We start from the raw sequence: 115,343 nt of genomic DNA on the forward strand, positions 1-115,343 counted from the left end.
CGACCGAATCGAAAATATTCAAGAAAGATAAAGGCCCAATCGGTAGTTGATTTCATCTATAGAGTAACATAAATCTCAAAAAATAGGGTGAAAAACCTTTATTTGTCATGCAAAAAATAGAAGATACGATAGAGAATCACTTTGATGATCTCAATCACACCTCCTATTCAAGTGGTTAGATCACTAACTTAATGACATTGGGTGATAGACTCGTCCTTTTTTAAGCTATCTATGGTATAATAGGAGTTAGATTTACTAATTGGAGTAAGAAAGATTTTATGATTAAACTAGTAGCAACAGAAATCGGAATAAGGAAATTGATACAATAGAATATAAAGAAAGCATTGGAAAAAGTTGTTTTAAGGATTTTTACTGTCTATAGATAGAAGGAAATGGGTATCAGAAATACTTTGATTCTATGGACACACCCTTGATTTGTTAAACGTTAAATTGTATGTTTCCAAAGTCAATCATCTTTAGACAGTATAAACGTATGTTATAAAATGCTATAATCATTCATAATATTTAATTTTAAATTACTGTATGCGAGGAATGGAATATGCCAAAATCATTTGATGAATTTTACTTTTACACTGCGGATAAGAAAGAAGATATTCAGATTTTAAATGATTATTTTGTAAAATATAAAAATCTAGGAATTTATCAAGATAATATGTTCTGCCCAGAGTGTAGACAAGCAGAGTTATCTTACGTCCCTAAGACTTCACAAAGGAGAGCACATTTAAAAAGAAAGACTAGTTCTAAACACACTAATTGGTGCTCTTATCAATTTGATTATGCTAGCAAAGAGTATATAGAGGAATATTTTAAAAATCTTCGTGATGACCAAATTAAAGATAAGCTTGATGCCATGATGAGAAGTCTTTTTTTAAAAAAAGAATATTTGCCTCAAACACCGATAGCTCTAGGAGATTCTAATGATGAAAATCCTGTAGTTCTGACAAGAATGGTTGAAAGACAAGTACATCATAAATCTTTAAGAAGAAAAAGTTTTGAAAAATGGCTAGATAAAGAACTTGAAGATGAACTTCATCTTTTCTATGGTAAAGTACGTTTAAGCATTTCAGAATGGCATAATGAACAAGGATATACTCTTTATTTTTTGAATATTTTTTGTAAGGACTCGAATAGGGAATGGAAAAAGAAAGCAAGCATATACCTCGGTAATAAAGTCTTGCTTAAAGTTGAAGAAGATGCAGATTATTATTTAGTTGCAATAGGCTATTTAGATTTTTCAAAAGGATTCCCTCCAAAACTGAAGTTGGCTAGTAGACAAGCTCTATCTATTGAGAAAGTTGTATGATAAGCAGAGGTGTAAAATGGCTTGGTTCGAATATTTAACTGATAGTTTAAAGAGAATTTTCTTAAAAAAGTCTATATCTGATTTTGAAAACGAAACAGAGAATGGAGAGGAAGGATATGATTCTAGATTTAATGATTCTACTTCAGAAGAACGAGGGATCAAGATTAAAACGTATTATGAAAATTGGGATAACCAGACATTTGAATCTCTATTACAAGAGCATGGCTGTGTAGAATTAAAATTGCTGATTAATAATAATGAAATTTCTGAGAGTTTTAGTTTTTGTAATATTGGTATAAACTATAGTATTACCAAAACTGCAGATTTTAATTTCAGGTATAGAAGTATTAGTGTGCTACCTAAGTATAGAGAAAGAGGTGTATGTAGCTACTTGCTATTAAAATCAATTATTGTAGTTTTAGAAACACTAGAAAACAAAAATGTAGAATTTTCTTTAGTAAATACAGTGAAAATTGAAGACAGATTTTCAATTTACGATTCTATTTTAACGGAAAAAATACCAAGTGAAAATAGGCAATATAGAGTATTCTTAGCTGAAAATAGAGATACTGATTTAGCACAGTTAAGGGAAATGTACAACAGCAAACTAGAAAAAATAACTGCTAATTTAAAATTTGCTTAGTATGAAAGTATCGATCTAGTCATCATTTAATCAATATTTCATCTGGAAGAAATTATTTAGTTCACATAAAGTGTGTTGTTCTGCTTGAAAAATTGAGAGACTTTGAAACAATAAAACATGCTATAATAGTTGCAGAAAGGTTGGTATTTATGGCTAGGATATTGGTTATTGAAGACAATAGTGACATTCAAGAGATTTTGCGAACACTTCTTACTGAGGAGCATGAGGTGGTTCAAGCCTTTTCTGGTACAGAAGGAATCATGCTTTTTGATCAAGGTGGGATTGAGCTCATTTTGCTAGATATCATGCTTCCTGGGAAAAATGGGGAGCAGGTTTTAAAAGCCATCAGGGAACAAAGTCAAACTCCAGTCATTATGCTAACAGCTTTGAGCGATAAGAAGTTAATCAGTCAATACCTTTTAGACGGTGCCAATGATTACATAGTCAAGCCTTTTGATTTGGACGAAGTCTTTGCTAGGGTTACTGTTCAATTACGTCAAAGCGTAGAAAAGCAATCTCTGGAGATAGGAAAAACTGAAAATCTGCCACAAAACTTGAAAAATATCCAGTTTGATGCAGAAAGTTTTGAAATCAAAAATAGCCAGGAAACGATTCGCCTTGCAAAGAAAGAATGCTTGATTCTCCAAACTCTCCTTAAACACCCTAAGAAAATTTTCACCAAGGAAGAACTTTATGAATTGGTCTGGGAGGAGAACTACCTACCTGGAGATAATACCCTCAATACGCATTTGAGTAATCTTCGTAAAAAATTAAATCAGCTTGACCCAAATCAAGAATATATTGAAACCATCTGGGGAGTTGGGGTAAGATTAAAAGGAGACAAGCAATGACCTACATGATAATCTTTATCCTACTGGTACTCCTAATTATTTTATCGATTGCATTGATTCGCTACCATCTAGCACTTAAAAACTTGAGTCAACAAATCGAAGACAAGATTCTCACAGGTAGTATGAAAAGAGTCGGAGTCAGCATTTTTTCCAAACATTTTTTACATCTCTACCAGCAGATTGAGAATCTATTTCAGGAAGTAGAACAATCTCGGTTGGTGATGAAAAGGGAAAAGCAGACTCTGGATATGGCCATCAGCAATATCGCCCATGATATTCGGACCCCTCTGACTATCGCTTCAGGCTACACCCAACAATTGATAAAGTCTCCTGAAGACAAAGTAGAAACCTTACAAAAAATAGCCCAGCATCTTGATTTAGTTTCCAAACGTTTGGAGGCACTCCTAGAATATCGTCGGTTGATGGAAGGAGCTGTCAAACCGAAACTGGAAGAAGTGGACCTTTCAGCTTTTATCACCAAGAAGACTCTTGCTTATTATGATGTTTTTCAGGCGGCAAATATCATGCTTGATTTTAAGGTTGAAACTGGTCTGAAAATGAGGACTGATGAAGACTTGCTGGATCGAATTTTACAAAATTTGCTTGGGAATGTCCTCAAACATGGCAAGGAAGAAGCGCGTCTATCTTTGAGAAAGGAAAAGGAACAATTTGTCTTAGAGATTGCAAACCTTGTCAAACAGCCCATCAAAAAAATAGAAAATCTCAGCAACCGTTTTTATTCTGAAAATCTATCTGATACGGAAGAATCCTCTGGTTTAGGACTTTATATCACTGAGGAATTATGTCATCTTCTCAGTGCAGAGATGAAACTAAGCACAGATGGGCAATGGTTGTCGGTTTTTATTTACTTTTAACAAAAAGAAACCTCCTCTGTAGGCTAGAGGAGGTCATTTTTTATAAACTTTTCTTTTTGAAAACTGCCAGTCCACTTAGATTAAAGATTACAATAACAGCTAGGCTAACTATAAGTGTGTAGAGAATTGACTCACTATTAGCAGTCATAGCATAGAAAAACTGCAATGATAAATATGGCAAAATTTTGATATTTGGAAAAATGATCATTGGCATAGAAAGTGAGATAGAGCTGACCAAATATCCAATAAATACTGCAAGATAAGAATGACTAACATAGAGGATGAAGGAAACAATGGAAAGCCAAGCTAGAAGGCAAAGAAATTGAAGGAAAATGGTTACCAGTAGATTGCCAACAAAGCCATCAGGCATAGCTCCAAATCCATTTAAGATCGTTGCTGGAATAAAGGCAATCACAAGGCTGATGATAACTTGCAAGAGTGCAATACAAGTCAATACAAAGGCTTTGGCAAGGAAAAACTCGGTACGAGAAACACCCACTGTTAAATTATTTTTATAGAGTTTGCCGATTAAATCAACTCCAAGAACGAGGCAGGCTAGAACTATGCAGAGAAAAACGAGGTTTGAACCTTGACTAGATGCGTTAATCAGGGCTTGTACACCGTCCCAGCCATGGGTTGGAATTTCTGGTTCTTCTGTCTGGATTGCCATCAGATGGCCAGTAGCCCCAAAAATAGCCCCCATTAACATGAGTACAAAGAGAATGAATTCTGTAATCCAAAAACCTTTGGAACGGAAAAGACGGTAAAAGTCTGCTTGAATGGTATGTATCATGATTTTCCTCCTATTGGACCAATTGAGTGAAGTATTCTTCTAGGTTTTGACGGGCATAGTAAATCTCATCAATGTCAACATCTGCCAAGGTTAATTCTTTGAGAATCTGTTTGACATCTTGTTCCTGACCAAAGATATGGATTTCATTTTCTGGATTAACAACCTTGAACTGGAGCTGGATTTGTTCTTTCAATACTTGACAAGCTTTCTCTTGATCAGCTGTCTTAAGGACAATATAATCCTCACTTAGTGTTTCAAATTCAGCTTTGCTGATTTCACGGATAATCTTGCCTTGATCTAAAATACCAAAACGATTAGCTACGAGGTAGAGTTCTGACAAGATATGGCTAGAGATGAGAATGGTGATCCCTTTCTCTTGATTGAGCCGTTGAATCATCAGACGAAATTCTTTGATACCGATTGGGTCGAGACCGTTGATAGGTTCATCTAATATCAGGAAGTCTGGTTTAGATAGAAGGGCAATGGCGATACCAAGTCTTTGTTTCATTCCTAGCGAGAAATTACGAAAGATTTTCTTACCTGTATCTGCCAAACCTACATAGTTCAGGGTTTCTCGAATGACTTGATCAGCATTTGGAATATGGCGAATCATACAGTAATATTTCAGGTTTTGATAGGCTGTTAAGTGATTATGAGCTACAGGTGATTCGATAACTGAACCTACTCGAGATAGAGACTTGCTCCATTCATTTTCCGAATGGCTAGAGAAGAGGGAAACTGTTCCTTTATCCGCAAAGAGTAGTTGCGTAATGATTTTTATCAAAGTGGTCTTCCCAGCTCCGTTCTTCCCGATAAGCCCATAAATATCTCCCTCTCTTATCGTTAGATGAAGATCCTGAAGGATAGCTTGTTTGTCGAAGTTTTTGGACAATCCATGAATGTCAAGTACTGTTTTCATGATTTTCTCCTTTTGATTTATTTTTCTAACTTTAGTATAAGCTATAGAAATCAAAGAAAGCTCAAGGATTTCTAAAGAGTTTCTAAAGTTTTAGAAATTCTTAAATATCAAAACCCAGTTGACATGAACTGGGCTTTTTTACTATAAAATATACTTCTCAATCGCACGCGCGACGCCGTCTTCTTCGTTACTGGCTGTGACGTCGTTAGCAAGGGATTTGACATGGTCGCTGGCATTTCCCATAGCAATACCAAGACCTGCAAGCTGGAGCATTTCGATATCGTTATTAGCATCGCCCATGGCCATGATTTCTGAGGAATCAATCTTCAAAATATCTGCTAGTCGAGAAAGAGCGGTAGCCTTTGTCGTTCCAAGTGGCATGGCTTCATAAATGACAGGTTGCGAACGAACACCGCTAAATCGTTGACAGAGTTCCTCAGCAAAACGCTCTTCAAAATCGTCAGTTTGACTCTCTGTTCCTAAAAACATACCTTGGAACATGCGATACTTACCACTAGTGGCTTCCTCAAGAGAAATTTCAGTCAGGTCTGAAAAGACTAGTTTAGCATCATTTTGAATGATTTCATTCGGCTTACCACCGAGGACAAAATAATGCTCCTCATCAAAAAGAGTCAACTGAACATCACTTTTTTCAGCTAGGTCATAGAGGTATTCGATGTCTGCTGGACTCAGTTCTTGCCAGTCAACTAGCCCCCAGTCACTAGTCTGGTGAGTTGAACAACCGTTGTTAACAATGACATACTCATTCTGGAGGTCAAGCCCCAGTTTTTTGTAGTAGGGGAGGACACCGAAAAGCGGGCGCCCCGTACAGAGAACCAGTTTGACACCTTTTTCAATAGCTTGATGAATAGCAGTAATGTGAGCTTGTGGGATTTCCTTGGCTTCATTGAGGAGGGTTCCGTCCATATCCAAGGCTAGTAGTTTAATCATAAGACTTCCTTCTTTTTCTTTTGGTATTATTATAGCATATTTTGGAGAAGAAAATGATAGAAAGCTTGTGGCTAATTGATTTTACAGTTTAGGATGTTTGGAGAACGTTTATTAGAAAAGGTTACACGTTATTCAATTAAGTAGATAATTATATTTGGCAAGTTGGTCAAAAAAACAGAGGATTTAAGATGAAAAATGTGTTATTCATCTTAAATCCTCTGTTCTCCTTAATTTTTTATAAATCAACTTGATTAGACGTAGGGTATGATTTATCTTCTAAATTTGCGTTTGATAATAGAGCGTTGGACTTTTAAAACAAGTAAGCTAAATCCGATTGCTGCGACAAATGCAAGAGCAGTTGATAATTTTAATGCTAAAAAGATAAAACTAAAGATAGCAATACAGATACAAAAAACAGCAATATTAACAAAAAATAGGATTTCCTTGAGATTGGCATCAGATTGTGCTTCAGGTGTATAATCTTGATAGCGAGGAATCTGATGATTTAATTCTTCTTGATAGTCTACCTCATAGGATTGTAATTTTCTTACAGGCATCATTCTCTCCTTAACTGTACATACCTATTTTATCATTTTTTTATCGGATAATTATTACAGTAAGGTTACAAAAAGAATAAAGTCCCTTTTCATTTTCAAACTATTGTTCAGGACACAATAGTTTGAAAATAATAGTACGCATAATATTAAGGTTGTTAAACACCTATTGAAAATAGATTAGTAGAAATGGAAACAGTACATTAATACTCTTCAAAACAAGTTAGCGTCATCTTGTATTAGGTATATGTTACTAATTTGGTCAGTTTTATCTACAATCAAAAAGCTGTTCTTTGATTTTTATTGAGTATATAGACTGCAAATTGCGCTTAAAAATGGTATAATGGTAAAGTTATATAGTCCCGATAAGATGGTAGGTATTTATCACTAAGAGTTTTCCTATCAGTACTTTGTAACTCGCAAAGAATGACGGCTCCAAAGTAGTCGCTCGTCATTCTACGGTTGCCGCTATAACGCGGTCACCCTATGCGCCTTACTAGCTTCAGAAATAAAAAAGTATCGTTTTTATTTCTTTCGCGTCGTAACTCTTAGAAAATGAAAATACCTACTAGTACTTTGTAACTCTATAACAATATTTTTTAAGGGGGGACATTTTTATGTCAGAACGTAAATTATTCACGTCTGAATCTGTATCTGAGGGGCATCCGGATAAGATTGCAGACCAAATTTCAGATGCGATTTTGGATGCTATTTTAGCCAAGGATCCAGAGGCGCACGTTGCTGCGGAGACAGCTGTATATACTGGTTCCGTCCACGTTTTTGGTGAAATTTCTACAAATGCCTATGTGGATATTAACCGTGTGGTTCGTGATACCATTGCAGAGATTGGCTATACCAATACCGAGTATGGATTTTCTGCTGAGACGGTGGGAGTCCATCCGTCACTTGTTGAGCAGTCACCGGATATCGCCCAAGGTGTTAACGAAGCCTTGGAGGTCCGTGGAAATGCTGATCAAGACCCACTTGACTTGATTGGTGCTGGAGACCAAGGGCTCATGTTTGGATTTGCAGTGGATGAAACAGAAGAGCTCATGCCATTGCCAATTTCACTCAGCCACAAGTTAGTTCGTCGTTTAGCAGATTTTCGTAAGTCTGGGGAAATTAGCTATCTTCGCCCAGATGCTAAATCACAAGTTACGGTTGAGTATGATGAAAATGACCGTCCAGTACGTGTGGACACAGTTGTTATTTCAACTCAGCACGATCCAGAAGTCAGCAACGAACAAATTCACAATGATGTCATTAACAAGGTTATCAAAGAGGTTATTCCAGCCTCTTACTTGGATGCGCAAACAAAATTCTTCATCAATCCAACTGGTCGTTTTGTAATCGGTGGGCCTCAAGGGGACTCAGGCTTGACTGGTCGTAAGATTATCGTGGATACCTATGGTGGCTACTCTCGTCACGGTGGTGGTGCCTTCTCTGGTAAGGATGCGACTAAGGTGGACCGTTCTGCGTCATATGCGGCTCGCTATATTGCCAAGAATATCGTTGCAGCGGGTCTTGCTAAGAAGGCAGAAGTGCAATTGGCCTATGCTATCGGTGTTGCTCAACCTGTTTCTGTTCGTATCGATACCTTTGGTACAGGAAGTGTAGCTGAAAGCAAGCTTGAAAAAGCGGCTCGTCAAATCTTTGACCTTCGTCCTGCAGGAATTATTCAAATGTTGGATCTTAAACGTCCAATTTACCGTCAAACAGCGGCTTATGGACACATGGGACGTACAGATATTGACCTTCCATGGGAACGTTTGGACAAGGTAGATGCTTTGAAAGAAGCAGTCAAATAAAATCTTGAGAGGGGGACTTCCCCTCTTTTTTACTGATAAAACATTTCACACACCAATAATTGAACTTTCTTAAAAATAAGACTATAATTAAGTTAGAAATAGTAAGCCATAAAAGCTAGAAAGGAGTTTACTGTATCAAATCTGTACAGTAAGATTAAAATCATGAAAAAGAAAACAATAGCAATTATACAATGTATTTTGTATCTCATAGCTCCTTATATAGCTCTTCAGTTGTGTAGTATTAACAGAAGTTTAGTGGGTGATTTCTTTATTACTTTCCTCATTCTGTTGACTATTTCATTCTGGTTTAGTATTTGGAAACTAGAAAAAGCACTAGATAATGATTCACAATAATAACTCCAAAGAAAACTAAAAATTTTTGTACTTTTACTTAAACAGTGGATAAACCCTTGATACGACTGAGTTAAAGGCTTAATCTACACTCTTTGAAAAATGTACTTTATAATCGAAATGTACTTTATAATCGAAATGTACTTTATTTTAATGTTGGATAAAGTACATTTTTTGATTGAGTAGCTTAGATGCGTAATGTACAAAAATAGTCCCTTTTAAACCTCTTGTAAGCCTAGAAACCTTGATTTAATAAGGTTTTGAATTTTACATTCGTTACGGTATACATTTGAAAAAATTCCAGTTTTCACTTTGATAACGTACATTTTTAGCTATTTTTGTTCAAAAAAATTTTTTTAGTTATCTGTCTATTTAGATCTGTTTTACACAGGTTTAAGTCTTTTTTATCACTAAAAAAACTCCTGTAACATCTTTCCGAAAAACTATAATTTTCTTGAAAAATATATAAACCTATGCTATACTACTAGTAGACTTATTTATGGAGAAAATACATGAAACGTGAGATTTTACTGGAACGAATTGACAAACTAAAACAAATCATGCCCTGGTATGTTCTGGAATACTACCAATCTAAGCTTGCTGTTCCCTATAGTTTTACAACCTTGTACGAATACCTCAAGGAATATGATCGATTTTTCAGCTGGGTTTTGGAGTCTGGTATCTCAAACGCCGATAAAATGTCTGATATACCTTTATCTGTCTTAGAAAATATGTCTAAGAAAGACATGGAATCCTTTATCATTTATCTACGTGAACGTCCTTTGCTGAATGCCAATACAACCAAGCAAGGTGTTTCGCAGACAACCATCAATCGGACCTTATCAGCACTATCTAGTCTTTACAAGTATCTGACCGAGGAGGTTGAAAACGACCAGGGGGAGCCTTATTTCTATCGAAATGTAATGAAGAAAGTTTCAACCAAGAAAAAGAAAGAAACACTTGCTGCCAGAGCTGAAAACATCAAACAAAAGCTCTTTCTAGGTGATGAAACAGAAGGTTTTCTGACTTATATAGACCAAGATTACCCACAACAGCTCTCAAATCGTGCTCTATCATCGTTTAATAAAAATAAGGAACGTGATTTAGCCATTATCGCCCTTCTCTTGGCATCTGGTGTCCGTTTATCTGAAGCTGTTAATCTGGATCTAAGAGACCTTAATCTTAAAATGATGGTCATTGATGTCACACGTAAAGGTGGCAAACGTGACTCGGTCAATGTCGCGTCCTTTGCAAAGCCTTATTTAGAGAATTATCTAGCTATTCGAAATCAACGCTATAAGACTGAAAAGACGGACATTGCACTCTTTCTGACTCTCTATCGAGGTGTTCCCAATCGTATTGACGCTTCCAGCGTTGAAAAAATGGTTGCTAAGTACTCTGAGGACTTCAAAGTGCGTGTAACTCCCCACAAACTCCGCCATACCCTAGCAACTAGGCTCTATGATGCGACTAAATCGCAAGTTTTGGTCAGTCACCAGCTAGGACACGCCAGTACGCAAGTCACTGACCTCTATACCCATATCGTAAATGATGAACAAAAGAATGCCTTGGATAGTTTATAGATTACATAAATTTAATTATGTAATCTATAAGGAAGGGATTCAATAAACTATTAATCTTATTTGATCATATCAAATACAATTGCTAACAGTTTTAAAAAATATGAAATAAAATTTATGTGCCCATTAGCTTGCTTTTCTTTGTAATATCCTGGATATGCAAATCACTTATAATTGGTATTCATCCCAAAATAAGAGGATTCCACAAAAATAAATCAAATTGAGCACCTATAAAAGCATGCTGCCTGCGATGGCCAATATTTTATCAGAAAATAAAATTCCTTTAAAAACAATCACGGACAGGGTTGGTGATTCCGACTCTGAAGTTACTAGTTCCATCTACATCCACGTCAAAAAGAACATGAAAGATGAAGCAATCAATGTACTGGATAAAGTTATGAACAAGATTTTTTAAAAAGTTTTGCCCCTTTTTTGCCCCCTAAATACAAAAATAGCCCTTCGGATAAATTCCGAGGGGCTAGAAACGTTGTTAAATCAACGATTATTTCTTAAGATTGTAGAATGATTTCAATCCACGGTATTCTGCTACTTCACCAAGTTGGTCTTCGATGCGAAGCAATTGGTTGTATTTAGCGATACGGTCTGTACGTGAAAGTGAACCAGTCTTGATTTGTCCTGCATTAGTAGCAACTGCGATGTCAGCGATTGTTGAATCTTCAGTTTCACCTGAACGGTGTGATACAACGGCAGTGTAACCAGCTTCTTTCGCCATTTCGATAGCGTCGAATGTTTCAGTAAGAGTACCGATTTGGTTAACTTTGATAAGGATTGAGTTAGCAGCGCCTTCTGCAATACCTTTTTCAAGGTAAGAAGTGTTTGTTACGAAGAAGTCGTCACCAACCAATTGAACTTTACCACCAAGACGTTCAGTAAGAGCTTTCCAACCGTCCCAGTCATTTTCATCCATACCATCTTCGATAGTGATGATTGGGTATTTGTTTACCAATTCTTCAAGGTAATCGATTTGTTCTGCAGCTGTACGTACTGCTGCTCCTTCACCTTCAAATTTAGTGTAGTCGTAAACTTTACGTTCTTTATCGTAGAATTCTGATGAAGCACAGTCAAATCCGATAAATACGTCTTTACCAGGAACATATCCAGCAGCTTCGATAGCAGCAAGGATAGTTTCAACTCCGTCTTCAGTTCCTTCAAAACGAGGAGCGAATCCACCTTCGTCACCTACGGCTGTTTCCAAACCACGAGATTTAAGGATTTTCTTAAGAGCATGGAAGATTTCAGCACCCCAACGAAGAGCTTCTTTGAATGATGGCGCACCAGCAGGTACGATCATGAATTCTTGGAAAGCGATTGGAGCGTCAGAGTGAGAACCACCGTTGATGATGTTCATCATTGGAGTTGGAAGAACTTTAGTGTTGAATCCACCTAGGTAGCTGTAAAGTGGGATTTCAAGGTAGTCAGCAGCAGCACGAGCTACAGCGATAGACACACCAAGGATTGCGTTTGCACCCAATTTACCTTTGTTAGGAGTACCGTCAAGAGCGATCATAGCACGGTCGATAGCTTGTTGATCACGTACATCGTAGCCGATGATAGCTTCAGCAATGATGTTGTTTACGTTGTCAACAGCTTTTTGTGTACCAAGACCACCGTAACGAGATTTGTCACCGTCGCGAAGTTCAACTGCTTCGTGTTCACCAGTAGAAGCTCCTGATGGAACCATACCACGTCCGAAAGCACCTGATTCAGTGTAAACTTCTACTTCAAGTGTTGGGTTACCGCGTGAGTCTAGGACTTCGCGAGCGTAAACATCAGTAATAATTGACATTTTTTACTCTCCTTATGAGTTAAATTTTTTACACCTCTATAATACCTTAAAACCCCTCCTTTTTCAAGAAAAAACGTTATCTTTGTGCAAATTTTCCTTAACTTTATAAAGTAATCGCTTTCTTTTGTCTGTTTTATTCTAACTTTTATGATATACTGTTTTCATGACAGATTTATCAAAACAATTACTTGAAAAAGCTCGTGGTGGGCCAAAATTAAATCCGGATGAGCAAAGACGCTATCTTGGTACTTTTGAGGAAAGAGTTCTTGGATATGCAGATATTGATACAGCAAATAGCCCTCAGTTTGAAAAAGGTTTTTTATCTATTTTAGAAAATCTTCAGGAAAAAGCAGAGCCACTATTTGTGAAGATTTCACCAACTATCGAATTTGACAAGCAAGTTTTCTACTTAAAAGAAGCAAAAGAAACTGATAGTCAAGCTACCATCGTATCTGAAGAGCATACTTCTTCTCCTTTTGGCCTGATTATCCACACCAATGCACCAGTTCAAGTAGAAGAAAAGAACCTTCGACTTGCTTTTGCAAAACTTTGGGAAGTTAAAAAGGAAGAACAATCCAAAACATCCTTATGGAAAAAATGGTTTGGCTAAATCTTGCGCATCTTTAATAAATGTCCAATATTGGCGGCCGTGCGCTCCAGATAGAGGCTGGCATTTTTCAAACTATCTTCTAAAGGTTCACTTTTCTCCAAAATTGAAAAAGCCGCTTGGATATTCTCAAATGGTAAGGGAGGTAAATCTTCAGCAAGACTACCACAAATAGCAATGACAGGAACTCCGACAGGGGTTCTTTTTGCAACACCTATAGTTGCTTTACCTGCTAAACTTTGACGATCTAGCTTTCCTTCTCCAACAATAACCAAGTCAGCATCTAAAACTTTCTTATCAAAGTTGATCAAGTTCAAGCAGGTATCAATTCCAAACACGATATTTGCCTGAGCAAAGGCACACAAACCGCCAGCAATGCCTCCACCAGCTCCTGCTCCTTTAATTTCCAATGTTACAGGTGAGAATTTTTCATAAAAATCTTGTATTGCCTGATCTACGACTTCAAACATAGTAGGATCTAGACCTTTTTGTTTTCCAAAAATGTAGGTAGCACCTTGATGACCACATAAGGGACTCACGACATCTGCTAAAATACGAATTTGAACATCTTCAGGAATTCCATAGCGATTTTCTGTTGAAACAGAAGCTAATTTTAGTAAGGATTGACCGCATGCAGGCAAGACATTTCCATCCCTATCATAAAATCGATAACCTAAACCAGCAGCGATCCCAATTCCTCCGTCATTACTGGCCGTGCCACCAACGCCGATATAGATTTCTTTAATCCCTTGAGCAATGAGATGACGAATCAACTCTCCAATACCACAAGTCTGGATTTGAAGTGGATTTCGTTTCTCTATCGGAATTTTTCCAAGGCCAACTAAGTCAGCCACTTCAAATAGTGCCAGTTGTTCTTTTTGAAAATAGCGTATGGTTTCTTTTTGGCCAAAAGGGCCTGTAACTTGAATCCATTTTTCTTCTAGTTCAAGAGAATGTCGGATAGCATCTACAGTACCTTCTCCCCCATCACCAACAGGGCAGAGGAGACATTCTACATCTGCTATCGATTGTTGGAAGCCTCTTTTAATAGATTCAGCTACCTCTTCAGCGGTCAAGCTTTCCTTAAACGAATCTGGTGCAATTACAATCTTCATATTTTTCCTCATTCTAAAAAGTCAATCAAAGGTAGAACTTCTAAAAAATCTCTCTTGTCAACATGATGTGGTATTTCTTTTTTGAGTACCTCTTTGGCACAAAAAGCAATTCCCAGTCCTGCTGACTTCAACATTAATAGGTCATTAGCCCCATCACCGATTGCAATCGTTCTTTCTTTAGAAAGTTTTAGTTCCTTTCTCCATTGTTCCAGAGTCTCTTTTTTAACCTCAGGACTAATAATTTGTCCAATCAATTTTCCTGTTAGAAGACCATCTTTGACTTCAAGTTGATTGGCAGAGAAATAGGTAATACCAAATGATTTTGCTAATCTCGCAACTATTGGTGTAAAACCACCTGACACCAGACCAACTTGGATGTCATTCTTTTGGAGAATAGAAATAAATTTCTGTGCATTTGGCGATAGATGAATAGACTTGAAGACTGTATCAAAGACCGAAATAGGAAGGCCTTCCAACAAGGAAACTCTTTTTCTTAAACTGCTTTCAAAGTCTAACTCTCCTCTCATTGCTCGACTTGTAATCAGCGAAATTTCCTCCTCACGACCTACCTCTCTTCCCAAAAGATCAATCACTTCTTCTAGGATTAAGGTTCCATCAACATCCATAACACACAAGCCTTTTACTTGAAGCATCAGTTCTCCTCTCTAAACAGCCCAAAAATCGTATGAAGTCATCATACGATTTTATCTATTAATTAACTAAACTATGGTACAAATCAAGGTATGACCTGCAGGCTGTATCCCATGAGAAATCACACTCCATAGCTTGTTTTTGTAGATTTCTCCAAACATCAGGATGGTTTCTATACAAGTTCAAAGCTGTTTGGAAAGTCCAATTTAACCAGTAAGGAGATAAATTGTCAAAGCTAAAGCCAGTACCGCTTCCTTCGATTGGATTAAAGGCTTTAACGGTATCTCGTAAGCCACCAACTTCATGGACTAATGGCAAGGTTCCGTAACGCATAGCCATCATCTGAGACAAGCCACACGGTTCAAAACGACTCGGCATGAGGAAGAGGTCACAAGCAGCGTAGATTTCTTGAGCTAGTTTGACATCAAAAGTGATATTTGCTGATAGCTTGTCTGGATAGATTTGAGCAAACCATGAGAAAGCACCCTCAAAAGCTGGGTCTCCAGTTCCCAAAAGAACAATCTGAACATCTTCTTGCAAGATATGGTGCAGACTTTCCACCACCACATCAAAACCTTTTTGACGTGTCAAACGAGAAACAATTCCCACCAGTGGAACATCAGCCCTAACGGGTAAGCCAACTCTTTCTTGCAATTTTGCCTTATTCTGGGCTTTACCAGACAAATCTTCCTGACTAAAATGATAATCTAAAAGAGCATCCGTCTGAGGATTATACAGGTCAGCATCAATCCCATTCACGATACCAGATACCTTACCTGACTCCATTCGGAGAATCTGATCCAAGTTACATCCGAACTGACTGGTCATAATTTCATGAGCATAACTAGGTGAAACGGTTGAAACACGGTCTGCATAGAGAATACCTGCCTTCATCCAGTTCAGACAGTTGTTCCAGCGAAGGGTGCCATCAGCGTAACGTTCAAAGCCGACTCCAAACAAATCCCATAACATTCCTTCTGAGAATTGTCCTTGGAATTCCAAATTATGAATGGTTAAAACTGTTTTAATGCCCTCATAGGCTTGAATCCAACGGTATTTTTCCTTCAACAAGAAAGGAATCATAGCTGTATGGTAGTCATGAACATGGAGAAGATCAGGAATAAAGTCAATCCTTTCCATAGCCTCAATGGCAGCTAGTTGGAAAAAGGCAAAGCGTTCTCCGTCATCAAAATCACCGTAAACATGACCACGGAAGAAATAATATTGATTGTCAATAAAGTAGAAGGTTACACCATTTAAAACTGTTTTCTTAATTCCACAATACTGTCTGCGCCAACCAACACTTACCTCAAAATGAAGAACATCTTCAATCTGATTTCCAAATTTATCCTCTACCATATCATAGTAGGGGAGAATTACTGCAACTTCATGTCCCGCTTTTACTAGTGATTTAGGAAGAGCGCCAATGACGTCTCCCAAACCACCTGTTTTTGAAAAGGGTGCACCCTCAGCTGCTACAAATAAAATTTTCATGAATGAATATCCTCTGTTACTTTAGCACCTTTCTTAACGACAACTGGATGTTCTGCAGTTCCTCGAATTACAACACCAGGCTCAACTTCAACACCCTTGTCCAAGATAGCATATTCTACCTGAGCTCCTTCTCCAATAACAACACGAGGGAAGAGCAGGCTATCTTTAACTAGGCTATCCTTATGGACATGAATATTACGTGATAGAACAGAATTAGCCACTTGACCTTCAATAATACTACCAGACGCAAACTGAGAAGTGCTTACTTTAGATGTATTAGCATAATAAGTTGGCTCTTCGTTTTTGACCTTTGTATAAATTTTTTGATTTGGTGAGAAGAGAGAGTAGAATTTTTGTGATTCAAGCATATCTTTGTTAGCTTGGTAATAAGACTCTACAGAATGAATATTTGCTAAATAACCTGTGTACTCGTAGGCAAAAGCCCCTTCTTTTGCAGCCAAATCCCGTAAAACATAGCGTAACTTCTCTGGATGTTCTTTCTTAGCTTCTTCTTCCAAGCGTTCAATCAACCAAGGTGTATCAACGACAAAGATATCTGTAGACATGTTATAGATTTGATCTGGTAACTTGCTATCAAAGAGTTTATGAGAACGAACATGGTCTGTTTCATCCACTTCTAAGATTGCGTTTACTTCTGAAATGTCTTTCTTAGCTAGTTTTTTATAAACTACAGTGATAGGCCTTTTTGTTGTACTATGTAGATGGAAAACTTGGTTCAAATCAATGTTAATCAGAACATCACAGTTGAGGGAAACTGTTTGGTTTGAGCCAGAACGTTTCAAATAAGTGAGAAGCTGTTGGTAGTATTCTTTTCCAACTGTACTACTTTCCACACGGGTATTGTAAATTCCTAGATAATAGTGACTAAGAAGAGTGGACAAGCCCCACTCACGCCCTGAACGGATATGGTCAAAAACAGAACTAATATTATCCTGCTGAAAAATACCAAAAACACTGCGAACACCAGCATTGGCAAGACTTGAGAGCGGGAAGTCAATCAAACGATATTTACCGCCAAATGGCAAACTAGCTACTGGACGGTGGTCTGTCAATGTTGACATATCATGAAAACCAACTGTGTTTCCTAAAATGGCAGAATATTTATCAATCTTCATCTGTTGCTACCCCCACTACTTCATTATATCCTACAACTTGTACTTCTTCTGTTCCATCAATTTCGACACCATCAGAAATAACTGCACCTTCACCAATAATGGCACGTTTGATTTTAGCTCCGTGTCCAATAATGGCTCCACTCATGATAACTGAATCTACTACTTCTGCCCCTTCTCGAACTTGCGCACCTGTTGAAAGGATAGAATGTTTAACAGTTCCATCAACGAAACATCCGTCTACAACTAATGAGTCTTCCACATCAGCATTTGCCCCAAGGAAGTTTGGTGGTGAAATTAAGTTTCTTGAGTAAATCTTCCATTGACGGTTACGGCTGTCCAAGGCATTCTCTGGAGAAATGTACTCCATGTTCGCTTCCCAAAGCGACTCAATAGTACCAACATCTTTCCAGTAACCTTTAAATTCATAGGCATAGACACTTTCACCTGATTCAAGGTAATTTGGAATGACATTTTTACCAAAGTCTGACATATCTACATTGCTCTTTTCAGCAGCAACGAGCATATTGCGGAGACGTTGCCAATCAAAGATATAGATTCCCATAGAAGCTTTGGTAGATTTAGGTTGAGCTGGTTTTTCTTCAAATTCAACAATGCGGTTATTGGCATCTGTGTTCATAATACCAAAACGGCTAGCTTCTTTCAGAGGAACATCAAGAACTGCTACTGTCAAACTGGCATTGTTATCCTTGTGAGACTGGAGCATATCATCATAGTCCATTTTGTAGATGTGATCCCCAGACAGAATCAAAACATACTCAGGATTGACACTGTCGATATAATCGATATTTTGGTAAATAGCGTGACTAGTCCCCTCAAACCAACGATTTCCTTCACTTGCAGAATACGGTTGAAGAATAGAGACACCAGAATTGATACCGTCTAGTCCCCAGCTTGAACCATTCCCAATATGGTTATTGAGAGCAAGAGGTTGGTACTGTGTAATGACTCCAACATTGTGAATCCCTGAGTTGGCACAGTTTGAAAGAGCAAAGTCAATGATACGGTAGCGTCCGCCAAATTGTACAGCTGGTTTCGCAAGGTTTTGAGTGAGTTTTCCGAGACGAGTTCCTTGCCCACCGGCAAGAATCAAAGCTAACATTTCATTCTTCATTTTCTACTCCTTTTTGGTTTTTATTTGTAACGGTTTTAGTAGATTTCAAGCGACGTTTGATTTTCCAAACACTTGCTCCCATAGCCGGTAGGGTAAAGGTCAAGGTCTGCTCATAATCTTTCCATAGTCCTTCTTGCGTTTGCACAGTTTGATTATGTTCTTTCCAAACTCCTCCCCACTCTTCTAACTCAGTATTCCAGACTTCTTCATAAATCCCTGCAACAGGAAGTCCGATTGTAAAATCTTTTCGTTCAACAGGTGCCATATTAAAGACACAGACTAACATATCATCCTTTTTACCCTTACGGATGAAGGAAAGAACACTCTGGTCTCGATTATCCGCATCAATGATTTCAATACCATCATAGCTGGTATCAATTTCCCACAGACAGCGATGATCTTTGTAAAACTGGTTTAGCTGAGAAGTGAAATACTTCATCTTAGCATTCATAGGGTCTTCTAGATTAGACCATTCCAACTGCTCTTCAGATCTCCATTCTAGGAATTGGCCGTATTCGCTACCCATGAAGAGCAATTTCTTACCAGGGTGACAAATTTGGTAAGTGTAGAGATTGCGTAAGCCTGCGAATTGATTGTAGCGATCTCCCCACATCTTGTGCATCATACTCTTCTTACCGTGAACCACTTCATCGTGCGAGAATGGTAGGAGATAGTTTTCATTGAAAACATACATAAAGCTGAAAGTCACCAAATTAAAGTCATACTTACGGTAAATAGGGTCTTCTTCGTAGAATCGGAGGATATCATTCATCCAGCCCATATTCCACTTGTAGTCAAATCCTAGACCACCAAGTTCCTTCATTCCCGTAATCTTGGTTGCTGACGAACTTTCTTCTGCGATCATCATCACATCTGGATGTGCTAGTTTAATGACATCATTCAAGCGTTGAAGGAAATAATATCCTTCATAGTTGAGATTGCCACCATCTTTATTAGGTGTCCATGGAGCATCATCGTAGTCTAAATAGAGCATATTGCTAACTGCATCCACTCGAATACCATCTAGATGGTAAAAGTCAATCCAAAACTTAATACTAGAAATCAAGAAGGACTGGACTTCATTTTTTCCAAGGTCAAAATTGAGAGCGCCCCAACCGTAGTTATGAGCCTTATTATGGTCTTGGTATTCAAAAGTCGGTGTTCCATCATAATAGGCCAAGGCATCATCATTGATAGTAAAGTGACCAGGTACCCAGTCTACAATAACTCCTATATTGTTTAAGTGACATTCCTCAACAAAATCTTGAAATTCTTCAGGACGACCATAGGCATGCTCTAGAGCAAAGTAACCCATAAGCTGATAGCCCCAACTCAAACCGAGAGGGTGAGACATCAAGGGCATAAACTCAATGTGAGTATAGTTCATCTCAACCAAGTAAGGAATTAGTTCATCTTTCAATTGAGCAAAACTATAGGGGCTGCCATCAGGATTTCTCTTCCAAGAGCCAGCATGAGCCTCGTAAATATTGACAGGACGCTCTTCAAAGCTCAAACGTTTTCTACGGGCTAACCAGAGACCATCCTTCCATTTCTTTTCTGGAATATCTGTTAAAATAGCTCCAGTCCCAGGTCGTGCCTCATACCGTACAGCCAAAGGATCAATCTTCATTAACTGATGACCATTTGCACGCGTGATATGATACTTATAAATTTGGCCTTCTTGAGCAAGAGTGGTAAAGACTTCCCAGACTCCAAATTCATTTCGTTCCATCGGAATTTGATTTTCTACCCAATTGGTGAAATCCCCCACCAAGTGGACAGCCTGAGCATTGGGAGCCCACACACGAAATGTATAACCGTACTCTCCATTTAGTTCTTCCCTATGTGCTCCTAGATAATGCTGAAGGTGAAAGTTTTCTCCTGTCATAAAGGTGCGCAAAGCTTCTCTTTTATCCATAATACCTCCTCTTTTTCTGTAAGCGTTTTCTATAGATTTATTATACTACCTTTTTAGGGAAGATTCAAGTAAATTACGGAATTTGCAAAAAAATCTTTTGAAAGTCTTCAACAAATTCACTAATGTGTTCACTTGTAAATCAAGAAATTTTCAAACAGATTATGAAAACGAATTGTTTTTTTACAATACTATCATAAAGTTCGTTATTTTACCAATAAAATTGTTGTTTTAAAGTAAAAAAAGAAACCAGGAAATGAATTTCCTGATTTTATCTTTTATTTCACATCAAAAACAATGGATTTGACATTTGTCATCGCTTCAATACTATATTTAATTCCTTGCACTCCAGCACCAGAACCTTTGACACCAAGGAATGGGAAATTATCTGGACCACGTTGGGTTTTATTATTAATATGAACTGTACCCACTTCAAGTTTTTCAGCAATTTCAAAGGCCTTTTTGAAATCATTTGTAAAGACTGAGGATTGAAGGCCGAATTCAGATTCGTTGGCAAAGGCAATTGCTTCTTCTACATTAGTTACACGAATAATTGGTAAAACAGGGCCAAATGGCTCTTCCCATGCTACTTTCATATCTTTTGTAACTTGGTCAAAAAGCACTGGCCAGAGAAGATTGCCCTCACGTTTGATTGGTGTAAGAGCCTGAGCACCTTTTTCTTGTGCATCCTCAATCAAGCCCCAAATAAAGTCGGCTGAAGCATTGTCAATAACAGGTGTAATATCAGCATTGTCAAATGGGTCACCAACTGTTAATTTAGCAACCTCTGCTTGAAGCAAAGTAACTAATGTATCTGCAACACTTTCGAGAACAATAACACGTTTAATGGCCGTGCAACGTTGGCCTGAGTAGCTAAAGGCACCTGCAACAATTTGCTTGGCAGCATGTTCCAAATCTGCATCTTCTAGTACAAGAGCTGCATCTTTCCCACCAAGTTCCAACATGATAGGACGCATACCAGCTAAACGACCAATACGTTCTCCGATAGGGGTTGATCCTGTAAAGTTGATGAAGTTGACTTCTTTGTGCTCAATGATATAATCCCCAATTTCTGAACCACGACCCGTAATGGTATTGAAAACACCTGCTGGAATCCCTGCTTCTTCAAATGCTTTAGCCAACAAGAGACCAGAAATGGAACCTTGTGTTGGTGGCTTGAACATAACCACATTCCCTGCAATCAAGGCCGGAGCAATCTTAGATCCAGAAAGGTTGACTGGATAGTTAAAGGGAGCAATAGCTAGCACGACTCCAACCGGCTCACGACGAACAACAGCCAGTTTGTTTTTACTTGCTGCTTCAAAACCGCCACCTTCCATCGCTTGGCCTGTGATACGGAGACCTTCTTCAGCAGCATAGCGGATCAAGTCTGCGGTACGCACTACTTCTCCAATGGCTGCTTTAATCCCTTTAGCAACCTCTTTGGCAAGGATAGAACCAATTTTTTCTTTATCACGTTCCAAAATAGCTGCTGTTTTATGCAAATAAGCCGCACGTTCAACTGCTGATAAAGCACGCCATGCAGGCAAGGCTGCACGCGCAGCTTGCATAGCCTCATCTACTTCCGCTTGGCTCATAGCTGGTACTGTCCCTAATTCTTCTTGATTGATTGGTGAATAAATCGTAATTTCTTTTTCAGATGATTTCCATTCTCCATTTACTAAATTCTTATATCTTGTCAAATTCTCGTCCTCCTGAAAATGATTAAGATATATTTTACCAAATTTTCAGAAAATTACAACCCTTTTTGCAATATTTTTGAGATTATTTTCACAAGCTTGACTTTTCAAACTATTTGAACTCTTTTGTTAAGCAGTCAGTACAAGAAGAAAAGGCTTAGATGAACTAAACCTTTTTCATGCTATGTTATTCTTCATTGAGTTTTATAATTTTTAGCAAGAAGATATCCTGGAAATTATACGACACAATTGAAAACTTTTGATTTTTTCTACAAGACTTTAAAGACGCTGGCGCTAACGCCACCAACCATGTCTTTATCACTTAAATGGCTATTGGTCACCAATAGTTCTAGATTTCCAGCATTTTCAAACTGGAAGTCTTGCCCTTTAGCATTAAATACAACCAGTAAATGGTCTTCACCTTGAATCTCATAGACAATCAAACCACTATGTTCATTTGCTGAATGAACAAAAACATGATGGTAAATTTCATCATAAGTAGGGTAAGAAAAGGCACCGGTTCCTGTCTTCAATCGAATCATCTGACGGATAAACTCAATACTATCTTGACGCTCATTAATCAAGTCCCAGTTCACTTGGTTCACACTGTCTGGAGCATTATAGCTATTCATAGCACGCTCTCTATCATCATGGGTCAACTCACCATTTTCACCAGTCGCAACTAGTTTGGTACGACCAAATTCTTGACCGATTTCCATAAAGGCCATCCCTTGCATGAGTAGGTTCATAGCTGTGGCCGTCTCAACCTTGCGCATGATTTGTTCTGAACTTTGGTCTGGATGAAGAGTTGCCAATAAATCGTGAAGATTGTAATTGTCATGGGCTTCCACATAGTTAAGTACTTGATTTGGATGTGTATAGGTTCCTAATTCACGACTGCCTAGGATTGCCTTGGCTAGAATTGGTTCTGTCGCAGCACCGCTAACAAAGCCTGATTTGATAGCACCATAAACTTCTCCACCTTTGACAGCATCACGCTGATTGTCATTAAAGAAACCAATATTTGGCATCTGGTAGGCATTGTCTTTCTTGGCCTTATCATAAGGAGCAAGACCTGTTCCCATATCCCATCCTTCTCCATAGAGGATAATGTTAGGGTCGACTTCATCCAGGCTCTGACGAATCATCTGCATAGTCTTGACATCATGAATCCCCATCAAGTCAAAACGGAAGCCGTCAATATTGTATTCCTGTACCCAGTATAGAAGAGAATCAATCATATACTTGCGGAACATTTCGTGTTCACTGGCTGTTTCATTTCCAACACCCGTTCCATTCTGGAAGGTACCGTCTGGATTCATACGATAGTAGTAATCAGGGACAGTTGTTTGGAAAGGTGCATCAACTACTGAGAAGGTATGATTATAGACCACATCCATAATGACACCAATACCCGCATCATGATAGGCTTGAATCATGGTCTTCAAATCACGAATAACCTGAGCTGGATCATCTGGATTAGTTGAAAAACTAGTTTCTGGCGCGTTATAGTTTTGTGGATCATAACCCCAGTTGTAGGTTACATTTCCATCCTCATCATATTCTTTGTGACGGTCTGCAATTGGTTGCAACTGAACATAATTGTAGCCGATCTTCTTGATGTAATCAAAAGCAGTTGCTTGACCGTACTGGTTAACTGTTCCAGTCTGTGCAGCACCTAAGAAAGTTCCTCGAAGATGTTCATCCACACCTGAGGTCGGTGATTTGGTCAAATCACGAATGTGCATTTCACAAATAACTGCCTTACATGGATTTGCCAAGCGCCAAGTAGCCTCAGAACCATGCTTAACCTCGAAGTTTTCGACTTGTTTTTCTGCATGGCTTAGAATAGCAGAACGTTTGCCATCAGGACTGGTAGCAATGGTATAGGGATCGCGTGTCACTGTTTGGTGGTGAGGGAATTGGACTTGATACTGATAAGCCTTACCAGTCAAATCTTCCTCAACATCCAAACTCCAGACACCAATAGTATTGTCCTTATGGTTATAAGAATAGCTATTGCCTCTCTCCATATCAAAAGTCTTCCAAACAGGTGCATCATTAGTAGCTGATTCATAAACAACTACCTGCACTTCTGTCGCTGTCGGAGCCCAGAGGACGAAATGTGCCTGATTATCCTCTACACGGCAACCCAATACACCTTGGTAGCCCCAGTGGTGGTCGAAACTAGCACTATTGATAGCCTTGTCAAAGGCAAAAGGATTTTGATTTTTATAGAAAGGACTGGCAATAGCAGGATTTTCAGAATAATAAATTCTATCATCCCCTTCCAAAATCCAGACCTCTGTTAAGAGGGGATAGTGATTAAAACGGATAGCATACTCTTTACTGATTTGGCCGGTATGAACCACAAAATTCAAGCTTTCTAAGGGATGAACGCTTGGGTGTTCGAAACTAAATAAAGCACCAAAATAATCTTCTTTGTAGGTTAGCAAATCAATTCGCTGGTCCTGACTTTTTACAAAAGAGCAAGTATCGTATTCACCATTCTTGCGGTGGTAATGAATGCGCATAGGGTAGTTATACATTTTTATTTTTCCTTTTTACTTTTTAATTTGTTTCTATTTCACTAATAAATTTTGTCAATCTCGTCTCAATTAACAAACATAGTCATATTATCTAAACTCTGTTTTTAAACGATCATTACAAACTTTCTAGCCATGCCTCGTCTCTAACCTCAATACCAAGTTCTTGTGCCTTTTGAAGTTTACTTCCAGCATCTGCTCCTGCCACGACGAGGTCGGTCTTTTTAGACACACTGCCTGTTACCTTGGCACCTAGACTTTCGAGTTTACTTTTAGCTTCTGAGCGCTTGAGACGTTCCAATTTTCCAGTCAATACCACGGTCAAACCTGACAAGGCTGCATCTGCTACTACAGTCTGACCTTTGTAGGCCAGATTGACTCCAGCTTCTCTCAATTCTCTGAGGAGAATTTCAGAGCCTTCTGTCGCAAAATATGTCTGAAGACTCTTGGCGATCACGCCACCCAGACTTTCAATACTAGCCACTTCCTCTGGATCTGCCTGAGCCAGATTTTCGATTGAATAAAAATGTTGGAGTAATAGCTGACTGGCCTTGCTTCCGACATGACGAATTCCCAAACCAAACAAGAGTTTCTCGGCAGAATTTTCCTTAGATGCTTGGATGGCCTGATAGAGTTTAGAAGCAGACTTTTCCTTGACCCCCTCTAAAAGAAGAAAATCTTCCTCTTTCAAACGATAAATATCCGCCACATCCTTGACTAAATTAGCAGCAAAGAGCTTCTCAACAATAGATGGACCAAGGCCTGTAATATTCATAGCATCACGAGAAGCAAAGTGAATCAAGCCTTCCATGATTTGAGCAGGACAACGCGGATTGATACAACGAAGGGCCACTTCATCTTCAAAGTGCAACAAGCCAGAGTCACAGCTTGGACAGTTTGTAGGGATATCTAGTTTTTCTTCAGAAACCCGTTTGGACTCTACCACTCGTAAAACAGCAGGGATGATGTCCCCGGCCTTATAGACGATGACCGTGTCGTCTTTGCGAATATCTTTTTCAGCAATATAATCCACATTGTGCAGGGTCGCACGGCTAACAGTTGTACCAGCTAGTTGTACTGGTGTTAGATTTGCAGTTGGGGTTACAACACCGGTACGGCCAACTGTCCAATCAACTGACAAGAGTTGAGCTTCTTTTTCCTCAGCAGGGAACTTGTAAGCTACTGCCCACTTTGGAGCCTTAACGGTAAAGCCAAGTTCTTCTTGACCTGATAGGTCGTTTACCTTGATCACCACCCCATCGATATCATAGGGAAGACTGTCTCGTTCCTCTCCTACTTCTTGGATAAAATGCCAGATTTCATCTATATTTTCAGCCAAAATCCGCTTAGGATTGACTACAAAACCAAGTTGTTCTAGGTGCTTCAAAACCTTTTCTTGGCTGTCACGAGTTGAAGGGCTGGCTTCTTGATAGAGAAACGTTGCAAGATTGCGCTTGGCAACTACTGCTGTATCCAACTGTCGCAGGGTGCCTGCCGCTGCATTACGAGGATTGGCAAATTCAGGCTCTCCATTTTCTTGGCGAGCTTGGTTAACCTGGTCAAAAGAAGCGCGTGGCATGTAACATTCCCCACGAACTGTAATATCAAGTTCTTCTGGCAAGGTCAAAGGAATGTCCTTAACACGTTTGAGATTTTCTGTTATATTTTCACCAATAGAACCATCTCCACGTGTTGCCCCAGCAACTAAAATCCCCTTTTCATAAGTAAGCGAGATTGACAAACCATCGATTTTCAGCTCACAAATATAGGTTGGATGAGCCACTTCCTTACGAACACGCGCATCAAAAGCTTCAAGCTCCTCACGTGAAAAAGCATCCTGCAAACTATAAAGAGGATACTGATGACTGTATTTTTCAAAACCATCTAAGACTTTGCCACCAACACGATGGGTCGGACTGTCTGCTAACACTTGATCTGGATAGGCAGACTCCAACTCGACCAACTCACGGTAAAGACGGTCATACTCACTGTCTGAAACCGACGGATTATCGCTGGTATAGTACTCAGTCGCATAGCGATTGAGCAAGGCGACCAACTCATTCATTCTTTTATTCATAAAACCATTTTACCATAAACTAAGCCCTCCTCACAAACGAGAAGGGCAGAAAAAACACTTAGATTGGAATTATTTTTGAAGTCCAAGCAAACTTATGTCTCTTTTTCAAAATGAGTTCGAACATATCCGAGAGCTAAGCAAGATAAGGCTACGACTCCAAGTCCAATAATCAAGAAAGAATAAAGATGGACACTTGGAAGAAAGGTCATCAAACCTGTTGCAATTGGCATAAAAAGTATAGCTAAGGTATAAATCGAACTGAGAACTCTTCCCAGATATTCACCTTCAACCTTGGTTTGTACTTGAGTAAAAAAGTGAATATTGAAAATCGTCATAAATAATTCACAAACGAAATTGCCTGAAAAAGTAAGATAGGATGGGAGGGTAAATCCCATTATCATCACCCCAAGTCCAGTCAGAGCCAACAAAAACAGAAGCATTTCCATACTGGCTTTAATCTTACTAGCTAGCAGCGCCCCAACAATAGAACCGATAGCGCCCATAGTTAAAATAGTGGCATAGGCACCTTGAACTCCATAGAGCTGATTTGAAAAGGGAAGGAGGTAATTAAAAGCTGCAAAGAAAAAATTGACACTTGAAGCCATGACTAGTAAAAAGAAGATTTCCTTTTGCTTCACAATATAGTGAACTCCCTCCTTGATATCAGCACAAATAACTTTGAATGTAAGTTTCTTCTCACCCGTAGTCTTCTCTTCTTTCTTTGGAAGCAAGGCTACTAAGCCAAAAGCGAGGAAAAAACTAAGGGCATCTAATACCAAGGTAATACGAAGACTTGCAAATTGTAAAACCAGAAAAGAAAGTACAGGAGAACTCACACTGACAACCTGCAAGACCAACTCCAAACGAGAATTGTAGAGGACCAGTTCATCCTTCTCTACTAATTCTGTGATAATGGCCTTATTTGCTGGTCTAGAAAAGGAAAAGGCAATCGCCTGCACAATATTAGCCCCAATCAAAGCCCCAATCATCCAACTGTCATTCCTTATGAAAGAAATAGCCAGACAAAGAATCCCACAAACAAGGTCTGTAGTCATTAAAATCTTACGACGAGAAAAACGGTCTGATATAACTCCACCAAAAGGATTTACGAGAATAGATGTGACGAGTTCAGAAATCTGATACATTCCTAAAACTGTCTGTCCGATAGTTCCCATGGAAGCCAACCAGACACTATTTCCATAATCATAGAGCATATTCCCTATCTTGTTAACAGCTCCACGGCTAATCAACTGTACTGCATAGCGGTTCATATAAAAACTCCTCTCAAATTTTGAAACTATTGTATCAAAACTGAAAGGAGCTTTTTATTTTTTCCCTTATTTGGGAAAATTAGTCTTTGACAAATTTTTCATAGTGTTCCTGATAATAGGCTACTTGCTCTGGAAGACCTAGCACGTCAAAAATATGCATGGCTTCTTGCATTTGGCTACAACCTTCTTTACACTTTCCTTTTTGATATAAGGCAAAACCTTTGAGGTAATGTAAAATATTCCGTTCATAAAGACTAATGTTTTTACCAATAATCTTCTCTGTATAAGTCTCAAAATAGCTTGCATTGTCAAAAGAAAGATGCTCTAAACAATGTTGATAACAATTGAGGGCCAAAATCAACACTAATCTCTTATGGCGACCAATCTCTAGGTAAAATTCCTCCCTCTCCATAACTTCTCTACCAATCCGAGTGACATAATCCACATCGTAGAAACTATAGAGGTTACCGAAAAGAATCAACTCATACATGGTCCATTCTTCTGTTTTGAAGAGATAATCTGCTACCTTATCCAAATCATCTTGCTTCATATCATAACTCGAATCTCTTTGACAAATCAGACCTTGTAGCAAAATCCAGTTCAGCTCAAAATAAAGGGGATTCGTCGAACTCTTAGCCTTTTCAAGTTGTTCCCTTTGAATCTTTTGAAAACCTGCAATATCATTTGAATAGTAAAGAGGCACAATTTGTCCCATCATGGCAACATGTTCATGATTATGAAAATTCCTTGCCTTATCCATGAAATTTTCGATTGTGACATGAATGTTATCCAAAAGCTCAAAGAAACGTGAGACTGCTAGGTCAGACTCCCCAAGCTCAAAGCGAGATAACTGAGAAGTTGAACAGGACTCCCCTGCCGCCTCCTTTAAAGAATAATTTCCACTTGTTCGAAATTCACGAAATACTTTTCCAAGATGTTCCATCTTTACACCTGCTCTGATAATTCTTCCCACTCAAGCATAGCTTCTTCCTGACGGTGGCTGATTTTGTCCAGATCAGCCTGTAGTTCCATCAGTTTGTCGGCATCGTTTGTTTCCAACATTTGTTCAGAAATGGCTTGACTTTGACTTTCTAGCTCTTCAATTTCAGCTTCTAGATTTTCGATTTGCCGCATGAGTTTGCGAACTTCTTTTTGACTTTCTTTCTGAGCTTGATAGTCATTGACTGGACTTGCTTCCTTTGCTTGATTGTTAGTTGAAGCTTCCTCAGTCTGGCTCATTTCTACTTCTGCTTTCTTCTCGACATAGTAGTCGTAATCTCCCAAGTAGAGAGTCGAACCATTCTCGGACAATTCCAAAACATGAGTGGCCACACGATTGATAAAGTAACGGTCATGGCTGACGAATAGAAGAGTTCCATCGAAGTCAATCAAGGCATTTTCCAACACTTCCTTGCTATCAATATCCAAGTGGTTGGTTGGCTCATCCAGAATCAAGAAGTTGTTGTTCTCCATAGACAATTTAGCCAAAAGCAAACGAGCTTTTTCGCCACCAGACAGCATGCCGACTGATTTTTTAACATCATCTCCTGAGAAAAGGAAGGCACCTAGACGGTTACGGATTTCAACTTCTGGTGTCAGTTTAAAATCATTCCAAAGTTCATCAAGTACCGTATTACTTGGTGTCAGCTTGCTTTGAGTCTGATCATAGTAGCCAACCTCAACATTAGCGCCAAATCGCTTTTCACCCTTGATAAACGGAATCTGGTCCACAATAGACTTGATAAAGGTTGATTTTCCAATACCGTTTGGTCCAACAATAGCAACAGCATTCATCTTACGAAGGTCTAGGTTAATCGGTTGTGACAGGACTTCCCCATCATAGCCAACAGCTGCATTTTCAACAGTCAAGACAATATTGCCCGACGTTTTCTCAGACTGGAAGGTCATGTTTGCTGATTTCTTACCAGTTTCAGGCTTGTCCAAACGCTCCATTTTTTCCAGTTGTTTACGGCGAGATTGGGCACGTTTAGTCGTTGAAGCTCGGACTAGATTGCGGTTGACAAAGTCTTCCAGAGCTGCAATTTCCTTCTGTTGCTTTTCATAATTTTTTGCCTCAGTAGCTAGTTTTTGCTCTTTCAACTCGACAAAACGAGAGTAATTGCCCACATAGCGATCCAAGGAATGCTTGGTCAAATCCAGCGTAATCGTCGCAACCTTATTCAAGAAATAACGGTCGTGGCTGACAATAATGAGGGCACCGCTATAGTTTACCAAGTAATTCTCTAGCCAGGCAATCGTTTCAATATCCAAGTGGTTGGTTGGCTCGTCCAAGACCAAGAGATTTGGCTTTTCAAGAAGCATTTTAGCAAGAGCCAGACGGGTATTTTGACCACCAGAAAGCTCGGCAATTTTCATCTGCCACATAGATTCGTCAAACTTGAATCCATTCAAAATCGCTCGAATATCAGCTTCATAGGTAAAGCCACCTGCTTGACGAAAATTCTCAGATAAGCGATCGTAATCTGACATCAGTTTATCCAAATCTTCACCAGACTTTTCACCCATCTCCAACTCCATCTGACGAAGTTGTTTCTCCGTCCGACGCAAATCATCAAAGACATGAAGCATTTCATCATAAATGGTATTTTCAGACTCAAAACGGCTATCTTGAGCTAGGTAAGACAGAGAAATATCTTTTTTCTTATTGATTTCTCCGCTAGTTGGCTCCTCTTCTCCAACCAAAATCTTCAAAAGAGTAGACTTTCCTGCACCATTTTTCCCAACAAGGGCTATCCGATCACGTTCATCAACTTGCAGGTTGATATTATCAAAAAGAACCTCTCCTGCAAAAGAACGTTCAATTTTATTAGCTTGTAAAATAATCATACAAGTAGTATAGCATGTTTCCCTAAGGCATTCAAGACTTGATAAACCAGCATATGACACCACTTTTCTGAAAATTATGCTACCGTTTTACTAAAATGCTAAAAAGTGCTATAATGTGAACGGTCAAAACAATTTACAAAAAGGAGAATTTTAATGTCTTACCAAGAAAATTACCAAAAATGGGTTGATTTTGCGGAGCTTCCTGACTACCTTCGTCAAGATTTGGAAAATATGGACGAAAAAACAAAGGAAGATGCCTTCTATACAAATCTTGAATTTGGTACTGCAGGTATGCGTGGCTTGATTGGTGCTGGTACAAACCGCATCAACATCTACGTTGTTCGCCAAGCTACTGAAGGTTTGGCTCGTTTGATTGAGTCAAAAGGTGGAAATCAAAAAGAACGTGGTGTAGCAATCGCCTACGATAGCCGTCACTTCTCACCTGAGTTTGCCTTTGAATCTGCGGCAGTTCTTGCTAAACACGGCATCAAATCTTATGTATTTGAAAGCCTTCGTCCAACTCCAGAACTCTCATTTGCAGTTCGTCACCTCAACTGTTTCGCAGGTATCATGGTCACAGCCAGCCACAACCCTGCTCCATTTAACGGATACAAGGTTTACGGTGAAGACGGTGGACAAATGCCTCCACACGACGCAGACGCTTTGACTACTTATATCCGTGCAATCGAAAACCCATTTGCGGTAGAAGTTGCTGATGTGGAAGCTGAAAAAGCTTCTGGCTTGATTGAAGTTATCGGAGAAGCCGTTGACGTAGAATACCTTAAAGAGGTTAAGGACGTAAACATCAACCCAGCCTTGATTGAAGAATTCGGTAAAGACATGAAGATTGTCTACACACCACTTCATGGTACTGGTGAAATGTTGGCTCGTCGTGCTCTTGCCCAAGCAGGATTTGACTCAGTTCAAGTCGTTGAAGCGCAAGCAACTGCTGACCCTGACTTCTCAACTGTAAAATCTCCAAACCCAGAAAGCCAAGCAGCCTTTGCCCTTGCTGAAGAACTTGGTCGTCAAGTTGGTGCAGATGTTCTTGTTGCAACTGACCCTGATGCTGACCGTGTTGGTGTTGAAGTTCTTCAAAAAGATGGTAACTACCTCAACCTTTCAGGTAACCAAATCGGTGCTATCATGTCAAAATACATCTTGGAAGCCCACAAAAACGCTGGAACTCTTCCTGAAAATGCAGCCCTTTGCAAATCTATCGTATCAACTGACTTGGTAACGAAGATTGCTGAAAGCTACGGCGCAACTATGTTCAACGTTTTGACAGGTTTCAAATTTATCGCTGAAAAAATCCAAGAATTCGAAGAAAAACACAATCACACTTACATGATGGGATTTGAAGAAAGCTTCGGTTACTTGATTAAACCATTCGTACGTGATAAAGACGCTATCCAAGCTGTTCTAGTCGTTGCTGAACTTGCTGCCTACTACCGTTCACGTGATTTGACCCTTGCTGACGGTATCGAAGAAATCTATAAAGAATATGGCTACTACGCAGAAAAGACTATCTCTGTTACCCTTTCAGGTGTCGATGGTGCTGAACAAATCAAAGCGATTATGGCTAAATTCCGTAACAATGCTCCGAAAGAATGGAACGCAACAGCTATCACTGTCGTAGAAGACTTCAAGGCACAAACTGCTACTGCTGCTGACGGTACTGTTACAAACTTAACAACTCCTCCAAGTGATGTGTTGAAATACACACTTGCTGACGGTTCATGGATTGCTGTTCGCCCTTCAGGTACAGAACCAAAAATCAAGTTCTACATTGCAGTTGTCGGTGAAACCAACGAAGAATCACAAGCTAAGATTGCTAATATCGAAGCAGAAATCAATGCTTTTGTAAAATAAAATCCTATAAAAGATGAGACCAAATAATCTCATCTTTTTTTCGTATCAAATCTAAGCAATTTTAGAAACTTTATGGCATACTAGACTTATCAATGAAAGCGAGGTAATCTCATGGAACAATTTTTAGATAATATCAAAGACCTTGAAGTCACTACAGTTGCGCGTGCGCAAGAAGCTCTTGATAAAAAAGAAACTGCAACCTTCTTTATCGGTCGTAAAACTTGCCCTTACTGCCGTAAATTTGCTGGTACATTGGCAGGTGTAGTATCTGAAACTAAAGCTCACATCTACTTCATCAATAGTGAAGAACCAAGCCAACTCAATGAGTTGCAAGAATTCCGCTCACGCTACGGAATCCCAACTGTACCAGGCTTCGTTCACATTACGGATGGACAAATCAATGTCCGTTGCGACTCTTCAATGTCAGCACAAGAAATCAAAGATTTTGCAGGATTGTAAAAAATCAGCTAGCAAGTTTTAAAATCACAAAAACGCATAATGGAGCCAAAGAACGCTTTATGAAGTACATAGATTTTTAGGATACGACAAAAATGTTGTATCTTTTTTTATCGCTTTTTTAAAAATAGGGTCTGTTTTAGGATCTATTTGTGACTCCTTTGTTGTATCCTTTTTTCGCAAAAGAATACCAAGGAATACCAAAGACAAAAATAAAAAACGTTGATTTAACAACGTTTTACCAAGGAATGCAAAAGAATGCAAAGGAATAATGGAGCCGGTGGGAGTCGAACCCACGTCCAAACACCTGCCAACATATTTGTCTACAACCATAGGTTATGTATTATTTTAACAGTCCCTCGACACATAACTCAAGCCTAGAAACTGCGAGTCTATCAATCTCTTATCAAGCCACTAGACAAGACTCAATCGTATCTCGCTAATAATAAGACCTGTCATTGAACACGAGCAATCCAAATCGGGTCACGCCTGCTGGTTTTTAGGCAGCTAGAGCGTAAGAAGTGTTATTTTTTGCAGTTATATTTAACTGAGCGTTTACGTCGCCACACGAGTCGCAAAATATGCTTCATAATGCCTGTCGAATCCGTAACGACCCCAAAAGACAATAAGATCATTATACCTTATCTAACTCAAAAATGCAAAAAGAAAATCAATTAACTAAAAAAGATAGTCTTTCAAAGCTTTAGTCAAAACCTGATAACCAGCAACACTGAGGTGCAGCCCATCAGTTGTAAATTCTTTTTTGAGTTGGCCTGCCTGGTCTGTCAAACTATCAAAAACTGGCACAAATTCTACCTGCATGTAGGCAGAAGCAAGCTCTTGATAGGCGTGATTCCAGTTCTGAATTTTTTCATTCGAGCGGATATAGACTGTCTGCTTGTACTCCTCTCCCTCATTGACTGGCAAAATAGAAAGCAATTTAATCTCTGTCAGTGGGTAATCGCGAACAATGTATTGAATGGTAGCTTCGAGATTATTGAGAGCATCATTCAAAGGCACATCTTTTCCGATATCATTTGTCCCAATCAAAAGGACAATTTTATCTACTGCTCCACCGTAAAGATGCGCATCTAGGTTCTCTAGTAACAGCCCTGTCTGATAACCTCGAATGCCTCGATTGACAATGGTCTTTGAAGTCCCAAATAGTTCCTGCAAAGGGTAATACTCAACAATGGAATCCCCAATAAAAAGAATGTCTGGTTCAACAACAGAAACTTGATTTAAGTGACGGTATTTGGTTTGGATTTTGCCTTGTTCCTTTAGTAACCAATTTTCTAATAACTGTACTGCCACTTCATTCTCCTTTTTCTAACCAGTTTTCCAAGACTTGATAAACTCCTCCTTGGCTGTTAGCTGGCGCTAGAGCAGTCGCCACAGCTTTGGCTTTCTCATCAGCATTTTCCATCGCATAGGCAATTCCAGCCATTTCAAGCATTTCAACATCATTTTCACTATCGCCAAAAGCCATGATTTGTTGGGGGTTCAAGTCCCAACGCTTGAGTAATTCTTCCAAGCCCCATGCTTTATGAATCCCAGCTTGGAGGATATCAATGCAACCATAGCCACTCGATACAGCCCGAACACGGCCATCAAAGAGGTCATTGATTTCTTCCAAGACCGAACTCAAACGCTCTTCACCAACTACCATACTCATCTTGAGCACACCTCCAAAAAGGTCAGATGTTAACTCATCCACAAACTGCATCCGTTGGTAGAATTTTTCAATCATTTCTGGAGTCATAAAACTTTCAAGGTCTGTGAAAATCGTACCTTCCTTGACGAAACCACCCTTCATACCCGTTACAACAAACTGGTCCTGACACTCTCGACCCTTGAAATGAGCCAAAGCCTTATCAACAATAGCATCATCCCAAGTCTGAGCCTGAATCAGTTCATTGTTTTCAAACATACGAGCACCATTGGCAACAACCAGAACCACTCTATCCACCAAATGCCCCAGTAGTTGCCTCATGCGGTGAATTTCATTCCCAGTCGCGATGACAAAACGAATGCCCCTTTGATCCAACTGATCTAAAATCTTTTCCAAACGTGGGAGATCCAGCTGGCCTCTAGCATCCAGCAAGGTTCCATCCATATCTGTCGCAATTACCTTAATCGTCATTTACTTCCCTCTGGATTCAAACTAATCCCACTTCAATCCCACATGTTCGTTCATTTCTTTGTAGGCTGTATCAATTCGTTCCTTAGTCGCTTCATCTATTTGATCACGATGACTGCCACCCTCTATGAAATCTTCCAAGATATAGGTTTGATAATGATATAAAGGATAGCCTTCTGGTGAAAAGGTTCCCTTTGGTGTTCGATTGACCCAAGTAGGATGAGCTTTAGCTGTTCCGATAGTTGTTTTTCCATCCTTCTTCTTAATGGTCACGTCCATGAGAACGCCACGTTCAGTCCACTTAGCATTTTCTTCATCTCCCATAGATTCAAGCCGTTGATTGGAAATGAAGTTCCCCATTGAATAGATAATGAGTTTCTTGTCTCCATCTTTTTCAACCGTTTCAGATGGTTCCACAACGTGAGGATGCCCTCCAAAGATGATATCCGCCCCCCAATCAATCATCTTGTGATAAAGAGCTTTTTGTTCTTCAGTTGGTTCCAATCGATACTCAACACCCATCTGAGGCATGATAATGGTGATATCTGCTTCCTTCTCTGCCCGTTCAATTTCAGCCTTCATCTTATCTTCGTTTAAATCTGAAAGATAACGATTATAGTCTTCCTGAGAAATATACTGCTCAATTCCATTAAATCCATAGGAATAGGCCAAAAGAGCAACCTTGATACCATTCACTTCCTTAATGACCAGAGGAGCCTGATCACGTGGTTCATGCGTATAAACTCCGATTGGAGTGATTCCAGCTTTCTCAATAATATCGGCCGTTGAAATAACTCCCTCAATTTGCGAATCCAAAATATGATTATGAGCTAAATCCAGCACATGATAACCTGCATCCTTAATGGCATCCATAACTTCAGCAGGAGCATTAAAGAGAGGATAACCAGCTAAATAATGATCCTTATTAATGGTTCCTTCAAAGTCACCAATAGCTAAATCTGCTTGCTTAAGCCAAGGTGTCACATACTCAAAATTCTCATGAAAGTCATAGGTACCGTCTTCTTTTTTAGCTGAAAAGAAAAGTCCATCGTGGTAGAGCAAATCACCGTGGGCCATAATTCTGGCAGTTTTTTCCTCTTCCTGCTCCTGAGACTTTTGCTTAGTCTCCTCTTTAGAAATAGTATCTCGTTTTTGACTGGTCAGAGGCATGCCTTGGAAACTTTCAAACAACAAGACCAAACCCATTGATAAAGTAACTGCTAGCAAGAGTACCGCCACAAATCCTTTATTGCTCCACTTGCGATAACTCCTAAAAAAGTTTACCAAGCCCTTCATAAAACGAAAAGCTAAACCACCCTGATTTCTATCTTGTCTTCTTTGCATCTTCATTCTCCCTACTTTCTTATGCAAGCCTTTTCTTTTTATTATAACACAGATAAGTATTTCTTTCACAATTGAATCGAACCTACTAGGCATTTTCTATAAAAACTCGATGCCGTAATGCTTTCAATCCTTGTCATTTTGTGATATCATGTAGAAGTAATGAAAGGAGAGAAAATGTCTGCTATAGAACGTATTACAAAAGCTGCTCACTTAATTGATATGAACGATATTATCCGCGAGGGGAATCCTACTCTACGCGCAGTTGCTGAGGAAGTCACTTTTCCCTTGTCTGACCAAGAAATCATCCTTGGCGAAAAGATGATGCAATTCCTCAAACATTCCCAAGATCCTGTCATGGCTGAAAAAATGGGGCTACGCGGTGGGGTAGGACTTGCTGCTCCTCAATTAGATATCTCAAAACGCATTATCGCTGTTTTGGTGCCAAATATTGTCGAAGAAGGCGAAACTCCAGAGGAAGCCTACGACTTACAAGCTATTATGTACAATCCAAAAATCGTCTCTCACTCTGTTCAAGACGCTGCTCTTGGTGAAGGAGAAGGTTGCCTGTCTGTTGACCGTAACGTGCCTGGCTATGTTGTTCGCCATGCTCGTGTTACTGTTGACTACTTTGACAAAGATGGAGAAAAACACCGTATCAAGCTCAAAGGCTACAACTCCATCGTTGTTCAGCATGAAATTGACCACATCAACGGCATCATGTTTTACGATCGTATCAATGAAAAAGACCCATTTGCAGTTAAAGATGGTTTACTAATTCTAGAATAAAGAAAATCCCGTTGCAAGACGGGGTTTTGTGTTATAATAGAGGCATGAAAACAAATGATATTGTCTATGGCGTCCACGCCGTTACCGAAGCTCTCCTCGCAAACACTGGCAACAAACTCTACCTCCAAGAAGATCTCCGAGGTAAGAATGTTGAGAAAGTCAAGGAACTGGCTACAGAAAAGAAGGTGTCCATTTCTTGGACTTCAAAAAAATCCCTCTCTGAGATGACTGAAGGTGCTGTCCACCAAGGTTTTGTTCTACGAGTGTCCGAATTTGCCTATAGTGAGCTGGACCAAATCCTTGTCAAAACACGCCAAGAAGAAAATCCTTTGCTATTAATTCTGGATGGCTTAACCGACCCCCATAATCTGGGTTCTATCTTGCGAACAGCCGATGCGACCAACGTTTCAGGTGTCATCATTCCCAAACACCGTGCTGTCGGTGTTACTCCTGTCGTTGCCAAAACGGCCACAGGTGCTATTGAACACGTTCCGATTGCCCGAGTAACCAACCTCAGTCAAACTCTAGACAAACTCAAGGATGAAGGCTTCTGGACCTTTGGAACAGATATGAACGGTACTCCTTGCCACAAGTGGAATACAAAAGGGAAAATTGCTCTCATCATTGGAAATGAAGGAAAAGGCATCTCTAGCAACATCAAAAAACAAGTCGATGAAATGATTACCATTCCTATGAATGGCCATGTTCAAAGTCTCAATGCCAGTGTTGCTGCAGCCATCCTCATGTACGAAGTTTTCCGAAATAGACTATAAAAAAGGCTGAACAAAAACTAGCTTCTCAATAAAACCGCATAGTGATTTCAGTTTTGCTCACAATCAAGCTGAAAACAACTGTGTGGTTTTTGAATAGCTGATTTGTAAAATCCATGCTCGTGAAAATGAATTCAAGCTCTACTATGCTGGTCTAGTTGTCTCTAACACACACTCTGAGCTCACCAAAAATATTCTCTAATTTTCTAAAAACAATATCAGTTGCCATCTTCCATTTGGCATAGAGTCTAGATCCTTCTTCGATATATCATGTGTTCTGAACGAAGTTTCCTAAAGAAATTCTAATACTCAATGAAAATCAAAGAGCAAACTAGGAAGCTAGCCGCAGGCTGGACTTAAGTACAGCAAGGCGAAGCTGATGCTGTTTGAAGAGATTTTCGAAGAATATAAATTGTATCCTAACCAATTGATTTCTGAGTTCATTATATAAGAAAATGAGCATCTCCAACTACGAGAATGCTCATTTTTTAGTATTGTATAGGCAAATTTTACATATGTTTCAAACGCTCAATCCGTTCTGAGATAGGTGGGTGGGTATGAAATAGTTTTTGGAACCCTCCCCCTTTCTTGGGATCATTGATATAAAGTGCACTGCTGGCATCATCTACAGGACGACTCATAGGTTTACTATTATCCAACTTACGTAGAGCATTGATCATCCCTTGAGGATTACGAGTCAACTCGACACTGGAAGCATCAGCTAGAAATTCCCTCTGACGAGAAATAGCTAGTTGCACTAAGGTTGCAGCGAGAGGTGCCAGCACAATAGCTAGGAGGGAAACCACTAGCATAATGATCTCTAAGCCATTTCCATCTCGGTCATCGTCACTTCGTCTGCGACCTGCTCCACCCCACCACATCATACGACCTGCCATACTAGAAAGCATGGTGATAGCACTAGCAAGGGCAACAGCAATAGTCGAAATGCGGATATCGTAGTTACGAATATGACTGACTTCATGTCCCATAACAGCTTCTAGTTCTTCACGATTCATGATAGTTAGGAGACCTGACGTCGCAGCAACCGCCGCATTTTGGGGGTTAGAACCTGTCGCAAAGGCATTTAAGGCTGGATCATCAATGATGAAAACACGGGGCATAGGAATCTGAGCGACCATAGCCATATCTTCCACTACATGGTAGAGGTCTGGTGCCGTTTGTTCATCTACCTCACGCGCTCCATTCATGGACATGACAATCTCTGTCGATTGAAAAATCATGGACAAGGCATAGATAAATCCGATAATCAGTGCGATAACCAAACCACCAAGCCCGGATCGCATAAAGAGGTAACCAACCGCATAGCCGACGAGAGCTAAGAGTAGGAAAAATACCAGCAACAAAATCCAGGTTTTTCGTTTATTGCTTGCAATTTGATCAAACAACATCTTAGTCACCTAAACCGCTAAAATCAACTTTAGGAACTGCCTTTTCCTCTTCTGGTGTTTGAAGGAAATCTGCTGCTTTAAATCCAAACATTCCAGCGATAATATTGCTTGGGAAAGTTTCTAATTTTACATTGTAGTTGCTGACAACACTGTTATAGAGTTGACGAGAGTAAGAAATTTTATTTTCTGTGTTTGTCAACTCCTCTTGCAATTTAACAAAGTTGGCACTAGCTTTCAAATCTGGATAACTTTCTGCAACTGCAAAAATACCTGAAACCTGACGAGTAAGGGCATCACTAGCTTTCATAGCTTCTGCTGGTGAAGTCGCTGCTGCCACTTGGTTACGCAGTTCTGCCACCTTTTCAAGGGTAGAACCTTCATATTTGGCATAACCTTTTACAGTTTCAATCAAGTTTGGCAAGAGATCATTTCGACGTTTCAACTGAACATCAATCTGGCTCCAAGCCTCCTTTGTTTGCATACGATTCTTAACCAAACCGTTATAGCTAACAATCACAAAAATAACAATAAGAGCGATAACTCCAAAAATAATCCAAGTCATAATATAAGTCCTTTCTACTTTTAGATTAGTACCAGTATATCAAATTTTTAATGATTGTGGTAAAATAAGATGATACTAAAGAAGGAAATAACTATGAAACCAGAAACATTTTACAACTTGCTTGCCGAGCAGAACCTTCCACTTTCGGACCAGCAAAAAAAACAATTTGAACGCTATTTTGAACTCTTGGTCGAGTGGAATGAAAAAATTAATCTAACAGCCATTACGGACAAGGATGAAGTTTATCTCAAACATTTTTACGATTCGATTGCACCCATTCTTCAAGGTTTGATTCCTAATGAAACTATCAAACTTCTTGACATCGGTGCTGGGGCAGGATTTCCTAGTCTACCAATGAAAATCCTCTATCCTCAGTTAGATGTGACCATCATTGATTCACTCAATAAGCGCATCAACTTCCTCCAACTCTTGGCTCAAGAGCTAGATTTGAGCGGTGTTCACTTCTACCATGGACGTGCCGAAGATTTTGCCCAAGACAAGAACTTCCGTGCTCAATATGATTTTGTAACGGCTCGTGCTGTAGCCCGTATGCAGGTCTTGTCTGAATTGACAATTCCTTACCTTAAAGTTGGTGGCAAACTATTGGCACTCAAGGCCAGCAATGCGCCTGAGGAATTATTAGAAGCCAAAAATGCCCTCAACCTCCTTTTTAGTAAGGTCGAAGACAATCTCAGCTACGCTCTACCAAATGGAGATCCGCGTTACATCACAGTGGTGGAAAAGAAAAAGGAAACACCAAATAAATATCCACGTAAGGCTGGCATGCCCAATAAACGCCCGCTTTAATCTTTTTAGTAAAAAAATATTTACAAAGTTTGTAATTTTTGCTATACTATCACAAGCAAAGGTTTTTAATGTCATCCCGTGAGGTGACGAAGACGCAGAAATATTTAAAACTCTTTAAAGTCTAGATTTTAGAGAAGTCTTACTCTGAGGGCCTATTGCTGTAAAATAATGGGCTCTTTTTTGATGCCCAAAAGTGAGGTTTATATGAAACAAGAATCAACTGTTGATTTGTTACTAGACGTTGACCAACGTCCTTCAGCTGGAAAAGGAATTCTCCTTAGTTTCCAACACGTTTTCGCCATGTTCGGTGCAACCATCTTGGTACCCTTGATTTTGGGAATGCCTGTATCTGTTGCCCTTTTTGCTTCAGGTGTCGGGACACTCATCTACATGATTTCAACTGGATTTAAAGTTCCAGTTTATCTAGGTTCTTCATTTGCCTTTATCACAGCAATGTCGCTTGCTATGAAAGAAATGGGTGGTGATGTGTCTGCTGCTCAAACAGGGGTTATCTTAACTGGTTTGGTCTATGTCCTGGTGGCTGCTGGTGTTCGTTTTGCAGGTACAAAATGGATTGATAAACTCTTGCCACCAATCATCATCGGACCTATGATCATCGTTATCGGTCTTGGACTTGCAGGTTCAGCTGTTACCAACGCTGGTCTTGTAGCTGATGGAAACTGGAAAAATGCTCTTGTAGCCGTTGTTACTTTCTTGATTGCTGCCTTTATCAATACTAAAGGAAAGGGCTTCCTACGAATCATTCCTTTCCTCTTTGCCATTATCGGTGGTTACCTCTTCGCACTAACTCTTGGCTTGGTTGACTTTACACCAGTTCTTAAAGCTAACTGGTTTGAAATTCCTGGTTTCTACTTGCCATTTAGCACTGGTGGTGCCTTTAAAGAATACAATCTTTACTTTGGTCCAGAAACCATCGCCATTTTGCCAATCGCTATCGTAACAATTTCTGAACATATCGGAGACCATACTGTTTTGGGTCAAATCTGTGGCCGTCAATTCTTGAAAGAACCAGGTCTTCACCGTACTCTTCTTGGTGACGGTATCGCAACTTCAGTTTCTGCCTTCCTTGGTGGACCAGCCAACACAACTTATGGAGAAAATACAGGGGTTATCGGTATGACTCGTATCGCTTCTGTCTCAGTTATCCGTAACGCTGCCTTTATCGCAATTGCCCTTAGCTTCCTTGGTAAATTCACAGCCTTGATTTCAACTATTCCAAATGCTGTACTTGGTGGTATGTCAATCCTTCTCTATGGAGTTATCGCCAGCAACGGTTTGAAAGTCTTGATTAAAGAACGTGTTGATTTCGCTCAAATGCGTAACCTAATCATCGCAAGTGCTATGTTGGTCCTTGGACTTGGGGGAGCTATCCTTAAACTTGGTCCAGTTACCCTTTCAGGTACTGCCCTATCAGCCATGACAGGAATCATCTTGAACTTGATCTTGCCATACGAAAATAAAGACTAAGAGACTTAATACAGAAAGAGAATGAACAAAAACAAGCTTCTCTTTACTAACCCCAAAAAGTTGCACAAATAATTATTGAAAGGATTTAGTTCTGTACTGCACAGGACTAAGTCCTTTTATAATAAAATGAAGCAAAACAGTACATAATGTTGCATCGTCAATTGAAACAAGGACAAGATAAAAGAGCCTCAAAAAAAGGTATTGTAACTTGGCAATACCTTTTTTGAGGTGCTTTTTGAAAGCCATCAAATGATGACTTTTCAGAGGGAGCAAAAAACTGTTCCCTTTATATTCTAAACATTTAAATGTCTTTTTTAAACAGTTGGTTAAAGAAACCGTCTGTATTTTTAAGAAGAGCTTTGAATACCTTAGATTTAAGAGCTACAGTATGAGAGAAGTCATCTGTTTTTTTCAAATCTTCTTCGACTGCTTTATCAAATAAAGGCCTTAACTCATCATAGTTACTGATATGGACGCCATCAATATCGATACCTTCAAAGCCTTTCTTAGCTTTAGCAAGAACCTCCTCGTACCAATGTCTCTTCCACTCTTCAAGTGTCTTGAACTTGTCTCCAGATACTTTCTTGATGATAAAATCATCTCCTAATAAGCTATTATTTTGTCTATTAGCTTCATCTTGATATTTGCTAGAGACATATCCAATGAATCCATTTGCATATCCAAAGTAACCCCACATACGAAAAGCATTGTGTTTAAATGATAATGAACCAGGAGCACCTTTGCTTGTATTACCACCATAAATACCAGCCATCATTTGAACATTAACATATGCTGAATTAGGCGTAAAGTCCTCTGGTCGGAATATACCATTACCTGGATTATTATGTTTGGTCATAAAGTTATTATCAACCAAATCATCGATACTTGCTAATGATTTAGTTTTCTCTCCATCATTTAGGTCACGAACTTTATCCCATTGGTGTGGAGCAGTTAATTTATTTAAACCATCAACATGTCTATCGACTCTGTCAATTTTCTTGAACCACTTGCCATTGTCACCTTTTAATCGTGGTAATACAGCATCAGCCTCAAGATGGTCTAACATCATAAGAGCATCATTATAATTTCTCATATAACGGTCGATATCTTCACGAGTTTTCAATTTATCTGGATCATAATTATACCACTGATCACCATCATTTTCACGATGATAAGCCATGTTAAGACCCAAAGCGCCATATTCACCATTGGTTGTCGATTTATCTGGTGTTTGTAACATACCTTGAGCATAGGCTTCAACGTCTGTACCTTGACGATGTCTATGACCACCGAAGTAAAGCATTCTATCGTTTACGTGTGTTGTTTCGTGAGTAAAGGCTGAAATACCAAACGGACTAATCATATCCGTCACCATAAACAAGACCTTGTCATCATTATTCGGATCATCAAAAATTGATGCCATAGCACCCATACGCCAGTCTCTATCATGGTGTCGCCACGTTGGACCATATAATTCACGAATTGGGGCTACAGGGTTACCTTTACCGTCAAATCCTCGACGACCTACAGGAGAACCATTGTAGGTCTGGTTATCCCAAACTGGTGTCGGTACCATATTTTGACTCTTAAGAAGTCTATCACGAACATTAGATAATGCTAAACGTGACCAGAAATCAAGGTAAGTTTGTTGACCTTTCGCAACATTATCAATCTCTTTCTTAAATTCGTTTCGAGATTCTTCTGTATACTTACCATATTTCTCAAATGAACTATAAGCCATTGTATTGTATGTTGAAATTAAGAACATATGAGCATTCTTAAGCGTTAGAAGTGGTAAAATCATACGTCCATGAACACCGTTATCTAAACCATCAAAGACTCTATGACGTTTATTGACAAAGTCAGGATTTGTAGTTTTAGGTTCTGAAACATAAACATTCTTAGCTGAATGGATAAACCAATCGTTAATGTCTTTATCCTCAGTGAACAAACGCATGTTGTATTCTAGGAAGTTACGAAGACTACCTTTACCAGTATTACTTGCAATGATTTCACGATAAGCATCCTGAGTTCGGTCACCCTTTAAGTTCTTCTCGCTAGACCCGATGTTAATCAAGCGATCTAACACACTTGGTGTTTTACCGTAGAAGTCAGGTTTAAATATCATAATGTCTTTGATACTCATACTGTTGTCAGTATACTTAATGTTATAGTAACGGTTCAAGTAAGATAGAGCCATCATAATTTTCGCTTTATTATCGTCAATTTTCTTCACAAGTGCTTTCATCGCAGCTTCGTCACTATTCAATTGATGATCTTCATTTTCGACTAAAGCTTTCACAAATTTATCAAGATTGTCTTTGACGTCAGTAAAGCTTTCTTCTAGATACAAATCAGCTGGATTTCCAATAATTTTACGAACATCTTGCGAATCGTATGTGACTGAAGATAACTTCTCTTTCACATCTGCAATCAGTTTCACACGATCTTTCTCAACCATGTTTGGTGTATAAACAACGTTTTGTCCAGCGATGGCATATTCACGAACTTGTTTCACTTTAGAATCAGCATTCTTAGTAACATCCATTTCTTCCTTAGTACCATCAGCATAGTGAATCATTATTTTATCGATATCCGATAAATCGGTCACGAATTGACCATCCTTCATACCCGTAACAGAAAGAACTTCTTTCTTAACCAAGTTCGATTCTTCAGCCAACTTGTTAGCTTGGTTAACAATCCACTCTTTGTTGTAGAATGGTTGGAGTTTTTCAATATTGCGATAAGCTAAATCACGTTCGGATTTGTAATCTTGCGTTGATTTGTATTCCTCTGATTTTGGTGCTGTACGGTTAAGCGTATCTTCAGGAAGAGCACTAATTTCAAATCCACTAGCTGTTATATTGTACCCTTTAATTTTCTTATTAGCTTCTTCTAAACTAATTTCTTTAACACGTTTAGAACGTTGATATGAAGAGGCTCCTGTACTCATATCACGAACAACGAAATCATTTTCAAGTCTATTACCTGAGAAGTAACCATCTTCGTCATCTATATTTCTTGAACCATAGAAGATCTCACCTTTAGAAACTTTCACCATTGATACGTTATCTTCAATTTGCCCTAATACCCAGTTAGAACTGATAAACCCACCAACATCAACTGGATTATCAATGTCAATTGTACCTTTAGCAACTGAATGACGAACAGAACCCTCTTTTCCTACAGTGAAATTATCCATACCATTATCAGATTTCGCAACAAGTCCAGCAGCTCTAGCTCGTTTACCTGTGATTGTTACATCAGCATATGCTCTATCTAAGTTACCTTTCCAAATTTCACCAGCAATACCAGCTAAATTCCAATCACGATCACCAACAGCCTGCAATTTACCGATAAATGCTACATTTCTTAACAGGCCACCACGATCAATCTTATTAACAATACCAGCAATACTATTGTTTCCAAGAATGCTACCAGTAACCTTGATATTCTCAACTGTCGCATTTTTAACAGTCTTAGCAAGTGCTGAAATATCATTAATCCAAGGCATATTGATATTAACGTTTGCTAAGTTAATATTTTTTACTGAGCCACCTTCGATAGCACCGAATAATTGACGTTTCATGTTATGAATTGAATACTGTTTTCCTTCTACACTGGTCAATGTACCTCTAAATGTCCCTGTTACATATTCTTTATTAGGTGTTGGTACATTCGTTGCATTCAAATCTGCTCCGATTTTAAATGTACCATTTTTATCAGCATTCATAGCATCTACTAAATCTTTAAAATTATAGTAAACATTATCAACCTTAGGACGAGGTTTTTCAATGTAATGTATGTATTCATTTCTAGTTTTAGATGGGTCAACATGTTGAATCAAATCTTGAGCAGTTGCTGTAATTTTATAAAGTTCTTTTTCTTTTTCAGTCACCAACTCAATCTTATCAACTGCTAAACGTGTTACTTTATTATCACGACTAGTGATTTTTAAGTACATTTTCTTCACATCTTCATCAGAAGGTTTTTCGCTCATGAAATCACTAGGTGTTTCAGTACCATCATCATTCACCTTCACTAAATTAGTAGATGAAATATTTTTAATTTCGACCTTTTTCAACTCCAAACGCAAAAGTTTTTCATCCAGTTTAGATGTTTCATCACTTTCACCACGGTTGTAAGTCATTGTTGTTGCAATTTTATAATCTTTGAATAAATCCAAACCTTGAATAGCGTCTGTCAATTTTTCTTTAGATAAATCAACTCGCTTAACAACAGTGTCCCCATCTTTAATCTCAGCTATAATGCTCTTGATTTCAGCATTACCTGTATTTTCAAGAGTGTAATCCAATTTAGCTGAACGATCCATCGCATCTTCTGTAACCTTATCTAAAGTCAAAGTTGGAGCAACTTTTGACGTATATTCTGGCAACTCAGCTTGAACTTCAGGTTCTCCCTTTTCTGTGACTACTGCTTCGGGTAACGCTGGCTGAACTTCAGGTTCTCCCTTTTCTGTGACTACTACTTCGGGTAACGCTGGCTGAACTTCAGGTTCTCCCTTTTCTGTGACTACTACTTCGGGTAACGCTGGCTGAACTTCAGGTTCTCCCTTTTCTGTGACTACTATTTCGGGTAACGCTGGCTGAACTTCTGGTTCCCCTTTGTCAGTCACAACAGCTTCCGGCAACGCTGGTTGAACTTCTGGTTCCCCTTTGTCAGTCACAACAGCTTCGGGTAAGGCTGGTTGAACTTCTGGTTCCCCTTTTTCAGCCACAACAGCTTCCGGCAACGCTGGCTGAACTTCTGGTTCCCCTTTGTCAGTCACAACAGCTTCGGGTAAGGCTGGTTGAACTTCTGGTTCGCCTTTGTCAGTTACAACAGCTTCGGGTAACGCTGGCTGAACTTCAGGTTCCCCTTTGTCAGTCACAACAGCTTCCGGCAACGCTGGTTGAACTTCTGGTTCCCCTTTGTCAGTCACAACAGCTTCCGGCAACGCTGGTTGAACTTCTGGTTCCCCTTTGTCAGTTACAACAGCTTCGGGTAACGCTGGCTGAACTTCAGGTTCCCCTTTGTCAGTCACAACAGCTTCCGGCAACGCTGGTTGAACTTCTGGTTCCCCTTTGTCAGTCACAACAGCTTCCGGCAACGCTGGTTGAACTTCTGGTTCCCCTTTGTCAGTCACAACAGCTTCTGGTAATGCCGGTTGAACTTCTGGCTCTACAAGGTTTGTACCTATTGGTTGCGTATAATCAGGCTTCTCTGCTTTAGGAGCCTCGTCTGGAACAGTACCTACAGGTTCAGTGTATGCTGGTTTTTCATGAACTTCTGGTTCAACTAAATTACCGCCAATTGGTGCTGTATATTCTGGTTTCTTATGAACTTCAGGTTCTACCAGATTACCACTAACTGGTGCTGTATGTTCAGGCTTCTCTGCTTTAGGAGCCTCGTCTGGAACAGTACCTACAGGTTCAGTGTATGCTGGTTTTTCATGAACTGCTGGCTCTACAAGGTTTGCTCCTATTGGTTGCGTATAGTCAGGTTTTTCTACTTTAGGCGCCTCGTCTGGGACTGTACTTACAGGCTCAGTGTATTTAGGTTTCTCAGCTTTAGGCGCTTCATTAGGGATACTTTCCTGAGTTTCATATACTGGAACATTTTTTGTCCCCTCATCCTTATGTTGAATTTCTAAAATTGCATCATCATCAAGGGGTAAGTATCCAATATAACGATATCCAGCAATTTGAACTACTCCTTCATTACTTGGAGCTTTCAAAGGATTGCTTATATCGAGAGCTTGCATACTAGAAAGACTAATCAGTCCGATAGTAGTAACTAATAACAAACTACTAACTTTTTTCTTTTTATGAACCAAAAGGACTAAACTACCAACAGCTAATAGACCTAAAGCTGTAAGTACAGAAGTCGATGAACCTGTTTCAGGAAGAGCTTCCTGCTGATAAATAAGAGCATAAGTTGCTTCATTATCAGTAGGAATTCCTGCTTGAATCTTGGTTTGTTCTTCTTGTGTAAGAGCGCTTTTTTCAACATAATGATAGGTAGAAGCATGAATGACTGACGGTGCAACCAAGATACTTCCGAGTAAAACTGAACCAACAATCCCACAGATTTTTCGGATCGAAAATCGTTCTTTTTTAAATAATGACAAGCGTAATCACCTTCTTTAATTTCATTTCCTAACAGTAAACACTATTTTTTATTCTCAAAAATTGAACTTCTAAAATCATCAGTTTGGTCAAGATAGGCTTTAAAGATTGCTCTCTTCAACTTATGAACTGCACTGTCTGTTTCTGGATTATAGTTATTCCAATGGGTACCTTCTGCATCCTGACGAACAGCAATATCCATTAAACTTTGTAAATCCTCTATCCTACTAGTGGTTTTTCTTGCAAATGACGTCCATGGCTGTGTTGTATCATTAAAGGTAACTTTGTTCAATTTATTGAACTTAGCTTGACGCTCTGTATACATGGCCTTTTTAAAATCACTCCAAGTCCTGTATTGTCCATTAAATAATTTTTGAAGTACTAATGTATCTGTTACTAATCCTTTGGTCTTACCATATGAGGTAATCGTTTTATTATTTGCCCTAGCATCGGGTTCAAATTGATTTGAAATATATGGCACCATACCATCTTTAAAGCCTTTTGCAGCCAATAGTTCATAGGCCATACGACGTCCCATCAAGTCGCCAGGTGTTCCTATATCACTACTTAATGCTGCATAAATCGGCGCAAATAATTTAATAGTGAAGTAGCCATTTCTTTCGTATTTGCCTGAAGCATATTCCCTAGACGAAATAATATTATTCTCAATCAAATCATTAAATGAATGTAATTTTTCAGCTTCTGCATATGCCAAATCTTTAACTACATTTGTTGCATAGACACTATTTCCATCTGGATCTGGATGATACTCATTTGTAACTTTTCTAAGAAGTTGTTGTTTTTGATTCGTATCCAATTTAAGAATTGAATTTCCTTCAAGATATTCCAACATATAAACGACATCAAACATATTGTGGACATATTTTTGAAGATCTGTCGCATCTTTAAATCTCGTAGTTGGATCGAGTATTTGTAATCGTTGTCCTTCTGTACTATCAGATTTTAAATGTTTCAAGATAGAGTTGATGGTGATAGTTGCGTCGTTTGGATGGTCTGGTGCTTGTAATAAGCCTTTTGCGAAGAACTCTGGTCCCAAGCCACTTCTTCGACCATAGCCACCAAGATAAATGTCCTGATCTGAATCATGCGTCATTTCATGTGTATAAGTGATAGCTCCATCCTTATCCAACATACGATAACCCATATAATAAACGGCATCCCCTGTAGCGTAAGCACCGTGTCCATTATGACCAACTTTATTTCCAACAGGTCCAAAGAAATGTTTCATTGCAGGATTTGGACTATCAAAATCTGATACGGTTTGGGCTTTTCCATTGGTATGGTCATCTCCAAATTTATAGGCATCATAAAGCAAGATATTTCGATAAAGTTTTTCACGCCCTTTTTCATCTAGAATACGATACCAATAATCGTAGTGATCTCGTTGACGTTCGGCAGTTTCGTGAGCGCTCTTTTCAACAAAGCTATTCAGATCACCATTTGCTTGATGCTCTTTATTACGGTAACGATCATAAGCACCAAAGCCTAGGCTAGAGATAGTTGAAATGACAAATACGGATCTTTCTGGCAAGGTAAGTAGAGGTAGTACCATATTACGGTATTTCCAGCTGTCACTAGTGATGCGATCATAGACACCGATAGAGTACTTGCTGCCAACTTTTTCCTGATTAGCCCTCACTTCTGGAATATTAGATTTTTCTTCAACGATATAAGCCTTGGTCTGAGATTTAAACCATTCATTGTTAGTTTGAGTAGGTGCAAATGCTTTACGGTAGCCTTCTAAAGCACTAAACAAATCTTTTGTACTGTAGTTATTAGTCAACAAGGCATTGTAAGTAACCACATTATTTTTAGCCAAGAGATTATTGTAGCCAGATTTACCCAGTTCAATAATTGTATCAAGAGGAGAGGTATTTCCCTTACCAAAGAAATCCATATGGAACATAAGCAAATCTTTTGCGCTAGCCTTATCAAATTTGAAATCATACCAGCGTTCTAGATAGGTTAATCCTAGCATCAAGGCTTCTTTGTTTCGCTTGATTTTATCAACGATGTAATTGTCAATAGCACTATTATTTCCAGAAACAGCAGCATCAGCTGAAAGTAATTTTTTAAGAGTTTCAGTTAAGTGCTCTTTGGTCTTAGTGAATTGCTCATCTAGATAGAGTTCTGTTAATTTAACATTATCCGAAATTCCTAACAAATTCTTAAGAGCAGTTGGATTATACTGCACTGTATTTAAGTCATTTTTAACTCTGTTTATTATAGACGTATAATCTTTTAGGAAAGCATTTGGTGTGTATACTAGACCTGTAGTTCCAATAGTATACTCAGCCAGATTTGCAAAATCACTATTGTAGGTTAAATCTACTTTCTCAGATGTTCCATCTTTGTAATGTAGTAATAAGTGATTGATAGAGTGCTTGTCTGAAGTAATGTCCGAAACCACTTCCTCATTTTTCATAGCGACAACAGATAACAATTCTTTCTTAAACAGGTTATGATCAGTAGATAATTGATTTCCATATTTCACAATGGTATCTCTATTATAGAAAGGCAATAATTTTTCTATATTTTTATATGCAACTTTTCTTGTCTCCTGATAATGAGCTGCCTTGGTATAATCTACATCCTGTTTAGCAGAATTTGTGAAATCTTCCACGGCTATAGTGTGTTTTTTAGTAATCTCATCTTTCTTGGCTTGAACTGCTGTTTTTTCAATCTCAGTACCACGTTCTACAGTGGAATCAACTGACATTACCTCATCTCCAACTGCTTGAACATTAACTACCTTATTGTCTTTATTACTGTATACCTTTGTCTGCTTCATACCATCAAAATGGTATCCAGAAATCGCATTCCCATTTGTAATATTCATATCGCTGAGAACATTATTCAAGTGGCCGGTATTATCATCTGCTCCACCTTCTTGCGTCCATAGGGAACCTGCAACTCCACCAACTCTAGCGAATGGTTTAGCATTATTTATTTCACCTTCAGCATAACTATTTGCTACAGTTGCATTATTTTCTACGATACCTGCAATTCCGCCAATGGTTTGGTTAGAACGTTCTGCATTACTTGAAATGGTTACTGTTGCAATAGAATGATCTACCCTAGCATTAGCACCGGTTAATTGACCGACTAGACCACCAATTGCATACTGAGAGGTTGTAACAAAGGTATTTGTTATTCTTCCAGTGAAGCTACTATTACTTACGGTAGAATTTTCAACTTTTTGAATAAGTCCTCCGATACCTAGCTCACCAGCAATGATTCCATTTGCGTGAACATTATTTAAAGTTGAAGAATTTGTGGCTTCCTTAGCAACTGATGCGACATGATTCTTACCAGAAATATTAACATCTTTTAAGGTGAGATCCTTAACAGTAGCTCTATTTAATGTATTGAATAATGGCTTTTTCAAATTAAAGATAGCATAATTTTTACCTTGATGACTACCAATTAGTGTTCCTGTGAATTTACTTGTAACGTAACTTTCTTGGTTTTCACCTAACTCAACCTCACGAGCATTCATTGTTGCACCCAAAGTGAAAGTTCCATCAGGTCTACTATTCATATCAGTTACTAATTTTTTAAATGATGTGTAGATAGGGCTATCGTTTTGAACAAGTTTTGGAAGATAATATGTAAAATTGTCTTGATATTGATTATCTACAGATTGCTTCAAGTGTTCCAATCTAGCTGTAATTTTATAGACTGCTTTACCGTCTTTTGTAGTGTCCTCAATGTTTGAAACTGGGAGCATTACATCTTTATATTTAGCTGACTTCACTTTGATGAAATAAGTAGATTTATTATCTGGTACTTTATCTAAGCTTGTATGTTGTTTTGATTGATTGCCTTCATAACTATAGAGTTCCACATCAGAAACACTTCTTAGTTCTATTGTTTTTTCTGGATCTGTTTCTTTCGGCTTCTCAACGGGAGTTTCAGGTTTTAGTTGCTCAATATTCCCCTTGTATTCAGGAAGTGGATCTACCTGTTCTGGTTCTACTATTGCTCCTGCCTGTGGACCTGTGTATTCTGGTAGGGGTGCTACTTGCTCAGGTTCAACAATAGCCCCAGCCTGTACTCCTGTGTATTCTGGTAGGGGTGCTACTTGTTCTGGTTCAACAATAGCTCCAGCTTGTACACCTGTATATTCTTTTGATGGTTCTACTTTTTCTGATTCTACTATTGCTCCGGCTTGCACTCCTGTGTATTCCTTCGGTGCTTCTACCTTCTCTGGTTCGACTATTGCTCCGGCTTGTGGTCCTGTATATTCTAGAAGCGGTGCTATCTGTTCAGGTTCACCTTTATCACTTACCACAGTATCTGGCAACTCTGGTTGAACCTCAGTCTCACCTTTGTCAGTCACAACCATTTCTGGTAGCTCTGGCTGAACTTCCGCTTCACCTTTATCTGTTACAACTGCTTCTGGTAACGCTGGTTGGACTTCTGGTACACCTTTATCACTTACTACAGCTTCTGGCAACTCTGGTTGAACTTCCGGTACACCTTTATCACTTACTACAGCTTCTGGCAACTCTGGTTGGACTTCGGCTTCGCCTTTATCACTTACTACAGCTTCTGGTAATTCAGGTTGAACTTCCGGTACACCTTTATCACTTACTACAGCTTCTGGCAACTCTGGTTGGACTTCGGCTTCGCCTTTATCACTTACTACAGCTGCTGGTAATTCAGGTTGAACTTCCGGTACACCTTTATCACTTACTACAGCTTCTGGCAACTCTGGTTGGACTGCTGGCTCACCTTTGTCGGTTACTACAGCTGCTGGTAGTTCAGGCTGAATTGCAGGTTCAACAATAGCTCCAGACTGTACGCCCTTATGTTCTACACCAGTCTCAGGTTGTTCCTTTATAACTTGAGTTTTTTTAGTACCTTTTTCTACTATTCTTGGAACAGGCGCAGTCGTTGAAGTTGAAACAATTTCTCGTGAAACCTCTTCCTTGTTTACAGAGAATATTCTGACGATTTCAACTTTCTTACCTAATTTACCTTCTTGTTTGACTCTTACAGTTCCTTCAGCTAAATCAGGATTCTCCTGAACTTCTTCTTGAAAATCTATTTTTGTCTCTATAGTTTCCTCACGATATAGGAGTTCAGGTTTGTTCAATTGACCTGATAAAACTTCATCCTGTGGATTTAGTGTATTTACCCCAGTCTTTTCTTTTGGAGAAACCTTCTCGTCTTTCTTCATTTCTGGATTCTTATGTTCTGCCAACTGTGCTTGAGAATCTGAAGATTGTTTCTCTTCTTTTCTTGGATTGATTAATTCTGTAGAGAGAGGTTTTTCAACTACTTGGACTTCTGTGGACTTAGTTGAAGAAACAGGTTTTTTTTCCTGAATAGTTTGTACCTTTGATGGATTCTCTACAAAATTAGGTGTAACATTATAATCCACCTTTTGTTGAGTTTTGTGAGTAGCTACTGGTTTCTCTTGATTGCTTACTTTAGATTCAGAAGTTATGTTCCCCTCTTTGATATATCCAATATAAGTGTAACCTGAAATGTCTTTAGGAAGAGGTAATTTTTCTCCTGAGGTTAATTCATAGTCAGTATTGTAATTCAGTAAGAGATTATTTTCTAAAGCATGAGCTGAAACTAAGACACCATTTCCTATTCCTGCAACCAATACTAAATGTAATACTGTTTTATTCTTACCTTTTTTCTTAGAAACGGCAAAAATTAAAATCCCCAGAGCTGCTAAGCTAGCACCAACAACTAAGGTTTGCATATCATTCTTGCTTCCAGTATTTGGCAATTCTCCCAGTTGATTTTGGAAACTTAATTTATAAACAAGATAATAGGTTTCATCATCATTCTCCGTGTATGTCGGAATATCATAGACAAGCTGCTTCTTTTCATCTGATGATAGCTCTGACTCTGTCACATATTTATAGTGAACACCTTTAGTCTCTTGAGCCTCTACAGCTGAACTACCTAATACAGACACAAAAAATAAACTTGAAATCGTTGCAGATACAAGTCCTACTGATAATTTTCTAAATGAAAAACGCTGCTGTTTTTCACTAAAATACTTTTCCATTATTCCTCCTTGAAATAAAATTTAAAAATGTGTAAGGCAAATTTTATTATATTAGCTTGTTATCTTATAAAAAGGTAACATACTTTAATTATACTCTTAATTTACAAAAAAGTCTTAAAATTGAGTTACGCTTTCATACTTTGTTTTACGTGTGAAATACAAATGCGCAGGGTTTGAATTTCTTATAGTAGATTGAATCAAGAACAGCGCACCACTATTACTAAAACATTTCTAGAGATTAATTTGACTTTCCTAATCAATTTGTTCACATCTTATTTCAATCTGCTATATATTCTTTTTGGATAAAATGTAACCTACCATGGAATTTCCACGGTAGGTGTTACTCATATCAATAATCGTTCTAAAAATGGTTTGATGCAGTTGATAAGAATCCCTTCTATCCAGCTTTCTTGTGCTGAGGAGAGATGTTCTGTCTGAAGGCTTTCTTTTAAAAAGTCTCGGACTTGTTCTGGTGCGATTTCAAATTCAAAGGCTTTCATTTTATAGAAAAAGTCGATGAGATGATCTGACAGATATTCAGTTGAAAAGGGAACTTCTCCACTTTTTCGATATTCTAATAAGAGCCTAGAAAATCGGGCTTTTTCTTCTGGAAGCTCACGAAAATAGGAATTGAGGAGCCAGGTCTGCTTCTGCTTTCTTTCAATTAGATCTTGACTGGCAATTCGTTGGTCTTTTTCCAGCTCTTTTTGGTATTGTTTGGCTTTGATAGCCCGTTCTGTCCGATTTTTACCAAAAAGAATTTTCTCCCACTTGCGTTCTTCTTGAGTCAGTGTCTCTGTAAAACCAAAGTAATCTTGATAGGCACGCTCTGCTGGGCCCATAGCTAGAACCAGATTGTCTGCATATTGCTTGGCGATTTTATCCCTCTTCTTGCGCTCTTTCTCTGCTTGGATACGGAGTTCCTGTTCGTAGTCAATTTTCTCCTTACCTAGCTTGACAAGGTAGAGTTGGTCATCTGATTTTCCAAGTAAAAAGGGTTTGATACACTTTTCAAGGACTTCTTCCATTCGAGCCTTTTTCTTTGGCTCCGCCTTGGTCCAACTTCCTCCTTGAAAGACTTCTAGGAAAAGCTGGTAGTCTCTCTCAGGTGTAAATTGATTGCCACGATTGGGTTTGAAAACACCTTTTTCCCAGAGCCATTTTATAAGTCGCTCGTCAAAGTCACTTTTATTGACCTTGATTTTCTCCTTTTTCTGGGCTTTTCTGGTCAGATTTTCAACCTTTCTGAGCAGTTTTTCTTCCTCTTCCAGTTGCTGGTCAAGGGTCAATCGATGAAAATGACGAACACAATCACTACCAATCGGAAAGAGGCGTTGACCTGTGACACCGTTAAAGAGTTCATAGGCGTACTTGATGGCATTTCCACAGACACAATTGCTACGGCCGATACCGTTAAAAATCAAGGAAACTTCATTCCATTCCTTGGTAGCTTGTTCCCAAGTATTAGCTTTTGAAGCCTGTAAAACCGCATCGTGCAGGGATTTTCTAACTGGAAGTGTCATGAGGTCTCCTTTCTAGATTATACTTTTACAACTTGAACCTCGTCTTTACCGAGTAAAATCAAGTATTTGTCAATATTTTCAATCGAATAGGCTCGAGATAAAGCCTCTCCGTATAGGGCTAACTGACCACGATAGCGGTCTATGAGTTGACTTGGTTCATCATAGTGGTCTGTCTTATAGTCGAACAGAATAATTCTGTCCTCATAAAGCAGATAGCCGTCCAAGATTCCACGGACAACGAAGTCTTCTTGACTCTTTTGGTCTCGTTTGAGCATGGAGAAAGGTTGCTCGCGATAAAGATGGTTGGTATTAGCGAGAATTTCCTGACCGAGTGCTGTGTCAAAGAATGCAAGAATTTTAGCAAGATTGATCTTATCTCTGACACCTGAGCTGGTTTGAACTTGTTTGAGAGTTTCTGTAAGGCTAGCAAGCGTTGGTCTCCGGCTGAGATCAATTCTCTGCATGAGTTCGTGGGTAGCACTACCAATCTCAGCTCCTGTTACCTTTTCTTTGCTTGAAAAATCTGGTAAATCAAAGCTAATTTTCTTGTCTACTGACTGGCCTTGACCTGCAATCTCGACACCTTCCATATCCATAACTGGTTCGTAAAATTTCTTGATTTGACTTGGGGTTTGAACACTTGGCAATTCAATAGCTGCGCGATGAAGAGTATTATAGATTTCCACCTCTTTCAGCATTTCGAGAGCTTCCTTAATGGTTTCTGACTGACGATTATCTGCTTGAGAGCTAGCTTGGAGAGGGCTCTTGTTTTCCAATTCTCCTATATCTTCTCTAGTCAACTGGTCTTCGCCAACAAAGCGATAACTAAAGTTGAGCTTGTCCTTAGTAAACACTTTGCTGATAGCCCAAAGCCAATCTTGGAAATTCCGTGCTTGAAGTCTAGTGTTGCTGTTTAGTTTTCCATTTTTTGCTGCTGGATATTCCTTGGCTTCCAGCTTTTCACGGGAACCCTTGCCGACAAGATAGAGCTTTTTCTCAGCCCGCGTCATGGCAACATACAGCAGACGCATCTGTTCTGAATAGCTAGCTAGCTGTAATTCCTCTTCATTCTGCCTATAGGTCAGGCTAGGAATAGAGAGCTTGATGGTTTTCGGATAGTGGGCTTCCACTGCTCCTGTCTCCATTTTGGCAATATATTTGACACCAAGCCCATTTTTACGGCTGAGAATGACCTCTGACATAGAGTCTTGCTTGTTGAAATCTTGATCCATATTGAGAATAAAGACGTAAGGAAACTCCAGCCCTTTACTCTTGTGGATGGTCATGAGCTCTACTGCGTCTTTTGGCGGTGCAACTGCAACGCTTGCCAAATCGTGCTGGGCTTCTAAGACTTGGTTAATCATACCAATAAAACGCGACAAACCTTTGAAATTGCTCTTTTCAAACTTATCAGCACGGAGTGCTAGGGCATAGAGATTGGCCTGTCTGGCAGGACCATTTGGCAAAGCACCGACATAATCATAATAAAAACGGTCGTTGTAAATCTTCCAAATCAAGTCATAGAGGGAGTGGGTTTTGGCATACAAGCGCCAAGAAGCCAAGATATCCATGAATTGATTTAGTTTCTCAGCTAAAGCTGTATGGATCAAATTTTTATGGCTACTTACCTGTTTTTGAGCATTGATCAGTTTCTCATAGAGATTTTCTTGGATTTTATCCTCTGCTTTCTGAAGGGAAAAACGTGCTAACTCATCCTCGTCAAAACCAAACATTGGAGACTTCATAAGGGCAACCAAGGCATAGTCTTGCAGAGGATTGTGAATGACACGAAGGGTGTCTAGCATGACTTGCACTTCTAGAGATTGTAGGTAATTGTTCTGCTCTCCGTCAGTTTTGACAGGAATTCCGTACTCAGACAGGGCGAGAAGAATCTGGTCATTACGACTGCGGCTGGAGGTCAAAAGGGCAATTTCTTTAAAGGTAACACCTTGTTCCTGATGGAGTTTAAGAATCTCCTTGATGACTAAGCGCATTTCGCCTGTTAGTTTCGTTTCTGCCTGACCCTCTTCTTCCTCATCTGTGTCGTCCTTGTCATAGAGGAGAAATTCTGCCTTGTTGTCTAGATTGGGAGTCAGTTTGGTATTGGCAAAAACAAGCTGGTGCATGTTATCATAGTTGATTTCCCCGACCTCTTGGTCCATAAGGCGTGCAAAAACATCATTGGTTGCTGACAGTACTTCTGAACTACTACGGAAATTTTCCTTGAGCAGAATGAGTTTTCCTTCTTGGGGATTTTGCACATAGCGTTGGAATTTTTCATTGAAAATCTGGGGATCTGCCTGACGGAATCGGTAGATGGACTGCTTGATATCCCCCACCATAAAGCGATTATGGTTATTAGATAGCAATTCCAACATCCGTTCTTGAATATGGTTGGTATCCTGATACTCATCGACCATGACTTCGTGGAAACGTTCCTGATAAGTCTCACGGACTTGCGGGAAATTCTCTAAAATCTCAATAGTGTAATGGCTTATATCAGCGAATTCAAAGGCATTTTCCTGACGTTTACGCTGACGATAAGCTTCCACAAAATCACTCATGAAGGTTTGGAAAGTCTTAGCTAGTTCCCATGTATCTCCATGATAACGTTCTTGATAGTCGAGAATGGTTATCTGGTCTGACAGTTGTCCTAGTTTAGCAAACTGGGACTTTCTTTCTTCGTTGTAGGCATCGGCCAGTGGCTTCAAATCAGCCTTACGGATCGCATTAGTCAGAGCTCGGCCGTTTTTCTCTTTCGAAATTGCGACAACACGCGCAAGCACTGCCTGATAAGCCTGACTATCAGACTCTTGATTTAAGGAGCCAATTTCATCCAGAATCAACTGAACATTTTCTAAATAAGCAGCCTTTGCAAACTCCTTGGCATCGTTATCCAGATGGTAACGGAAAAAGCTTTCCAAATCCCAAAGGGCTTGTTTGATTTGCTCAGTCAGTTTTTCTTTTTCACTGGTAAAATTAGCTTTTTCAAAGCCTTTGAGGAAAGATTCACTCAACCATTTTTGAGGATTACTGGTAGATTGGAGGAAGTCATAAATTTTATAGACTTGCTGGCGCAGCCCCCGTTCATCTTTTCCACGTCCAGCAAAATTTTTTAGTAAATGGCTAAAGGTCTCTTTCTGTTTACCTTGGTAATGGGCTTCAAAGACCTCATGAAAGACTTCATTTTTTAGAAGGAGTTGCTCGCTCTGGTTTTGTAAAATACGGAAATTAGGCGCAATATCAAGCAGATAGCCGTGTTTGCCAAGAAATTTTTGTGTAAAAGAGTCCATGGTTCCAATGGCAGCGTTGGGTAGGTCTGCCAACTGGCGACCCAAGTGTTGTTTGAGGTCGACATCGCTGCTTTCTTGGATTTGTTGGCTGATTTTTTTCTCTAAACGTTCTTTAAGTTCAGTCGCAGCCTTGACGGTAAAGGTTGAGATAAAGAGTTGAGAAATTTCGACACCACGCGCCAATTGATCCAGAATACGCTCGGCCATGACAAAGGTTTTACCAGAACCAGCCGACGCTGAGACAAGGATATTTTGACCAGAAGTGTAGATGGCTTCAATTTGCTCGCCAGTTTTCTTCTGTTCCTTGCTCGAATTTGCTTCTACTTCTTGCAATTTTTGAATTTCCTTCTCAGTTAAAAAGGGAATAGGCTTCATCGATTCAACTCCTTTCTTATTTTTTCAAACCAAGCTTGCTTGAGTTTTTCTCCGACCAGACGCTTGCCATCAGTTAAGTCCAACTTTTCTAGAAAACGGGCTTGGCCCAAGTGGTAATTGGCTTCAAATCCTGTGATGGCTTGATGTTGCTGAACATACGGTGCAATACTTCTGCCATTTTCAGTATAAGGGTTAATGGCGAACTGACCTTCTAAAATTTTCTCAGCTGCTTTCTTGTAAAGATGGGCATTGTAGTCCAGTAGGAGCTGGAATTCCTCATCCGTCAGCTGATTAGCCTTGTTTTTATTGTAAAATTCACCCAAATGACTGCTTTCTTTTTCTAAAAAGAGGCCTTGGTATTTCATAGACTTACTGGCTTCCACAACTGCTCCAGCCAGACTTTTAACGGCCATCAGAGATTGGACGGGTTCAGCCATTTCCAAGTACATGGCACCGAAAAAGTTCTGCTCACCTTCTCTTTTTAAGGCAGCTAGATAAGTTGGCAACTGGGAATTAAGGCCATTAAAGAAATGAGGAAACTGGAACTGAGTCAGACTGGATTTGTAGTCTACCACTCCTATCGACCCATCAGCTTTCAAACGGTCAATACGGTCAACCTTACCTCGTACAAAGACACTGCGACCACTGTCCAATTGAATAAAGGCTTGGTCTTTGCCGCCAAAATTCGCTTCCTCTTTGATGGTTTCGATGGCTGGATTGTGTCGGAGAATATGTCCAGTCGTCCGTGCAACATCAAGCAAAACTTCCTTGGTAAACTGGGCTTCCAAACTTTCCTGATAAATTGCTTCAAATTCGCGTTCTTGACTGGTTTCTTGAATAGCTTGTTCTAGACGGTTGTCAAAGGAATCTTCATCAGGCAACTGCAAGGCACGTTCAAAAATACGGTGCAAGAAATTTCCATGACTGCGGGCATCAGGACGCAGGCGTAATTCTTCTTGCAAGCCTAAAACGTAGCGAAGAAAATAACTGTATTCATTGCGATAAAACTCCGTCAAACCAGAGGTAGACAGGTAAAACTCCTGATCAGTAGGATAGAGAGCCTGTAAGGTATCCTTTGCTAAGGGCTTGCTACTCGGACTGGTTGGGAGTGCTGGATTTTCCAAACCTTGCTGGTCTAGTTTTTTACCCATGACACGTGCCAGAACCTTGATAAAGGTCAAATCTTGCTCAGTCTCGCTCATCTCACCCTGCTGGTGATAGGCAACCAGGCTAGACAAAAGACTGTGATATGATCCCATATCTTCCTTAGACAGCCCTTTGTGATTCATCCTTTTCTCTTTCCTGCTAAATCCAAAATGGACTAGTTCTTGAAGATAGGATGACTCCTTGCTTTCACTTTCGTTAAAAAGGCTTGGAGCCGACAAGACCAACTGCTTACGGGCAGAATTGACCAAGGAAAGCATAGTATAGCGATTTTTCTTGAGATTTTCACTGCTGGCAATCAGCAATTGTGCCCCTTCCTCTGTCGCTTGGTTTAGGTTTTGTCTTTCTTCGTCTGTCATAAGACTGGTATTCTGCGCGATTTTTGGTAAGTTGTCCTGAGTCAGCCCAATGGCATAGACAAAGTCAGCAGTCAGTGGTGCAATCAAATCGTAACTCTGCACCAGAACGGTGTCCACTGTCGCTGGAATAGTACGGTATTGAGATAGACTCATTCCAGAATGGAGCAAGGCTAGGAAGTCCTCTAGACTAACTTGTGAACCAGCAAAAACAGTCGCAAATTGTTCTAAAACATGGCAGAAAGCCTTCCAAACTTCGGCTTGTCTTTCCTGTTCTAGAGATTCCATAGTGGCTGTCAAATCTTGTAACTGCTTAGTTACTGCTCCTTCTTTTAGAAAGACATTCCACTTTTGCAAGAGATTTTCGGCCTTTTGTTTTCGGCTAGCAAAAAGAGTCTCAAGAGGTGTTAAAATACGCAGACGAAGAGCATTTAAACGCTCTAAATCAAATTTTCCATGGTGGAATTTGGTAAAGGTTTGCTGAAAGGCTGGTAAGCCATTGATACCAAGATAGCGGATATATTGCTCAAATGAGTCAATATCAGCCTGACTAAGGTCAGTATAGAGACTTGTTCTGAGAAGGTTTATCAAATCCTCCTGGCGGAAACGATAGCGTTTCAAAGCCAATATAGACTCGACAAACTGAGTCAAAGGATGGTGCGCCATGGATTCGCTTCTACCAAGATAGAAAGGAATCTGATACTGGTCAAAAATGGTCTTTAAAGACAACTGATAAGAAGCTACATCACCTAAAAGTATACGGAAATGCTTGTAACTCAGGTCTGGATTTTCATGTAATTTCTGACGAATGCTGCGAGCTACTAACTCCAACTCCTCCTTTTGTGTCAAACAAGACCAGATTTGTAAGTTTTCACAGTCCTCATCATCTAAATCCATTGTTAATTCTGAAAAGTCATAAGAAGACTCCAATAAACGAGAGGCCTTGTCAAAACTATCCATCTTCTCATGAGTTTGAGAATAATCCTGAGCAGGTGTTTGGTATTTAGAGGCTAGATGATGGAGAAACTCCACACTGGCTTGATAGAGATTGCCTTCAGCGAACGGACTGGTATAAGCTTTCTTACTAGCATAAGCCCCAATGACAATCTCAACACCCTTGCCATGAAGTAGGTCCACAATCCGCTCTTCCTCAGCAGAAAAACGGGTAAATCCATCAATAACCAAGGAAATCTGGCTAAAATCACTACTAACTTTGTTATTCTCAATAGCATCAATCAAATGGGACAACTGACTTCCTTGAGCCAACTGGCCTTGATTGAGATAAGCCGTTACCTTCTCAAAAATCAAGAGTAAGTCTGCCCTCTTGTCCTCATCCGTCAAACTCTCCAAGTCCAAAAAACTCATCTGAGCTTTGGTCATCTCGTGGTAAAGCTCAATCAACTGCTGGATAAATTGAGGATCATGCTTGATAGCTCCATAAACACGTAAGTCCTTGGGATCAAGTTCTGTAAGGCATTTGTAAAAGGCCATCCCAAGACCAATATCATCAAGACTAGTCTTGGCAGGCAAATCATTTAAGACTAGGTAACGAGCCATTTGAGCAAAGCGCGTGACGGTAATCGCAAAAGAAGCCTGCTGGGACAAGCATTCCAGCACAGCGCGTTCCTTTTCAAAAGAAAGAGAGTTGGGAGCGATGTAGAAGACCCGCTTGCCAGCAGCAACTAACTCTTCTGCCTCTCTAGTTAGAATTTCTGTCAAAGAAGTCCGAATATCAGTGTAAAGTAATTTCATCTCAGCCTCGTTGGAATTTTTCATTATCTTATATTATACCATGATTAGCCACCCAAGTCTGTAAATAATCAGTTATTGCTTATCTGTTAAAAATAAAATGCCGGAAAGTTCCGACATTGTTTTAGTAAGCTAACTTCCTGAAAATAAGAGTAACCATAAGTTCCAGAAAGCAGTGATATTGATGAAAATATGAACTAGTATTGGATAATAGATATTTTTTGTCATGCGATACAATAAAGCTAAAATGAGACCTCCACTAGCATAAATGAAAAAAGCAAGAGGAGTTAAAACAAAATTGATATGAATATAACCGAAAATAATAGCAGAAAGTAAAATATCTCCGTACCAAGGCGAGTTTTTGAAAAAGGTTGTCATAATTACACAGCGATAAATCAACTCCTCAGCAATAGGGCCGATGAAACAAACTATGAGCAAGAAATAGGGTAATTCCTGTCTCCCTATCATTTTTATCGTTTCATTCAAAGAAATTTGATTTGAAGACGAGGGTATGAAATAAGACAAGAGGAAGTCCGACATATACAAAATGATGTAGCCCAGTAAAAGGTAGATAAAGTACCTCAACTGCCACTTGAAATGAAAAGTCTTCTTTCCTGCAAAAACTAGTAGATAGATGACTGCTGACAAAAGAACACCACTTTCCAGCAAAAGTAGAATCTGAAAAAACTCACGACTTGCTGGTAGATAGGACTTTGCGAGATGATTGAAAAGCCTCCAAAACCAAGTTGATTTGTAAAAAATTAAGGACAATGCTAGTAAAATCTGAATAATCCGTTTTTTCATCTTAAACCCTCTGTTTTCCTTGACTAGTTTATTGAATATAATGGTTTATTTAACTGTATAACAAGTTTAGTATAGCATATATTGGCGAAATATCCTCTTCAAATCATGAATTGTCATCAAAACATTCTAAACTGTAAAATCAATTAAACCCTACCCTTTTACCATTATCTTCTCTAACAAAGGAAGATCTATGATTAAGTTACCGACCTTTTATATATGTGGATTCCTCCTAAATGAAGCCAAAGCCCCCCAAAAAAATCAGGTGGTTTATTTAGCCTGAACCTTACGGAGCAAGACAAATAAAAGCCAGTATTGCTACTGACTCTTACATCATTTTAATTTAACAAGATAAAATTATGCTTCTGGTTTCGTCGTAACTGACTCACTTCCTTTTAGCAAAGCAAGTAATTTCTCTGCTTCTGCCATGATGCCATTATTATCCATAGTTTGGAGACTAAGATTATTTCGTAAACCAGCTAGGCTCTCTGTCACATTGCCTTTCAAACTAGCATCCGTTACTTTATCAAGTAAAGCTTCTACTTCTTTGAGTTTGGCTTCTACTTTTTCAGTCTCTACTTGAGGGACTTCAGCTTCGTCTGTTGTATCGTTAGCTACTCCCTCTGTCTCGTCTTCATCAGTGCTTGGTTTATAAAGATTATCTACTGAAGGGTTTAAACCTGCGTGATTCTCTTTTTCATCAGATTCAGGGCGAGTTGGCTCACTTACTTCATGATGTTCTTCCTTTTCTTCATCATGTTTACTATCTTTGTCTGCTTTATTTTTACGAACATGGTCACTTGCGTTTCCCCATCCGTCATTAGAATGTGGACGTTCATCAGGATGTTCTACATAGTATTTTACAGTCGCAAAGAGATCCTCTAAACTATAGCCTTTAGGTGCCTCATAAAGTCCTTCGTCAAACCACCCAAATTTAATGTTATGGTAATGGTCATAATGAGGTATAATTAAGCTACCATTTTTAACTTCAACAGTATGTTGTAGATTGTAAGGAATATGATCAAGTGGAACCTTCTTAGCTGCTTTCACTTTATTATAGATTGCTTCTACTCCTTTAACCTCAGTATTTTCTGAACCCTGATTATCTGTTGAAGGAGGCGTCAAACCTTTCTCTTTAGCATAAGCCTGAGCTGCCGCTCTTTCAGCTTCAGACAAACTATCTTTCTTAATCCAATGGCTATGGGTCATATGAGGTGTTACATAAGCATCTCCCTCATCACTGGTAATATCACGAGTGTCAAAGATATAGCCATCCTCTGTTGTATACTTACCTGCTAATTTCGCTAATTTAATTTCATCGTCTGTATAAGCAATTTGAGAATTTGGTTTACCAAGTCGCTCTGGATGGGTAATTGGTGCTAAGAATGACAATAAATCATCTACCAATTTTCCTTTATTAGAAGATTCATCATTCAAACGTTCTGCTAATTTGTCTAAGGCTTGGAAATCAGAAGTACGACCCTTATTTTCAGACAAGGCTTTATGAGCCTCGGCCAATAAATTATATGCTTTATCATAAAATTCTTGATCACGAGGAGCAATATTTTCTTTCTTCGCAACTAGGGCATGTGTCTCTTGAGTTTTCTTAGATAAGAGATTTTCAATAGCTTCAATCTTATCCTTAGCCAAGTCTTTAGCTAGAACATAACGACTGACTCCCTTATCCTCGAAAATATAACCGTCGCCAACTTTTCTAACAACCTGGTTGACATCAAGTTCAGTCGGTTTATTTTCCACTGGTGCTAGAGGTTTGGTAGTAGGGGCTGGCTTCAGAGGAGTGACGCTTGGCAAAACACTGCCATTTTGTCCCTTGACAGCTATCATACGAGCCAATTTTTCTTCCAAAGGGGACATTTGTGAATAAGGAATAAAGTGATAATGATCTCCGTGAGGCACTGCTACACCGTTAGCTGTACGTTTGATGATTTGTGCCGGATCAAAGACTAGACCATCCGATTCCACATGTCTCTCTGATAAAGGTTTGGCATACAATTCACTTAAAAGTGTTGGAATATCTTCCCCTTGATTTTGATGATAAGTTGGGGTGACAGTCAGGTTTGGAGTCTCTGTCAAACTTGGTTGGGCTGGTTTAGCATTATCACTACTTGGTTTACTTGAACTTGTAGCAGAATGTGAGCCCTGCTTCCCATTCCAATAGGCTTGGGCGGCAGCCAATTCTCCTGCTGACAAATCACTCTTAGGTATATAGTGAAAATGATTGCCGTGTGGTACAACAAAAGCGTCACCTGTATCTTCAATCACATCTGTCGGACTAAAGACATACCCATCATCCGTTGTATAAGCGCCTCCAGTTCCTCGATTCGGTGCCGACGTATTGAGATTAAAGTTTGGTTTAATCGGTGAACTTGTTTTCTCAGGACTGCTTGGTTTCGTATTGTCAGAATGACTTTGAACTGGCTGACCTCCAATTGGTAGATTTCGAGCCAATTTTTCTTCCAAAGCAGACATTTGCGAGTAAGGAATGAAATGGAAATGATCTCCGTGTGGGACTGCCACACCATTGGCTGTACGTTTTGTAATCTGTGCTGGGTCAAATACTAAGCCATCAGACTCCACATGACGTTGGCTAAGTGGCAAAGCGTACAATTCTTGAAGGAGGCTAGCTAAATCTTCACTTTGACTTTCAGGAGCTTTGGCAGAATCTTGAGGAGCCTCAGATTGACTCATTCTCACACTAGATCTTGTTTCAGCTCTACTTGAACGATATTCAACCGTACTTAATTGACCACCTTTTCCAGATAAGAAGGCTTGGGCAGCAGCTAATTCACTAGCAGACAAATCACTCTTCGGAATATAGTGGAAGTGATTACCATGAGGAACGATATAGGCATCACCCGTGTCCTCAATGATATCAGATGCATTGAAGATATACCCATCATCCGTTGTATAGCGTCCTTGGGCTCTGGCTGCAGCAACAGCATTATCTGTGCTTGTATTATGATTATGACTATGTTCCTGCTTCTGACGTTTAATCTCTTCTTTTGTCCGAATATTGTCCGCATGAGCCGCATCTTTAAGGTAAACATAGTATTTCCCGTCTACCTTAATCACATAGCCACCCTTGATTTCATTGACAATGTCTGAATCCTTCAACTGATAATTCGGATCTTTCATGAGGAGTTCTTCACTGATAATAGCATCATAAGGAACCTTGCCATTATAGTAATGATAATGGTCTCCATGAGAGGTCACATAACCTTGATCCGTAATCTTGATAACGATTTGTTCGGCGTTGATTCCCTCTCTCTTACTAACTTCATCTGGTGTCAAGTTCTCTGCCTTTTGACCAGCCTGGTCACCGTCTATATAAGCAACTCGATTAGAATCTTTCTTAACTTGACCAGCTTGGTACCGTCCAAGTTCATAGGAACAAACACTTAGGGCAAGGACTGCCACTGAACCTGCTACATATTTTTTATTGATTTTCATTCTTTCCTCTTTTCTTAAGCCTATTTGATTCACCTAAAAATTATGAACCAGTTAATTAACTAGTTAATAGTTTACTCTTTTTAGTATTGCTTGTCAAGAATTTTTCGTATAAATAGTGAAATGAAATAAAAACCAAACAAATTGATTAGGGAATTATCATAGACTGAGATAAGATGTGAACAAATGTATTAGGAAATTCAAATTAATTTCTAGAAATGTTTTAGAAACCAGAATGTAGCATTCTAACTTCAATTCGATATACAGAATAAAAAGGACGTTATTCTATCCAAAAATAGAACAATGTCCTTTCAAGTAGATTATTATTAGTCAAAATATTCTAAGGTTTTATTTGCTTAAGAGTTTTAATATCATAGGTTACTAAATCCCCATTCTTATTATAAAATTGAACACCTTCTGAAGAAAAAATAAGGTATTTAGAATCAATTTGAGCAATTTGTGCTATTTTATTTATACGATTTTTTAAAGTAGCCTTATCTAATCCATAATCTGGTATCTCATCATAATCATCTTCTTTATTTTCTGTATGTGATTTTTCTTCTTCACCAACTTTTTCGACCGAAGGATTGCTGCTAGTCGCATCTGCTTCATTTTGAGATTTATTATCCTTTGGTTGTTCATCAACTTTGTTTGAATCCGTTGAATCTTTCTTTATTTCCGATTTCTTATCTGAAGAAACTAGATGTGAATTAGAAGAATCATTTGTTGTTTCTTTTTCTTCACTTCTTTTAGCTATCAACTCTTGAGCTTGTTTCCACTCTTTATCTGATAAATCAGACTGATTGATACTTCTCAATGAATCACCGCTAGCTTTTGGAATACTGAAAGATTTATCTGCCCAAATATAGGTTCCCTTTGCCAATACATCCTGAGGATCAAAAATATATCCATCAGGTGTTGCAAACTTGCCTTCTTTAAGTGCTTTCTGAACTTCTTCCGCAGAATGGATAATTTGCCAGTTCTGCATTCCAAGACGTTTTTCAAGAGGAGTTACATTAGCAATAACAGATCCAGCATCATCATGACCTGGTTTTGACCAAACTTCAGGACGCACATCAGGATGTTGCATGACATATTTTATAGTTGCTATTTGCTCACTATTTAACCAAGAATAAGGTACGACGTGAATGTGGTCGATATGCGGAATAATGAAGGAAGTTCCAGTATCATACGTAGTATTAGCTGCATGCATAGGCAAGCTAGATACATCAACAGCTAATCTTGGTTTAATTTCTGTTTCTACAATATCATAACGATAATTATCTTTATCTTTAAGCATTAGTTCCTGCTCAGAAAAAGCTATTTGAGTAAGATCGAGCTCTTCACGTGAATAAAAATAATCTTTACCACCTTCATTAATTATATAACCAACTTTACTATTTCTAGAAATTCTATTAGTTACTTTTTTATAATCAAACTTTGGTCTTTCCTTCTCATCTGAGTGAACTGAAGAAACGATGTCAGCTGGATTTTTACCAGTCTCTTGAATCCATTTTGCAACCTCATCCAATTCGAATTGTTCTAATTCACCATACCCCATATAATGGAAATGATCTCCGTGTTTGGCAATAACACCTGATTTATCAACAGAATCGATTGAATCTTTGGTAAATATATATCCATCGCTCGTATCATAAGGTTTACCATCTAAACCTTTTCCATAAGCTTTGATTGCTTTCCCTAAGAACTTATGAACTACTTCTTTTGATACTAAAGGTTTAATATCTGTACCAATTTGATTTAATCCATTTTGCCCTTTTAACGGAATAATTCTAGCAATCTTCTGCTCTAAATCAGACATTTGTGAATAAGGAATAAAGTGATAATGATCTCCGTGTGGCACTGCAACACCGTTAGCTGTACGTTTGATGATTTGTGCCGGATCAAAGACTAAGCCATCCGATTCTACATGGCGTTCTGATAAAGGTTTGGCATACAATTCACTTAAAAGTGTTGGGATATCTTCCCCTTGATTTTGATGATAAGTTGGGGTGACAGTCAGGTTTGGAGTCTCTGTCAAACTTGGTTGGACTGGTTTAGCATTATCACTACTTGGTTTACTTGAGCTTGTAGAAGAATGAGAACCCTGCTTCCCATTCCAGTAAGCTTGGGCGGCAGCTAATTCTCCTGCTGACAAATCACTCTTAGGTATATAGTGGAAATGATTGCCGTGCGGTACAACAAAAGCGTCACCTGTATCTTCAATCACATCTGTCGGACTAAAGACATACCCATCATCCGTTGTATAAGCGCCTCCAGTTCCTCGATTCGGTGCTGGCGTATTGAGATTAAAGTTTGGTTTAATGGTTGAACTTGGTTTATCTGTACTGCTTGGTTTCGGATTGTCAGCATGACTTTGAACTGGCTGACCTCCAATTGGTAGATTTCGAGCCAATTTTTCTTCCAAAGCAGACATTTGCGAATAAGGTATGAAATGGAAATGATCTCCGTGAGGCACTGCCACACCATTGGCAGTTCGTTTTGTAATCTGTGCTGGGTCAAATACTAATCCATCAGACTCCACATGACGTTGGCTAAGTGGCAAAGCGTACAATTCTTGAAGAAGACTAGCTAAATCCTCACTTTGACTTTCAGAATCTGTTGCAGGATTTTGAGGTGTCTCAGATTGACTCGTTCTCACACTAGATCTTGTTTCAGCTCTGCTTGAACGATATTCAACCGTACTTAATTGCCCACCTTTTCCAGATAAGAAGGCTTGGGCAGCAGCTAATTCACTGGCAGACAAATCACTCTTAGGAATATAGTGGAAGTGATTGCCATGAGGAACGATATAGGCATCACCCGTATCTTCGATGATATCAGATGCGTTGAAGATATAACCGTCATCCGTTGTATAACGTCCTTGAGCTCTGGCAGCAACTACCGCCTGATCGTTAGAACCGCCTCCATGATTATGACTGTGTTCCTGCTTCTGTCGTTTAATCTCTTCTTTTGTACGAATATTGTCCGCATGAGCCGCATCTTTAAGGTAAACATAGTATTTCCCGTCTACCTTAATCACATAGCCACCCTTGATTTCATTAACAATATCTGCATTCTTCAACTGATAATTCGGATCTTTCATGAGGAGTTCTTCACTGATGATGGCATCATAAGGAACCTTACCATTATAGTAGTGATAATGGTCCCCATGAGAGGTCACATAACCTTGATCCGTAATCTTGATAACAATTTGTTCGGCGTTGATTCCCTCTCTCTTACTGACTTCATCTGGTGTCAAGTTCTCTGCCTTTTGACCAGCCTGATCAGCATCTATATAAGCAACTCGATTAGAATCTTTCTTAACTTGACCAGCTTGGTAACGACCAAGTTCATAGGAACAAACACTTAGGGCAAGAACTGCCACTGAACCCGCTACATATTTTTTATTGATTTTCATTCTTATCTCACTTTAATTCTTCTGCTAGAACACTCATATTTTCTTCAAGATTTTCTAAATAGGTCTTGTCATTTTGTGGGTCTGCCTCTAAAGGATTCAGAGTTTTAAGACCCACACCTGTTGATTTGACAAGAGTTTCAGCTACTTTTGAAGAAGCGTTACTTTCTGTAAAAATCGTTTTAACCTTATAGGTTTTAACAAATTCCTGAATTTCTGTTAGTTGTCGTGGACTTGGTTCTTGTTCAGGAGAGATGCCTGCAATACCAAGTTGATTAAGTCCAAATCTCTTCGCTAGATAAGAAAAGGCTGTATGTTGTGTTACAAATGTTTTCTGAGTAGCTTTTTCAAATTTAGGCTGGAATTTCTTAGTCAATTCTTGAGCTTTTTTGATAAAGGCTTGCGCATTTTTCTGGTAAGTTTCTTTATGCTCACTATCCACCTCTGAAAGTTTATCAGCGATAATCTGAGCTTCTTCGCCAGCTTTTTCAGGATCTAGCCAAGTGTGAGGGTCATAGAGCGTTTTTTCATCAACTCCATCCCCTGCTTCCACCTCTTCTAGCCCTGGGACGCGGTCTAAAGTCATTCCCTCTGAAGCCTCTAAAACCTTCACTTTAGATTTCTTTAGATTGGGATCTAAACTTCCTGCCCAAGATTCTAGCGTATGAGAATGGTAAACAAAGACATCTGCATCATAGATGGCCGCGATGTCATTTGCTGAAGGTTCAAAGGAGTGAATCCCACTACTTGACTGAATCATCCGAACATCATTCAAGTCACCTGACACTTCCTTGACCATAGCGTAGATAGGATAAAAACTGGTCACAATCTTCATCCCTTTCCCTGTCTGGCTTTCCTTTTGACCACAAGCCCCTAAACACAAAAGAAAGACACTTAACAATACTAAAAATAAACTTTGTTTTTTCATGGATAACCCCTTAACTATTTAATTAACTGGTAAACATTCTACTCCTAAAAATTTAATCTGTCAAGCTATTTCAAGAAAAAAATTGAAATTTCTTTCACATATAAAAATCTGCTGAGTTTCAACAACTCAACAGATTCTCACTTTATATACTCAATGAAAATCAAAGAGCAAACTAGGAAGCTAGCCACAGGCTACTCAAAACACTGTTTTGAGGTTGTAGATAAGACTGACGAAGTCAGCTCAAAACATGTTTTTGAGGTTGTAGATGAAACTGACGAAGTCAGTAACCATACATACGGCAAGGCGAAGCTGACGTGGTTTGAAGAGATTTTCGAAGAGTATTATTCTTCTATGGTAGAATGCTTATAACCATAAGTGAAGTAAATAATACTTCCTACTAACAACGCAACTAGGAAAGCAATCCAAGTTTCCACATTATACTGCAACATGAAGGACAAACAAATGATGATTGATAAAATTGGTAATAATGGTACCAGTGGTGTTTTAAATTCTCCAGCTTTGGGCATCCCCTTTTCTCTCCGTAAGCGAATCAAACCATAAGCCAACATGATCAAGTAGGCCAAGGTACAAATGTTTAAGAAGGCTGCGATACTGGCTAGTGGGAATATTCCTGCAGCTACCGCTGAGGCTAGACCCGTCAAGATAGTAGCATTCTTTGGTACCTTGCTAGTCTTCGTTAGTTCTTTAAAGGCGGCAGGCATCAATCCGTCACGTGCTAAACTGTAAATCATACGCGATAGGGCATAGGTCATCGAAATACAAACTGTAATCAAGGTCAAGATAGCCACTAATGACACATAGTTGGCTGCCCAATTAATCCCAACGCTACGAAGGGCAAAGGCAACGGCATCATCAACATTTAGATGACTATAGTGAACCACACCAGTCAAAACAAGCGTCACCAAGGCATAAAGAATGGTTACGATAGAAAGCGATAAAACAATCCCTCTAGGAATATTTTTTTGAGGAGTCTTGACCTCATCTACGGCCATAGAGATGGATTCAAATCCCAAAAAACCGAAGAACATCAAGGACGCACCAGCCATAATACCGGTACTAGCGCCATAGATTTGTCCAAAACCATAAGGAGCAAAATTGCTCCAATTATCAAGTTTGATATGCCAAATTCCTACTAAAACAAAGAGAGCTAAAGCGGAAAATTTCAAAATAACTAGAATAGAATTAAAACGTAATGCTGCTTTAGCATTGAGTAAAACAAGTGAGGTCACCAAGACCAAGACAAGAATAGGCAATAAATCAACAAATGTCCCTGCTTGAGGATTAAAGGTACCATTTAAAGCCTGAGGAAGGGCTATCCCATATTGAGAAAGCAAGCCTTTAAAATAAGCTGCCCAACCCGAAGCCACACCAGATATGGCTGTCATGAATTCCATCATGGTTAACCAACCAGCCAACCAAGCTGGAAATTCTCCTAAGATAGCATAGAGATAACTGTAGGCACCACCTGTAGCAGGTACTCGTGAAGCAAATTCTGCAAAAAAGAGGGCTGATAATCCCACACACAAGGCAGAAATGACGATTGAAATCACTAGGGCTGGACCAGCTAGAGTTGCGGCTGCAGTACCTGTAATTGTAAAGACACCTGTCCCTACCATGGCTCCGATACCCAGCAAAATCAAATCCCATAACTTCAAATGCCTGTGCATCTCTGTTTTATCTAAACTAACGTTCTTTGTTCTAAATATATTCATCTTTGACTCCAAAATAAAATGATGATTCTATTTTACCATAAATATAGGAGATTTGTGAATATTTATAAAACATTTTTCTGAAAAAATCTGACTACCTTTTTGTAATAGCTTATACTCAATGAAAATCAAAGAGCAAACTAGGAAACTAGCCACAGGCTGTACTTGAGTACGGCAAGGCGACGTTGACGTGGTTTGAAGAGATTTTCGAAGAGTATTAAGAACCAAAACTCTTGAAGAAGTTGACAATGGCTTGCCAGAGGGAGCTTAAGAAGTTACCGCCGTCCTCTAGCGCCTTATCAGCATCAAAGTTAAGGTTAATATTTTTAAAACTGTCGCCAGCTTGTGAAACAATACTTTGTTTAAGGTCATTCAGGGTTTTAGTGAAGTCTGCATTGCTGAGGATATCACTTTTTGAAAGATTCAAAGCAAAATTGATGATGATATTGATCTGGTTTCCTGTTATAAGCTGATCAAGTTTGTAATTTTTTAAGGTATCTTCAACGATTTTACGGACATCTTCCTCCGTCAGATTTCCCTTGCTTTCTTTAGCTTTGGCGAGTCCTGACTTAATATCTGCTAGGGCAACGTTTAATTTATTAGCATCATAGCCAGTTTTGTCCTTGTTTTCAGCATTGATATCGGACAAAGCCTTTAGCTCTTCTTGAGCCAAATCTTTGTTGGCTTGTGGCACCTTAGCTCCATTAGCCTCTAGCGAATAATAAATTCCTGCTAAAGCACTTTCTCCTGTAACTGGAATGGGGGCTGCAACAGTGATTTTGGCATGTTCCACTCCCAAAGTTACAGCTGCATTTCGGTACATATCCTGCGTCACCTTAGTGATGTTTTCTGGTGTTTCAATCTTGACCTCAAGTGGCGATTTGTCACCTAGCTTTTGAATCTTGGCTGATGAATACAATTGTAAGCTAGAGTCATTGGCAACATTCATAATCTTAGAATAGACATCAGGTGTCATGGTCTTGAGTTCTTTGGTGTCTGTTGAGGCATTGTAGCCTAGTTTTTTTAGGGTTTGATTTTTTTGCTCTTCAGACAATGATGAACCTAGGACATATTCAGGTTGGACATAGGTTTCATCAATAACTTTTTGAACATCTGTTGCTGCATGGACACTATTCATAGCTGTTACCGCCCACAAGACCGCAGCACTAGTCAGAAAGAGTTTCTTTCTCATAGGGAATTTCCTCCTTTACCTTTCTAGAGTAATATATCTATCTTAAAGAAAACTTATAACAAAAACACCTGGACTAGCCAGATGTCGAAAAGATAGTGAAACATTTGATGATGTAAAGGTTGAGTTGCACCTGTCTAGAATAATAATAGTTTCCTCCATTTACATAGAGTTCGGCTCCATGAAAAATAGAAATGGGATGAATATAACTATAAGTCTTTCCAGTGGTATTGCCAAGCAAGGGAGCAACAGTCTCACGAGAGTACTGTTTGGCCAGAGCCAAGGTGTTTTCCTTACCATTTTGGGCGATAAAATCGATATAGGCAGGTCCAAAATTATAGGCTTGAACAGCCGTCCAGACATCTACCCCCTTCTTCTGGGCCAGATAGAGATTGTCTGTCAGAGTTTGAACGCCTTGCCGAATGCTAGAGGCGTTATCATTGATGGTATTGGTTGAACCACTTGCAGACTCACTAGATTGCATAACATCGCCTTCTTTTCCTTTTGTTTCGGTATAAATCATAGCGAGCACAAGTTCTTCGTTTGCTGGGGTGTCTTTTTCACTCAAGATTTCGCGCACCATGGGTTGATAGGTCATGACTTGCTTGACATCTTGGTGAACACGGTAAGCTTTATAGCCAGCAAAAAGGAAGACTGCTAGTACAAGCACTCTTCGAATTCGTTTAAACATTATTTACTTTGAATATCCTCGATATTTTTGATTAAGATAGAGTAGGTTCCATTGTCATTTTGGATAAACTCAACAGACTCGGCGTCTTGATAAACGTTATTGGGAACGATGAGCTCAATTCCATTTGACAAGGAGAGTTTTTGGTTTTCAAATTTCTTTAATTGGCGACTGGCATCAATTTCATCAAACTGAACTGGCTCTGGTACAGCTTCCTTGACTTGGTCAATAAAGCTCAGACGAGCCGTCAGGTTGTTATCAAAAAGGTCATTGGCCAATTTCTCAGGTGACAATTCATTGCTTTCTTCTAGGTTGTTGAAAATCGCTGATTTGACCTTGGATTGAAATTGAAAATCGTCTGTATTAAAAGATTCAGCAATTCTCTGTGCCGTTTTTTCTAGTTCCTTGATGGATTTCTTAGGAGAAATCTTGGGGGCGACGGCAAGAAGATTTTCTGAAAAATAGTTCAAAAAAGTTCCGTTGTACTTGATTCGTTTTTCAATCAGATGGTACTTGCGACTCTGAAGGTTGACCACCAAGGCTTCGTCAGCACCCGTTCCAAATCCAGGCAGGTTATTCTGAGTCAGCTTGATTGGATTATCAACTTCTCCTCCGAGGTGAGTCAAGGTCTCACGCAGAGCAATTCGCAAGAAAGCGAAATGCTCTATACCTTCTTTAGAAAATTGCACAAAAATCAAGTCATTGGTCTTGAGATTTTCTGAAATACTGAACTCCTCTTTCCATAGATTAGCCAGCTTTACTGATGTCTCCAACAAATCGTCTGTGATATGATTGAAGAAGGGATTTTCTTCCTCGAAAATCCCAGTCTTGGCTTCATCTGAATACACACGTTCAATTTTTTTACGCAGGTATTCTTCGATTTTTGGAGTAATATTGAGAAACTTATCCGCTAGGAACAGCTCGGTATCATCCGGACTGAACTGGTGGATAATGGCTTTCTTAATATAAATATCCATAAAAATTTTAGTCCTCGTATAATGGGAAGGCATCCGTCAATTCTTTGACTGCACTTCTCACTTCTGCTAATACAGCCTCATTTTCTGCATTCTTAAGGGTTTTAATGATGAGTTCAGCCACTTTGCGACTCTCTTCTTCACCAAATCCACGCGCAGTAATGGCTGCAGATCCGATACGAATCCCACTTGTCTTGAATGGTGACAAGGTTTCGTAAGGAATTGAGTTTTTATTTAGGGTAATATTGACTTCATCCAGCAAGTTTTGAGCAACTTTTCCGTTTTCTACAACTTTAGTCACATCCACTAGGAAGAGATGGTTTTCAGTCCCGCCAGAAATAATACGGAAATCAGGGTCTTGCAAGAAGACATCTGCCATAGCCTTGCTGTTCTTGATAACATTAGCAGCATATTCCTTGAAGGCTGGATCTAATACTTCTTTGAAGGAAACTGCCTTAGCAGCAACAACATGCTCCAAAGGACCGCCCTGAATACCTGGGAAAATAGCTGAATTGATCTTCTTAGCTAGTTCCTCATCATTGGTCAAAATCAAACCACCACGAGGGCCACGAAGGGTTTTGTGGGTTGTGGTTGTCGTGATATGAGCGTATGGTACTGGACTTGGGTGAAGACCAGCAGCAACCAAACCAGCGATATGAGCCATATCTACCATAAGTTTAGCCCCAACAGCGTCCGCAATTTCACGGAATTTTGAAAAGTCGATAATTTGAGAATAGGCTGAAGCACCTGCTACGATCAATTTTGGCTTTACTTCTTGGGCTTGTTTCAAGATAGCATCAAAATCCAAGAGTTCCGTTTCAGGGTCCACACTATAAGAAACAAAGTTGTAGGTTTGACCAGAGAAGCTGACAGGAGCTCCGTGGGTCAAATGTCCACCTGCTGCCAAATCCATCCCCATAACCGTATCACCCGGCTCAATCAAGGCCATGTAAGCCGCACAGTTAGCTTGGCTTCCTGAGTGAGGTTGGACATTGGCAAATTTAGCGCCGAAAATTTCTTTTGCACGTTCAATAGCTAGACTTTCTACCACGTCTACCACATCAGTTCCACCATAATAACGGCGGCCTGGGTAGCCTTCGGCGTATTTATTCGTCAAGATAGACCCTTGAGCTGCCATAACAGCCTTGGAAACTACGTTTTCCGAAGCAATCAACTCAATGTTATTTTGTTGGCGTTCTTCTTCTTTGGCAATAGCATTCCAGAGATCAGCATCGTATGCTTTAAAATCATCTTTGTCAAAAATCATAGGTCTTCTCCTTTTATTATGTGACTAGTCCATTAGTTTAATTTTCTTATTAGAAAATTAAACTAAAAGATGCGAATAAACCGTTTCTGCATTTTATCACAAGTATAACCAACTTTTTCATAAAATGCATGAGCACCCAGACGATGATCGGCTGAGTTTAAGCGGATAAACCCGTAACCACGTCTTTTTGCTTCTTCTTCCAACCCTTGTAATAAGCTTTTACCAATACCTTGACATTGCGCTCGAGGTGAAACTGCTAAGGCTAAAATATTAAATCCTGCTTTAGAATAAAGTGATTCATAGACCTCAGCGTGGACATATCCAAGCAAGGCATGACTAGCTTCATCCTCATAAGCAAGTAGGAAATGATGTGAATCCTGAGATAATCTAGCTAGTTGACTAACTGTGTCCTCTGGACTAAAAGAATAACCCAAAGCATCTTGGTTGATGTCACATATGGCTTTCACATCTGTTTCTTGTAAATCTCTTAGCATCTCATTCCTCCTCAAAAGAAATCTCTGGCAACCGAGCAAGAATATCTTCTCGCTTAATGGCCCCTTGGCGTAAGATTTTCACCTTGTCTCCAGACAAGTCCAAAATAGTTGAATCTTGTCCAGTTAGAAAAGCATCGTCTTCCAGTCCCAGAACCTCTTGATCAAAATCCTTCAGAATTTGTTCAAAGGTTACTCCACTTGCCTGACCTGAAATATTGGCAGACGGCCCAATCAAGGGTCCCGTCTCTCGAATCAAATCAAGGGTAATGGGATGACTAGGCATCCGAAATCCAACAGTCGCGAGGCCAGAATTGACCCAATAGGGAACTCGGTCATTGGCTTCTAGGATAATGGTCAAGGGACCTGGCAAAAAGGTCTCTACAAGTTTTTGCAGATAAGATGGTTGATTCTTAGAAAAGTGAAAGATGTCCTCTAGAGAGGCGATATTGAGATTGAGTGCCTTATCTCTAGGACGACGTTTGAGCTGGTATACATGATCAACTGCTTTTTCGTCTAGAGCCTTGGCAAAGAGACCGTAAACCGTCTCTGTAGGCAGAACAACAGCTCCACCCTTTTCCAACTCTTGCCTAATCCTGTCCATCATCAACGACAACCATCCTATCTTGACCAAACTGGTCCTTGAGTGTTCGAACTCGCTTTTCAGGAATATGCTTCCTAAAAAGTTCAGGAACACTTTGACCTTGCTTGTATCCAATTTCAAGGTAAATCTTACCACCATCTTTGAGATAGTCTGTTGCATCTTCCGCAATTCTACGGTAAATAGCTAGGCCATCCTCGTCTGCAAAGAGAGCTAGATGAGGCTCCGAATGCAAGACATTCAAGCCTACCTCTGACTCATCTTCACGAGAGATATAGGGTGGATTGGAAACAATTATATCATATTTTTCAGAAATTTCTGTAAAACAGTCAGATTTTTTTAAAAATATTTGAAGATTTTGATTTTTAGCATTTTCGCTAGCTACATCTAAAGCATCTTGGGAAATATCTGCTGCTGTCACTGACCAATCTGGTCTTTTTTTTGCTAAGGCGAGAGCAATAGCTCCACTACCTGTTCCGATATCCAGAACTGAAAGATTTGTCTCAGGATTTTCAGCTAGAATAAGCTCCACTAACTCCTCTGTCTCTGGACGGGGAATCAAAACCCGCTCATCAACTTTTAGCTGCATTCCATAAAAATCTGCCTGTCCAATGATGTACTGTGCCGGTTTATGAGCTGCTAACTGTTGGAAAATTTCTTTTACAAATACTTCTTCCTCTTCCGTCACTTCCTGCTGGAGGGCAAAAACAAAGTCTGTAAACGTGAGGTCTTTCAGACTACGATAGACAAAAGAGAGGCTTTCTGCTTCCTCTCCCTGTCTTATCAATTCTTCTTCAAAATCTGAAAATAATTGAGCTAATTTCATTATTTATTTAATTCTTCTAATTTTTGCGTTTGGTCATAGAGAACCAAGGCATCCACAACTTCATCCAATTTACCAGACAAAATGGTATCTAGTTTTTGGAGGGTCAAACCAATACGATGGTCTGTGACACGGTTTTGTGGGAAATTATAAGTACGGATTCGTTCTGAACGGTCACCAGTACCGATTGTCGACTTACGCTCAGCGTCTTGTTCATCTTGTGCAATCTGAGCAAAGTGGTCAGCAACACGCGCACGGATGATTTTCATGGCTTTCTCACGGTTCTTCTGCTGGGTACGTTCTTCCTGCATCTCAACCTTTATATTGGTTGGCAAGTGAACGATACGAACCGCAGTCGCAACCTTATTGACGTTCTGTCCACCAGCACCAGAGGCATGATAGATGTCAACACGAAGGTCTTTTGGATCAATATCGTATTCTACTTCTTCGACTTCAGGCATGACAAGGACTGTCGCTGTCGAAGTATGTACACGGCCTTGGCTTTCTGTCACAGGGACACGTTGTACACGGTGGGCACCTGATTCGTACTTGAGTTTAGAGTATACAGATTGACCCGAAACCATGGCAACGACTTCTTTGAAACCACCAACACCATTCATAGAAGCCTCCATGACTTCAAAGCGCCACCCTTGGGCTTCTGCATACTTTTGGTACATAGTTAGCAAATCCCCAGCAAAAAGTGCCGCTTCGTCACCACCAGCCGCACCACGAATTTCAAGGATGATGTTCTTGTCATCGTTTGGATCCTTTGGAAGGAGCAAGATTTTCAGTTTTTCTTCGTATTCTTCTTTTTCAGCCTTGGCATCTTTGAGTTCTTGCTTGGCCATTTCTTCCAAGTCAGCATCTCCACCTGATTCCTTAATCATTTCTTCAGCGTCAACGATGTTTTGAAGGACTTGTTTGTACTCACGGTAGGCTGTTACTGTATCACGAGTTGAAGCCTCTTCTTTTGAGAGTTCCATGAAACGCTTGGTGTCCGAAACCACATCTGGGTCACTGAGCAACTCTCCTAATTCTTCATAACGGTCTTCTACAGCTTGTAGTTGATCATAGATGTTCATTTTTTCTCCTTATTTCTCAATTGTTAAATCATAGATTGCTACTACTTCGTTCTCGGATAATTCCCCAGTTTCTTTAAATCCATAACTGAGGTAACAAGATCTTGCATGTTCATTTTCTGGTTCATAAGACAACCAAAGTTTATTGCTTAAACCTGCTGGCGCTGTCCGAACATAGTCTAGTACTTTATCCATAATTGGTTTAAAATATCCTTGATTTTGAAAATTCTTATCAATCATAAAACGAAATAGTAAATAATTTCCACTACTAATTCCGATCTTTTTATCATAAGCTATCATCACAAAACCTATAATTGCATCATTATCATAAACTGCCAATGGAGCTACAAAATCTCCATTTTTAGTGTAGACGTATGCTTCAGCTAAACTAATTGCGTTGGTAGCAATGAATTGTTTTTGATATTCCTTGACATCCAAATTCAAAACATCAAAATAATTTTCCATTGTAACATCTCTTAGTTCAATTGTCATAGTTTTGCTCCTTGTTAGAGGTTATCATTGGCGCAAAATAATGTTTACGGCAAACCGAGATATAGGTTTCATTGCCACCAATCTGAATCTGCTCACCATCGTAAACGGGCAATCCATCCTGTGTTCGCAAAACCATAATCGCCTTTTTCTTACAATACTGACATATGGTCTTGATTTCGTCAATCTTGTCTGCTAAGAGCAGGAGATACTTGGAACCTTCGAACAACTCATTGCGAAAGTCATTTTTTAAACCAAAAGCCATGACAGGTATGTCTAACTCGTCAACAACACGAGCCAGGTCGTAAACATGGTGACGCTTGAGAAACTGGGCCTCATCGACCAAAACACAGTAAGGCTTTTCTGGTAGGTCTCGGATATAGCCAAAGATATCCGTCGTCTCCTCAATCGCAAGAGCAGGGCGTTTCATACCGATTCGGCTCGACACATAGCCAACACCGTCACGCGTATCCAGAGCAGAGGTCATAATCACAACACCTTTTCCTTGCTCCTCATAGTTATAGGCTACCTTGAGAATCTCAATCGTTTTACCAGAGTTCATGGTCCCATAACGATAATACAACTGTGCCATGTTTCTTGCTTCACGTCCATTTCTAAATTTTTGCTACATTCTAGTATATCATAATTTTCTTAAGCTTTAAACGGCAAAATGTGGTAAAATAGAAGAAATCAAAAACTAGTGGAGGAAGCCATTATGCCATTTGTACGCATCGATTTATTTGAAGGACGCACGCTCGAGCAAAAAAAAGCTCTTGCTAAGGAAGTAACAGAAGCTGTTGTTCGCAACACAGGAGCCCCTCAATCTGCTGTCCATGTCATCATCAACGACATGCCAGAAGGAACTTACTTCCCACAAGGGGAAATGCGCACCAAATAAGCTAGCTTAAGCAGAATTGCTTAGGCTTTTTCAATCTCCAAGTAGCATCCATTGAAGAAATAGCCTAAATTTGTTACAATTTGAAAAGATACTTGGAAAAATTTCCAAGAAAAGAGCTATTTATTAAAGGAAACATTATGATTACACGTGAATTTGATACCATCGCTGCTATCTCCACTCCACTAGGTGAAGGGGCTATCGGTATTGTCCGCCTGAGCGGAGAAGAAAGTTTTGCTATTGCGCAAAAGATTTTTAAAGGAAAAGACTTGAACAAGGTTGCTAGCCATACCCTTAACTACGGTCACATCGTTGACCCTCAGACAGGAAAAATTATGGACGAGGTTATGGTTGGGGCTATGAAGTCTCCAAAAACCTTCACTCGTGAGGATATTATCGAGATTAACACCCACGGTGGGATTGCGGTGACCAATGAAATTCTCCAGCTAGCTATTCGTGAAGGGGCTCGGTTGGCAGAACCTGGTGAATTTACCAAACGTGCCTTCCTAAATGGACGTGTGGACTTGACTCAGGCTGAGGCGGTCATGGATATCATCCGCGCCAAGACAGACAAGGCCATGAACATTGCGGTCAAACAACTTGATGGTTCCCTTTCTGAGCTGATTAATAATACCCGTCAAGAAATCCTCAATACACTTGCCCAAGTTGAGGTCAATATCGACTATCCTGAGTATGACGATGTTGAGGAAGCGACTACTGCTGTTGTCCGAGAGAAGACAATGGAGTTTGAGCAATTGCTAACCAATCTTCTTAGAACAGCCCGTCGCGGCAAAATCCTTCGTGAAGGAATTTCAACAGCTATCATCGGACGTCCCAACGTTGGGAAATCCAGCCTTCTCAACAACCTCTTGCGTGAAGACAAGGCTATCGTGACTGATATTGCTGGTACTACCCGAGATGTCATCGAAGAATACGTCAACATCAACGGTGTTCCTCTCAAGTTGATTGATACAGCTGGAATCCGTGAAACAGATGACATCGTCGAACAAATTGGAGTTGAGCGATCGAAGAAAGCTCTCAAGGAAGCCGACTTAGTTCTTCTAGTGCTAAATGCTAGCGAGCCACTGACCACCCAAGACAGACAACTCTTAGAAATCAGTCAGGATACCAACCGCATTATTCTACTTAATAAAACAGACCTACCTGAAGCGATTGAAACTTCGGAACTACCTGAAGATGTCATCCGCATTTCAGTCCTTAAAAATCAAAACATTGATAAGATAGAAGAGAGAATCAACAACCTCTTCTTTGAAAATGCTGGTTTGGTTGAGCAAGACGCAACCTACCTATCAAATGCCCGTCACATTTCCTTGATTGAGAAGGCCGTTGAAAGCTTACAAGCTGTTAATGAAGGTCTTGAACTGGGGATGCCTGTTGATTTACTTCAAGTTGATTTGACTCGTACTTGGGAAATACTCGGAGAAATCACTGGAGATGCTGCTCCTGATGAACTCATCACCCAACTCTTTAGCCAATTCTGTTTAGGAAAATAAGAAAAATCCATGATCCTTCATCCGGTCATGGATTTTATTGTCTTATTAGTAATCTGGTCTTAAGACCCCTGTTACAGTTGCCTTAGTTGCTTCGTAGTCGCCATCTACGACAACCTTGATAATGCGTTTGGCATCTTCTTCTGGTGCTGGAACAAGAGGTAGACGAGTTGGTCCAGCTTCAAATCCCATATAGTTCAAAACTGCCTTAACTGGAGCAGGACTTGGATAAGAGAAGAGGGCATTGACCTTAGGAATGAATTTACGTTGAATAGCTGCAGCCTTCTTCATATCGCTTTCTGCAATGGCAGTAAACATCTCGTGCATTTCATCCCCATTTGTATGAGAGGCAACAGAAATAACCCCATCCGCACCAAGATTCATGGCATGGAAAGCATCTCCATCCTCACCTGTATAAATCAAGAACTCTTCAGGCTTGTGTTCAATCAAGTAAGCCATATTTGCCAAGCTAGTACATTCTTTAACACCAATGATATTTGGATGGTCAGCCAAACGAAGCATGGTTTCTGGAGTTAATTCGACAACCACACGCCCTGGAATGTTATAGATAATAATTGGTAGGTCAGAAGCATCTGCAATGGCTTTAAAATGCTGATACATTCCTTCTTGAGAAGGTTTGTTGTAGTAAGGAACAATAGCAAGCCCAGCAGCAAAACCGCCAAATTCCGCTACTTCTTTGACAAACTCAATAGAATCACGCGTATCATTGGTACCTACACCCGCAATCAAGGGAACGCGTCCATTGACAATCTTTTGTACAGCCGCAAAGAGTTCCAACTCCTCATCGTGGGTTAGAGTTGGACTCTCAGCAGTGGTCCCTGCGAGAAGAATTCCATCCGTATGATGGGCCAATAAATGCTCAATCAAGGCTGGAATGGCATCAAAATTGATGGAACCATCCTCATGGAAGGGGGTAATAAAGGCTGTGATGATTTTACACTCTTTTAAATCTTGATAAGACATGAAAACACCTCTCTATTTCAAAGAAGGAGTTCATCTGAACTCCTAAACGATATGACTATTTTAATTCAAATTTCAATTCAGCTGTTGGACGAACCAAGCCACGTTCGTGAAGAGTTTCTGCAATCTGAACTGAGTTCCAAGCAGCACCTTTGAGCAGGTTGTCTGAAACAACCCACATGTGAATTCCTTTTTCAGCATCCAAGTCTTTACGGATACGACCAACAAAGGTATCACGCGAACCAACTGCATTGATAGCTTGAGGATAGATTTGATGAGCTACATCATCTTCGAGAACAGCACCCGGGAAGGCTGCGATAGCTGCTTTGACTTCTTCGATTGGAGCCACTTCTTTTGTTTCGATATAAACTGACTCAGAGTGAGCTGACAAGACTGGAATACGCACACATGTTGCAGATACTGCAATGCTATCATCTTCCATAATTTTCTTAGTTTCCTTGGTCATCTTCATCTCTTCGTATGTGTAATCATTGTCAGTGAAGACATCAATTTGTGGAAGAGCATTGAAGGCGATAGGATAGTGTTTCTTATCACCACCTGAAGGCAAGATTTCCGCATGCAAATCACGTGGGGTTACACCATCATTCAAGACTTCACGAAGTTCACGTTGTGTCTCAAGAATTGCTCCCATACCAGCACCTGAAACTGCTTGGTAAGTTGAAACGATGATACGGTCCAAGCCCCATTTTTGGCGAACTGGCTCAAGAGCTACCATCATTTGGATTGTTGAACAGTTAGGGCAGGCAATGATCCCGTTGTGGGCATCAAGTGCATGAGCATTGACCTCTGGAACAACCAAAGGAACATCTGGATTTTGACGGAAGTAAGATGTATTATCTACTACTACCGCTCCAGCTTTAACTGCGTATGGTGCATACTTAGCTGATGTAGAACCACCTGCTGAAAAGAGAGCAATATCAACTCCTTCAAAAGCTGTTTCAGTCGTTTCTTCAATCGTAATATCTTGATCTTTAAATTTCAAAGTCTTGCCTGCTGAACGTGCAGAAGCAAGTAAACGAATTTTATCGATTGGAAGTGTTGATTCTTCCAACATTTTTATCATTTGAGCACCGACAGCACCTGTCGCGCCGACTACAGCAACTGTATATCCCATAAATAACCTCTTTCGGAATTTTCTAAAAATTTCTATAATAGATGTATTATACTACTTTTTCCATGAATTGCAAAGCTTTTTCATCATTTTTTGGAAAATAAAAATCCCCAGTCGCTAGACCAGGGACTAAGAGGCATCTTCATGTGATGAGCAGGTTCACACAACTCATCAAGGTCCGCTCCTGCGTTATGACCTCCTTATGCTCAATAGTAGTCCGAAGACTACCTATCGACTCATCGCATCTTCTATTCTACTAAAGAGAATGACTTTTGTCAACAGACGAAACTCTTTATACTAAATTCAAACTTCGTCAGCGTCGCCTTACCGTATATATGGTTACTGACTTCGTCAGTTTCATCTACAACCTCAAAAACATGTTTTGAGCTGACTTCGTCAGTTTCATCTACAACCTCAAAAACATGTTTTGAGCTGACTTCGTCAGTCTTATCTACAACCTCAAAGCAGTGTTTTGAGCAACCTGCGGCTAGCTTCCTAGTTTGCTCTTTGATTTTCATTGAGTATTGGTTTTATTTACACAGGTGAATAGAAATATCTTTGAAACATTTTGGGAAAACATGACAAAAAACCTTGTAAATCAAGGTTTTTGCTGTCTATATCATGCTAATTGCCGGGATTGAACCGGCGACCTCATCCTTACCATGGATGCGCTCTGCCAACTGAGCTAAATCAGCTTACCTAGAAAGTATACTACAATTAGAAAAGCTTGTCAAGTTTCCTTAGATATTTTCCATAAGAAAAAGCCAGGTAAGAGCTACCTAGCTTGTCTTCTTCTATTTGCTTAAATCAATTCGACGACCAATTTTACCAATAATAATCGCTCCAATAATCAATGAGGCAAATTCACCGATACCTGTTGTAAACCAAGTAAGGAAAAATGGTAATTCTGCTACAATATTTAACTCCGCAGCGATGGTGAACATGGAAATTGAAAAGAGGATTGAAAATAAGAAATGATCTTTTCGAATCAATCCGTTAAAGAGGTAATCTTTGCTGTATTTTGCAAAAAGCCAAACACCTAGACTGAGGAATATCAAGGTTGAACCACCACCAACAAAGACATCTAACAGTCCGAAGCTAAAGAAATTAGCAATCATACAACCGATGGTAACTCCGATTATGTACTTAGGATTGTAAAAAGCCATAAAGTTCATCATTTCTGAAATACGAAACTGATAAGCACCATAGCTGATGGCATTTAGGGGCGGTGTAACAGTCAAAACGACATAGATAGCAGCAACGATTGCGATATCTGCAACATCACGAATAGTTAATTTTTTCATCTTTTCTCCTTTGGCGGTTGCCCGCGTGTAATATGCTTGGTGAAAGAAGCTAAGCACCAAGGGTTGCTTTATTCAACCTTACCAGTATAGCACAATAGCCTGCTTTATGCTATACTTAAACCATGAAAATTCCTATTCAAAAATTTTTTAACAATGAAATCTTAGCCTATCTCTTCTTTGGCCTTGCGACAACTCTAGTTTCGATTCTCTCACGATTCGTCATTTATCAACTAAGTCATCAGGAACTTCTTGCTACTGGACTAGCAAATATTATCGGTATCCTCTTTGCCTTTATCACAAATGATACAATCGTGTTTAAGCAAACAAGGAAGAGTCGACTTATCCGTTTAGTGAAATTTTTTCTTGCCCGCCTTTCTACTTTTCTGTTAGATTTGCTCTTTACTTTTCTGTTTGTGACTCAATTCCCTCATATCATAGGGCAATTTGTAAATGAAAATCTTGATAAGGTAAATGCAATTGAAACGATAATTGCACAATTATTGATAATTATTCTTAATTACATTTTAAGCAAGGTCTATGTTTTTAACAAATAAAACTTCTGAGCATATATCTTGCAAGCTTTTCTTAATTAATATATAATAAATAGTAAAAATTTTTGAAAGGATATTATGAAAATGTTAAAAGATCTTAAAGCATTTTTGCTTCGTGGTAATGTTGTTGACCTTGCTGTCGGTGTGATCATTGCCTCTGCTTTTGGTGCTATCGTAACTTCATTCGTTAACGATATCATCACCCCACTTCTATTGAACCCAGCTTTGGAAGCAGCGAAAGTACAAAATATCGCTGAACTTGCATGGAATGGTGTTACATATGGTAAATTCTTGAGTGCTATTATCAACTTCCTTGTTGTCGGTACTGTTCTCTTCTTTGTGATTAAAGCTATGGAAAAAGCTCAAAGCCTTACTAAAAAAGAAGAAGCTGCTGAAGAAGTTCCAGCTGGTCCAACTGAGTTGGAAGTACTTCAAGAAATCAAAGCGCTTCTTGAGAAAAAATAATCGTTTAAAAGGATCTAGCGAAAAGCTAAATCCTTTTTCTTTACTCTTTTGATAACTTACCTGCTTTCTCAAGCATTTTCTTGATAAGATAAGGCATCTTAACATTTTCCCGACCTTTTTTCTCAATCAGTTTTTTCACAAATTCTGGCATTTGTAAATCTTGAGATTCGGCCAAAATGTTTTTAGTCTCGTCTGAAGGAACTAATTCATCAAAGGTTTCTTCTTCTGGGAGAAATTCTTTAAACTCTTGATGTTCATTGGCTCTGACTGTATTGACCAAGGCATCAATCAAGCGAGAATCTGTATTTGGCATTGGTGGACGATGGTAGTTTACCCCAAATTCCTGACATAAGTCATAACATTCCACATCATTGTCAAACAAGACCTCAATGTGCTCACTGATGAAACTAATAGGTACAAAAATATAATGGTCTGGATGTTCTTTCTGTTCTCTGAGATACTCTAAAACATCTGGCTTAATCCATGGAATCCCGATATCACTTTCACTCTGCCAAGTGTTAGTATATTGCTCTGAACTCAAGCCTAGTTTTTCAGCGACTAGCTTGCTATTTTCGAAAATTTGGTCAATATATGGATCACCAAAATCCAAGGCAAAAATAGGCACACTATGGGCTGAAAAGATGACTTTAAAGCTATCCTGCTTTACTTCTTCTTTTAAAATCTTAGCAATTTCATCTGTCCAATAGTTTAAGAGAGCTTCTTCTTGATACCAATCCTTAATGACCAAAAATTGAATTTGCTTGCTTTCTAAAAATTTCTCATAACCCATGACAGAGTAAAAAGAATAATGAGGCTCCAAAATCAAACAAATACATTGCTCGATTCCGTCTGCTTCCATCTGACTAATCACATCTGGAATAAAAGGTCTGGAAAATTTATTGGCAAAATAGACACTATACTCATTCCCCAGTCTAGCTTCTACTAAGGCAACTTCTTCACGGGTAATTCTTTGCAGAGGCGTACCTCCAATAAGTACATAATTATCATAGAGTGTTTGAATCTCGTGGTCTTGAGGTCTCACTCCACGACGAATATTTGTGAAAAAATCAGCCACACCTTCAAAGGTAATCTCTTCTGGCGAACCGAAAGTCATCATTAAAATTGCTTTTTTCATAACTGCTTCCTTGTGATGTTTTTATCAAGTTTATTTTATCATGAATCCATTAATAAGTAAACGCTAACATAGAGAATTTCCCTAACTTCTGTCTTTTGTTTTTCTCTTCTTTCTATGATACAATGGAAAAAATGAATTCAAAAGGAGTTTTTTATGACTTACCCAAATCTCTTGGACCGCTTCTTAACCTACGTTAAGGTCAACACGCGCTCTGATGAACACTCTACTACTACTCCAAGTACGCAGAGTCAGGTTGACTTTGCAACAAATGTCCTAATTCCTGAAATGAAACGTGTTGGATTACAAAATGTTTATTATCTACCAAATGGTTTTGCTATTGGAACTTTGCCAGCCAATGATCCATCTTTAACACGTAAAATTGGCTTTATATCTCACATGGATACTGCTGACTTTAATGCCGAAGGAGTCAATCCACAGGTAATTGAAAACTACGATGGTGGTGTAATTGAACTAGGAAATTCTGGTTTCAAACTCGATCCAGCTGACTTTAAGAGTCTTGAAAAATATCCAGGACAAACACTCATCACAACCGATGGAACAACCTTACTAGGTGCTGATGACAAGTCAGGGATTGCTGAAATTATGACTGCTATTGAATATCTGACTGCCCATCCTGAAATCAAACACTGTGAGATTCGTGTTGGTTTTGGTCCAGATGAGGAAATCGGTATTGGTGCTAATAAATTTGATGCAGATGATTTTGATGTGGATTTTGCCTACACTGTTGATGGAGGACCACTAGGAGAACTTCAGTACGAAACTTTCTCAGCAGCTGGTGCTGAATTGCATTTCCAAGGTCGTAATGTCCACCCTGGTACTGCCAAAGGGCAAATGGTTAATGCTCTTCAGCTAGCAATTGATTTTCACAATCAACTTCCAGAGAATGACAGACCTGAGTTAACTGATGGTTACCAAGGTTTTTACCATCTAATGGATGTGACAGGTAGTGTCGAAGAGGCGCGTGCTAGCTACATCATTCGTGATTTTGAAAAAGATTCCTTTGAAGCTCGTAAAGCAGCCATGCAGTCTATCGCTGATAAGATGAATCAAGAACTTAGAAGCGACCGTGTCACCCTAAACCTGATAGACCAGTACTACAATATGAAAGAAATCATTGAGAAAGATATGACTCCAATTACCATTGCCAAAGCAGTTATGGAAGATTTGGGTATCACTCCTATTATCGAACCAATCCGTGGAGGGACAGACGGCTCTAAGATTTCCTTTATGGGAATCCCAACACCTAATATCTTTGCTGGTGGCGAGAATATGCACGGACGTTTTGAATACGTTAGCCTTCAGACTATGGAACGTGCAGTTGATACAATCATTGGTATCGTAGCTTATAAATAATTGATAAAAAACCGAGCCTATCCAACTACGGAAATGCTCGGTTTTAGTATTTTATACTCTTCAAAAATCTCTTCAAACCACGTCAACGTCGCCTTGCTGTACTCAAGTACAGTCTGCGACTAGTTTCCTAGTTTGCTCTTTGATTTTCATTAAGTATTAGAAGTGACTTCTTTCCCTGCCCCTTTAGTTATCTCCCAATTCTCTCGTCTACTTGATTGTATTCCACTTAATACAAGGAAAACAATCTAAAACTAATTGTTACAACCTTCTTGCATCCAATTCGAATACACTATTTAGGGACATTTTACATTAATTAGTCTTTTTTTCTTTTGACTATTCCAATCATTCCTAAGAACATGCCCATAATTCCTACAGATGCAAAAGCAGAACCATCTTCACTTCCTGTTTTAGGTAGAATTTCTTGACGATTTGCAGGTGCCTGATAAGTCTTATCTTCTAACATAGACGGAACTACATATGACTTCTCATCATTTTTATCTACGATTTCATTCATAGTTGTTTCAGAGGCAGTTACATCGCTAGTAAATCCTGATTCTTGATGACTTGCAGCTTCTCCACTAGGAACTCCTTCCTCAACGTTCGAAACTCCATGAGTAACTCCTTCAGAACCAGTCATACTACCAGTAAACTCTGGTAAGTTGTGAATAGCTGCTTCAGAATCAGACACACCACCAGTAAACTCTGGTAAGTTGTGAATAGCTGCTTCAGAATCAGACACACCACCAGTAAACTCTGGTAAGTTGTGAATAGCTGCTTCAGAATTAGACACACCACCAGTAAATTCTGGTACCTTATGGTCAGCTGATACGATTTTACCTGATTCTTCTTTCTTAGTTCCAACCAACACAATTTCATCTTGCGCAACTTCAACAACTTCACGAAGTTTTATAGTACGGCTTCCATCTGGTGCTACTTCAGTCAAGATACGTTCCTTGCCTGCACGACCTACCTGAGTCACTCGAGTTTCACCTTTTGGAAGACTTGAATCTTCTTGTTTAACTTTCTTGAAGTTAATTACTTTTTCTACTACTTCAAGACTTGGTTGAGGTTGAACTAGTTCCTTATCTCCATCCGTTGGAACTATGGAATGTTTCACTTCCTCTTTCGGAGTCGCCTGAAGTTGGTTAATAGAAGTTAGAGCTGCTTGCAAGACTTTGTCTACTGCATCTTGTGTCTTAGCTTCTTGGATAGCTGTAAGTGCTTGTTCTGATAATTCAACTAGTTTCTTCTTAGCTTCTTTATCGCTTCCTAGTTCCTTGCTCTTGTTTTGGATAGCCTCTGCCAAGCTTGCCATAGCCTTGTCGTAGTTAGGCTCTTCTGGCTGGGATGGTGTTGGCTCCTCTTTCGGAGTCGCCTGAAGTTGGTTAATAGAAGTTAGAGCCGCTTGCAAGGCTTTGTCTACTGCATCTTGTGTCTTAGCTTCTTGGATAGCTGTAAGTGCTTGTTCTGATAACTCAACTAGTTTCTTCTTAGCTTCTTTATCGCTGCCTAGTTCCTTGCTCTTGTTTTGGATAGCCTCTGTCAAGCTTGCCATGGCCTTGTCGTAGTTAGGCTCTTCTGGCTGGGATGGTGTTTCTTCGATACCATAGTTTTCTTCCTTATCAAGAATAGCTTGCAAGGCTGTGGCTGTTTTCAGAATTTCTTGAGCACTGGCTGGACTTGCTGAAAGTTGTTCAGATAATTTATCTAAGTTTGACTTGAAGGCTTGACGCGCCTCTGGAGTATTCTTCAAACTTATTTGGTCAAATTTAGCCAATTCATCCTTCCAGTTCTTCATAGCTTGAACTAATTCTTCTTTGGTATAAAGAGCGCTATCTTCTCCACGAGTGATGAACTTATCAACTTGAATACCAATATTTCTAGAGGTATCATTTCGTTTTGGATCTAATTGCAAGGTTACAGCATGCCAACCTTGTTCGAGTCCAGTCAAACGAACAAGAGTCTGATCACCTTGACGTGTAGTTGCTGTTCCACTGAAGTACTTCTTACCATTGACATCAGTAGCATTTCCTTGACCATCTTGATACTCAAGTTCTTTACCATCTAGAGTAACCTTGTAGATACCATGTCCAGGATCAACAAAACCTTTAATTTCAAGACCTGTTCCATAGAAATAGGCTGTTACGCTAGCATTTTTCTTTTGCTCTTCAGTCAAACGACCAAAGGATGCCCAAGACTCAGTATTTTGGTATTTACCTGCCGAATTGGTTTCATGATGCCAACCTGGGCTATAATCAAGTTGACTGGCCTGGTCATCATGACTGACTTGGTCTTTTTGAAGTAAGTCAGCCTTCATTACTCGAACAGTTGCTTCTGAAGCAAATCCAAGCAAGGCATTATCTGATGCGCTTGTCATTTTCACTTTAAAGTCAAAGATTGAATCAGCTTGCTCAGTAAAATCAATTGTCGGAATTGTCAAAGTCTTTTCGGTTTCACCATCTTGGAAGGTCAAATCAGCTGTTGTATCCTTGTAAACTTTACCGTGAACCCCTGTTCCTGGTTCAGTCACGACATGGACGGTTGCAGCTCCTTTGCTACCACCAACACGTTTAATGGTTACAGTGACAGGTTGGCCTTTTTGAACTTCATAGGTTGTTTCTTTCAACTCAAACATACCCTTACCAGCATTGTTGAGCGTATAAATACCTTCAGTTGCAATAGCTTTGCCAGTTTTGTTGACGAGTTTGATGGTATGTTCACCTGGAGCCAAGTCATCTGTTTCATAAACCATCTGGCTACGTTTACGAGCTGCATTATTGGTTTGTACGTCTGCAACCTTTTGACCATCAACGTAAACCGACATTTCACCGTGGTTTGGATCCACTGTAGATACGACATAAGCCTTAGTTCCATTGAAACGGTAAGTCACGCTTGCATCTTTATAGTTAAAAATTCTAAATTATTTGAAACTAATTTCAATCATAATCCAATCAAAACAGAGTCTGAATGACCACATCCAATACGAGTATAAGATCTAATAAATATTTTTCATAATAAAACGCATAATATCAAGGACTCAGCACTTGATACTATGCGTTTTTTGATTATAAATACGAACTATTTAGTACAATTTCTCTTTATTGATGAACTGCTTGAGCTGCTGTGATAAGGGTCAACTTGTACACATCATCAGCATTACATCCACGAGAGAGGTCGTTAACTGGTTTGTTCAAACCTTGCAAAACAGGTCCAACAGCCGCAAAACCGCCAAGACGTTCTGCCATCTTGTAACCGATATTTCCTGCCTCGATACCTGGGAAGATGAAGACATTTGCTTGACCAGCTACCGTACTTCCAGGAGCTTTCAGAGCTGCAGTTTCTGGAACGAAGGCTGCATCAAATTGCAATTCCCCATCGATTTCAAGGTCAGGACGCAAGTCGTGAGCAATTTTAGTTGCTTCAACGACCTTATCAACGCTTTCACCAAACCCTGAACCCTTAGTAGAATAGCTCAGCATAGCAATTTTAGGTTCGATGCCAAACATCTTAGCTGTGATTGCTGAGTTGATTGCAATTTCAGCCAAGGCTTCTGCATCTGGATTGATATTGATAGCACAGTCTCCAAATAGGTAGCGTTCCGTACCACGAACCATGAGGAAGGCACCTGAAGTACGCGTTACATTTGGACGAGTTTTGATGATTTGTAGGGCTGGGCGAACTGTTGAAGCTGTTGAGTGAATAGCTCCAGATACCATTCCATCAACCAAGCCCAAGTAAACCAACATAACACCAAAGTAATTGACATCTTCAACCAAAACCTTGCGTGCATCTTCTTCAGACATTTTGCCCTTGCGACGCTCCACTAGAGCAGCAACCATTTCTTCAAATTGAGGATAATGTTGAGGGTCAATGACTTCATAACCATCCATGATCCCTTCAATTTCAAGATAAATTTTAATTTTTTCAGGATTTCCAAGCAAAACAGGAATCACTTCTGTTTCTTTTACCAAGCGTTTAGTCGCTTGAAGAATACGAGGCTCTTCCCCTTCAGGGAGAACGATACGAGCATTTTTACCAACAAGGTTGGCTTTGAGACTTTCAAAAACTTCCATGAGTTTTCTCCTTTTAAAAATAAATTATACTCTGAATTAGTTTTTATAGAGTATTAGTTGATAACTGGGTAATAAGGTTACTGAAATCATCCGGCAAGGGACTTTCTAACTGCAAATCTTGCTCTAAAAATGGATGATAGAAGGATAGGTAATGGCAATGCAGAGCCTGCCGTTGGATACCGTCGTCCAGACTACCTCCATACAAGTCATCTCCCAACAAAGGAAAACCAATATGAGAAAAGTGGACTCGGATTTGGTGAGTACGTCCAGTATGCAGGCGAATGTCTACCAAATGAATATTCCCATAAGATGCTACAATCTTATATGAAGTATGGGCATACTTTCCACCTTTAGCCACTCTTCTGGTGATAATGGAGTCTTCATCACGCGCAATCGGGGCAATAATTTCCCCCTCTGGCTCCAAGTGTCCATCACCTTTAACCAAAGCAAAGTAGCGTTTTTCAATAGACTTTTTCTGCAACTGCTTGTCTAATCGTGCATGGGCATAGCCGTGCTTAGCAAAGAGCATCAAGCCAGAAGTATCTCTATCAAGCCTAGTTACAATGTGAACCTGCTGATTTTCATAGTTTTGCTTGACATAGTAACCCTTGATAAAATTGGCAATGGTATTGGAGTGATTGACACTAGGAATAGAAGCAACTCCATAGGGTTTGTTCAAGACTAGAAAATGGTCATCCTCATAAAGAATATCCAATGGGCGCTCGATAGCTTCTAGAGTTTCAAAGCCTTCCTCAGCGGGAATATCAATGACAACGCGGTCTCCAAGATCCAATAGATAGGTTGCATTTTGTGGTTGATCATTGACCAGAATAGCTCCGCCTCGAAATTTAATCTTAGCCAGAAGCCCCTTAGAAATCTCGTGCTTTTTTAAGAAGGTCTTAATCTTGACATGCTCATCTGCGATAAATTCAAACCTCATTCATCCACCTCGCCAATAAAAGCATCCTTAACACGATTCCAGAAACTGGTGTGACTCGGTGTAGCGACAAAGTGAATCTTATGATGGTCAATTTGATACTCAATTCTTTCGATATTACGGAAGGAATAAACACTATTGTCAACCGAAATAGTATGGTAATCGTTTCTCGTTGGAATGAGTTCAATCTTATCCTTCTTAGGAACAATAATGGACGAACCTAGCGTTCGATAGACGCGATTATTAAGGCTGGCAATTTCCGTCAACTGCAGAGCTTCAATGGTAGGGTGTAAAACAGCTCCACCGAGCGACTTGTTATAGGCCGTACTACCAGTCGGAGTTGAAACTGTTAGTCCGTCTCCTCGAAAACGTTCAAAGGGGACACCATTGATTACAATATCTGCTACCATTGTTCGATCTGACCTTCGGATACTAGCTTCATTTAGTGCTCTAAAAATCTTCACTTCACCATTTCCAAGAAAGACCTTCACATTTAGAACAGGGTAAGAGACTCTTGCTCCAGTGTCTAGCTGCAAATTAGTCACTAGCTTGTCCAACTCAAAATCACGATAGTCTGTATAGAAGCCCAAATGTCCAGTGTGAACACCGATAAAGCGGACCTTGTCAAGCTGGTTTTCGTACTTATGAAAAGCCGACAAGAGCATACCATCCCCACCAATGGAAATGACAATGTCCGGATTGGTATCATTGAGTATAAACTGATTTCTCTTCAAACGATCTCGCAATTCATACAAAACCTTTTGACTCTGCGGTTTTCTATTGGCTATAAGATCAATTCGTTTACCTGTATTCTTCATCTGTATCGTCACTGTTTCCTACACCGTCATTTAATTTTCTACTCAAAGGATCAAAAAGAGCCTGGGCTTCCTGGATATCATCACGAATTTTACCCATTTCTTCATCTAACTGATGGGCAATCTTAGCCGTAATTTCCAGCCGCTTCTTAATTTCCTCTGGGAAATCCCCTTGGTACTTGTAGTTGAGAGAATGTTCTATCGTTGCCCAGAAATTCATGGCCAAAGTACGTATTTGAATTTCCGCCAAAATGGTCTTGGCTCCATTGATGGTATCAACCGTATATTCTACTACCACATGATAGGAACGATAGCCTGATGCTTTTCGATGAGTAATGTAATCTCGTTCCTGTATGATTCGCATGTCCTGACGCTTGTGCAAAATTTCCACTACTTCCTTGACGTCATCAACAAACTGGACCATCACACGCAAGCCAGCAATATCCTGCAAATCATGTTCCAAGGTCGCATAAGTAATGCCACGACGAGCCATTTTTTCCTTAATGCTCTCAATTGGCTTGACTCGACCAGTCACAAACTCAATTGGAGAATGCTTATTTTGTTTACGATATTGCTTACGAATACCACGAAGTTTAATTTTTAACTCACCAACAGCTTGAATGTAAGGATCTAGAAATTCTTCCCATTCTAAGGTCATATATTCTCCCTTGTTCTCATATTATCCTTCAAAAATATCTTTGATTTTTTCTCCAGATTCATATACAATAAATACAATGCTATTATATCATATAATCCGCTTTCAACGATAAATAAAAGGTAAGAAAAATGAAACATTTAGAAATTGAATTGAAAACACTATTGAAAAAAGATGAATATAATCGTCTAAAAGAGCAGTTCACTGATGTTAAACCTGTTCTTCAAAAAAATTACTACATCGACACGCCTGATTTTGAACTACGAGAAAAGAAAGTTGCTATGCGCATTCGAACCTTTGAAGACTGGGCTGAATTGACACTCAAAGTCCCGCAAAGTGTTGGAAACATGGAATACAACCAAAAATTGCAACTAAAAAATGCTGAAAACTATCTGGCTAAGGAAGAACTTCCTCAGGGGCTGGTTCTTAATGAATTAGCTAAACATGGTATCCAAACTAATAAGTGGCAGTTTCTTGGTTGTCTCACAACGCTTCGCTATGAAACGCAAACACCAATTGGTCTCATGGCGCTGGATGAGAGTCAATACTTTGATATTACCGATTACGAATTAGAGCTTGAAGTTGAGAATCACGAGCAAGGCAAACAGGATTTCCAACATTTTTTAGAGGAAAATCAGATTTCCTACCAAACAGCTCCTTCAAAATTGGTTCGATTTGTCAAAAGCATGAAAAATAGCTGAAATAATCTCCATTTTTTGGTAAAATAGAAGAGATAAAATACAAAAATCCCAGTTCATATAGGCTAGGCAGATATGACTAGGATTTAAAAAGTTTACAGAGGACGGTCTATAATGTCAGATAGAAAAAACATGAAACTTTTCGCACTCAACTCTAACCAAGAGATTGCACAGAAAATTGCACAAGCTGTTGGTGTACCGCTTGGAAAACTATCATCACGTCAATTTTCAGACGGAGAAATCCAAGTGAATATCGAAGAAAGTGTCCGTGGTTATGATGTTTACATCATCCAGTCTACAAGTTTCCCTGTTAACAACCACCTAATGGAATTGTTGATCATGGTTGACGCTTGTGTGCGCGCAAGTGCCCACAGTATCAACGTTGTCCTTCCATATTTTGGCTATGCACGTCAAGACCGCATTGCTTCACCACGTGAGCCACTTACAGCTAAACTAGTTGCTAATATGCTGGTTAAGGCTGGTGTTGACCGTGTCCTTACGCTTGATTTGCATGCTGTTCAGGTGCAAGGCTTCTTTGATATTCCTGTTGACAACCTCTATACAGTTCCTCTATTTGCAAAACATTACTGCGATAAGGGCCTACTCGGTTCAGATGTTGTCGTGGTTAGCCCTAAAAATTCAGGTGTAAAACGTGCTCGTAGCTTGGCTGAATATCTTGATGCTCCTATCGCCATTATCGACTACCCTCAAGACGATGCAACTCGCAACGAAGGTTATATCATCGGTGATGTTGAAGGTAAAAAAGCTATCTTGATTGACGATATTTTAAATACTGGACGTACCTTCTCTGAAGCTGCTAAAATCGTTGAACGTGAAGGGGCTACAGAAATTTATGCTGTTTCTAGTCACGGTCTCTTCGTCGAAGGCGCTGCTGAACTTCTTGACAATACTAAGATTAAAGAAATTCTTGTGACTGATTCAGTAGCAACAAAAGAAAAAACTCCTAAAAACGTATGCTACATCACTGCTAGTGAGTTAATTGGTGATGCCATCGTCCGTATCCACGAAAGAAAACCAGTCAGCCCACTCTTTGCCTACAACAAAAAGAAATAAGGTGATTCTTTGATTTATTTGGACAATGCTGCCACGACTCCTATGTCAGCAGTTGCTATTTCAGCTATGACCAAGGTTATGCAAGAAACCTATGGAAATCCTTCTAGTATTCATGGTCATGGTCGTCAAGCTGGTAAACTCTTGCGAGAAGCCCGTCAGGAACTAGCTCAGTTACTGGGGACAAAACCTCAACATATCTTTTTCACTTCTGGTGGGACTGAAGGCAACAATACTGCTATCATTGGTTACTGCCTTCGTCACCAAGAGCAAGGAAAACATATCATCACAACTGCCATTGAGCACCATGCTGTCCTTGAAACCATTGATTACTTGGTTCAACACTTTGGTTTTGAAGCAACCATTATCCAACCAGAAAATCAAGAAATCACCGCCCAGCAAATTCAAGAGGCCTTACGTGACGATACGATTTTGGTTTCTACCATGTTTGCCAATAATGAGACAGGAAACCTACTTCCCATTGCTGAAATTGGCCAAATACTCAAGCGACACCCTGCTGCCTATCATGTCGATGCAGTTCAGGCTATTGGTAAAATCCCTATACACCCAGAAGAATTGGGCATTGATTTTCTCACTGCTTCTGCCCACAAGTTCCATGGTCCTAAGGGAGTCGGCTTTCTCTACGCATCTAGCATGGACTTTGATTCCTATCTACATGGCGGAGACCAAGAACAGAAAAAACGAGCAGGAACTGAAAATTTAGCTGCCATCGTAGGTATGGTTGCAGCCCTAAAAGAAAACCTAGAACAGCAAGAAGAACATTTTCAACATGTACAAAATCTAGAAACTGCCTTTCTGGCAGAGCTAGAGGGCATTCAATATTACCTGAATAGAGGAGAACATCATCTCCCTTATGTCCTCAATATTGGATTTCCTGGTCAGAAAAATGACCTCTTACTCCTCCGTCTAGATTTGGCTGGAATTTCAATCTCTACTGGCTCAGCCTGTACTGCAGGCATTGTCCAATCCAGCCATGTTCTTGAAGCTATGTACGGAGCAAATTCAGAACGCTTGAAGGAATCCGTTCGTATCAGTCTCTCTCCAGAAAATACTGTTGAAGAACTACAAACCCTCGCAAAAACCTTAAAAGAAATTATCGGAGGTTAGCCATATGGCATTTGAAAAAACCATTCAGTTAAAAAATTGTCGTTACGACTACACTCTTAACCCTTCTGTTAAAAAATTCACCCTCAAAGACAACACCTTTTTTGAGACTAAGGTTGGTAACTATGAACTGACTCGCCTTTTGGAAAAAGTGCCAAACAGCGGTGAGGGATTCCAACTCAAAATCATCATTAACAAGGAACTTACAGGTGCTAAAATCAATATCACTGATAAGTTTGGGCTACGTCTAGTTGATATTTTCAAATCAGAAGACCACCACATTCATCAGGAAAAATTCTATTTCCTCATGGATAGTTTAGTAGAGCGTGGTGTCTTTACAAAATCTGAAAGATAGGTCCCATATGTTTGAATTGACCTATAAGGATAACTATCATGTAGAGCGGACTCTCAAGTATGAAGATTATGAGGCTCTAATGCTGGCTTTGTCAGGATGTGTGACCCTACCAGATACACTTTATGTGACTTCTCTGACTTTTAATGGCCAGAAAGTTTATCAAGGCCTGGTCGGAGACCTCTACCGTTTTCTATCACATGCAGATTTTTTACATCAAAACTAAGATTTTTCTTAGTTTTTTCTTGTTTTTGTTGATTTTTTCACAATGTTTCTATAAAATAGAAGAATAGAAAGGTTGTGATTTTGTGAAAGATAAACAGTCTGCTATTCCAAAAGCTACAGCAAAAAGACTCTCTCTCTACTATCGAATTTTTAAGAGATTTCATGCAGAAAAGATTGAACGTGCCAACTCTAAGCAAATTGCAGAGGCTATCGGTATTGATTCAGCGACCGTACGTCGTGATTTTTCCTATTTTGGTGAACTAGGTCGGCGTGGTTTTGGCTATGATGTTAAAAAACTGATGACGTTTTTTGCCGATTTGCTCAATGATAACTCCATTACCAATGTCATGCTGGTTGGTATTGGAAATATGGGCCATGCCCTTCTCCACTACCGCTTCCACGAACGTAACAAGATGAAGATTATCATGGCCTTTGACCTAGATGATCATCCTGAAGTCGGTAGCCAAACCCCTGATGGAATTCCTATTTACGGGATTTCTCAAATCAAGGAAAAAATCAAGGATGCTGATGTCAAGACTGCTATCCTGACAGTTCCCAGCGTCAAGTCACAAGAGGTTGCCAATCTCTTGGTGGATGCTGGCGTGAAAGGAATTCTCAGTTTTTCACCAGTCCATCTGCATTTACCAAAAGACGTGGTCGTTCAGTATGTCGATTTGACAAGTGAACTCCAAACCCTCCTCTATTTCATGCGAAAAGAGGATTAGAAAGCGAAAATCATTTTATGAAAAAACCAGTTATAGGGATTACAGGAAACGAAAAAACTCATCCAGATGATAACATCATGATGAGCTACGTAGCAAAAGGCTTTGTTGAAGGCGTTAAAGACGCTGGAGGGATTCCCATCATCCTACCGATTGGTGATCAAGAAATGGCCTGCCACTATATCAGTATGATTGACAAGCTCATCTTGACAGGTGGGCAAAATGTTGATCCAAAATTCTATGGTGAACCAAAAACCATTGATAGCGATGACTACCACCTTCAAAGAGATATCTTCGAACTGGCCCTCATCAAGGAAGCTATTAAACAGAAAAAGCCAATTTTTTCTGTCTGCCGTGGAACTCAACTCTTTAACGTTGCCATGGGTGGAACTTTGTACCAAGATATCGAAGACCATTGGCAGGATTGTTCTGCTGAGTACACAACTCAACGCTTGATGACAGAGCCTGATACAGTTCTTCGAGAAATCTATGGAGAAATTTCCCATATCAACTCCTTCCACCATCAGAGCATTAAGGATTTAGCACCAAATTTAAAGATTGCGGCTCATGATCCTAAAGATGGTATCATTGAAGCTGTCATGAGCACGGATGATGTCGCCTTTCTCGGTGTCCAATGGCACCCAGAATTTCTATTTGAAAATCGCCTCAAAGATAAAAATCTCTTTGACTATGTCGTTAATGAACTTTAGATTAAATCCGTCTTTTCACGATAACTAAAGTAATTAGAATGAGAGACAATCAAATGGTCCAAGAGGACAATCCCCATCAGTTCGCAGGCTTCTTTTACAAGTTTAGTCACATGATCATCATTTCGGCTAGGGGCTACCGCTCCTGAAGGATGATTGTGAACCAAGATGAGAGAGGTCGCCATATGCTTGATGGCATAGTGAAGAATCTCTCGCGGTTCAGCGATACTACGAGTTGCAGAACCGATAAAAATGGTCTGTTGATGGATGATTTGATTTTGAGTATTGAGATAGAGCGCCACCAGGTGCTCTTGTTTTTTATGGCCCAATTCCTGCTGCATCTTCTTGGCCAACTTTTGACTGCTGAGAATACTTTCCATCTCAATAGTCTCGTGTTTGTGAATACGATGCCCCAGTTCAATCATGGCTTGCAACTCTATTGCCTTAACTCGCCCGATACCAGACAGACTCTGCAATTCCTGCAGGGTCATTTTTTTCAAATCCGTTAGACTTGAAAGGTTGTTCAAAACTTTCTGGGCAATTTCAAAAACACTGGCTTGCCGTGTTCCTGTCCTGAGTAAAATAGCTAGCAACTCTTGATTGCTGAGCGCTTCAACTCCTTCCTTGGCCAGTCTTTCTCTTGGTAATAGTGAATCTTCTTGGAATGAAATACTGTACATAAAAATCCTCCTCACTTTATTATTCGTGAGAAGGATGAAAAATTAGATTTTTTTCTCAATTGGGGCTACACTAGCTAAAAGTTTTTTCAAACCTACTTCTGGGAAATTGATTTTCAATTCCTGCGTAGCTCCGTTACCTGAAACTTCCAGAACAGTTCCCTCTCCCCATTTCTTGTGGAGAGCAATGTCACCAATGGACCAATTTGCCTCGCTAGACGCTGATTTTGCACCAGCCGTATATTGACCAAATGGAAGACCGCTTGACTGGATAGTTTTTGGTGCTGCACTGCGTTTACGGTCTTGAAGAGCCTGCGCAAGACTCATACCTTGACCGAAGGCAAGACCACCACTGCTATAAGATGCTTTAAAACTTGTATTTGCTGGACGAGCTAGGCCTTGATACTCAAGTAAGTCTGAACTGATTTCGTTAATAAAACGAGTCGGACGGTTGTAGTTGGTACGACCAAAAAGCAGGCGCGAATTGGCATTTGTCAGATAGAGAATTTTCTCTGCACGCGTAATTCCCACATAGGCCAGACGGCGTTCTTCTTCTAGTTCATCTTGATCTTCAGCCGCACGGCTAAGCGGGAAGACATTTTCTTCCATCCCAATCAAAAAGACAACTGGAAACTCGAGACCTTTGGCAGCATGCAGGGTCATCAAGGTCACTTCTGATGTCTCCTGACTACCTGAATCTGTGTCGGCAATCAAAGCCAAGTCATTTAAGAAACGACTCAGTTTGTCCAGACCAGTTTCCTCTTCTGCCACATCAGAGGTGTCATCAAAGTTTTTCGTCACAGAGAGGAACTCCTCGATGTTTTCTACCCGAGCCTTACTTTCCAGAGTTGCTTGGGCATTAAGAATATCAACGTAACCTGTTTTTTCTAGGACAGCCTCAACCAACTCTGTAATATTTAATTGATCTAGCTGCTCTCGTAAATCTAGAATCATATTGGCAAAATCCCATATAGATTGGGCTGCCTTACCCTTGATCCCAGACAACATGATGTTTGCAGAAGCATCTAGCATAGACATGTCTTGAGTATTGGCAAAATCACGGATTTTCTCAACTGTACCTGGACCAATTCCGCGTTTAGGCTCGTTGATAATACGCTCAAAACTAATATTGTCACTCAAATTAGCAATAAGGTTGAGATAAGCAATAATATCTCGAATTTCCTTACGGCTGTAGAACTTGGTTCCGCCAACCATGGTATAAGGGATATTTGACTTGAGCAAGGCTTCCTCAATAGTACGGGACTGGGCATTAGTCCGATAGAGAACTGCAAAATCCTTGTGAAGGAAGTTTTGACTACGACTAAGTTCATCGATGGTTCTGGCTACAAATACAGCCTCATCCAGCTCATCATCGGCACGATAGTAAACGATTTGCTCGCCATCAGCATTTTGAGTCCAGAGATTCTTAGGACGGCGGTTTTTATTGTTTTTAATGACCTCGTTGGCCGCTTGGAGAATGGTTTTAGTGGAACGGTAATTCTCCTCCAACAAAACAACCTTAGCTTGGGGATAATCTTTCTCAAAATCCAAAATATTCTGCATATCAGCACCACGCCAACCGTAGATAGACTGGTCCGCATCCCCAACCACACAGATATTTTTAAAACGGGAAGCCAAGAGTTTGACCAGTTGGTACTGAGCATGGTTGGTATCTTGGTACTCATCAACGTGGATGTATTGAAATTTCTGCTGATAATAAGTCAAAACATCAGGATTTTTATCAAAAAGACGCAAGGTCAGCATAATCAAATCATCAAAGTCAACCGACTCCGACTGACGAAGCTCTTTTTGATAAGCCGTGTAACACTGGGCCACGATTTGCGTATACATATCACCAGCTTGGGCAGCATAGGCAACATCATCAATCAAATCATTCTTAGCATTGGAAATGGTCCCCAAAATAGTTCGTTCATTCCATTTTTTAGGATCCAAGTTCAACTGCTTTAGAATACGTTTCATAAGCGTTCGTTGTTCACCAGGATCGACAATTGTAAAATTACGATTGTAGCCAATATGGTCCGCATCGCGACGCAAAATACGAACACACATGGAGTGGAAGGTCGCAATCAGACAGTCCTGAGTGGCTGGATTGAGGCTATAAGCACGCTCCTTCATCTCACGCGCAGCCTTATTAGTAAAGGTAATGGCCAAGATATTCCAAGGATTGACCAGCTTTTCATCAATCAAATAAGCGATACGGTGGGTCAAAACTCGGGTCTTTCCAGAACCAGCCCCTGCCATGATCAACAAGGGACCTTCTGTCGTTTGCACCGCCTCAGCCTGACGGTCATTCATTCCATTTAATAATGCGTTCATCTTCTCTTCCTTACTCTTGAAGTCAATATTTCTATTATATCAGAATTCAAGGAAAATATCTTTACCTAGACTGGTTGCGTGTAGAAGGCGACTAGCTCATCTCGTCTCGAGGAGTCAACGACTTTTGCATCCAAACGATATCATGCCATTTCCCAAACTTATAGCCAATCTTGGGGAAATGAGCCACTTGTTTATATCCCCTCTTTTGGTGAAGAGAAATGCTTCTATCATTTGGTAAAGCGATACAAGCTAAAAATCGTAAGAAACCTCTTGACTTTAGTTCTTCTTCCAGATGGTCATACAAAATACTCCCTAAACCTCTTCCTTTGGTATCTTGGTGCAAATAAATGGAAAGTTCAACCGACCAATCATAGGCTCTCCTATCATAATAGGTGGATGCGTAGGCATATCCCAAAATTTTGCCTTCCTCCTCTAGCACTAGATAAGGATATTTAATCAAGGTCTTTTGGATTCTTCTTTGAAATTCCTCAGCACTTGGTACCTCATATTCAAATGTAATAGCTGTATTAAGTACATAAGGAGCATAAATAGCAAGCAGTTCTGGAATATCCGACTCTCTTACTATACGAATTTTTGACATAATATATTCCCCTCTCTAAAATCGAAAATGAGCTTGGTTAGTATTCCAAACTCATTTAAAGTCAATTACAATATACTAGAACAATCCTAGAACGGTTCCATCACTTTCAACATCCATGTTGAGAGCAGCTGGTCGTTTTGGTAGGCCTGGCATGGTCATGACATCGCCAGTTAAGGCAACGATAAAGCCTGCACCTAATTTTGGTACCAATTCACGAATGGTAATTTCAAAGTTTTCAGGTGCTCCAAGTGCATTTGGATTGTCTGAGAAGCTATACTGGGTCTTAGCCATACAGATTGGCAATTTGTCCCAACCGTTTTGAACGATTTGAGCGATTTGTGTTTGAGCTTTCTTCTCAAAGTTCACTTTGCTACCACGGTAGATTTCAGTAACAATCTTTTCAATCTTTTCTTGGACAGAAAGGTCATTGTCATACAAACGCTTATAGTTAGCTGGGTTATCAGCGATAGTCTTGACAACCGTTTCAGCAAGAGCTACACCACCTTCGGCACCATCAGCCCAGACACTTGCTAACTCGACTGGTACATCGATTGAGGCACAAAGTTCTTTCAAGGCTGCAATTTCTGCTTCAGTATCAGAGACAAATTCGTTAATCGCTACAACTGCAGGTACTCCAAATTTACGGATATTTTCAACGTGGCGTTTCAAGTTAGCAAAACCGGCACGAACAGCTTCTACGTTTTCTTCTGTCAAAGCGTCTTTAGCCACACCGCCATTCATCTTAAGAGCACGAAGGGTTGCAACAATAACTACTGCATCTGGAGATGTTGGCAAGTTTGGTGTCTTAATATCAAGGAATTTCTCGGCACCAAGGTCTGCACCAAAACCAGCTTCAGTAACTGTGTAATCAGTCAAGTGAAGGGCTGTTGTCGTTGCCAAGACAGAGTTACATCCATGAGCGATATTGGCAAATGGACCACCGTGTACAAAGGCAGGTGTACCGTAAATTGTCTGAACCAAGTTTGGCTTAATAGCATCCTTCAAGATCAACGCCAAGGCACCTTCAACCTGCAAATCACCTACAGAAACAGGTGTACGGTCATAGCGATAACCGATAACGATATTAGCCAAACGACGTTTCAAGTCCTCGATATCCGTAGCCAAGCAAAGAATCGCCATGATTTCGGAAGCAACGGTAATGTCAAAACCATCTTCACGTGGGATACCATTTAAAGGACCACCAAGTCCAACTGTTACATGACGAAGTGCACGGTCGTTCAAGTCTACAACACGTTTCCAGAGGATACGACGTTGGTCAATTCCCAACTCATTACCTTGGTGCAAGTGGTTGTCAATCAAAGCAGAAAGAGCATTGTTAGCAGTTGTAATGGCATGCATGTCTCCAGTGAAGTGAAGGTTGATGTCTTCCATTGGCAGCACTTGAGCATAACCACCACCAGCAGCACCACCCTTGATACCCATAACTGGACCAAGAGATGGTTCGCGGATAGCAATCATGGTTTTCTTGCCAATTTTATTCAAGGCATCCGCCAGACCAATGGTAATGGTTGATTTCCCTTCACCTGCAGGCGTTGGATTGATAGCAGTAACCAAGATCAATTTCCCAACTGGATTGCCCTCAACTGCACGAATTTTATCAAAGCTGAGTTTAGCCTTGTACTTTCCATACAACTCCAAATCATCGTAAGAAATACCAAGTTTCTCAACAACATCAACGATTGGTTTCAACTCAATACTCTGTGCGATTTCAATATCTGTTTTCATTCAAAACTCCTCTAACCTCTTATATGATAATTCATTATATCACAAAACAAGATTTTTAACATCCCCAAACTCTCTAAACGTTCGTAAATATCCCTGTTTTTAGGGTTTTTATAGTCCTTTCTTAAATTTTATATGGCTTTATAGTTTGAAACTATAGTAAATCTTCGTTTTTACCAAAAATTTATCGCTTTCATTTTACTTACCGTTTATTTTTGTGTACAATAGTGCTATGAAAATTTTAGTTACATCGGGCGGTACCAGTGAAGCCATCGATAGCGTCCGCTCTATCACTAACCATTCTACAGGACGCTTGGGGAAAATCATAACAGAAACTTTGCTTGCTGCAGGGCATGAAGTTTGTTTGATAACAACAAAACGAGCTCTAAAGCCAGAAGCTCATCCCAACCTAAGCATTCGAGAAATTAACAATACCAAGGACCTTCTACTGGAAATGCAAGAACGTGTTCAGGATTATCAGGTCTTGATTCACTCAATGGCCGTATCTGATTACACTCCTGTCTATATGACAGGGTTTGAGGAAGTTCAATCTAGTTCCAATCTAGAAGAATTTTTAAACAAGCAGAATCATCAAACTAAGATTTCTTCAACTGATGAGGTTCAGGTTTTGTTCCTAAAAAAGACACCTAAAATCATATCCCTAGTCAAGGAGTGGAATCCTGATATTCATCTGATTGGTTTCAAACTGCTGGTTGATGTCTCTGAGGATTATCTCATCGAGATTGCCAGAAAAAGTCTTATCAAGAACCAAGCAGACTTAATTATTGCAAATGACCTGACTCAAATCTCAGCAAACCAGCATCGTGCAATCTTTGTTGAAAAAGATCAGCTTCAAACAGTCCAGACTAAAGAAGAAATTGCAAAACTCCTCCTTGAAAAAATTCAAGCCTATCATTCATAGAAAGGAAAACTATGGCAAACATTCTCTTGGCTGTAACGGGCTCAATCGCCTCTTACAAGTCGGCAGATTTAGTCAGTTCTCTAAAAAAACAAGGCCATGATGTCACTGTCTTAATGACTCAAGCTGCTACAGAGTTTATCCAACCTTTGACACTACAGGTACTCTCACAGAATCCTGTCCACTTAGATGTCATGAAGGAACCCTATCCCGATCAGGTTAATCATATCGAACTTGGCAAAAAAGCAGATTTATTTATCGTGGCCCCTGCAACTGCTAACACTATTGCAAAACTAGCCCATGGTTTTGCGGACAACATGGTAACTTGTACAGCTCTAGCCTTGCCCAGTCATATTCCTAAACTAATAGCTCCTGCTATGAATACAAAAATGTATGACCATCCAGCAACTCAGGCTAATCTAAAAACATTAGAAACCTACGGCTATCAGCTGATTGCTCCTAAGGAATCCCTACTAGCTTGTGGAGACCACGGACGAGGAGCTTTAGCCGACCTCACAATTATTTTAGAAAGAATAAAGGAAACTCTCGATGAAAAAACGCTCTAATATTGCACCCATTGCTATCTTTTTTGCAACCATGCTCGTGATACACTTTCTGAGCTCGCTTATCTTTAACCTTTTTCCATTCCCAATCAAACCGACTATCGTTCATATTCCTGTCATTATTGCCAGCATTATTTACGGTCCACGAGTTGGGGTTACACTTGGATTTTTAATGGGACTACTTAGCTTGACAGTTAATACGATTACAATTCTACCAACAAGCTACCTCTTCTCTCCCTTCGTACCAAATGGGAACATCTACTCAGCTATCATAGCTATCGTCCCACGTATTTTGATTGGTTTAACTCCTTATCTGGTCTATAAACTGATGAAAAATAAAACTGGTCTGATTTTAGCTGGTGCCCTTGGTTCACTTACCAACACAGTCTTTGTACTTGGTGGAATTTTCTACCTTTTTGGAAATGTTTTTGATGGTAATATCCAAAAACTCCTAGCAACTGTTATCTCAACGAATTCGATTGCTGAATTAGTTATTTCCGCAGTTCTAACCCTAGCCATTGTTCCAAGACTACAAACCTTGAAGAAATAAAAACAATCTCCGCTTTCAAGCTTGAAGGTGGAGATTTTGTTCTGTATATTTTATTTTTTAGTGAAATTTTTACCAATATTTATACTCAATAAAAATCAAAGTGCAAACTAGAAAGCTAGCTTCAGTCAGCTCAAAATACTATTTTGAGGTTGCAAATGGAAGCTAACGTGGTTTGAAAAGTTTTTAGAAGAGTATTAACTTAAAAATGACCTATAAACCCAAGTAAATCCTTGCTTTATTGTCTTGTTTATAGTACTATACTAGTGTATATACAGTTAAAAAGGAGATTCTTATGAACACACGGAAAAAGACACAATTTATGACAATGACTGCCCTCTTAACGGCTATTGCGATTTTGATTCCAATTGTTATGCCTTTCAAGATCGTCATTCCACCTGCTTCCTATACTTTAGGAAGCCACATCGCTATTTTTATCGCTATGTTCTTATCGCCCTCGATGGCAATATTTGTTATCCTCGCCTCTAGTTTTGGATTTTTGATGGCTGGTTATCCCATGGTTATCGTTTTTAGAGCTTTCTCTCATATCGTTTTTGGTACCCTAGGAGCTCTTTACCTACAAAAATTCCCCGATACCCTTGATAAACCAAAATCTTCCTGGGTTTTCAACTTTGTTTTGGCTGTTGTTCATGCCCTTGCTGAAGTATTAGCCTGTGTCCTTTTTTACGCAACTTCTGGTACCAATGTAGAAAATATGTTTTATGTTCTATTTGTGCTAGTTGGATTTGGTACAATTATACATAGTATGGTAGACTATACATTAGCACTAGCTGTCTATAAAGTGCTTCGAAAACGCCGTTAAGAGGAAAAACTATGACAAAAGATCGCAAACAAGCCCTGCTCCAAGTCTTGAAAGAAGCTCCTAAAGCCCTCAATGGTCAAAGTTTGGCTGAACATTTTCATGTCACACGTCAGGTCATTGTACAGGACATTGCAATTTTGAGAGCCGATGGTGCTCCTATCCTATCCACCAATCGTGGCTACGTCTATAAGCAAATTGATACTAACCCTTATGTTCATAAACTTTTTAAAGTGAAACATGAAGTTGAAGAAATCGGTCAAGAACTCCTTGCTATCGTCGATAATGGAGGGCGTGTCCAGAATACTTTGATTGACCATCCCGTTTATGGAGAAATTGAAACCTTGCTGAAACTGTCTTGCCGCCGAGGCGTTCAACATTTTTTAGAACAAGTCGAGCATTCTGATTTTAGACCTCTGTCTGAATTGACAGATGGCATCCATTACCACCTAGTCGAAGCTGAAACACAACAAGACCTCCACTATATCGAGGAGGCCTTGGATAAACTTGGTTATTTAGTAAAAGACTAGAAGATTTTCTTTTCCCAATCGTCTTCTGTACGGCGAGGGTAGAAAAATTCAGATTTGTCAGGAGCTTCCATCATCTCCATCAAGGGTAACATATCATAGGCCAGTTCCAAGCTTGGAATCTGGTCTTTTTGCACCCAAGAAACTTCTCCTTCATCTGAAGAGCGAAGGGTACCAGAGAACTCAGTCGCCTTATAACAAATGACAATATAGCGCCCACCTGTATCTAGTGGCCAATTTTTAATGCCGACAAGTTGAGGATTTTGGATAGTCAATCCTGTTTCTTCATAGATTTCACGAATGACAGACTCTGCTAAAGATTCGCCATTTTCTACATGGCCTCCTGGAAAGGCATAACCTGACCAGCGATTGGTTTCAGGAGCGCGGTACTGCATAACCACTCGCTGAGTTTCGAGGTCTTCAATCAGACAGATATTTGTTAAAATCGTTAATTGGGAACGGGACATAAATTTACTCGCTTTCTAAGTTATTAAAATGTATCTTCGTTGTTTTTTACTTTATAAGGAACAGGAGTATACATATCTATATAGCCGAAAAACTGTGGTGCAATATTAGATATAGATTCTTTAAAATATCAATTTTAAAAATCAAATAGGTACAATATTTTTTTCTAATGTTTTTAATTCATCTATCCATCTATTATATCGGGCGGAAACATTTTCAATATAATCATAGAAAATACCATCTTCTTCATAAATCGGGGTTTTGGGTCCCCTCAGATTCTCTTCTTCTCCTTTATCATCAATTAGAGCGTTCTCTAAGATACTCAACAATTTAGGGATATAACTTTGATTATCTGCGCACAAGAACTTTATGAGTAAATCTAATATCTGAATACCTCCAATTAATTCTTTGGGGTCTAACTCCATAACAAAGAAATATGCATGCTCTTTGTATATTTTTAAGTCATTTATAGAATTGGAAAAAGTCCGTTTTGAATAATCCTTGTTTGGATTTTTTTGCATGTTGTATAAGATTGATTCAAATATTTCTTGCCGAAGATTCCTCCTCTTTTCCATTGAACTTGAAAACTCCGAAACATAGTTTAAAGAAATTTTATTTCGTATATCTGATATTGGTAAACTCAATTTGGGATATTCATATTTAATGAAATTTTCTAAAAGATAAAATGGTATTCTATTTTTATTAAATTCATATTCTGGTTGTTTAAGTTTAATATAATTAACTAATAGACCACTCAAAAAAGTTTCTTCATTCTCAAGTAAACTATTTAGATTATCGTTACAAATGGAATCAATCAAAGTAAGAAAAATTTTATCATCAAAAAAAGGAGTATCAAGACTTTGAAGATATTCAACTAATCTTTGAAATTGATTACTAGTCAGAAAATTCCTTTTCCCATTATTATATTTCTTTATGACATCTTTTATTAAAACTTTTTTCCACATTCTATAGAGTTTACGTTGGTTTTTTATTGTATCTAGCAGTTTAAAATTTTGTTCATCACTCTTAGACAGGTAATAATTAGTAATAATTTGAGCTAATAGTTTGTTCCCTACTAGAATTTGTGGCTCTTTTTGAAATAAAATTTTGATATCAGTCTGATTTATATCATAAACAAATTCGTTATCTATGCGTCCATTCCAATAAATTTTTGCTACTAGAATTTGTTTATCAAATTCTAAACTTTTTTCTTGAGAATCGAAGTTTTGTATTTCTGAAACTGTTAAATCATCATCTTCAGTAAGTAACTCAATAATCTGATTGTTCAAATATTTTTTAACCTTTTTGTTTTGATCATTCATGGCTAACAGTTTAGCAATTTCATAATTAATGGAATTTCCAGTTTTTAAATCAAATTTTAAATCACTAAAATATGAACTTAACATTATTGATTTAATTGTTTTACTATCTCGTATTTGACTCAAATATATTAAATCATTAATTATAGGACGATAGTTATTATTTAGATATTCATTATTCTTTTCATTATCAATTCGTTTAGACCAAAGAATATAAAATATTTCGGAAAGTTGCTCTGATTGTTTATTATTTGATAAATATGATTTAGCAATAGACTTGATACTTTCTTTACTGAATCCAACATCATATTTTATTGGGTAAAATTTTGGAACAATTACTTCATCAAATAATTTTATAATTCCATCATTCGAGGTAATGACAATCACTTTCATTCCAATTTCTTGTTCAATATAGTCAATAACACCTAATGCCTCATTATAAATTGAATAGTCTTTTATATTAATATCATCATCTTTAATCCCCCCAACTCTCTCAAAGTCATCTAACACTAATATTCTATCTTGAAATCGTTTCAAAATCTGCAACCCATCCTGAGAAATTATCCAACCAAATAAGCTACCAATTACTGGAATATTTATTAGATTGGAGAGAATAGAATCTTGAACCACTTGTGTATTTATTTCTTTAATAATATCTGAACGATTGTTAAGACCAAAAAGAGAAACATAAAAGTATTTCTTTTTTAATGCAAGTAATGATTCTTTTATTAATTTAGTTTTGCCCGACCCCCACGGTCCAATAATCCATAAATTTTTTGCACGAGTTTTATTAATCTTATATACAAGTTCTTGTGGAACTTCTTTCTTGTTTTTTGTACAAAAACTATATATAAACAAATATAATTTAAGAATCATTACAAAAATTGTAGTACCTAACCATAATACGAATATAAAATTTAATAAAAAAACAGCTATGATTTTATACTCAAAATGCCACAAAGGAAATAGTACATTCAAATATGATATTACATTCTTAACAATTTTTCTAGTTGCATCAATCAAACTTAAAAAGATTATACCCGATAAAACCAACCACCATCTCATTGTTATAATATACTTTTCATTGCACCATAAAAATAAATTATTTAGTTTTGTTCCCACACCTCTACCTCACAAATTATAACAACATATACTATAATTTCTTATAAACTTTATTCAACCTTAAAAAATTTAGTTTAATTCCTAATCCAACGCCTTGACTTCCAGCATCATATCACGTATCTGAGCTGCGAGTTCAAAGTCAAGCACTTCGACGGCTTCTTGCATTTGTTTTTCAAGTTTCTTGACAAGCTCTTTGCGCTCTTGTTTGTTGAGGCTATTGATGTCAACTTCCTTGTCTTCTTCCTTAGCAACTGCCTTGGTCACAGCAATCAGGTCACGGATTTCCTTCTTGATTGTCTGAGGTACAATACCATGTTCTTCATTATAAGCCATCTGGATTTTACGACGACGGGCCGTTTCATCAATGGCACGTTGCATAGACTGAGTCACAGTGTCCGCATACATGATGACATGCCCTTCACTGTTACGAGCAGCACGACCAATGGTCTGGATAAGACCACGTTCATTACGAAGGAAACCTTCCTTGTCAGCATCAAGAATGGCTACGAGACTCACTTCAGGAACGTCAATTCCTTCACGGAGGAGGTTGATTCCGACCAAGACATCAAAGACACCCAAGCGCAGGTCACGGATAATCTCCGTCCGTTCCAAGGTCTTGATATCAGAGTGCATGTACTTGACCTTGATCCCCATTTCCTTAAAGTAGTCGGTCAAGTCCTCTGCCATTTTCTTGGTCAAGGTTGTGATAAAGGTACGCTCATTTTTTTCAACACGGGCATTAATTTCGCCTAAGAGATCATCAATCTGTCCCATTGTTGGACGAACTTCCACCTCAGGATCCAAAAGACCTGTCGGACGAATAATTTGCTCAATCACTGTCTCGGTCTGTTCATTTTCATAGTCACCAGGTGTCGCTGAAACGTAAACAATCTGATGCACATGGCTTTCAAACTCTTCGCGACGTAAAGGTCGATTGTCCAAAGCTGATGGCAAACGGAAACCATAATTAACCAGCATTTCCTTACGAGAACGGTCTCCATTGTACATGCCCTTGATTTGTCCCATGGTCATGTGACTTTCATCAATCATAATCAAGAAATCATCTGGGAAAAAGTCAAGAAGCGTATAAGGAGGCTCACCTTCGCTACGTCCATCCATGTGACGTGAATAGTTTTCAACCCCGTTGGTATAGCCCATCTCACGCAACATCTCAATATCATACTCTGTCCGCTGTTTCAAACGTTGGGCTTCAAGCAATTTGCCTTCCTTTTCAAAGACAGCTAGTTGCTCTTCTAATTCTGCTTGAATCTTGGCAATGGCAACTTCCATATGGTCGTCATTGGTCACAAAGTGAGTAGCTGGGAAAATCGCCAAATGATCCACTTCTCCCAAGACCTGACCTGTCAAAGCTTCAACCTCACGAATACGGTCAATTTCGTCTCCAAAGAATTCTACTCGAAAGGCGTGTTCATCACGGGAAGCTGGGAAAATCTCCACCACATCTCCACGCACACGAAATCTTCCCCGTTGGAAATCAATATCATTACGTTCAAACTGGATATCGACCAAGTCATTTAAGAGTTTATCACGAGAAATTTCAAGACCTGGACGTAGACTCACGACACTATCAGCGTATTCCTTGGGCGAACCCAAACCATAGATACAAGAGACTGAGGCCACGACAATAACATCATTACGCTCCAGAAGAGCCGAAGTCGCTGAGTGACGAAGCTTGTCAATCTCGTCATTGACAGAACTATCCTTCTCAATATAGGTATCGCTAGAAGGTACATAGGCTTCTGGCTGGTAATAGTCATAGTAGGATACGAAGTACTCAACAGCAT

General features: G+C 39.4%; 90 protein-coding genes, 1 tRNA gene, 1 other RNA gene, 2 pseudogenes and 1 riboswitch (1 of these 95 running past the window's edge). Of the genes and pseudogenes, 32 read left to right on the top strand and 62 right to left on the bottom strand.

Annotation, left to right across the window (positions count from 1 at the left end):
* Positions 1 to 559: 559 nt before the first annotated feature.
* The 4 genes from B7695_RS05100 (at position 560) to B7695_RS05115 (ending at position 3,693) form a co-directional block, all read left to right on the top strand.
* Positions 560 to 1,324 carry a hypothetical protein gene (locus tag B7695_RS05100; protein WP_084890130.1) on the top strand — a complete coding sequence of 255 codons (765 nt, stop codon included), beginning with the start codon at positions 560 to 562 and terminating at the stop codon, positions 1,322 to 1,324.
* A 16-nt stretch (positions 1,325 to 1,340) separates the two neighbouring features.
* Positions 1,341 to 1,967: a hypothetical protein gene (locus B7695_RS05105; RefSeq protein ID WP_084890133.1), complete on the top strand. Its 627-nt coding sequence runs from the start codon at positions 1,341 to 1,343 to the stop codon at positions 1,965 to 1,967.
* Positions 1,968 to 2,116: 149 nt separating this feature from the next.
* On the top strand, positions 2,117 to 2,818 hold the full coding sequence (locus tag B7695_RS05110; RefSeq protein WP_084890135.1) for a response regulator transcription factor: 702 nt from the start codon (positions 2,117 to 2,119) through the stop codon (positions 2,816 to 2,818).
* Positions 2,815 to 3,693, top strand: coding sequence for a sensor histidine kinase (locus B7695_RS05115; protein WP_084890137.1), 879 nt, complete (start codon positions 2,815 to 2,817; stop codon positions 3,691 to 3,693). Before B7695_RS05110 ends, B7695_RS05115 begins: the two co-directional genes overlap by 4 nt.
* A gap of 40 nt (positions 3,694 to 3,733) precedes the next feature.
* Here B7695_RS05115 and B7695_RS05120 read toward each other — a convergent pair whose 3' ends face one another.
* The 4 genes from B7695_RS05120 to B7695_RS05135 form a co-directional block, all read right to left on the bottom strand.
* Complete coding sequence (locus B7695_RS05120; protein ID WP_084890139.1) at positions 3,734 to 4,486, bottom strand: ABC transporter permease; 753 nt, start codon at positions 4,484 to 4,486, stop codon at positions 3,734 to 3,736.
* 10 nt (positions 4,487 to 4,496) lie between these two features.
* Entirely contained in the window at positions 4,497 to 5,405 is a 909-nt protein-coding gene (locus B7695_RS05125; RefSeq protein WP_084890141.1) for an ATP-binding cassette domain-containing protein, read from the bottom strand.
* Positions 5,406 to 5,546: 141 nt separating this feature from the next.
* Positions 5,547 to 6,356, bottom strand: a complete 810-nt coding sequence (locus tag B7695_RS05130; RefSeq protein ID WP_084890144.1) for a Cof-type HAD-IIB family hydrolase — start codon at positions 6,354 to 6,356, stop codon at positions 5,547 to 5,549.
* Between the two features lie 269 nt (positions 6,357 to 6,625).
* Positions 6,626 to 6,913: a DUF3270 domain-containing protein gene (locus tag B7695_RS05135; protein WP_084890146.1), complete on the bottom strand. Its 288-nt coding sequence runs from the start codon at positions 6,911 to 6,913 to the stop codon at positions 6,626 to 6,628.
* Between the two features lie 614 nt (positions 6,914 to 7,527).
* Between B7695_RS05135 and metK the strand changes: the two genes are divergently transcribed.
* The 3 genes and pseudogenes from metK to B7695_RS05165 all read left to right on the top strand — a co-directional run.
* A complete protein-coding gene (gene metK / locus B7695_RS05145) occupies positions 7,528 to 8,718 on the top strand; it encodes a methionine adenosyltransferase (RefSeq protein WP_084890149.1) in 1,191 nt (396 codons plus the stop codon).
* 863 nt (positions 8,719 to 9,581) lie between these two features.
* Positions 9,582 to 10,652: a tyrosine recombinase XerS gene (xerS, locus tag B7695_RS05160; protein ID WP_084890152.1), complete on the top strand. Its 1,071-nt coding sequence runs from the start codon at positions 9,582 to 9,584 to the stop codon at positions 10,650 to 10,652.
* Positions 10,653 to 10,905: 253 nt separating this feature from the next.
* A pseudogene (locus B7695_RS05165) lies at positions 10,906 to 11,064 on the top strand (integrase); the annotation flags it as partial.
* Between the two features lie 87 nt (positions 11,065 to 11,151).
* Here the strand turns inward: B7695_RS05165 and eno are convergent.
* Complete coding sequence (eno, locus tag B7695_RS05170; protein WP_000022821.1) at positions 11,152 to 12,456, bottom strand: surface-displayed alpha-enolase; 1,305 nt, start codon at positions 12,454 to 12,456, stop codon at positions 11,152 to 11,154.
* 163 nt (positions 12,457 to 12,619) lie between these two features.
* Here eno and B7695_RS05175 point away from each other — a divergent pair, with 163 nt between their 5' ends.
* Positions 12,620 to 13,066: a DUF1694 domain-containing protein gene (locus B7695_RS05175; RefSeq protein WP_084890154.1), complete on the top strand. Its 447-nt coding sequence runs from the start codon at positions 12,620 to 12,622 to the stop codon at positions 13,064 to 13,066.
* Here B7695_RS05175 and B7695_RS05180 read toward each other — a convergent pair.
* The 12 genes from B7695_RS05180 to B7695_RS05235 form a co-directional block, all read right to left on the bottom strand.
* Positions 13,063 to 14,178, bottom strand: a complete 1,116-nt coding sequence (locus B7695_RS05180) for a glycerate kinase (RefSeq protein ID WP_084890156.1) — start codon at positions 14,176 to 14,178, stop codon at positions 13,063 to 13,065. The genes B7695_RS05175 and B7695_RS05180 overlap by 4 nt on opposite strands.
* Positions 14,179 to 14,186: 8 nt before the next feature.
* Complete coding sequence (gene serB / locus B7695_RS05185) at positions 14,187 to 14,831, bottom strand: phosphoserine phosphatase SerB (protein ID WP_084890158.1); 645 nt, start codon at positions 14,829 to 14,831, stop codon at positions 14,187 to 14,189.
* Positions 14,832 to 14,889: 58 nt separating this feature from the next.
* Positions 14,890 to 16,323, bottom strand: coding sequence for a glycogen synthase GlgA (gene glgA / locus B7695_RS05190; RefSeq protein WP_084890160.1), 1,434 nt, complete (start codon positions 16,321 to 16,323; stop codon positions 14,890 to 14,892).
* Positions 16,320 to 17,459 carry a glucose-1-phosphate adenylyltransferase subunit GlgD gene (gene glgD, locus B7695_RS05195; protein WP_084890162.1) on the bottom strand — a complete coding sequence of 380 codons (1,140 nt, stop codon included), beginning with the start codon at positions 17,457 to 17,459 and terminating at the stop codon, positions 16,320 to 16,322. Before glgD ends, glgA begins: the two co-directional genes overlap by 4 nt.
* Complete coding sequence (locus B7695_RS05200; RefSeq protein ID WP_084890164.1) at positions 17,449 to 18,591, bottom strand: glucose-1-phosphate adenylyltransferase; 1,143 nt, start codon at positions 18,589 to 18,591, stop codon at positions 17,449 to 17,451. The genes glgD and B7695_RS05200 overlap by 11 nt, the downstream gene beginning before the upstream one ends.
* Positions 18,581 to 20,509 carry a 1,4-alpha-glucan branching protein GlgB gene (glgB, locus tag B7695_RS05205; RefSeq protein WP_084890167.1) on the bottom strand — a complete coding sequence of 643 codons (1,929 nt, stop codon included), beginning with the start codon at positions 20,507 to 20,509 and terminating at the stop codon, positions 18,581 to 18,583. The genes B7695_RS05200 and glgB overlap by 11 nt, the downstream gene beginning before the upstream one ends.
* A 275-nt stretch (positions 20,510 to 20,784) precedes the next feature.
* The gene (locus tag B7695_RS05210; RefSeq protein ID WP_084890169.1) at positions 20,785 to 22,209 is read right to left on the bottom strand and encodes an NADP-dependent glyceraldehyde-3-phosphate dehydrogenase; all 1,425 of its coding nucleotides are present in this window, start codon (positions 22,207 to 22,209) and stop codon (positions 20,785 to 20,787) included.
* A 266-nt stretch (positions 22,210 to 22,475) separates the two neighbouring features.
* Entirely contained in the window at positions 22,476 to 24,755 is a 2,280-nt protein-coding gene (pulA, locus tag B7695_RS05215; protein ID WP_084890170.1) for a type I pullulanase, read from the bottom strand.
* A 115-nt stretch (positions 24,756 to 24,870) separates the two neighbouring features.
* Positions 24,871 to 26,829, bottom strand: coding sequence for an NAD-dependent DNA ligase LigA (gene ligA / locus B7695_RS05220; protein WP_084890171.1), 1,959 nt, complete (start codon positions 26,827 to 26,829; stop codon positions 24,871 to 24,873).
* A gap of 92 nt (positions 26,830 to 26,921) precedes the next feature.
* Positions 26,922 to 28,100 (bottom strand): MFS transporter, encoded by a 1,179-nt coding sequence (locus B7695_RS05225; RefSeq protein WP_084890172.1) that lies wholly within the window; start codon positions 28,098 to 28,100, stop codon positions 26,922 to 26,924.
* A 79-nt stretch (positions 28,101 to 28,179) separates the two neighbouring features.
* Complete coding sequence (locus tag B7695_RS05230; RefSeq protein WP_084890173.1) at positions 28,180 to 29,043, bottom strand: Rgg family transcriptional regulator; 864 nt, start codon at positions 29,041 to 29,043, stop codon at positions 28,180 to 28,182.
* Positions 29,044 to 29,045: 2 nt separating this feature from the next.
* A complete protein-coding gene (locus B7695_RS05235; protein ID WP_084890174.1) occupies positions 29,046 to 30,947 on the bottom strand; it encodes an ABC-F family ATP-binding cassette domain-containing protein in 1,902 nt (633 codons plus the stop codon).
* 153 nt (positions 30,948 to 31,100) lie between these two features.
* Here B7695_RS05235 and B7695_RS05240 point away from each other — a divergent pair, with 153 nt between their 5' ends.
* The gene (locus B7695_RS05240) at positions 31,101 to 32,819 is read left to right on the top strand and encodes a phospho-sugar mutase (RefSeq protein WP_084890175.1); all 1,719 of its coding nucleotides are present in this window, start codon (positions 31,101 to 31,103) and stop codon (positions 32,817 to 32,819) included.
* 111 nt (positions 32,820 to 32,930) lie between these two features.
* Entirely contained in the window at positions 32,931 to 33,278 is a 348-nt protein-coding gene (locus B7695_RS05245) for a thioredoxin (protein WP_084890178.1), read from the top strand.
* Positions 33,279 to 33,544: 266 nt separating this feature from the next.
* Here the strand turns inward: B7695_RS05245 and ssrA are convergent.
* From ssrA to B7695_RS05265, 4 genes are all read right to left on the bottom strand, one after another.
* Positions 33,545 to 33,892, bottom strand: a transfer-messenger RNA (tmRNA) gene (gene ssrA / locus B7695_RS05250).
* Positions 33,893 to 33,953: 61 nt separating this feature from the next.
* Positions 33,954 to 34,589, bottom strand: coding sequence for an SGNH/GDSL hydrolase family protein (locus B7695_RS05255; RefSeq protein ID WP_084890182.1), 636 nt, complete (start codon positions 34,587 to 34,589; stop codon positions 33,954 to 33,956).
* A gap of 1 nt (position 34,590) precedes the next feature.
* A complete protein-coding gene (locus tag B7695_RS05260) occupies positions 34,591 to 35,418 on the bottom strand; it encodes an HAD family hydrolase (RefSeq protein ID WP_084890183.1) in 828 nt (275 codons plus the stop codon).
* 21 nt (positions 35,419 to 35,439) lie between these two features.
* Positions 35,440 to 36,759 carry a CapA family protein gene (locus B7695_RS05265; protein WP_084890388.1) on the bottom strand — a complete coding sequence of 440 codons (1,320 nt, stop codon included), beginning with the start codon at positions 36,757 to 36,759 and terminating at the stop codon, positions 35,440 to 35,442.
* Between the two features lie 174 nt (positions 36,760 to 36,933).
* On the opposite strand from B7695_RS05265, the gene def reads away from it, so the two are divergent.
* Positions 36,934 to 37,545 carry a peptide deformylase gene (def, locus tag B7695_RS05270; protein WP_004260025.1) on the top strand — a complete coding sequence of 204 codons (612 nt, stop codon included), beginning with the start codon at positions 36,934 to 36,936 and terminating at the stop codon, positions 37,543 to 37,545.
* A 44-nt stretch (positions 37,546 to 37,589) separates the two neighbouring features.
* The gene (rlmB, locus tag B7695_RS05275; protein WP_084890185.1) at positions 37,590 to 38,318 is read left to right on the top strand and encodes a 23S rRNA (guanosine(2251)-2'-O)-methyltransferase RlmB; all 729 of its coding nucleotides are present in this window, start codon (positions 37,590 to 37,592) and stop codon (positions 38,316 to 38,318) included.
* 506 nt (positions 38,319 to 38,824) lie between these two features.
* Here rlmB and htpX read toward each other — a convergent pair.
* Together htpX and B7695_RS05285 are read right to left on the bottom strand one after the other, a co-directional pair.
* The gene (gene htpX, locus B7695_RS05280; protein ID WP_084890187.1) at positions 38,825 to 39,724 is read right to left on the bottom strand and encodes a zinc metalloprotease HtpX; all 900 of its coding nucleotides are present in this window, start codon (positions 39,722 to 39,724) and stop codon (positions 38,825 to 38,827) included.
* A gap of 1 nt (position 39,725) precedes the next feature.
* Complete coding sequence (locus B7695_RS05285) at positions 39,726 to 40,286, bottom strand: LemA family protein (protein WP_084890190.1); 561 nt, start codon at positions 40,284 to 40,286, stop codon at positions 39,726 to 39,728.
* Positions 40,287 to 40,379: 93 nt separating this feature from the next.
* Here B7695_RS05285 and rsmG point away from each other — a divergent pair, with 93 nt between their 5' ends.
* Together rsmG and B7695_RS05295 are read left to right on the top strand one after the other, a co-directional pair.
* The gene (rsmG, locus tag B7695_RS05290) at positions 40,380 to 41,093 is read left to right on the top strand and encodes a 16S rRNA (guanine(527)-N(7))-methyltransferase RsmG (protein WP_084890192.1); all 714 of its coding nucleotides are present in this window, start codon (positions 40,380 to 40,382) and stop codon (positions 41,091 to 41,093) included.
* A 204-nt stretch (positions 41,094 to 41,297) separates the two neighbouring features.
* The gene (locus B7695_RS05295; RefSeq protein WP_060628761.1) at positions 41,298 to 42,581 is read left to right on the top strand and encodes a uracil-xanthine permease family protein; all 1,284 of its coding nucleotides are present in this window, start codon (positions 41,298 to 41,300) and stop codon (positions 42,579 to 42,581) included.
* A gap of 301 nt (positions 42,582 to 42,882) precedes the next feature.
* Here the strand turns inward: B7695_RS05295 and B7695_RS05300 are convergent, their stop codons facing one another.
* From B7695_RS05300 to adcAII, 9 genes are all read right to left on the bottom strand, one after another.
* Complete coding sequence (locus B7695_RS05300) at positions 42,883 to 48,711, bottom strand: SIALI-17 repeat-containing surface protein (RefSeq protein ID WP_084890194.1); 5,829 nt, start codon at positions 48,709 to 48,711, stop codon at positions 42,883 to 42,885.
* Between the two features lie 41 nt (positions 48,712 to 48,752).
* Positions 48,753 to 54,764 carry a ZmpA/ZmpB/ZmpC family metallo-endopeptidase gene (locus B7695_RS05305; protein WP_084890196.1) on the bottom strand — a complete coding sequence of 2,004 codons (6,012 nt, stop codon included), beginning with the start codon at positions 54,762 to 54,764 and terminating at the stop codon, positions 48,753 to 48,755.
* Between the two features lie 344 nt (positions 54,765 to 55,108).
* Positions 55,109 to 56,287, bottom strand: a complete 1,179-nt coding sequence (locus tag B7695_RS05310) for a hypothetical protein (protein ID WP_084890199.1) — start codon at positions 56,285 to 56,287, stop codon at positions 55,109 to 55,111.
* Between the two features lie 17 nt (positions 56,288 to 56,304).
* Positions 56,305 to 59,955, bottom strand: a complete 3,651-nt coding sequence (gene addA / locus B7695_RS05315) for a helicase-exonuclease AddAB subunit AddA (protein WP_084890202.1) — start codon at positions 59,953 to 59,955, stop codon at positions 56,305 to 56,307.
* A complete protein-coding gene (rexB, locus tag B7695_RS05320) occupies positions 59,952 to 63,227 on the bottom strand; it encodes an ATP-dependent nuclease subunit B (protein ID WP_084890204.1) in 3,276 nt (1,091 codons plus the stop codon). Before rexB ends, addA begins: the two co-directional genes overlap by 4 nt.
* 129 nt (positions 63,228 to 63,356) lie before the next feature.
* Positions 63,357 to 64,028 carry a CPBP family intramembrane glutamic endopeptidase gene (locus B7695_RS05325; protein ID WP_084890207.1) on the bottom strand — a complete coding sequence of 224 codons (672 nt, stop codon included), beginning with the start codon at positions 64,026 to 64,028 and terminating at the stop codon, positions 63,357 to 63,359.
* 354 nt (positions 64,029 to 64,382) lie between these two features.
* On the bottom strand, positions 64,383 to 67,496 hold the full coding sequence (locus B7695_RS05330) for a pneumococcal-type histidine triad protein (RefSeq protein ID WP_084890209.1): 3,114 nt from the start codon (positions 67,494 to 67,496) through the stop codon (positions 64,383 to 64,385).
* Between the two features lie 337 nt (positions 67,497 to 67,833).
* On the bottom strand, positions 67,834 to 70,914 hold the full coding sequence (locus B7695_RS05335; RefSeq protein WP_084890211.1) for a pneumococcal-type histidine triad protein: 3,081 nt from the start codon (positions 70,912 to 70,914) through the stop codon (positions 67,834 to 67,836).
* A gap of 7 nt (positions 70,915 to 70,921) precedes the next feature.
* Positions 70,922 to 71,839, bottom strand: a complete 918-nt coding sequence (adcAII, locus tag B7695_RS05340) for a zinc-binding lipoprotein AdcAII (RefSeq protein ID WP_084890212.1) — start codon at positions 71,837 to 71,839, stop codon at positions 70,922 to 70,924.
* Positions 71,840 to 71,992: 153 nt separating this feature from the next.
* On the opposite strand from adcAII, the gene B7695_RS11430 reads away from it, so the two are divergent.
* Entirely contained in the window at positions 71,993 to 72,208 is a 216-nt protein-coding gene (locus B7695_RS11430) for a hypothetical protein (protein WP_084890214.1), read from the top strand.
* Here B7695_RS11430 and B7695_RS05350 read toward each other — a convergent pair.
* The 11 genes from B7695_RS05350 to B7695_RS05405 all read right to left on the bottom strand — a co-directional run bounded on the left by B7695_RS05350 (position 72,181) and on the right by B7695_RS05405 (position 81,762).
* Positions 72,181 to 73,572: an APC family permease gene (locus B7695_RS05350; RefSeq protein WP_084890216.1), complete on the bottom strand. Its 1,392-nt coding sequence runs from the start codon at positions 73,570 to 73,572 to the stop codon at positions 72,181 to 72,183. The two genes, B7695_RS11430 and B7695_RS05350, sit on opposite strands and share 28 nt — an antisense overlap.
* Before the next feature lie 214 nt (positions 73,573 to 73,786).
* A complete protein-coding gene (locus B7695_RS05360; protein ID WP_084890219.1) occupies positions 73,787 to 74,761 on the bottom strand; it encodes a DUF1002 domain-containing protein in 975 nt (324 codons plus the stop codon).
* Between the two features lie 73 nt (positions 74,762 to 74,834).
* Positions 74,835 to 75,449, bottom strand: coding sequence for a cell wall hydrolase Pmp23 (gene pmp23 / locus B7695_RS05365; RefSeq protein WP_084890221.1), 615 nt, complete (start codon positions 75,447 to 75,449; stop codon positions 74,835 to 74,837).
* Positions 75,449 to 76,423 carry a nucleoid-associated protein gene (locus B7695_RS05370; RefSeq protein WP_192855735.1) on the bottom strand — a complete coding sequence of 325 codons (975 nt, stop codon included), beginning with the start codon at positions 76,421 to 76,423 and terminating at the stop codon, positions 75,449 to 75,451. The genes pmp23 and B7695_RS05370 overlap by 1 nt, the downstream gene beginning before the upstream one ends.
* 7 nt (positions 76,424 to 76,430) lie before the next feature.
* Entirely contained in the window at positions 76,431 to 77,687 is a 1,257-nt protein-coding gene (gene glyA / locus B7695_RS05375; protein ID WP_084890226.1) for a serine hydroxymethyltransferase, read from the bottom strand.
* 62 nt (positions 77,688 to 77,749) lie between these two features.
* On the bottom strand, positions 77,750 to 78,181 hold the full coding sequence (locus B7695_RS05380; protein WP_084890229.1) for a GNAT family N-acetyltransferase: 432 nt from the start codon (positions 78,179 to 78,181) through the stop codon (positions 77,750 to 77,752).
* A gap of 1 nt (position 78,182) precedes the next feature.
* Positions 78,183 to 78,785, bottom strand: coding sequence for an L-threonylcarbamoyladenylate synthase (locus B7695_RS05385; protein WP_192855736.1), 603 nt, complete (start codon positions 78,783 to 78,785; stop codon positions 78,183 to 78,185).
* Positions 78,769 to 79,605 carry a peptide chain release factor N(5)-glutamine methyltransferase gene (gene prmC / locus B7695_RS05390; RefSeq protein ID WP_084890234.1) on the bottom strand — a complete coding sequence of 279 codons (837 nt, stop codon included), beginning with the start codon at positions 79,603 to 79,605 and terminating at the stop codon, positions 78,769 to 78,771. The genes B7695_RS05385 and prmC overlap by 17 nt, the downstream gene beginning before the upstream one ends.
* Positions 79,605 to 80,684, bottom strand: a complete 1,080-nt coding sequence (prfA, locus tag B7695_RS05395) for a peptide chain release factor 1 (RefSeq protein ID WP_001028815.1) — start codon at positions 80,682 to 80,684, stop codon at positions 79,605 to 79,607. Before prfA ends, prmC begins: the two co-directional genes overlap by 1 nt.
* Before the next feature lie 9 nt (positions 80,685 to 80,693).
* Positions 80,694 to 81,173, bottom strand: a complete 480-nt coding sequence (locus B7695_RS05400; protein ID WP_084890237.1) for a GNAT family N-acetyltransferase — start codon at positions 81,171 to 81,173, stop codon at positions 80,694 to 80,696.
* Complete coding sequence (locus tag B7695_RS05405) at positions 81,163 to 81,762, bottom strand: thymidine kinase (RefSeq protein ID WP_084890240.1); 600 nt, start codon at positions 81,760 to 81,762, stop codon at positions 81,163 to 81,165. Before B7695_RS05405 ends, B7695_RS05400 begins: the two co-directional genes overlap by 11 nt.
* A 123-nt stretch (positions 81,763 to 81,885) precedes the next feature.
* On the opposite strand from B7695_RS05405, the gene B7695_RS05410 reads away from it, so the two are divergent.
* Together B7695_RS05410 and mnmE are read left to right on the top strand one after the other, a co-directional pair.
* Positions 81,886 to 82,068 carry a 4-oxalocrotonate tautomerase gene (locus tag B7695_RS05410; RefSeq protein ID WP_001117401.1) on the top strand — a complete coding sequence of 61 codons (183 nt, stop codon included), beginning with the start codon at positions 81,886 to 81,888 and terminating at the stop codon, positions 82,066 to 82,068.
* Between the two features lie 137 nt (positions 82,069 to 82,205).
* Positions 82,206 to 83,579: a tRNA uridine-5-carboxymethylaminomethyl(34) synthesis GTPase MnmE gene (gene mnmE, locus B7695_RS05415; protein ID WP_084890242.1), complete on the top strand. Its 1,374-nt coding sequence runs from the start codon at positions 82,206 to 82,208 to the stop codon at positions 83,577 to 83,579.
* Between the two features lie 45 nt (positions 83,580 to 83,624).
* Here mnmE and dapA read toward each other — a convergent pair whose 3' ends face one another.
* From dapA to B7695_RS05440, 5 genes are all read right to left on the bottom strand, one after another.
* Positions 83,625 to 84,560 carry a 4-hydroxy-tetrahydrodipicolinate synthase gene (dapA, locus tag B7695_RS05420; protein WP_000121606.1) on the bottom strand — a complete coding sequence of 312 codons (936 nt, stop codon included), beginning with the start codon at positions 84,558 to 84,560 and terminating at the stop codon, positions 83,625 to 83,627.
* Positions 84,561 to 84,615: 55 nt separating this feature from the next.
* A complete protein-coding gene (locus tag B7695_RS05425) occupies positions 84,616 to 85,692 on the bottom strand; it encodes an aspartate-semialdehyde dehydrogenase (RefSeq protein WP_000542464.1) in 1,077 nt (358 codons plus the stop codon).
* A 272-nt stretch (positions 85,693 to 85,964) separates the two neighbouring features.
* On the bottom strand, positions 85,965 to 86,207 hold the full coding sequence (locus B7695_RS11435; protein ID WP_084890244.1) for a hypothetical protein: 243 nt from the start codon (positions 86,205 to 86,207) through the stop codon (positions 85,965 to 85,967).
* 104 nt (positions 86,208 to 86,311) lie between these two features.
* Positions 86,312 to 86,384: transfer RNA gene (locus B7695_RS05435), tRNA-Thr, on the bottom strand.
* 99 nt (positions 86,385 to 86,483) lie between these two features.
* Positions 86,484 to 86,993 carry a QueT transporter family protein gene (locus tag B7695_RS05440; protein ID WP_084890246.1) on the bottom strand — a complete coding sequence of 170 codons (510 nt, stop codon included), beginning with the start codon at positions 86,991 to 86,993 and terminating at the stop codon, positions 86,484 to 86,486.
* Positions 86,991 to 87,087: riboswitch (PreQ1 riboswitch) on the bottom strand. Its footprint overlaps the gene before it by 3 nt.
* Before the next feature lie 28 nt (positions 87,088 to 87,115).
* Between B7695_RS05440 and B7695_RS05445 the strand changes: the two genes are divergently transcribed.
* Complete coding sequence (locus B7695_RS05445) at positions 87,116 to 87,547, top strand: GtrA family protein (RefSeq protein WP_084890249.1); 432 nt, start codon at positions 87,116 to 87,118, stop codon at positions 87,545 to 87,547.
* An 81-nt stretch (positions 87,548 to 87,628) separates the two neighbouring features.
* Positions 87,629 to 88,009 (top strand): large conductance mechanosensitive channel protein MscL, encoded by a 381-nt coding sequence (gene mscL, locus B7695_RS05450; RefSeq protein ID WP_084890390.1) that lies wholly within the window; start codon positions 87,629 to 87,631, stop codon positions 88,007 to 88,009.
* A 40-nt stretch (positions 88,010 to 88,049) separates the two neighbouring features.
* On the opposite strand, the gene hemH is transcribed toward mscL, so the two are convergent.
* On the bottom strand, positions 88,050 to 89,144 hold the full coding sequence (gene hemH / locus B7695_RS05455; protein ID WP_084890251.1) for a ferrochelatase: 1,095 nt from the start codon (positions 89,142 to 89,144) through the stop codon (positions 88,050 to 88,052).
* A 153-nt stretch (positions 89,145 to 89,297) separates the two neighbouring features.
* Between hemH and pepT the strand changes: the two genes are divergently transcribed.
* Positions 89,298 to 90,518 carry a peptidase T gene (gene pepT / locus B7695_RS05460; protein WP_084890254.1) on the top strand — a complete coding sequence of 407 codons (1,221 nt, stop codon included), beginning with the start codon at positions 89,298 to 89,300 and terminating at the stop codon, positions 90,516 to 90,518.
* A 313-nt stretch (positions 90,519 to 90,831) separates the two neighbouring features.
* On the opposite strand, the gene B7695_RS11840 is transcribed toward pepT, so the two are convergent.
* The 6 genes and pseudogenes from B7695_RS11840 to yjbM all read right to left on the bottom strand — a co-directional run bounded on the left by B7695_RS11840 (position 90,832) and on the right by yjbM (position 97,001).
* Positions 90,832 to 91,350, bottom strand: coding sequence for an SIALI-17 repeat-containing surface protein (locus B7695_RS11840; RefSeq protein WP_474104096.1), 519 nt, complete (start codon positions 91,348 to 91,350; stop codon positions 90,832 to 90,834).
* Positions 91,351 to 91,353: 3 nt separating this feature from the next.
* Positions 91,354 to 93,426 (bottom strand): annotated as a pseudogene (locus B7695_RS05465) (G5 domain-containing protein); the annotation flags it as partial.
* A gap of 190 nt (positions 93,427 to 93,616) precedes the next feature.
* On the bottom strand, positions 93,617 to 94,591 hold the full coding sequence (pta, locus tag B7695_RS05470) for a phosphate acetyltransferase (RefSeq protein ID WP_000451580.1): 975 nt from the start codon (positions 94,589 to 94,591) through the stop codon (positions 93,617 to 93,619).
* A 43-nt stretch (positions 94,592 to 94,634) separates the two neighbouring features.
* On the bottom strand, positions 94,635 to 95,531 hold the full coding sequence (locus tag B7695_RS05475; RefSeq protein ID WP_084890257.1) for an RluA family pseudouridine synthase: 897 nt from the start codon (positions 95,529 to 95,531) through the stop codon (positions 94,635 to 94,637).
* Positions 95,528 to 96,346, bottom strand: a complete 819-nt coding sequence (locus B7695_RS05480) for an NAD kinase (RefSeq protein WP_084890259.1) — start codon at positions 96,344 to 96,346, stop codon at positions 95,528 to 95,530. The genes B7695_RS05475 and B7695_RS05480 overlap by 4 nt, the downstream gene beginning before the upstream one ends.
* Positions 96,330 to 97,001 (bottom strand): GTP diphosphokinase, encoded by a 672-nt coding sequence (gene yjbM / locus B7695_RS05485; protein WP_084890261.1) that lies wholly within the window; start codon positions 96,999 to 97,001, stop codon positions 96,330 to 96,332. Before yjbM ends, B7695_RS05480 begins: the two co-directional genes overlap by 17 nt.
* 128 nt (positions 97,002 to 97,129) lie before the next feature.
* Here yjbM and B7695_RS05490 point away from each other — a divergent pair, with 128 nt between their 5' ends.
* From B7695_RS05490 to B7695_RS05520, 7 genes are all read left to right on the top strand, one after another.
* Positions 97,130 to 97,699 carry a CYTH domain-containing protein gene (locus B7695_RS05490; protein ID WP_084890264.1) on the top strand — a complete coding sequence of 190 codons (570 nt, stop codon included), beginning with the start codon at positions 97,130 to 97,132 and terminating at the stop codon, positions 97,697 to 97,699.
* Between the two features lie 111 nt (positions 97,700 to 97,810).
* Entirely contained in the window at positions 97,811 to 98,770 is a 960-nt protein-coding gene (locus B7695_RS05495) for a ribose-phosphate diphosphokinase (protein ID WP_001283822.1), read from the top strand.
* A gap of 9 nt (positions 98,771 to 98,779) precedes the next feature.
* Complete coding sequence (locus B7695_RS05500; RefSeq protein ID WP_084890265.1) at positions 98,780 to 99,895, top strand: cysteine desulfurase family protein; 1,116 nt, start codon at positions 98,780 to 98,782, stop codon at positions 99,893 to 99,895.
* A gap of 4 nt (positions 99,896 to 99,899) precedes the next feature.
* The gene (locus tag B7695_RS05505) at positions 99,900 to 100,247 is read left to right on the top strand and encodes a DUF1831 domain-containing protein (protein ID WP_084890267.1); all 348 of its coding nucleotides are present in this window, start codon (positions 99,900 to 99,902) and stop codon (positions 100,245 to 100,247) included.
* Between the two features lie 7 nt (positions 100,248 to 100,254).
* Positions 100,255 to 100,470 carry a DUF4649 family protein gene (locus B7695_RS05510; RefSeq protein WP_000462489.1) on the top strand — a complete coding sequence of 72 codons (216 nt, stop codon included), beginning with the start codon at positions 100,255 to 100,257 and terminating at the stop codon, positions 100,468 to 100,470.
* 82 nt (positions 100,471 to 100,552) lie between these two features.
* Positions 100,553 to 101,194 (top strand): redox-sensing transcriptional repressor Rex, encoded by a 642-nt coding sequence (locus B7695_RS05515; RefSeq protein ID WP_084890269.1) that lies wholly within the window; start codon positions 100,553 to 100,555, stop codon positions 101,192 to 101,194.
* 17 nt (positions 101,195 to 101,211) lie between these two features.
* On the top strand, positions 101,212 to 101,901 hold the full coding sequence (locus tag B7695_RS05520) for a gamma-glutamyl-gamma-aminobutyrate hydrolase family protein (protein ID WP_084890272.1): 690 nt from the start codon (positions 101,212 to 101,214) through the stop codon (positions 101,899 to 101,901).
* Here the strand turns inward: B7695_RS05520 and radC are convergent.
* From radC to B7695_RS05540, 4 genes are all read right to left on the bottom strand, one after another.
* Complete coding sequence (gene radC / locus B7695_RS05525) at positions 101,898 to 102,578, bottom strand: RadC family protein (RefSeq protein ID WP_084890274.1); 681 nt, start codon at positions 102,576 to 102,578, stop codon at positions 101,898 to 101,900. The genes B7695_RS05520 and radC overlap by 4 nt on opposite strands.
* 42 nt (positions 102,579 to 102,620) lie before the next feature.
* On the bottom strand, positions 102,621 to 104,912 hold the full coding sequence (pcrA, locus tag B7695_RS05530; RefSeq protein ID WP_084890276.1) for a DNA helicase PcrA: 2,292 nt from the start codon (positions 104,910 to 104,912) through the stop codon (positions 102,621 to 102,623).
* Between the two features lie 91 nt (positions 104,913 to 105,003).
* The gene (locus B7695_RS05535; protein WP_084890279.1) at positions 105,004 to 105,513 is read right to left on the bottom strand and encodes a GNAT family N-acetyltransferase; all 510 of its coding nucleotides are present in this window, start codon (positions 105,511 to 105,513) and stop codon (positions 105,004 to 105,006) included.
* Positions 105,514 to 105,588: 75 nt separating this feature from the next.
* Entirely contained in the window at positions 105,589 to 107,259 is a 1,671-nt protein-coding gene (locus B7695_RS05540; RefSeq protein WP_084890281.1) for a formate--tetrahydrofolate ligase, read from the bottom strand.
* A gap of 229 nt (positions 107,260 to 107,488) precedes the next feature.
* Between B7695_RS05540 and coaB the strand changes: the two genes are divergently transcribed.
* From coaB to B7695_RS05570, 5 genes are all read left to right on the top strand, one after another.
* Positions 107,489 to 108,178: a phosphopantothenate--cysteine ligase gene (gene coaB / locus B7695_RS05545; protein ID WP_084890283.1), complete on the top strand. Its 690-nt coding sequence runs from the start codon at positions 107,489 to 107,491 to the stop codon at positions 108,176 to 108,178.
* An 11-nt stretch (positions 108,179 to 108,189) separates the two neighbouring features.
* The gene (coaC, locus tag B7695_RS05550; protein WP_084890286.1) at positions 108,190 to 108,741 is read left to right on the top strand and encodes a phosphopantothenoylcysteine decarboxylase; all 552 of its coding nucleotides are present in this window, start codon (positions 108,190 to 108,192) and stop codon (positions 108,739 to 108,741) included.
* Positions 108,725 to 109,288, top strand: a complete 564-nt coding sequence (locus tag B7695_RS05555) for an ECF transporter S component (protein ID WP_000747412.1) — start codon at positions 108,725 to 108,727, stop codon at positions 109,286 to 109,288. The genes coaC and B7695_RS05555 overlap by 17 nt, the downstream gene beginning before the upstream one ends.
* Before the next feature lie 292 nt (positions 109,289 to 109,580).
* Positions 109,581 to 110,108, top strand: coding sequence for an ECF transporter S component (locus B7695_RS05565; RefSeq protein ID WP_084890288.1), 528 nt, complete (start codon positions 109,581 to 109,583; stop codon positions 110,106 to 110,108).
* Positions 110,109 to 110,119: 11 nt separating this feature from the next.
* Complete coding sequence (locus tag B7695_RS05570; RefSeq protein ID WP_084890290.1) at positions 110,120 to 110,635, top strand: transcription repressor NadR; 516 nt, start codon at positions 110,120 to 110,122, stop codon at positions 110,633 to 110,635.
* On the opposite strand, the gene B7695_RS05575 is transcribed toward B7695_RS05570, so the two are convergent.
* From B7695_RS05575 to uvrB, 3 genes are all read right to left on the bottom strand, one after another.
* The gene (locus B7695_RS05575) at positions 110,632 to 111,099 is read right to left on the bottom strand and encodes an 8-oxo-dGTP diphosphatase (protein WP_084890291.1); all 468 of its coding nucleotides are present in this window, start codon (positions 111,097 to 111,099) and stop codon (positions 110,632 to 110,634) included. The two genes, B7695_RS05570 and B7695_RS05575, sit on opposite strands and share 4 nt — an antisense overlap.
* 141 nt (positions 111,100 to 111,240) lie before the next feature.
* Positions 111,241 to 113,538 carry a P-loop NTPase family protein gene (locus B7695_RS05580; RefSeq protein WP_142358865.1) on the bottom strand — a complete coding sequence of 766 codons (2,298 nt, stop codon included), beginning with the start codon at positions 113,536 to 113,538 and terminating at the stop codon, positions 111,241 to 111,243.
* An 81-nt stretch (positions 113,539 to 113,619) separates the two neighbouring features.
* A protein-coding gene (gene uvrB, locus B7695_RS05585; RefSeq protein ID WP_084890296.1) for an excinuclease ABC subunit UvrB crosses the window boundary here: on the bottom strand, positions 113,620 to 115,343 show its 3' portion. It continues 265 nt past the right edge of the window; the window shows 1,724 of its 1,989 coding nt (coding positions 266-1,989); its start codon lies off the right edge, out of view; it ends in the stop codon at positions 113,620 to 113,622.

Source organism: Streptococcus mitis, from assembly GCF_002096845.1.
GTDB lineage: Bacteria > Bacillota > Bacilli > Lactobacillales > Streptococcaceae > Streptococcus > Streptococcus mitis_A.

What these genes read in the sequence shown, in the direction of transcription:
- B7695_RS05100 (WP_084890130.1), top strand. Translation starts at nt 560, where the DNA reads ATGCCAAAATCATTTGATGAATTTTACTTTTACACTGCGGATAAGAAA.
- B7695_RS05105 (WP_084890133.1), top strand. Translation starts at nt 1,341, where the DNA reads ATGGCTTGGTTCGAATATTTAACTGATAGTTTAAAGAGAATTTTCTTA.
- B7695_RS05110 (WP_084890135.1), top strand. Translation starts at nt 2,117, where the DNA reads ATGGCTAGGATATTGGTTATTGAAGACAATAGTGACATTCAAGAGATT.
- B7695_RS05115 (WP_084890137.1), top strand. Translation starts at nt 2,815, where the DNA reads ATGACCTACATGATAATCTTTATCCTACTGGTACTCCTAATTATTTTA.
- B7695_RS05120 (WP_084890139.1), bottom strand. Translation starts at nt 4,486, where the DNA reads ATGATACATACCATTCAAGCAGACTTTTACCGTCTTTTCCGTTCCAAA.
- B7695_RS05125 (WP_084890141.1), bottom strand. Translation starts at nt 5,405, where the DNA reads ATGAAAACAGTACTTGACATTCATGGATTGTCCAAAAACTTCGACAAA.
- B7695_RS05130 (WP_084890144.1), bottom strand. Translation starts at nt 6,356, where the DNA reads ATGATTAAACTACTAGCCTTGGATATGGACGGAACCCTCCTCAATGAA.
- B7695_RS05135 (WP_084890146.1), bottom strand. Translation starts at nt 6,913, where the DNA reads ATGCCTGTAAGAAAATTACAATCCTATGAGGTAGACTATCAAGAAGAA.
- metK (WP_084890149.1), top strand. Translation starts at nt 7,528, where the DNA reads ATGTCAGAACGTAAATTATTCACGTCTGAATCTGTATCTGAGGGGCAT.
- xerS (WP_084890152.1), top strand. Translation starts at nt 9,582, where the DNA reads ATGAAACGTGAGATTTTACTGGAACGAATTGACAAACTAAAACAAATC.
- eno (WP_000022821.1), bottom strand. Translation starts at nt 12,456, where the DNA reads ATGTCAATTATTACTGATGTTTACGCTCGCGAAGTCCTAGACTCACGC.
- B7695_RS05175 (WP_084890154.1), top strand. Translation starts at nt 12,620, where the DNA reads ATGACAGATTTATCAAAACAATTACTTGAAAAAGCTCGTGGTGGGCCA.
- B7695_RS05180 (WP_084890156.1), bottom strand. Translation starts at nt 14,178, where the DNA reads ATGAAGATTGTAATTGCACCAGATTCGTTTAAGGAAAGCTTGACCGCT.
- serB (WP_084890158.1), bottom strand. Translation starts at nt 14,831, where the DNA reads ATGCTTCAAGTAAAAGGCTTGTGTGTTATGGATGTTGATGGAACCTTA.
- glgA (WP_084890160.1), bottom strand. Translation starts at nt 16,323, where the DNA reads ATGAAAATTTTATTTGTAGCAGCTGAGGGTGCACCCTTTTCAAAAACA.
- glgD (WP_084890162.1), bottom strand. Translation starts at nt 17,459, where the DNA reads ATGAAGATTGATAAATATTCTGCCATTTTAGGAAACACAGTTGGTTTT.
- B7695_RS05200 (WP_084890164.1), bottom strand. Translation starts at nt 18,591, where the DNA reads ATGAAGAATGAAATGTTAGCTTTGATTCTTGCCGGTGGGCAAGGAACT.
- glgB (WP_084890167.1), bottom strand. Translation starts at nt 20,509, where the DNA reads ATGGATAAAAGAGAAGCTTTGCGCACCTTTATGACAGGAGAAAACTTT.
- pulA (WP_084890170.1), bottom strand. Translation starts at nt 24,755, where the DNA reads ATGTATAACTACCCTATGCGCATTCATTACCACCGCAAGAATGGTGAA.
- ligA (WP_084890171.1), bottom strand. Translation starts at nt 26,829, where the DNA reads ATGAATAAAAGAATGAATGAGTTGGTCGCCTTGCTCAATCGCTATGCG.
- B7695_RS05225 (WP_084890172.1), bottom strand. Translation starts at nt 28,100, where the DNA reads ATGAACCGCTATGCAGTACAGTTGATTAGCCGTGGAGCTGTTAACAAG.
- B7695_RS05230 (WP_084890173.1), bottom strand. Translation starts at nt 29,043, where the DNA reads ATGGAACATCTTGGAAAAGTATTTCGTGAATTTCGAACAAGTGGAAAT.
- B7695_RS05235 (WP_084890174.1), bottom strand. Translation starts at nt 30,947, where the DNA reads ATGATTATTTTACAAGCTAATAAAATTGAACGTTCTTTTGCAGGAGAG.
- B7695_RS05240 (WP_084890175.1), top strand. Translation starts at nt 31,101, where the DNA reads ATGTCTTACCAAGAAAATTACCAAAAATGGGTTGATTTTGCGGAGCTT.
- B7695_RS05245 (WP_084890178.1), top strand. Translation starts at nt 32,931, where the DNA reads ATGGAACAATTTTTAGATAATATCAAAGACCTTGAAGTCACTACAGTT.
- B7695_RS05260 (WP_084890183.1), bottom strand. Translation starts at nt 35,418, where the DNA reads ATGACGATTAAGGTAATTGCGACAGATATGGATGGAACCTTGCTGGAT.
- B7695_RS05265 (WP_084890388.1), bottom strand. Translation starts at nt 36,759, where the DNA reads ATGCAAAGAAGACAAGATAGAAATCAGGGTGGTTTAGCTTTTCGTTTT.
- def (WP_004260025.1), top strand. Translation starts at nt 36,934, where the DNA reads ATGTCTGCTATAGAACGTATTACAAAAGCTGCTCACTTAATTGATATG.
- rlmB (WP_084890185.1), top strand. Translation starts at nt 37,590, where the DNA reads ATGAAAACAAATGATATTGTCTATGGCGTCCACGCCGTTACCGAAGCT.
- htpX (WP_084890187.1), bottom strand. Translation starts at nt 39,724, where the DNA reads ATGTTGTTTGATCAAATTGCAAGCAATAAACGAAAAACCTGGATTTTG.
- B7695_RS05285 (WP_084890190.1), bottom strand. Translation starts at nt 40,286, where the DNA reads ATGACTTGGATTATTTTTGGAGTTATCGCTCTTATTGTTATTTTTGTG.
- rsmG (WP_084890192.1), top strand. Translation starts at nt 40,380, where the DNA reads ATGAAACCAGAAACATTTTACAACTTGCTTGCCGAGCAGAACCTTCCA.
- B7695_RS05295 (WP_060628761.1), top strand. Translation starts at nt 41,298, where the DNA reads ATGAAACAAGAATCAACTGTTGATTTGTTACTAGACGTTGACCAACGT.
- B7695_RS05305 (WP_084890196.1), bottom strand. Translation starts at nt 54,764, where the DNA reads ATGGAAAAGTATTTTAGTGAAAAACAGCAGCGTTTTTCATTTAGAAAA.
- B7695_RS05310 (WP_084890199.1), bottom strand. Translation starts at nt 56,287, where the DNA reads ATGACACTTCCAGTTAGAAAATCCCTGCACGATGCGGTTTTACAGGCT.
- addA (WP_084890202.1), bottom strand. Translation starts at nt 59,955, where the DNA reads ATGAAGCCTATTCCCTTTTTAACTGAGAAGGAAATTCAAAAATTGCAA.
- rexB (WP_084890204.1), bottom strand. Translation starts at nt 63,227, where the DNA reads ATGAAATTACTTTACACTGATATTCGGACTTCTTTGACAGAAATTCTA.
- B7695_RS05325 (WP_084890207.1), bottom strand. Translation starts at nt 64,028, where the DNA reads ATGAAAAAACGGATTATTCAGATTTTACTAGCATTGTCCTTAATTTTT.
- B7695_RS05330 (WP_084890209.1), bottom strand. Translation starts at nt 67,496, where the DNA reads ATGAAAATCAATAAAAAATATGTAGCAGGTTCAGTGGCAGTCCTTGCC.
- B7695_RS05335 (WP_084890211.1), bottom strand. Translation starts at nt 70,914, where the DNA reads ATGAAAATCAATAAAAAATATGTAGCGGGTTCAGTGGCAGTTCTTGCC.
- adcAII (WP_084890212.1), bottom strand. Translation starts at nt 71,839, where the DNA reads ATGAAAAAACAAAGTTTATTTTTAGTATTGTTAAGTGTCTTTCTTTTG.
- B7695_RS11430 (WP_084890214.1), top strand. Translation starts at nt 71,993, where the DNA reads ATGAAAATCAAAGAGCAAACTAGGAAGCTAGCCACAGGCTACTCAAAA.
- B7695_RS05350 (WP_084890216.1), bottom strand. Translation starts at nt 73,572, where the DNA reads ATGAATATATTTAGAACAAAGAACGTTAGTTTAGATAAAACAGAGATG.
- B7695_RS05360 (WP_084890219.1), bottom strand. Translation starts at nt 74,761, where the DNA reads ATGAGAAAGAAACTCTTTCTGACTAGTGCTGCGGTCTTGTGGGCGGTA.
- pmp23 (WP_084890221.1), bottom strand. Translation starts at nt 75,449, where the DNA reads ATGTTTAAACGAATTCGAAGAGTGCTTGTACTAGCAGTCTTCCTTTTT.
- B7695_RS05370 (WP_192855735.1), bottom strand. Translation starts at nt 76,423, where the DNA reads ATGGATATTTATATTAAGAAAGCCATTATCCACCAGTTCAGTCCGGAT.
- glyA (WP_084890226.1), bottom strand. Translation starts at nt 77,687, where the DNA reads ATGATTTTTGACAAAGATGATTTTAAAGCATACGATGCTGATCTCTGG.
- B7695_RS05380 (WP_084890229.1), bottom strand. Translation starts at nt 78,181, where the DNA reads ATGCTAAGAGATTTACAAGAAACAGATGTGAAAGCCATATGTGACATC.
- B7695_RS05385 (WP_192855736.1), bottom strand. Translation starts at nt 78,785, where the DNA reads ATGATGGACAGGATTAGGCAAGAGTTGGAAAAGGGTGGAGCTGTTGTT.
- prmC (WP_084890234.1), bottom strand. Translation starts at nt 79,605, where the DNA reads ATGAAATTAGCTCAATTATTTTCAGATTTTGAAGAAGAATTGATAAGA.
- prfA (WP_001028815.1), bottom strand. Translation starts at nt 80,684, where the DNA reads ATGAACATCTATGATCAACTACAAGCTGTAGAAGACCGTTATGAAGAA.
- B7695_RS05400 (WP_084890237.1), bottom strand. Translation starts at nt 81,173, where the DNA reads ATGACAATTGAACTAAGAGATGTTACAATGGAAAATTATTTTGATGTT.
- B7695_RS05405 (WP_084890240.1), bottom strand. Translation starts at nt 81,762, where the DNA reads ATGGCACAGTTGTATTATCGTTATGGGACCATGAACTCTGGTAAAACG.
- B7695_RS05410 (WP_001117401.1), top strand. Translation starts at nt 81,886, where the DNA reads ATGCCATTTGTACGCATCGATTTATTTGAAGGACGCACGCTCGAGCAA.
- mnmE (WP_084890242.1), top strand. Translation starts at nt 82,206, where the DNA reads ATGATTACACGTGAATTTGATACCATCGCTGCTATCTCCACTCCACTA.
- dapA (WP_000121606.1), bottom strand. Translation starts at nt 84,560, where the DNA reads ATGTCTTATCAAGATTTAAAAGAGTGTAAAATCATCACAGCCTTTATT.
- B7695_RS05425 (WP_000542464.1), bottom strand. Translation starts at nt 85,692, where the DNA reads ATGGGATATACAGTTGCTGTAGTCGGCGCGACAGGTGCTGTCGGTGCT.
- B7695_RS11435 (WP_084890244.1), bottom strand. Translation starts at nt 86,207, where the DNA reads ATGAAAATCAAAGAGCAAACTAGGAAGCTAGCCGCAGGTTGCTCAAAA.
- B7695_RS05440 (WP_084890246.1), bottom strand. Translation starts at nt 86,993, where the DNA reads ATGAAAAAATTAACTATTCGTGATGTTGCAGATATCGCAATCGTTGCT.
- B7695_RS05445 (WP_084890249.1), top strand. Translation starts at nt 87,116, where the DNA reads ATGAAAATTCCTATTCAAAAATTTTTTAACAATGAAATCTTAGCCTAT.
- mscL (WP_084890390.1), top strand. Translation starts at nt 87,629, where the DNA reads ATGTTAAAAGATCTTAAAGCATTTTTGCTTCGTGGTAATGTTGTTGAC.
- hemH (WP_084890251.1), bottom strand. Translation starts at nt 89,144, where the DNA reads ATGAAAAAAGCAATTTTAATGATGACTTTCGGTTCGCCAGAAGAGATT.
- pepT (WP_084890254.1), top strand. Translation starts at nt 89,298, where the DNA reads ATGACTTACCCAAATCTCTTGGACCGCTTCTTAACCTACGTTAAGGTC.
- pta (WP_000451580.1), bottom strand. Translation starts at nt 94,591, where the DNA reads ATGGAAGTTTTTGAAAGTCTCAAAGCCAACCTTGTTGGTAAAAATGCT.
- B7695_RS05475 (WP_084890257.1), bottom strand. Translation starts at nt 95,531, where the DNA reads ATGAGGTTTGAATTTATCGCAGATGAGCATGTCAAGATTAAGACCTTC.
- B7695_RS05480 (WP_084890259.1), bottom strand. Translation starts at nt 96,346, where the DNA reads ATGAAGAATACAGGTAAACGAATTGATCTTATAGCCAATAGAAAACCG.
- yjbM (WP_084890261.1), bottom strand. Translation starts at nt 97,001, where the DNA reads ATGACCTTAGAATGGGAAGAATTTCTAGATCCTTACATTCAAGCTGTT.
- B7695_RS05490 (WP_084890264.1), top strand. Translation starts at nt 97,130, where the DNA reads ATGAAACATTTAGAAATTGAATTGAAAACACTATTGAAAAAAGATGAA.
- B7695_RS05495 (WP_001283822.1), top strand. Translation starts at nt 97,811, where the DNA reads ATGTCAGATAGAAAAAACATGAAACTTTTCGCACTCAACTCTAACCAA.
- B7695_RS05505 (WP_084890267.1), top strand. Translation starts at nt 99,900, where the DNA reads ATGGCATTTGAAAAAACCATTCAGTTAAAAAATTGTCGTTACGACTAC.
- B7695_RS05510 (WP_000462489.1), top strand. Translation starts at nt 100,255, where the DNA reads ATGTTTGAATTGACCTATAAGGATAACTATCATGTAGAGCGGACTCTC.
- B7695_RS05520 (WP_084890272.1), top strand. Translation starts at nt 101,212, where the DNA reads ATGAAAAAACCAGTTATAGGGATTACAGGAAACGAAAAAACTCATCCA.
- radC (WP_084890274.1), bottom strand. Translation starts at nt 102,578, where the DNA reads ATGTACAGTATTTCATTCCAAGAAGATTCACTATTACCAAGAGAAAGA.
- pcrA (WP_084890276.1), bottom strand. Translation starts at nt 104,912, where the DNA reads ATGAACGCATTATTAAATGGAATGAATGACCGTCAGGCTGAGGCGGTG.
- B7695_RS05535 (WP_084890279.1), bottom strand. Translation starts at nt 105,513, where the DNA reads ATGTCAAAAATTCGTATAGTAAGAGAGTCGGATATTCCAGAACTGCTT.
- B7695_RS05540 (WP_084890281.1), bottom strand. Translation starts at nt 107,259, where the DNA reads ATGAAAACAGATATTGAAATCGCACAGAGTATTGAGTTGAAACCAATC.
- coaB (WP_084890283.1), top strand. Translation starts at nt 107,489, where the DNA reads ATGAAAATTTTAGTTACATCGGGCGGTACCAGTGAAGCCATCGATAGC.
- coaC (WP_084890286.1), top strand. Translation starts at nt 108,190, where the DNA reads ATGGCAAACATTCTCTTGGCTGTAACGGGCTCAATCGCCTCTTACAAG.
- B7695_RS05555 (WP_000747412.1), top strand. Translation starts at nt 108,725, where the DNA reads ATGAAAAAACGCTCTAATATTGCACCCATTGCTATCTTTTTTGCAACC.
- B7695_RS05565 (WP_084890288.1), top strand. Translation starts at nt 109,581, where the DNA reads ATGAACACACGGAAAAAGACACAATTTATGACAATGACTGCCCTCTTA.
- B7695_RS05570 (WP_084890290.1), top strand. Translation starts at nt 110,120, where the DNA reads ATGACAAAAGATCGCAAACAAGCCCTGCTCCAAGTCTTGAAAGAAGCT.
- B7695_RS05575 (WP_084890291.1), bottom strand. Translation starts at nt 111,099, where the DNA reads ATGTCCCGTTCCCAATTAACGATTTTAACAAATATCTGTCTGATTGAA.